Annotated in this window: 106 protein-coding genes, 3 pseudogenes and 1 riboswitch (1 of these 110 running past the window's edge); of the genes and pseudogenes, 37 read left to right on the top strand and 72 right to left on the bottom strand. The window is 47.2% G+C overall.

Going from position 1 to position 115343, the window contains the following annotated elements; genetic code table 11:
- On the bottom strand, positions 1–268 hold the 5' end (the start) of the coding sequence (locus tag AB4Y93_RS17495; protein ID WP_441894150.1) for an ABC transporter permease. 677 nt of this gene lie to the left of the window's left edge; only the first 268 of its 945 coding nucleotides appear in the window; its start codon is at positions 266–268; its stop codon lies beyond the left edge, outside the window.
- A gap of 164 nt (positions 269–432) precedes the next feature.
- On the opposite strand from AB4Y93_RS17495, the gene AB4Y93_RS17490 reads away from it, so the two are divergent.
- The 3 genes from AB4Y93_RS17490 to AB4Y93_RS17480 all read left to right on the top strand — a co-directional run bounded on the left by AB4Y93_RS17490 (position 433) and on the right by AB4Y93_RS17480 (position 5645).
- Positions 433–2172 carry a sensor histidine kinase gene (locus AB4Y93_RS17490; protein ID WP_441894148.1) on the top strand — a complete coding sequence of 580 codons (1740 nt, stop codon included), beginning with the start codon at positions 433–435 and terminating at the stop codon, positions 2170–2172.
- Positions 2173–2209: 37 nt separating this feature from the next.
- Complete coding sequence (locus AB4Y93_RS17485; protein WP_441894146.1) at positions 2210–3817, top strand: response regulator transcription factor; 1608 nt, start codon at positions 2210–2212, stop codon at positions 3815–3817.
- A 118-nt stretch (positions 3818–3935) separates the two neighbouring features.
- A complete protein-coding gene (locus AB4Y93_RS17480) occupies positions 3936–5645 on the top strand; it encodes an ABC transporter substrate-binding protein (RefSeq protein WP_441894144.1) in 1710 nt (569 codons plus the stop codon).
- A gap of 364 nt (positions 5646–6009) precedes the next feature.
- Here the strand turns inward: AB4Y93_RS17480 and AB4Y93_RS17475 are convergent, their stop codons facing one another.
- The 4 genes from AB4Y93_RS17475 to AB4Y93_RS17460 form a co-directional block, all read right to left on the bottom strand.
- Positions 6010–7005 (bottom strand): glycoside hydrolase family 43 protein, encoded by a 996-nt coding sequence (locus tag AB4Y93_RS17475; RefSeq protein ID WP_441894142.1) that lies wholly within the window; start codon positions 7003–7005, stop codon positions 6010–6012.
- 30 nt (positions 7006–7035) lie between these two features.
- Positions 7036–7878 (bottom strand): carbohydrate ABC transporter permease, encoded by an 843-nt coding sequence (locus AB4Y93_RS17470; RefSeq protein ID WP_167278677.1) that lies wholly within the window; start codon positions 7876–7878, stop codon positions 7036–7038.
- A 2-nt stretch (positions 7879–7880) separates the two neighbouring features.
- A complete protein-coding gene (locus AB4Y93_RS17465) occupies positions 7881–8765 on the bottom strand; it encodes a carbohydrate ABC transporter permease (protein ID WP_441894139.1) in 885 nt (294 codons plus the stop codon).
- 116 nt (positions 8766–8881) lie between these two features.
- Positions 8882–10159 carry an ABC transporter substrate-binding protein gene (locus tag AB4Y93_RS17460; protein ID WP_441894137.1) on the bottom strand — a complete coding sequence of 426 codons (1278 nt, stop codon included), beginning with the start codon at positions 10157–10159 and terminating at the stop codon, positions 8882–8884.
- Between the two features lie 150 nt (positions 10160–10309).
- On the opposite strand from AB4Y93_RS17460, the gene AB4Y93_RS17455 reads away from it, so the two are divergent.
- Complete coding sequence (locus AB4Y93_RS17455) at positions 10310–11368, top strand: GntR family transcriptional regulator (RefSeq protein ID WP_441894135.1); 1059 nt, start codon at positions 10310–10312, stop codon at positions 11366–11368.
- Positions 11369–12060: 692 nt separating this feature from the next.
- Here the strand turns inward: AB4Y93_RS17455 and AB4Y93_RS17450 are convergent.
- The 7 genes from AB4Y93_RS17450 to AB4Y93_RS17420 form a co-directional block, all read right to left on the bottom strand.
- Positions 12061–12894, bottom strand: a complete 834-nt coding sequence (locus AB4Y93_RS17450) for a sugar phosphate isomerase/epimerase family protein (RefSeq protein WP_441894133.1) — start codon at positions 12892–12894, stop codon at positions 12061–12063.
- A gap of 114 nt (positions 12895–13008) precedes the next feature.
- Positions 13009–18612: a CIA30 family protein gene (locus tag AB4Y93_RS17445; RefSeq protein ID WP_441894131.1), complete on the bottom strand. Its 5604-nt coding sequence runs from the start codon at positions 18610–18612 to the stop codon at positions 13009–13011.
- 35 nt (positions 18613–18647) lie between these two features.
- Positions 18648–19472 carry a carbohydrate ABC transporter permease gene (locus tag AB4Y93_RS17440; RefSeq protein ID WP_441894130.1) on the bottom strand — a complete coding sequence of 275 codons (825 nt, stop codon included), beginning with the start codon at positions 19470–19472 and terminating at the stop codon, positions 18648–18650.
- Positions 19473–19476: 4 nt separating this feature from the next.
- Positions 19477–20361, bottom strand: a complete 885-nt coding sequence (locus AB4Y93_RS17435) for a carbohydrate ABC transporter permease (protein WP_441894128.1) — start codon at positions 20359–20361, stop codon at positions 19477–19479.
- A gap of 86 nt (positions 20362–20447) precedes the next feature.
- Complete coding sequence (locus AB4Y93_RS17430; protein WP_441894127.1) at positions 20448–21797, bottom strand: ABC transporter substrate-binding protein; 1350 nt, start codon at positions 21795–21797, stop codon at positions 20448–20450.
- A 363-nt stretch (positions 21798–22160) separates the two neighbouring features.
- Complete coding sequence (locus AB4Y93_RS17425; protein WP_441894126.1) at positions 22161–23723, bottom strand: response regulator transcription factor; 1563 nt, start codon at positions 23721–23723, stop codon at positions 22161–22163.
- A 2-nt stretch (positions 23724–23725) separates the two neighbouring features.
- Positions 23726–25516, bottom strand: a complete 1791-nt coding sequence (locus AB4Y93_RS17420) for a cache domain-containing sensor histidine kinase (RefSeq protein ID WP_441894125.1) — start codon at positions 25514–25516, stop codon at positions 23726–23728.
- 389 nt (positions 25517–25905) lie between these two features.
- On the opposite strand from AB4Y93_RS17420, the gene AB4Y93_RS17415 reads away from it, so the two are divergent.
- Complete coding sequence (locus tag AB4Y93_RS17415) at positions 25906–28689, top strand: carbohydrate binding domain-containing protein (protein WP_441894123.1); 2784 nt, start codon at positions 25906–25908, stop codon at positions 28687–28689.
- Positions 28690–28762: 73 nt separating this feature from the next.
- On the opposite strand, the gene AB4Y93_RS17410 is transcribed toward AB4Y93_RS17415, so the two are convergent.
- A complete protein-coding gene (locus tag AB4Y93_RS17410) occupies positions 28763–29047 on the bottom strand; it encodes a hypothetical protein (protein WP_441894121.1) in 285 nt (94 codons plus the stop codon).
- A 160-nt stretch (positions 29048–29207) separates the two neighbouring features.
- On the opposite strand from AB4Y93_RS17410, the gene AB4Y93_RS17405 reads away from it, so the two are divergent.
- The gene (locus AB4Y93_RS17405) at positions 29208–29822 is read left to right on the top strand and encodes a DUF975 family protein (protein ID WP_441894120.1); all 615 of its coding nucleotides are present in this window, start codon (positions 29208–29210) and stop codon (positions 29820–29822) included.
- 355 nt (positions 29823–30177) lie between these two features.
- Here AB4Y93_RS17405 and AB4Y93_RS17400 read toward each other — a convergent pair whose 3' ends face one another.
- From AB4Y93_RS17400 to AB4Y93_RS17340, 13 genes are all read right to left on the bottom strand, one after another.
- Positions 30178–30453, bottom strand: coding sequence for a DUF4190 domain-containing protein (locus AB4Y93_RS17400; RefSeq protein ID WP_441894118.1), 276 nt, complete (start codon positions 30451–30453; stop codon positions 30178–30180).
- Positions 30454–30572: 119 nt separating this feature from the next.
- Positions 30573–31007 carry a rhodanese-like domain-containing protein gene (locus AB4Y93_RS17395; RefSeq protein ID WP_441894116.1) on the bottom strand — a complete coding sequence of 145 codons (435 nt, stop codon included), beginning with the start codon at positions 31005–31007 and terminating at the stop codon, positions 30573–30575.
- Between the two features lie 105 nt (positions 31008–31112).
- Positions 31113–32000 carry a LysR family transcriptional regulator gene (locus AB4Y93_RS17390; RefSeq protein WP_441894114.1) on the bottom strand — a complete coding sequence of 296 codons (888 nt, stop codon included), beginning with the start codon at positions 31998–32000 and terminating at the stop codon, positions 31113–31115.
- 41 nt (positions 32001–32041) lie between these two features.
- The gene (locus AB4Y93_RS17385; protein ID WP_441894112.1) at positions 32042–33238 is read right to left on the bottom strand and encodes a response regulator transcription factor; all 1197 of its coding nucleotides are present in this window, start codon (positions 33236–33238) and stop codon (positions 32042–32044) included.
- Positions 33204–35078, bottom strand: a complete 1875-nt coding sequence (locus tag AB4Y93_RS17380; RefSeq protein WP_441894110.1) for a cache domain-containing sensor histidine kinase — start codon at positions 35076–35078, stop codon at positions 33204–33206. Before AB4Y93_RS17380 ends, AB4Y93_RS17385 begins: the two co-directional genes overlap by 35 nt.
- A 34-nt stretch (positions 35079–35112) precedes the next feature.
- Positions 35113–36126, bottom strand: coding sequence for a substrate-binding domain-containing protein (locus tag AB4Y93_RS17375; protein ID WP_441894108.1), 1014 nt, complete (start codon positions 36124–36126; stop codon positions 35113–35115).
- Between the two features lie 107 nt (positions 36127–36233).
- Positions 36234–37397: a multiple monosaccharide ABC transporter permease gene (mmsB, locus tag AB4Y93_RS17370; RefSeq protein ID WP_441894106.1), complete on the bottom strand. Its 1164-nt coding sequence runs from the start codon at positions 37395–37397 to the stop codon at positions 36234–36236.
- A gap of 6 nt (positions 37398–37403) precedes the next feature.
- Positions 37404–38933, bottom strand: coding sequence for a multiple monosaccharide ABC transporter ATP-binding protein (mmsA, locus tag AB4Y93_RS17365; RefSeq protein ID WP_441894104.1), 1530 nt, complete (start codon positions 38931–38933; stop codon positions 37404–37406).
- Between the two features lie 101 nt (positions 38934–39034).
- Positions 39035–40195 carry a multiple monosaccharide ABC transporter substrate-binding protein gene (chvE, locus tag AB4Y93_RS17360; RefSeq protein ID WP_441894102.1) on the bottom strand — a complete coding sequence of 387 codons (1161 nt, stop codon included), beginning with the start codon at positions 40193–40195 and terminating at the stop codon, positions 39035–39037.
- Between the two features lie 805 nt (positions 40196–41000).
- Positions 41001–41957: a hypothetical protein gene (locus AB4Y93_RS17355; protein WP_441894100.1), complete on the bottom strand. Its 957-nt coding sequence runs from the start codon at positions 41955–41957 to the stop codon at positions 41001–41003.
- A 24-nt stretch (positions 41958–41981) separates the two neighbouring features.
- Positions 41982–42977, bottom strand: a complete 996-nt coding sequence (locus AB4Y93_RS17350; protein WP_441894098.1) for a hypothetical protein — start codon at positions 42975–42977, stop codon at positions 41982–41984.
- Positions 42978–42997: 20 nt separating this feature from the next.
- Entirely contained in the window at positions 42998–43912 is a 915-nt protein-coding gene (locus AB4Y93_RS17345; RefSeq protein WP_441894096.1) for a helix-turn-helix transcriptional regulator, read from the bottom strand.
- A gap of 77 nt (positions 43913–43989) precedes the next feature.
- Positions 43990–44178, bottom strand: coding sequence for a hypothetical protein (locus AB4Y93_RS17340; RefSeq protein WP_441894094.1), 189 nt, complete (start codon positions 44176–44178; stop codon positions 43990–43992).
- A 189-nt stretch (positions 44179–44367) separates the two neighbouring features.
- Between AB4Y93_RS17340 and AB4Y93_RS17335 the strand changes: the two genes are divergently transcribed.
- Entirely contained in the window at positions 44368–44769 is a 402-nt protein-coding gene (locus AB4Y93_RS17335; protein WP_441894092.1) for a VOC family protein, read from the top strand.
- Positions 44770–44810: 41 nt separating this feature from the next.
- Here the strand turns inward: AB4Y93_RS17335 and AB4Y93_RS17330 are convergent, their stop codons facing one another.
- The gene (locus AB4Y93_RS17330) at positions 44811–45650 is read right to left on the bottom strand and encodes an AraC family transcriptional regulator (protein WP_441894091.1); all 840 of its coding nucleotides are present in this window, start codon (positions 45648–45650) and stop codon (positions 44811–44813) included.
- A gap of 124 nt (positions 45651–45774) precedes the next feature.
- Here AB4Y93_RS17330 and AB4Y93_RS17325 point away from each other — a divergent pair, with 124 nt between their 5' ends.
- Together AB4Y93_RS17325 and AB4Y93_RS17320 are read left to right on the top strand one after the other, a co-directional pair.
- Entirely contained in the window at positions 45775–46773 is a 999-nt protein-coding gene (locus AB4Y93_RS17325; protein ID WP_441894089.1) for a Gfo/Idh/MocA family protein, read from the top strand.
- 19 nt (positions 46774–46792) lie between these two features.
- Positions 46793–47731, top strand: coding sequence for an aldo/keto reductase (locus tag AB4Y93_RS17320; RefSeq protein ID WP_167278645.1), 939 nt, complete (start codon positions 46793–46795; stop codon positions 47729–47731).
- A gap of 55 nt (positions 47732–47786) precedes the next feature.
- Here the strand turns inward: AB4Y93_RS17320 and AB4Y93_RS17315 are convergent, their stop codons facing one another.
- From AB4Y93_RS17315 to AB4Y93_RS17285, 7 genes are all read right to left on the bottom strand, one after another.
- Positions 47787–48188, bottom strand: coding sequence for a GNAT family N-acetyltransferase (locus AB4Y93_RS17315; protein WP_441894087.1), 402 nt, complete (start codon positions 48186–48188; stop codon positions 47787–47789).
- A 3-nt stretch (positions 48189–48191) separates the two neighbouring features.
- Positions 48192–48668 (bottom strand): GNAT family N-acetyltransferase, encoded by a 477-nt coding sequence (locus tag AB4Y93_RS17310; RefSeq protein WP_441894085.1) that lies wholly within the window; start codon positions 48666–48668, stop codon positions 48192–48194.
- 440 nt (positions 48669–49108) lie between these two features.
- Entirely contained in the window at positions 49109–50239 is a 1131-nt protein-coding gene (locus tag AB4Y93_RS17305) for a glycoside hydrolase family 88 protein (RefSeq protein WP_441894366.1), read from the bottom strand.
- A 15-nt stretch (positions 50240–50254) separates the two neighbouring features.
- A complete protein-coding gene (locus AB4Y93_RS17300; protein ID WP_441894083.1) occupies positions 50255–51670 on the bottom strand; it encodes a sulfatase family protein in 1416 nt (471 codons plus the stop codon).
- Positions 51671–51677: 7 nt separating this feature from the next.
- Entirely contained in the window at positions 51678–52553 is an 876-nt protein-coding gene (locus AB4Y93_RS17295) for a carbohydrate ABC transporter permease (protein WP_441894081.1), read from the bottom strand.
- A 26-nt stretch (positions 52554–52579) separates the two neighbouring features.
- Positions 52580–53464, bottom strand: a complete 885-nt coding sequence (locus tag AB4Y93_RS17290) for a carbohydrate ABC transporter permease (RefSeq protein ID WP_091188261.1) — start codon at positions 53462–53464, stop codon at positions 52580–52582.
- 77 nt (positions 53465–53541) lie between these two features.
- Entirely contained in the window at positions 53542–54858 is a 1317-nt protein-coding gene (locus AB4Y93_RS17285; RefSeq protein WP_441894078.1) for an ABC transporter substrate-binding protein, read from the bottom strand.
- 128 nt (positions 54859–54986) lie between these two features.
- Here AB4Y93_RS17285 and AB4Y93_RS17280 point away from each other — a divergent pair, with 128 nt between their 5' ends.
- Together AB4Y93_RS17280 and AB4Y93_RS17275 are read left to right on the top strand one after the other, a co-directional pair.
- A complete protein-coding gene (locus AB4Y93_RS17280) occupies positions 54987–56459 on the top strand; it encodes a sensor histidine kinase (protein WP_441894076.1) in 1473 nt (490 codons plus the stop codon).
- Positions 56460–56485: 26 nt separating this feature from the next.
- A complete protein-coding gene (locus tag AB4Y93_RS17275) occupies positions 56486–57172 on the top strand; it encodes a response regulator transcription factor (protein WP_441894074.1) in 687 nt (228 codons plus the stop codon).
- A gap of 48 nt (positions 57173–57220) precedes the next feature.
- On the opposite strand, the gene AB4Y93_RS17270 is transcribed toward AB4Y93_RS17275, so the two are convergent.
- The 6 genes from AB4Y93_RS17270 to AB4Y93_RS17245 form a co-directional block, all read right to left on the bottom strand.
- The gene (locus tag AB4Y93_RS17270) at positions 57221–58183 is read right to left on the bottom strand and encodes a phosphotransferase family protein (protein ID WP_441894072.1); all 963 of its coding nucleotides are present in this window, start codon (positions 58181–58183) and stop codon (positions 57221–57223) included.
- Between the two features lie 35 nt (positions 58184–58218).
- Positions 58219–59121: an aldo/keto reductase gene (locus AB4Y93_RS17265; protein ID WP_441894070.1), complete on the bottom strand. Its 903-nt coding sequence runs from the start codon at positions 59119–59121 to the stop codon at positions 58219–58221.
- Positions 59122–59178: 57 nt separating this feature from the next.
- Positions 59179–59739, bottom strand: coding sequence for a DUF2812 domain-containing protein (locus tag AB4Y93_RS17260; protein ID WP_441894068.1), 561 nt, complete (start codon positions 59737–59739; stop codon positions 59179–59181).
- Positions 59740–59744: 5 nt separating this feature from the next.
- On the bottom strand, positions 59745–60065 hold the full coding sequence (locus AB4Y93_RS17255) for a PadR family transcriptional regulator (protein ID WP_441894365.1): 321 nt from the start codon (positions 60063–60065) through the stop codon (positions 59745–59747).
- A 177-nt stretch (positions 60066–60242) separates the two neighbouring features.
- Positions 60243–61106, bottom strand: coding sequence for an AraC family transcriptional regulator (locus tag AB4Y93_RS17250; RefSeq protein ID WP_441894066.1), 864 nt, complete (start codon positions 61104–61106; stop codon positions 60243–60245).
- Between the two features lie 73 nt (positions 61107–61179).
- Positions 61180–61788, bottom strand: a complete 609-nt coding sequence (locus tag AB4Y93_RS17245; protein WP_441894064.1) for a DJ-1/PfpI family protein — start codon at positions 61786–61788, stop codon at positions 61180–61182.
- Positions 61789–61845: 57 nt separating this feature from the next.
- Positions 61846–61925, bottom strand: a riboswitch (ZMP/ZTP riboswitch).
- 129 nt (positions 61926–62054) lie between these two features.
- Between AB4Y93_RS17245 and AB4Y93_RS17240 the strand changes: the two genes are divergently transcribed.
- Positions 62055–62768 carry a glycoside hydrolase family 25 protein gene (locus AB4Y93_RS17240; RefSeq protein ID WP_441894062.1) on the top strand — a complete coding sequence of 238 codons (714 nt, stop codon included), beginning with the start codon at positions 62055–62057 and terminating at the stop codon, positions 62766–62768.
- 417 nt (positions 62769–63185) lie between these two features.
- On the opposite strand, the gene AB4Y93_RS17235 is transcribed toward AB4Y93_RS17240, so the two are convergent.
- Positions 63186–63602: a hypothetical protein gene (locus AB4Y93_RS17235; protein WP_441894060.1), complete on the bottom strand. Its 417-nt coding sequence runs from the start codon at positions 63600–63602 to the stop codon at positions 63186–63188.
- Positions 63603–63709: 107 nt separating this feature from the next.
- On the opposite strand from AB4Y93_RS17235, the gene AB4Y93_RS17230 reads away from it, so the two are divergent.
- Positions 63710–63868, top strand: a complete 159-nt coding sequence (locus AB4Y93_RS17230; protein ID WP_441894058.1) for a hypothetical protein — start codon at positions 63710–63712, stop codon at positions 63866–63868.
- Here AB4Y93_RS17230 and AB4Y93_RS17225 read toward each other — a convergent pair.
- The 3 genes from AB4Y93_RS17225 to AB4Y93_RS17215 all read right to left on the bottom strand — a co-directional run bounded on the left by AB4Y93_RS17225 (position 63865) and on the right by AB4Y93_RS17215 (position 66323).
- Positions 63865–64425, bottom strand: coding sequence for a glutathione peroxidase (locus tag AB4Y93_RS17225; protein WP_441894056.1), 561 nt, complete (start codon positions 64423–64425; stop codon positions 63865–63867). The genes AB4Y93_RS17230 and AB4Y93_RS17225 overlap by 4 nt on opposite strands.
- Before the next feature lie 121 nt (positions 64426–64546).
- Positions 64547–65080: an NUDIX hydrolase gene (locus AB4Y93_RS17220; RefSeq protein WP_441894054.1), complete on the bottom strand. Its 534-nt coding sequence runs from the start codon at positions 65078–65080 to the stop codon at positions 64547–64549.
- 277 nt (positions 65081–65357) lie between these two features.
- On the bottom strand, positions 65358–66323 hold the full coding sequence (locus tag AB4Y93_RS17215; RefSeq protein WP_441894052.1) for a phosphotransferase: 966 nt from the start codon (positions 66321–66323) through the stop codon (positions 65358–65360).
- A 127-nt stretch (positions 66324–66450) separates the two neighbouring features.
- On the opposite strand from AB4Y93_RS17215, the gene AB4Y93_RS17210 reads away from it, so the two are divergent.
- From AB4Y93_RS17210 to AB4Y93_RS17200, 3 genes are read left to right on the top strand one after another with little or no spacing between them, the layout of a single operon-like run.
- Positions 66451–67248, top strand: coding sequence for an ABC transporter permease (locus tag AB4Y93_RS17210; protein WP_441894050.1), 798 nt, complete (start codon positions 66451–66453; stop codon positions 67246–67248).
- Between the two features lie 10 nt (positions 67249–67258).
- The gene (locus AB4Y93_RS17205; protein ID WP_441894048.1) at positions 67259–68077 is read left to right on the top strand and encodes an ABC transporter permease; all 819 of its coding nucleotides are present in this window, start codon (positions 67259–67261) and stop codon (positions 68075–68077) included.
- A 21-nt stretch (positions 68078–68098) separates the two neighbouring features.
- Positions 68099–69088 carry an ABC transporter ATP-binding protein gene (locus AB4Y93_RS17200; protein WP_441894046.1) on the top strand — a complete coding sequence of 330 codons (990 nt, stop codon included), beginning with the start codon at positions 68099–68101 and terminating at the stop codon, positions 69086–69088.
- Between the two features lie 1114 nt (positions 69089–70202).
- On the opposite strand, the gene AB4Y93_RS17195 is transcribed toward AB4Y93_RS17200, so the two are convergent.
- Both AB4Y93_RS17195 and AB4Y93_RS17190 read right to left on the bottom strand, forming a co-directional pair.
- Complete coding sequence (locus AB4Y93_RS17195; protein ID WP_441894044.1) at positions 70203–70433, bottom strand: hypothetical protein; 231 nt, start codon at positions 70431–70433, stop codon at positions 70203–70205.
- A gap of 209 nt (positions 70434–70642) precedes the next feature.
- Entirely contained in the window at positions 70643–71482 is an 840-nt protein-coding gene (locus AB4Y93_RS17190; RefSeq protein WP_441894042.1) for an SDR family NAD(P)-dependent oxidoreductase, read from the bottom strand.
- Between the two features lie 195 nt (positions 71483–71677).
- On the opposite strand from AB4Y93_RS17190, the gene AB4Y93_RS17185 reads away from it, so the two are divergent.
- Complete coding sequence (locus tag AB4Y93_RS17185; RefSeq protein WP_441894040.1) at positions 71678–72577, top strand: AraC family transcriptional regulator; 900 nt, start codon at positions 71678–71680, stop codon at positions 72575–72577.
- A gap of 800 nt (positions 72578–73377) precedes the next feature.
- On the opposite strand, the gene AB4Y93_RS17180 is transcribed toward AB4Y93_RS17185, so the two are convergent.
- Positions 73378–73950 carry a TetR/AcrR family transcriptional regulator gene (locus AB4Y93_RS17180; protein ID WP_441894038.1) on the bottom strand — a complete coding sequence of 191 codons (573 nt, stop codon included), beginning with the start codon at positions 73948–73950 and terminating at the stop codon, positions 73378–73380.
- Between the two features lie 128 nt (positions 73951–74078).
- On the opposite strand from AB4Y93_RS17180, the gene AB4Y93_RS17175 reads away from it, so the two are divergent.
- Together AB4Y93_RS17175 and AB4Y93_RS17170 are read left to right on the top strand one after the other, a co-directional pair.
- Positions 74079–75026 carry an SDR family NAD(P)-dependent oxidoreductase gene (locus AB4Y93_RS17175; protein ID WP_441894036.1) on the top strand — a complete coding sequence of 316 codons (948 nt, stop codon included), beginning with the start codon at positions 74079–74081 and terminating at the stop codon, positions 75024–75026.
- 175 nt (positions 75027–75201) lie between these two features.
- Positions 75202–75813 (top strand): annotated as a pseudogene (locus tag AB4Y93_RS17170) (DNA topoisomerase); the annotation flags it as partial.
- Positions 75814–76147: 334 nt separating this feature from the next.
- On the opposite strand, the gene AB4Y93_RS17165 reads toward AB4Y93_RS17170, so the two are convergent.
- A complete protein-coding gene (locus tag AB4Y93_RS17165) occupies positions 76148–76810 on the bottom strand; it encodes a nitroreductase family protein (RefSeq protein WP_441894034.1) in 663 nt (220 codons plus the stop codon).
- A 188-nt stretch (positions 76811–76998) separates the two neighbouring features.
- Here AB4Y93_RS17165 and AB4Y93_RS17160 point away from each other — a divergent pair, with 188 nt between their 5' ends.
- The gene (locus AB4Y93_RS17160; RefSeq protein WP_441894032.1) at positions 76999–77589 is read left to right on the top strand and encodes a TetR/AcrR family transcriptional regulator; all 591 of its coding nucleotides are present in this window, start codon (positions 76999–77001) and stop codon (positions 77587–77589) included.
- A gap of 391 nt (positions 77590–77980) precedes the next feature.
- Here the strand turns inward: AB4Y93_RS17160 and AB4Y93_RS17155 are convergent, their stop codons facing one another.
- Complete coding sequence (locus AB4Y93_RS17155; protein ID WP_441894030.1) at positions 77981–78430, bottom strand: MerR family transcriptional regulator; 450 nt, start codon at positions 78428–78430, stop codon at positions 77981–77983.
- Positions 78431–78548: 118 nt separating this feature from the next.
- On the opposite strand from AB4Y93_RS17155, the gene AB4Y93_RS17150 reads away from it, so the two are divergent.
- Positions 78549–79394 (top strand): aldo/keto reductase, encoded by an 846-nt coding sequence (locus AB4Y93_RS17150; RefSeq protein ID WP_441894028.1) that lies wholly within the window; start codon positions 78549–78551, stop codon positions 79392–79394.
- 379 nt (positions 79395–79773) lie between these two features.
- Here the strand turns inward: AB4Y93_RS17150 and AB4Y93_RS17145 are convergent, their stop codons facing one another.
- A complete protein-coding gene (locus AB4Y93_RS17145; protein ID WP_167278617.1) occupies positions 79774–80244 on the bottom strand; it encodes a DinB family protein in 471 nt (156 codons plus the stop codon).
- Between the two features lie 584 nt (positions 80245–80828).
- Positions 80829–81581, bottom strand: coding sequence for an SDR family oxidoreductase (locus AB4Y93_RS17140; protein ID WP_167278616.1), 753 nt, complete (start codon positions 81579–81581; stop codon positions 80829–80831).
- Between AB4Y93_RS17140 and AB4Y93_RS17135 the strand changes: the two genes are divergently transcribed.
- Entirely contained in the window at positions 81576–82148 is a 573-nt protein-coding gene (locus tag AB4Y93_RS17135; protein ID WP_441894025.1) for a MarR family winged helix-turn-helix transcriptional regulator, read from the top strand. The two genes, AB4Y93_RS17140 and AB4Y93_RS17135, sit on opposite strands and share 6 nt — an antisense overlap.
- Positions 82149–82467: 319 nt before the next feature.
- Here AB4Y93_RS17135 and AB4Y93_RS17130 read toward each other — a convergent pair whose 3' ends face one another.
- Positions 82468–82812, bottom strand: coding sequence for an NUDIX domain-containing protein (locus tag AB4Y93_RS17130; RefSeq protein WP_441894023.1), 345 nt, complete (start codon positions 82810–82812; stop codon positions 82468–82470).
- A 139-nt stretch (positions 82813–82951) separates the two neighbouring features.
- The gene (locus tag AB4Y93_RS17125) at positions 82952–84451 is read right to left on the bottom strand and encodes an MFS transporter (RefSeq protein ID WP_441894021.1); all 1500 of its coding nucleotides are present in this window, start codon (positions 84449–84451) and stop codon (positions 82952–82954) included.
- A 172-nt stretch (positions 84452–84623) separates the two neighbouring features.
- Between AB4Y93_RS17125 and AB4Y93_RS17120 the strand changes: the two genes are divergently transcribed.
- The gene (locus tag AB4Y93_RS17120) at positions 84624–85193 is read left to right on the top strand and encodes a TetR/AcrR family transcriptional regulator (RefSeq protein WP_441894019.1); all 570 of its coding nucleotides are present in this window, start codon (positions 84624–84626) and stop codon (positions 85191–85193) included.
- A 306-nt stretch (positions 85194–85499) separates the two neighbouring features.
- Here AB4Y93_RS17120 and AB4Y93_RS17115 read toward each other — a convergent pair whose 3' ends face one another.
- From AB4Y93_RS17115 to AB4Y93_RS17105, 3 genes are all read right to left on the bottom strand, one after another.
- Positions 85500–85769, bottom strand: a complete 270-nt coding sequence (locus AB4Y93_RS17115) for an immunity 53 family protein (protein WP_441894017.1) — start codon at positions 85767–85769, stop codon at positions 85500–85502.
- Positions 85770–86025: 256 nt separating this feature from the next.
- Entirely contained in the window at positions 86026–87261 is a 1236-nt protein-coding gene (locus AB4Y93_RS17110) for a YncE family protein (protein ID WP_441894015.1), read from the bottom strand.
- A gap of 122 nt (positions 87262–87383) precedes the next feature.
- Complete coding sequence (locus AB4Y93_RS17105) at positions 87384–87998, bottom strand: cyclase family protein (protein WP_441894013.1); 615 nt, start codon at positions 87996–87998, stop codon at positions 87384–87386.
- Between the two features lie 150 nt (positions 87999–88148).
- Between AB4Y93_RS17105 and AB4Y93_RS17100 the strand changes: the two genes are divergently transcribed.
- Positions 88149–88637: an SRPBCC family protein gene (locus AB4Y93_RS17100; RefSeq protein WP_441894011.1), complete on the top strand. Its 489-nt coding sequence runs from the start codon at positions 88149–88151 to the stop codon at positions 88635–88637.
- 149 nt (positions 88638–88786) lie between these two features.
- Here AB4Y93_RS17100 and AB4Y93_RS17095 read toward each other — a convergent pair whose 3' ends face one another.
- The 3 genes from AB4Y93_RS17095 to AB4Y93_RS17085 form a co-directional block, all read right to left on the bottom strand.
- Positions 88787–89011, bottom strand: a complete 225-nt coding sequence (locus tag AB4Y93_RS17095) for a helix-turn-helix domain-containing protein (RefSeq protein WP_441894009.1) — start codon at positions 89009–89011, stop codon at positions 88787–88789.
- A 19-nt stretch (positions 89012–89030) separates the two neighbouring features.
- Positions 89031–90497, bottom strand: coding sequence for a protein adenylyltransferase SelO (locus AB4Y93_RS17090; protein ID WP_441894007.1), 1467 nt, complete (start codon positions 90495–90497; stop codon positions 89031–89033).
- 122 nt (positions 90498–90619) lie between these two features.
- Positions 90620–91750, bottom strand: coding sequence for a tyrosine-protein phosphatase (locus AB4Y93_RS17085; protein WP_441894005.1), 1131 nt, complete (start codon positions 91748–91750; stop codon positions 90620–90622).
- 210 nt (positions 91751–91960) lie between these two features.
- On the opposite strand from AB4Y93_RS17085, the gene AB4Y93_RS17080 reads away from it, so the two are divergent.
- The 4 genes from AB4Y93_RS17080 (at position 91961) to AB4Y93_RS17065 (ending at position 99314) form a co-directional block, all read left to right on the top strand.
- The gene (locus AB4Y93_RS17080) at positions 91961–93325 is read left to right on the top strand and encodes a TrkH family potassium uptake protein (RefSeq protein ID WP_441894003.1); all 1365 of its coding nucleotides are present in this window, start codon (positions 91961–91963) and stop codon (positions 93323–93325) included.
- Positions 93326–93420: 95 nt separating this feature from the next.
- The gene (gene murI, locus AB4Y93_RS17075; protein ID WP_441894001.1) at positions 93421–94197 is read left to right on the top strand and encodes a glutamate racemase; all 777 of its coding nucleotides are present in this window, start codon (positions 93421–93423) and stop codon (positions 94195–94197) included.
- Positions 94198–94643: 446 nt separating this feature from the next.
- Entirely contained in the window at positions 94644–98510 is a 3867-nt protein-coding gene (locus tag AB4Y93_RS17070; protein ID WP_441893999.1) for a galactose-binding domain-containing protein, read from the top strand.
- A 258-nt stretch (positions 98511–98768) separates the two neighbouring features.
- The gene (locus AB4Y93_RS17065) at positions 98769–99314 is read left to right on the top strand and encodes an HD domain-containing protein (RefSeq protein ID WP_441893997.1); all 546 of its coding nucleotides are present in this window, start codon (positions 98769–98771) and stop codon (positions 99312–99314) included.
- Positions 99315–99339: 25 nt separating this feature from the next.
- Here AB4Y93_RS17065 and AB4Y93_RS17060 read toward each other — a convergent pair whose 3' ends face one another.
- From AB4Y93_RS17060 to AB4Y93_RS17045, 4 genes and pseudogenes are all read right to left on the bottom strand, one after another.
- The gene (locus AB4Y93_RS17060; protein WP_441893995.1) at positions 99340–100263 is read right to left on the bottom strand and encodes a DMT family transporter; all 924 of its coding nucleotides are present in this window, start codon (positions 100261–100263) and stop codon (positions 99340–99342) included.
- A 162-nt stretch (positions 100264–100425) separates the two neighbouring features.
- A pseudogene (locus AB4Y93_RS17055) lies at positions 100426–100599 on the bottom strand (small acid-soluble spore protein H); the annotation flags it as partial.
- Positions 100600–100673: 74 nt separating this feature from the next.
- Positions 100674–100985, bottom strand: coding sequence for a luciferase domain-containing protein (locus tag AB4Y93_RS17050; RefSeq protein WP_441893993.1), 312 nt, complete (start codon positions 100983–100985; stop codon positions 100674–100676).
- A gap of 61 nt (positions 100986–101046) precedes the next feature.
- A complete protein-coding gene (locus AB4Y93_RS17045; RefSeq protein ID WP_441893992.1) occupies positions 101047–102324 on the bottom strand; it encodes an adenylosuccinate synthase in 1278 nt (425 codons plus the stop codon).
- 108 nt (positions 102325–102432) lie between these two features.
- Here AB4Y93_RS17045 and AB4Y93_RS17040 point away from each other — a divergent pair, with 108 nt between their 5' ends.
- Positions 102433–103314 carry a LysR family transcriptional regulator gene (locus AB4Y93_RS17040; protein WP_441893990.1) on the top strand — a complete coding sequence of 294 codons (882 nt, stop codon included), beginning with the start codon at positions 102433–102435 and terminating at the stop codon, positions 103312–103314.
- A 111-nt stretch (positions 103315–103425) separates the two neighbouring features.
- On the opposite strand, the gene AB4Y93_RS17035 is transcribed toward AB4Y93_RS17040, so the two are convergent.
- The 4 genes from AB4Y93_RS17035 to AB4Y93_RS17020 form a co-directional block, all read right to left on the bottom strand.
- The gene (locus tag AB4Y93_RS17035) at positions 103426–103713 is read right to left on the bottom strand and encodes a hypothetical protein (protein WP_441893989.1); all 288 of its coding nucleotides are present in this window, start codon (positions 103711–103713) and stop codon (positions 103426–103428) included.
- A gap of 140 nt (positions 103714–103853) precedes the next feature.
- The gene (locus tag AB4Y93_RS17030) at positions 103854–104429 is read right to left on the bottom strand and encodes a ferric reductase-like transmembrane domain-containing protein (RefSeq protein ID WP_441893987.1); all 576 of its coding nucleotides are present in this window, start codon (positions 104427–104429) and stop codon (positions 103854–103856) included.
- The gene (locus AB4Y93_RS17025; RefSeq protein WP_441893985.1) at positions 104413–105351 is read right to left on the bottom strand and encodes an FAD:protein FMN transferase; all 939 of its coding nucleotides are present in this window, start codon (positions 105349–105351) and stop codon (positions 104413–104415) included. The genes AB4Y93_RS17030 and AB4Y93_RS17025 overlap by 17 nt, the downstream gene beginning before the upstream one ends.
- A 14-nt stretch (positions 105352–105365) precedes the next feature.
- Entirely contained in the window at positions 105366–105629 is a 264-nt protein-coding gene (locus AB4Y93_RS17020; protein ID WP_441893983.1) for a hypothetical protein, read from the bottom strand.
- A 187-nt stretch (positions 105630–105816) separates the two neighbouring features.
- Here AB4Y93_RS17020 and AB4Y93_RS17015 point away from each other — a divergent pair, with 187 nt between their 5' ends.
- On the top strand, positions 105817–106971 hold the full coding sequence (locus AB4Y93_RS17015; protein WP_441893981.1) for a GGDEF domain-containing protein: 1155 nt from the start codon (positions 105817–105819) through the stop codon (positions 106969–106971).
- A gap of 86 nt (positions 106972–107057) precedes the next feature.
- On the opposite strand, the gene AB4Y93_RS17010 is transcribed toward AB4Y93_RS17015, so the two are convergent.
- Positions 107058–107423 (bottom strand): winged helix-turn-helix transcriptional regulator, encoded by a 366-nt coding sequence (locus AB4Y93_RS17010; RefSeq protein ID WP_441893979.1) that lies wholly within the window; start codon positions 107421–107423, stop codon positions 107058–107060.
- 119 nt (positions 107424–107542) lie between these two features.
- On the opposite strand from AB4Y93_RS17010, the gene AB4Y93_RS17005 reads away from it, so the two are divergent.
- Positions 107543–108556: a zinc-dependent alcohol dehydrogenase family protein gene (locus tag AB4Y93_RS17005; RefSeq protein WP_441893977.1), complete on the top strand. Its 1014-nt coding sequence runs from the start codon at positions 107543–107545 to the stop codon at positions 108554–108556.
- 70 nt (positions 108557–108626) lie between these two features.
- On the opposite strand, the gene AB4Y93_RS17000 is transcribed toward AB4Y93_RS17005, so the two are convergent.
- On the bottom strand, positions 108627–109391 hold the full coding sequence (locus AB4Y93_RS17000) for an SDR family oxidoreductase (RefSeq protein WP_441893975.1): 765 nt from the start codon (positions 109389–109391) through the stop codon (positions 108627–108629).
- Between the two features lie 158 nt (positions 109392–109549).
- Between AB4Y93_RS17000 and AB4Y93_RS16995 the strand changes: the two genes are divergently transcribed.
- Together AB4Y93_RS16995 and AB4Y93_RS16990 are read left to right on the top strand one after the other, a co-directional pair.
- Positions 109550–109846: a hypothetical protein gene (locus AB4Y93_RS16995; protein WP_441893973.1), complete on the top strand. Its 297-nt coding sequence runs from the start codon at positions 109550–109552 to the stop codon at positions 109844–109846.
- Positions 109847–109977: 131 nt separating this feature from the next.
- Positions 109978–110274, top strand: a complete 297-nt coding sequence (locus AB4Y93_RS16990) for a hypothetical protein (protein ID WP_441893971.1) — start codon at positions 109978–109980, stop codon at positions 110272–110274.
- A 131-nt stretch (positions 110275–110405) separates the two neighbouring features.
- Here AB4Y93_RS16990 and AB4Y93_RS16985 read toward each other — a convergent pair whose 3' ends face one another.
- Positions 110406–111281, bottom strand: a complete 876-nt coding sequence (locus tag AB4Y93_RS16985) for an SMP-30/gluconolactonase/LRE family protein (RefSeq protein WP_441893969.1) — start codon at positions 111279–111281, stop codon at positions 110406–110408.
- A gap of 128 nt (positions 111282–111409) precedes the next feature.
- On the opposite strand from AB4Y93_RS16985, the gene AB4Y93_RS16980 reads away from it, so the two are divergent.
- Positions 111410–112438, top strand: a complete 1029-nt coding sequence (locus AB4Y93_RS16980; protein ID WP_441893967.1) for an S-layer homology domain-containing protein — start codon at positions 111410–111412, stop codon at positions 112436–112438.
- Positions 112439–112479: 41 nt separating this feature from the next.
- Here AB4Y93_RS16980 and AB4Y93_RS16975 read toward each other — a convergent pair whose 3' ends face one another.
- Positions 112480–112851, bottom strand: coding sequence for a VOC family protein (locus tag AB4Y93_RS16975; RefSeq protein ID WP_441893965.1), 372 nt, complete (start codon positions 112849–112851; stop codon positions 112480–112482).
- 1 nt (position 112852) lies between these two features.
- Positions 112853–113371: a MarR family winged helix-turn-helix transcriptional regulator gene (locus AB4Y93_RS16970; protein WP_441893963.1), complete on the bottom strand. Its 519-nt coding sequence runs from the start codon at positions 113369–113371 to the stop codon at positions 112853–112855.
- A gap of 151 nt (positions 113372–113522) precedes the next feature.
- On the opposite strand from AB4Y93_RS16970, the gene AB4Y93_RS16965 reads away from it, so the two are divergent.
- The 3 genes and pseudogenes from AB4Y93_RS16965 to AB4Y93_RS16955 all read left to right on the top strand — a co-directional run.
- Positions 113523–114098 (top strand): TetR/AcrR family transcriptional regulator, encoded by a 576-nt coding sequence (locus AB4Y93_RS16965; protein WP_441893961.1) that lies wholly within the window; start codon positions 113523–113525, stop codon positions 114096–114098.
- 61 nt (positions 114099–114159) lie between these two features.
- A complete protein-coding gene (locus tag AB4Y93_RS16960) occupies positions 114160–114933 on the top strand; it encodes an SDR family NAD(P)-dependent oxidoreductase (RefSeq protein WP_441893959.1) in 774 nt (257 codons plus the stop codon).
- Between the two features lie 210 nt (positions 114934–115143).
- Positions 115144–115343: pseudogene (locus AB4Y93_RS16955) on the top strand (transposase); the annotation flags it as partial.

Below are 115343 nucleotides of genomic sequence, written 5' to 3'. Positions count from 1 at the left end.
AGGTGTTCCCGATAATCTTAATAAAGTAGTCGTTTGCGAACATGTAATTGAAATGCTTGAATCCAACCCAAGGTGAATGAAGGAAGCCAAGCCGCGCCTTATAATCCTGGAAAGCCATCACGATGCCCGACATCGGGATATAGGAGAAGACAAACGACAGCAGGACAGCAGGCAGCACCATGAAGTGGAGAATCCATGGCTGCTTGTAACGGCTTCTGCCGCTTCGCAGTTTTGTTGATATTTCAAGTTTCTGGGTCGTATTTTCCATAGCGCACTCTCCTATCTATTTTCTATTTTCTAAAAATCGTTAACTGGTATAATGGAGCAAATCCTTGCTTAGCTATCGTAGCAATCAAGCGCATCGTCCCACTATAGGACATTGTTAGGATCGATAGGGTTTTGTTAGGCATATCTCCGGGGGGAACGGTACATATGAAAAAAAATAGACAGCCATTGCAGATTAGCCTATTCAATAAGTACATGGGGCTCATTATCCTGTTGTTTATACCGATCGGAATTTTGTTCGCCTATTCCAACAATGTCGCCACCGGCGTCATCGGCAAGGAGATTCGCAACTCGAATATTAAGCAGCTCAGCTTCCTATCCAGTCAGATCGAATCCCGGATCAACCAGACGATGGACTTCGTATTCACCTTTTCGAAGGACCCCAACGTGCAGAAGTACAACGGGCTCAACATCTGGGATGATAACTATGATTGGATGCAGACCAGGTATATGGTGCTGGAGAAAATGGCGCTTCAGTCCGGCGTCGTCAACATCTGGCCGGTTGAATTCACGGTATATTCGCAGCTTCATAAGGAAGCGCTCTCAAATTCCAGTACGAGCACCTTATACGACGAGGATTATCTCGAACGCAATATATCGAAGAGCTGGACCTATAGCGAGGGAGTGCAAGGCCAGGAAGGAATGGCTTTCCGCTGGTTCTATGCGGACTCGCTTGGCCAGCAGAAGCTGACAGGCAGCAACCTGGTCGTTGGAGCCAGCTTTGGCGCCTCGAACATACAGAATATGCTGGATACGTACAAGGAAGGCGGACAGGGCGATCCCCTCTTCTATTCCCCGGGTCAGCAGCCAATTCTGAACAGGAGTGCCTCCCCGGAGCTTACGGATGAACTGACTCGTTACTTGGACGGCCAGACGCTGAAGGATTCGATGCAGAAGACCATCGAGCTGAATGGACAAAGCTATCTCGTCAGCCTAGTGAAGTCACCGCAGCTGGATTGGTATCTTGTCGATCCGGTGCCACTAGACCAAATTCTCGGCCCAATCTCGAACAGCCGCAATCTTGTTTATATGTCTATGGCTCTCTTGCTCGTTATTGGGTCCTTCTTCTCCATCGTGCTCTACCGCGACGTGCAGCGTCCGATTCTGAAGTTGATTCGTGGGCTCAAAAAGGTTCAGCTCGGCGATTTCTCGGCTCGCATCAATGCTAAGGCGAACAGTGAATTCACCTTCCTGTTCTATCGTTTCAACGATATGTCTGCACAGATCGAGACACTGATTGACAATGTCCTGAAAGAGCGGTTAAGGGCGCAGGAAGCGACGATGAAGCAGCTGCAAGCGCAGATTAACCCTCATTTTCTATACAACTGTCTCGGGTATATGATCAATATGGCGCAGATGAAGGACGAAGAAGCCGTCGTGAAGATGGGATACAGTCTTAGCGCTTATTATCGCTACATTACCCGGATGGAAAAGCCGGTGGCCAGTCTTAAGGACGAAATCCAGCTTATCGTGAACTACCTGGATATTCAAAAATTGCGAAACGGCCGTATTCACTATTCCATCGACATTCAGGAAGAGATGCAGGCACAGCAGGTACCACGGCTTATCCTGCAGCCCCTTGTGGAGAATGCCGTTATTCACGGAGTGGGTAAATCCTATTCCTCCGGAGAGATCCGCATCACCGGAGAGATGGCCGAGGGCTTCTGTCGAATTTATGTTGACGACGACGGACCAAGCTTAAATGAAGAGAAGCTGGAGCTATTGAATCTGAAAATGAAAGGCCCTATGCAGGAGGACATGGGGTATGGTCTCTGGAACACCAATCAACGAATTATTCATGGCTTTGGCCCTCGTTCCTCCCTTACCTTCTCCTCTTCGGCGCTCGGAGGCTTCCGAACCGAGATCGTCTGGGAGATTCCAAAGTGACCCTATTCCCATTGCACACATACAAGGAGGACCTTCCATGCAATTACTAATCGTAGACGACGAAGCCCACTGGGTCGATAATCTGTCCATGCACAAGCCTTGGCACACACTCGGGATCGAGCATGTTCACCGGGCATACTCCGCCCGCGAAGCTCTTCAGTTGATCAGCACGAATCCGATTGATATCGTGATTTCGGACGTGCTCATGCCGGAGATGACCGGGATCGAGCTGATTGAACGGATTCGGGAGCAGGACAAGCGAATCAAGTGCATCATCCTGTCTGGCCATGCCGACTTCGAATACGCCAAAGAAGCGCTTCGGCACCACGCCGTTGACTATCTGCTGAAGCCGCCGACCAACGAGGAGCTGCTTGGAGCAGCGCAAGCCGCGATCGATCAACTCAAGGCGGAATGGGAAAGTGTCAGCTCCAACGAGCGAACGCAGTTTGCCCTGCGGGAGAACCTCCCGCTCCTGCGAGGGCAGCTGCTTCTCAGCACCTTCCGGGGAGAACTGATGTCTGAGGAAGAATGGATGCGGAAGCTGGACATGTACGACTTGCCGTTCAAGAACGGAGATTGTGCACTGGCCCTCGTTCGCCTGGAGGACGAATTCGGCCAATACCGAGGCAACGGGCATCACCTAATGGAATACGCAATTATCAATATCGCAGAAGAAATTTTCCAAGAATTCATGGGAGTGTGGAGCGTCAAGGAGGAGCATGGCTATCTCGCCTTCCTGCTGCAATTAAAGCAGGGATTGGCGGTGGAACGACCTGACATTCTCCTCGAGAAACTCGCGATGCAGATACAGGCCAAGGTGAAGCAGTTCCTAAAAGGAGCTGTCTCCATCGTTGTGACAGAGCCGTTCCGCTTCCCTGAGGAGCTGCCGGAGCAGTACCGGCAGGCTACCTCCTATTTCCGGCAAATCGTTGGGGATGAACAGGAATTTGTCATGAAGGTGGACGGTACGCAGCGAGCAGCCGCTTACGGCGCACTCGACGTCATTCACGGACATCCTGGCCTCCTAAACCTAGCGGAGGCTGGCCGCTGGGAGGCGGCAGAGGAAAAGCTCGCCGCAGCATTCGCTGAGCTGGAGGACAAGGGCTCCGAGTCATGGGAGCACTGCCTCGAGGTGGGGTTTACGATTAGCTCCGCCTTTATGCACCTTGCTCATCGCAACGGTCATACCTTGGCGGATTTGATCGGGGCGGAGATGGAGCTGCTGCAGAACGGGGAAGCCTTCACCTCGATCGGCAAGCTGCGAAAGTGGTCGCTTAACGCCTTAGCGAAGCTGCGCGAGGGAACGGCACATGATGCGAGGGATGCCCGCTCCCTGTACATACAGAAGGTCAAGGATTATGTGGACGAGCACCTCCATCTTGATGTCTCGCTGCGTACGCTTGCGGATTACGTCAACCTGCACCCTACGCACCTGTCGAAGATCTATAAGCTGGAGACTGGAGAAGGAATCAGTGACTACATCTTCTCCGTGCGTATGGAGCGTGCCTGCCACCTGCTCAAGACGACCGATAAGAAGATTTACGAAGTCAGCGCCGATGTCGGCTATCTGGATCCCGCTTACTTCATCAAGGTGTTCAAGCGGCAATTCGATGTCACTCCGCAGGAATATCGAGACGGACGATGATTTTGCGCGAGCAGCCTAAGAGAGTCCTACGAAAACTAATATCGTCATATAGATGCCGTCCCCGAACTCTTGATAGAGTTACACATGAAGACACCAAACAATGTTGGGGGATAGATGAATGAGCACATTTAAAAAGAACTGGCTCGTACCTGCAGCTATGTCACTTGTCGTCCTGGCTGGCTGCTCGAATAATAACGGAGGTAACAACACAAGCCCTTCCGCGAACTCCGAAGCAAGCCCTTCCTCTTCGGCGCCCGTGGAGCAATCCGCTGCCGACAAGGCTTTTACGGCAGGCAAATATGACCCACCGGTCGAGATCAGTACGATTCTCATGCCAAAGACTTATAGCAAGGGAGAAACAAAGGAGAACAACGTCCATACCCGCTTCATGGAGGAGAAGCTTGGCATTAAGCTGAGCAAGGACACGTGGTTCCCTGCCGGAAGCGACCAATATAAGCAGCAGCTCCAGCTCGCCCTTACTTCCGGCGAGAAGCTGCCAGACTTCATTATGGTTCCAACCGATGCGGTCCTGACCGATCAACTGATTGATTCCGGCGAATTCATGCCGATCGACGAGCTGTTCGACAAGTACGCCAATCAAACCTGGAAGGACCACGCTGCCAAGCATCCGGAGCTATGGTACCCGTTCACGAAGGACGGCAAGAAGTGGAACCTGCCTATCCTGGAATACACCGATAATGATGATACCTTGCTCTGGCTGCGCGAGGATTGGATGGAGAAGCTTAACCTGGAAGCTCCAAAAACAATCGCAGATCTAGAGAACATTATGGATAAGTTCAAGAACGAGAACCCGGACGGCTTGGCTGCTAAGGATGTCTATCCACTCGCCGTCTCGCTCAAGAGCAACACGAACACCTGGATGGGCGGTCTTGATTGGCTGTTCGGCGCCTTCGGCACGATCGAGGAGCAATGGAACAAGGATGAAAGCGGCAACCTGGAATACGGTTCCGTGAATCCTGGCGCAAAACAGGCGCTCGCGAAGCTGCAGGAATGGATGCAGAAAGGCTACATTCATCCAGACGCTGCCCTTTGGGATGAAGGCAAGTCTGCCGAAATCTGGACCAAGGGCAACGCAGGCGTCTTGCCTGGCGCGAACTGGGTTCCAGACTGGCCAGCACCTGACCTGCTTAAGAACGTCAAAGGTGCAAAATATAAAGCCTATCCGGTTCCAGCAGGTCCAGACGGCAAGATCGGCACGAAATGGCAAAACTCTGGTGTCAACAGCAGCTTCATGATCAACAAAAACGCCGAGCATCCAGAAGCTATCATTCTCTACTACAACTACTTACTGGATAACCTCGCGAACCCGGCCGTTGGCAGCGAGTATGAGTACGGCTTCGCTAAAGGTTACGACTGGGATATCGTCGATGGCGAGCCGACGAGCGACGAGTCGAAAATCAAGGAATTCAACAACGACTTCCAGTTCATCACTGGCCCTGCCCGTATCCCGGACTTGTACATGAAGTCGCTTGTCAAGCTGGCCGAAGGCAATCAGCCGGAAACACCGTATGAGAAACAGCTGTTTGAATTCCGTAAGCCCGAGAACTGGTACGCTGCGAAGGTCGTCATGTCACAGATCGACATCCGCAAACAGAACTACTTCACAGGTGCAGCAACACCAACAATGATCTCCAAGTGGAACCTCCTCCGTCAGTCCGAGCTGGAGACGTTCAACAAGATCATTTACAACAAGCTTCCAATCGACGCGTTTGATACCTTCATCTCCAGTTGGAAAGCCAACGGTGGCGATCAAATCACGCAGGAAGTTAACGACTGGTTCAAGTCGGTATCACAAACGCAATCCTGATAGGCATAAGAATGAGGCTGTCCCAAAAGTCAATTTCAAACGACTTTTGGAACAGCCTCGTTCCCTTCTCAGCGCACATTGGATTTAGTCCAACAAAAATCAGGGTGAACCGATGGATTACTAAGCTACGTTGGATTCACTCCAATACAAAGGTCCAGAATGAGCCACTATCGTCCAAATTGGACTGATTATGCTGCACAGACTCCAATGTAGAGTAAGCTGTCTGTTAAAAACACTCCGTTATGCTGCAACAAATCCAGTGCAGCTTGCTACAATGAGAAGTGAGTTTTTACGTGAAACGGCTGTCCCAAAAGTCTTATAAATGACTTTTGGGACAGCCGTTTTGTTTGTTAAGTTCCTCGGTCTACAACGATGTGTCTCCATGATGACATGGCAGCGCTGCTACGGATGCCCGGAAATCCGGTCTTCCGTCTTCGGTCCACTGCAGCTCCGTCACAAAGGTATGACGGTTAGGATCGTACAGCGGATCTCCAACAATCTCTTTGTAGGTTCTAGCATGGAAAACGAACAATGCTGTCTCCCCATCTTCCGCTACGGTAAAGTTATTATGGCCAGGACCATACATGCCAAGAAGCTCATCGGTCGTCAGTACCGGCACCGGTGATTTGTCCCATGACGCTGCATCAAGCAGATCCGCATCGGCCGATGCTTCGAGCAGTCCCATACAGTAGTTGAAGTCGGTTGCACTCGCCGAGTAGGCAATAAAGACGCGATCTCCTCTGCGGATAAACGCTGCACCTTCATTAACCTTGAAGCCGATTCTCTCCCAGTCCAGATCTGGCATGGCGATCATCGTTTGTTTGCCGGTCAGCGTCCACGGATTACTCATTTTCGAGATATAGAGATTGGAGTTTCCTTCGATGTTAGGATCCTTCTGTGCCCAGACATAATATCGATCGCCATTATGTTCAAAGGTTGTCGCATCCAGTGCGAAGCTCTCCCATGCTGTACGGACCTGCCCCTTCTCTATCCACTCGCCTTCCAGCGGGTTAGCATCTCCGCATTCCAATACGTACATCCGATGATCAAACAAGCCTTCATTCGTTTCTGAGGTATGTGCCGCTGCGAAGTAAAGGTACCATTTTTCATCGATAAAATGCAGCTCCGGCGCCCAAATGTTCGCGCTGAGCATTCCCGTTTCATGCTTTCGCCATACAACTGCAGGCACTGCCTCTGAAAGCCCTTGTATCGTACTCGCCTTGCGAATCTCAATACGGTCATACTCTGGAACAGAAGCAACAAAGTAGTAGCAGCCATCCGTATGTCTATAGATGAAAGGATCCGCTCTTTGCTCAATTAGTGGTTTAACTCCGTTAATTTCTGATTGGTGGACTCCCATCCTGTCACCTGCTTCTTTAGTATTGGTCTTTTAGCCTTTAACGCCACCCACGGTTAGGCCGGAGACGAAATAGCGTTGGAAAAAGATAAAGACGATCATAATTGGTACAATTGCGAGCACGGAACCAGCAATGAGAATATCGTAGTTGTTACCGTACGGGGTCACGAGACTCGATAGACCAATTGGCAGTGTTAATTTTTCTCCGGAGTTCAGGACGATTAACGGCCATACGAAGCTGTTCCAGCTGGCGAGCGCTTGTACGATAATCATCGCCCCGAAGGCCGGTGTCATGAGCGGCACGAAGATTCGGAAGAAAATCCCGTACTCCGAGCAGCCATCGATTCTTCCTGCATCGAGGAAGTCTTTCGGCAGACCTGCTGCGTACTGCCTGAAGAAGAAGATCGGCAGCGGCGATACGACAAACGGTAAGATGACACCGCTGAACGTATTAATCAGGTTCATAGCAATCATCTGCTTATACAACGGCAGCATGATGATCTCTACCGGCACCATCATAACCAGAAGAACGAACAAGAAGATAATATTACGGCCTTTGAAGCGGTACATCGCTAATCCATAACCAACCATCGAGGAAAGCAGCATACAGAAGATGGTATAGACAACGGTGATGACTAAGCTGTTCTTATACCAGATCAGGTATTTCTCTGCTCCACTTGAAAAAATGAACGAATAGTTATGGAAGGATAATAAGTCCGGCTGCAGACTAATGTTTAGCCCGAAGCGCAACAGTTCCTTTGACGGCTTAAATGATGCTAACAGCAAGCTGTAGAAAGGAAAGACCGACAAGGCCGCAAATAGAACGAATAAGGCGAGTAATAGCCACGTTTGAGGACGATTCCATTTGGCGCTCATGTTTAATCCTCCTTCTTAAACAAACCGAATAAACGAAGTTGTACAACATTGAGAATCATTGTGAGCATCAGCAGGATCATACCGATTGCCGAACCAAGTCCAAGCTCATTTTTCTCAATCCCATTACGGTATAACAATCCGATCATCGTCAGACCAATGTCATTTGGCGAATGGTTGCCGCTCCATAGAATGAAGCTTTCCGTGAACATCGAGTAGCCGCCATAAATGCTGATTGTAATGACATAGATTGCGATCGGCTTGAGCAGCGGAAGCGTAATACGCCAGAACTTGTTCCAGGTATTCGCTCCGTCAATACTCGCCGACTCATAAAGCTCACTTGGAATAGCTTGCAGCGCTGACATAAAGTAAATGATGTTAATGCCTGCATAACGCCATGTAGCTAAGATGACCAGTACAAGCATGCCTGTCGTACTGCTGCCAAGCCAATTGATCGTCTCAAGACCAAATGCATGACGGAATGTGTTCATGACGGAATTATCAAGTGAGCCAAACACGAGCCGGAAGACAATCCCCGCCACAACAACCGAGGTCAAAGCCGGCAGGAACAGGGTCGAACGGAAGAACGCGCTCCATCTCATTAGCTTGGAGTTAAGGAACACCGCCAGCACTAGCGGCAGCGGAATAAGAACAAGAATGGTCCAGAACGTATATTTCGAGCTGTTCCAAAGCGCGGTATAAAAGGAATCGTCCCATAGATTCCTGTAATTGTCTAAGCCGATGAAATGGGTCTGTCCGGGCAGCACTTCCTGAAAACTCATAATAAAGGTCGAAATGACTGGATATACGAAAAAGATAGCTAATGAAAGCACGAACGGCAGCACGAAGACATAAGGGGCGATTCGCTGATTGTATAAAATTTTCTTCATATGCGCTTGCTCGCTCCTCTCCGGATAAGGATAGCTTTGCTGAAGAGCTGGCTAACCAACCCTCCAGCAAAGCGGTGAACTTCCTTTTTACTCTTTAACTTGGCTAAATGAAGTCATCACTTGATACTTGCAGCTGAATCATCCAATACTTGCTTCGGATCTTTCAGATCATTAAGCGCCTGGAACATGGTTTTTGTTTTGAGCACATCGGATACCGCAGGTGTTTTCTCTTTAATGTTTGTAGGAGCGATTTCGTCTTTCAAGCTGCTCAGGAATGTAAAGATATCTTTGCCGAAGTAGTCGGTGTATTTGTTCGACTCGTTCATAGCTGGATCCGTCCAAGCATCTGTACGAATTGGGTCAAATCCGAGCTGTTTCCAGATCTCGATTGTGCCTTCTTTTGATACTTTAGCGAACTCAAGGAATTTCTTCACAAGCTCTTGGTTCTTGGACTGGTTCGTAATAACGGTACCTGTACCGCCCATACCGGAGGAACGCATCTCGCCTTGTTTGAATACTGGCAGTGGCTTGATGATCATCTTGCCTTTCAGATCAGCCATATAATCCGTGAAGCGGCCCATGTACCACATAGGCATCCAGACCGAAGCTGCGCCGCCGCCGTTCATAAACCCGTAGTATTCTTCTGAGTGATGGAAGCCGCCTGGAGCTACGACCGCCACTTTTTCTTTAACGAGCTTTTGCAGGAACGTCAATACGTCAACATTCACTTGATCGTTTAACGTAACATTGCCGTCTTTATCCAAGAAGTCGGAACCATGCTCAACAACGAGCGGCCAGTACGACCATTGGTCAGTAGTCTCAACTGTTGTCATTGGCTTGCCTGTTTTCTCAAGTACTTGCTTGCCGGCTGCTTCGAAGTCATCCCAAGTGATGATTTTGTCGGCATCTACGCCAGCTTGATCAAGAATTTCTTTATTGTAGTAAATAACTTGTGCGCCTACATGGTAGTCGATGCCGTAGTATTGGCCATCTTTCGCATAGTTGTCGAGGCGGGACATAACCAGATTATCTTTATTCGGCTCTACGATATCGTTGAGCGGTACGAGCTGCGGCTCGCCTTTCAGGAAGTTACCGATCTTACTGATCTCAATGTCTGCCATGTCAGGAGCGCCTTTGCCGGATTGCAGCGCAACCTGCAGCTTGTTGTGATTGTCATCGTAAGGGAATGTTGTCGCTACCAGTTTGATTTTTTCATCTGGGTTAGCTTCATTCCATTTGTCCGCCATACTTTCGAAGAATTTCTGATGCAGTTCATTAAAGGTCCAGAAGACTACCTTTGTTGCTTTCCCCGAAGAATTATCGGAGCTGCAAGCGGATAAGACCAACATGAGTGCCAATGCCAAGGTTGCTGTTAACGTAATACCTTTTTTCATTTGACGATTCCCCCTCACATATTGGTTAAGCTTTTTTCTTGCTTGAGTCATTGTAAGCGCTTCACAATTAGATTATAATAGGCGTAAAGTATTATTTATATACCCAATTGGTTATAAAAGCATATTTATTTATTGAGAGTAGGTGTAATAGTGAAAAAGACAGCTTTGTACAAACAGATCCAACTTGAGATTAAAGAAAGGATTGCTTCGGGGCAGCTTCGGCCGCTCGATCGTATCCCTTCTGAACAGGAATTGATGGATGAATTCAAGGTAAGTAAGATTACCGTCAAGAATGCACTGACCGAGCTGGCTGACGAGGGACTGGTTACTCGTATTCAAGGCAAAGGAACTTTTGTCGCAGCGGATCTCAAGCCTGTTGAGGTCAAACCACCTGCTCCCGAGCCGCCAAAAGTACCCATCATCGGCTTCATTATCCCTACTATGAAGACGACCGTCATTCAGAAGCTCGTCGATTATATCGAATTCTACTTAAAAGAAGCCGGTTACCAGATGATTCTCAGCATCACCCGTGAGCATGCCGCCGAAGAATCACGTGCAATCAGCACGTTGGTAGACGCGGGTGTTCAAGGGCTTATTGTATTTCCTACTGAGGATGAGAAATATAACGAGTCCCTGCTCCGTTTATCGCTCGACAAGTTCCCTTTTGTATTCATAGACCGTTTCTTACGTAATATTGAGACTTATACGATTACATCGGATAACGACGGCGGGGCTTACCGGACTGTGACCTATCTCCTCTCCAAGGGACATCGCCAGATCGCACTCATCTCGCCGGAGAATTCTAATACTGCTGTTGAAGACCGGACAATAGGCTTTGAGAAAGCCTATATCGATCAAGGAGAATCCATCGATAAAAGCCTCTGGTGCCATGTTCCGCTTGAAGTACTGCGGAGCGAGCGGGCGCTGGACTATATAACCGATTTTCTGCAAACGCACCCGACGGTTACAGCTGCCTTCACCCTAACGGAGGAGATCGCCGGTTTAACCTGGCAGGCTCTTCAATTAGTTGAGCGCCGTACGGAAGTCGAGCTCTTCTCCTTCGATAATCCCGACATCCCGCATATCCCTTACGTCCAGCAGGACGAGCAGACGCTTGCCCGTTCCGCTGTTATGCTGATGTCTGATCAGATCAAGCACACCTACGATCCGCAGCATATCGTAGTGCCTGTGGAGTTGGTGTTTCCATAGTGTGCGGAGCGGGCGTCCGGGAAAAGGATAGCTTAACGATGTCCGACATCGTTAAGCTGCTGGTAGAGTTACTTTTTAGGAGGCTTAACGATACGGCGCATCGTTAAGGATGCTGATTCCGCCCATTTCGGGCCGATTATTGGCGTCTTCGAGTAGCTTAACGATGCCCGACATCGTTAAGGAGCTGGTAGAGTTGCTTTTTGAGAGGCTTAACGATGCGGCGCATCGTTAAGCCTCTGATGAGACGTTAAGTAGTTAGCTTGAAGGTGGCAGGAATGAGCTCTATTGGCAAACAGTCTGCAATAACCTGCTAAAGTACAGGTAAATTTGATCCACAGCGGCACGACGGACCATCATCATGCAAATATGCAGGTCATTTATGATTTACTCAATTGACCTGCACTTTTACAGCAGGATGTGCTAGTTTATGAGTTACGTTCACAATAACCTGCACATTTGCATTACGTTGGACGACTAGGAGCTGCTGCGGCTCATATTGAGCTGCCTAAGGCAGAAGAGATCAGTCGATTAGTTACTTTTTCGTGCGGCGTGCGGCGTGCGGCGCTTGGTCCAGCACACGGAGTGCTAAGTTACGTCACGCTGCTGCTCACGAAGCATCGTAATCCGCTTTTAACCAAACGCAAAAGGCCCTCCCTATCTATCGGGAGAGCCTTTTTTACGATGAAACACTATTAAATATTAGCAAACACCTTATCGAAGCCGGCTTTCGAGCGCTGGAGCGCCTCTTCCACAGATGGCGTAACGCTGTCGCCTGGGGTCAGAATTTCCTGTGTGACTGCACCTGTATAGCCGATACGTTTCAAGCTGGTTAAGAAGCCTGCCAGATCGATGACGCCTTCGCCCGGATACAAGCGATCGTTATCCAGCACTTCTTCTACTGGAATATCCTTCGCGTCGTTAATATGGACATGGACAATCTGCTCTGGAGTGAGCTGATCGAGATCCTCTGTTGTAAGCCCATTCGTATACCAGTGATAAGCATCCAACAGAAGGCCAACGTTTGGAGTGCCGATTGCATCAGCAAAGGCCAGCGTATCCTCCATAGAATAAATAAACGGATATTTCCATGCCGTACGCAAATGATGCGGACCAACAAATTCAAGTCCAAGCTTAATGCCGTAAGTATTTAACACGTTTGCACATTCTCTTAAGCGCAGAACAGCTTTAATCGTGAACGTTCCAGGTGATAGATCGGTAGCGGGCAAAATATAAGTACAGCATGCTGTGCAGCCCAGTACAGAAGCTGCCTTAGCAAGCTCCTCAAGCTGCGGCAGACCATCCCGGAATGCCTCATCCGAGCCGCGCCATTCTACTGGAAGTCCAAAGGAACCAATAGATATATTGTTTGCAGCAAGCAATTCCTTTGCCCCATCTACTCCGTACGTTTGAATCAAGCTTACTGGATCTAAATCGACCGATTGAAAACCATACTGTGCCGCTAATTCTATAAAAGCTTTGTCATCGCCGATTGCTCCAAGTCCTGCACGAGTTAACCCTTTCAGCAAATAAATCAGCTCCATCCTATAAGTTCCAGTTAGTTACTAGATTCATTATACAAGAGACATCCTCCTGTCTCTATTATAAAAAGGCGCCATAACTCGGCGCCTTTTTATAATGCTTTATGACAGCAGTCTGTCGAGCAGACGTGCTAGACCAACCGCTGCTTCCGCACGGGTAACCTCTTGGCCTGGCGCGAAGTTGTCGCCACCGACACCATTCATCAGACCGGAGGAAAAAGCCTTGTTAATCGCTTCGAGTGCCCAGTTCGAAATATTAGCGATGTCGTGATATTGATGTTCACCAGCGATAACTACCCCGCGCTTCAACTCATAGGCACGGATGATAAGAGCAGCCATTTCTTCCCGGCTGATATTATCATTTGGCGCAAAAGTATCTGCATCGCGGCCATTAATTAAACCGGCCTGTGCAGCTGCCGCAATCGAAGCTGCATAATAAGCATCTGCCTTCACATCCGTGAACGTCAGCTTCTCAGCCGCAGGCAGCTCCAGCACTTTCGCCAGAATAACGGCGAATTCTCCCCGTGTAATAGACCGGTTTGGTGCAAAATGCTCCGCATCAATGCCGTTAATAATTTGCAGGGCTGAAAGCTGTTGAACCGCGTCACTCGCCCATGAATCTGCCGGAATATCTGCAAAATGCTTCGCTCTTGTGAGTACCGTGTAGCTTCCGGATTGTGTGATGAACGTACGGATTACGGCTCCCTTCGCATCGGTACGGCCGCCAGCATAAGTCCACCCGCCATTAGCACCGCTCATATAGATGCCAGCGAGCTTCGGATTAACGCTTCCGCCTACTGGGAGCTGCAGAGAAATCGGATACGTCCAATTTTTCAAGGCTTGCTTGCTGCCAGCTGCCGGCCAGACGCCGACCTGGATATCGTATATTGTTCCTGCTGCCTGCCATTCCTCACCTGCTGCTTGAGGAACGGTTACCGTTCCATTCGAAGAAGTTAAGGAAATATACAAGCTTGCTGCCCCGCTTTGTCCGCTTAGAGCGATCAGTTGAGACGCGGCCTTCAGCGCTTCTGCGTCAACCGTAAGGACTACATCACCAAACGAAATGTGAAGATCACTTTGTCCAAGCAGCTCTCCTGCCTGCAAAGGCAGCTTGAGTGTGGTTACGCCTGCTGGTGCCTTTAGTTCAACCGGACCTTGGCCAGTTGGCTTAAGCTGCCCAGCCGTTACCTCAAGGATCGTCTTATCTTGAGGCGTACCTGGATGAGATGGTCCAATTGGCCCCGTCTCTTCTTGATAAAGACCAATGGAGTCAAAGTACAAGACACCTTCATTTGACTTACTTTCTCCTTGATTGACATACAAGGAAAACTGCGAGATTGCGTCCAGATCGATCTTCCCGTTGCCTGCCGTATTCCAAGGTGCATGAACGAACTGGTCAAACGGCATTTTCAATACTTTAGGCTCTGTACCGGTGAGGGACACGTAATACTCCCAGGCCTCGCCGTCGGATTCTATGAACTGCACAACCAGTTTGTTGCCCGTACCGTCCGGCGTATACCAGAATTGGATACCGTCCTGACCGGTCCAATCTGCTGATCCCAGCAGCTTGGTAGCTCCGGCAAAGGTTGTTGCCGCATCTGGATACTTGTAGGCATATTTCACTCCGTAGCGGCCACTTTCCTTATGATCCGCATCAGGCGTCATCGTAAGTTCGCCGCCCCAAGAGTTACGAGTATAAGCCTTCTGCCCGATAAGCTCTGAGCCGTCATAGAAATCGAAGTTGTCGATGACCGGAATTGTCGTCAGCCCAACATCGTCCAGACTTACCGAATACGTACCTGCTGAGCCGCTGCCCTTATTCACATAAATCGAATACTCAGCAACACTCGACACATCCAGAACGCCATCCCCCGTAGACCAACGGGTACGGCTAAAGCCTGCAAGAGGAATGGTAACAAGCTGCTCTTCTGTGCCTGCCATCATAATCTGTGCTTCCCAAATATCGCCGTCTGTCTCTTTGAACTGGAACGTCAGTCCATGATTCGCTCCATTAGGCAGCATCCAGAACTGAACCGCATTACCGCCTTCTGACCAGTCCATCATACCAAGCGCCTTATTCACACCAGCATAACCAAGAGCATCGGTTAACGTGTAATCCAGCTTCAGTGCGTACTTGCCACCCTTCTTCCAAGTGGAATCAAGAGAAGCCGCAATCGCATCACCGCTTGTATTACGTGTATAAGCTGCACCTGCAAGCGAGGAGGAGCCTTGATAATACTCAAATGTATCAACATCCTTCAGCTTAGCTACCTTCATATCATCCAGATAAATAGCACCGGTACCCGCTTCTCCTGCTCCGCGGTCTACATACACCGAAAACTCTGCAATCGAGTTAATATCGAGCTTCTCGTTATCCTTACTGCTCCAGCTTGGCATAGTGAACAAATGGAAAGGTAGGCTGACGGTCTGCGGTGCTGTTCCTGAAGTCGCCACCTTGGCTTCCCAATACTCGCCGCTAGTTTCCCTCACCTGCACGGTAACTCCTCTGTTCTGACCGTCCGGCTCCAGCCATAGCTGAAGACCGTTATTACCAGTCCAGTCGATCCCGCCAAGTGATTTGGTTACACCAGCAAATCCTTTGCTCGTCAAATCATAGGCCAGCTTCATTCCCTGCTCGCCTTCGCTCTTATGCCCAGCGTCCAGCGAAATCGTCACTGGGCCGCCGTCCGGGTGCACGGTGTAGCTTCCTGCCAGCTTGGCATTATCGCCTCCGTAGCTTTCGAAGGTATCGATCGTTGGCACACGATAAAGCTTAATATCATCAATTATTAAGTTCGTATCGCCAGCCGTCCCGTCGAAATATAAGCCAAACGAAGCGGCATCGCTTAAATCAACGACACCATTGCCCTGACCAACATGGCTGTTCTTCCACCAATCCGGTATATAGAAGTTGCGGAATGGGAGCTGCACAAGTACCGGCTCGTTACCGCTGATGCGGGTATCCGATTTCCACACTTCGCTCTGCGTAGTCATCCCTTCGGTCAATTGCAAGGTCAGTCCAACATCCCTGCCGCCTGGGTTCACCCACAGCTGAATACCACTGTTGCCCGACCAATCAGCTCCTGCCAGATCCTTCTCCATACCGCCCCAGCCTTTGCTGAGATCAGTCGACAGCTTCATCGCGTATGAGCCGCTAACCTTGCCTGCTGCATCAAGCGTCAATGTCACTGGCGAACCACCATCTTGGTTCACTTTGTACGCTGCTCGCAGCGCATTGTTTGATCCTGTGTAGCCTTCAAAATCATCGATAACCGCTGATTTAGTTATCTCCGCTGGAGGATCCAGCTTCGCATTGCCCACACCAATCTGCAGACTGCTCACCTGCGGATTCCAGGTCTGGCCTTCAAAATCCTTCGGCACAACCGGGAATTCAAACTTCACATAACGTGTACCAGAAGGAAGCTGATAAGCGATATATTCAGTCTTCGCCCAATAGCCTTCTCCCATCTTGCTCGACTTCACAACATTCGTGAACTCGGTATAATCGGTACCATTCGCCGACGTATAGAACTTGAAGTCTGGCAAGACAAAATCGGCTGGATTCTGACGAGCATATTCTATGAATTTGAAATAGTTCATATCTCCGTCTGCCTTATAAGCGAACCACTCATGCTCATTAGACGTACGAACCAGACGCTTCGTATCCCCATCGTAGAATTCCGTCGAATCCGATGAAATAGTAAGATTCGCTGACTTCGAGTCCATCTTGAGGAAGTTGTTCAGGTCATCTGTTAAAATCCCGTTCTTAATACTGCCCTGCTGAACAGAATCCGGGAATGTCAGAGCAGTTCCGTCATGCTCGTACTCGATGGTGACCTTGCCGAGTTGTCCTGCCGTAGAGGTGGCCGGATAGTCAATCTCTAGCAGCTTCACACCATCTGCGATTTCTCCGGTTGTATAGACACGCTTCTTCCAAGCACTGCCCGACTCCGTCACATCAGCTTCAACCGGTGTAAATTCGGCTCCATCGGTGGAAGCCGACAAGCTGAAGTTCTGATCGCTTTGGCCCGCTGCAACATAACCTTCCACCTTCACCGACAGCACCTTCACTGGTGTGCCATCCCCGCGAAGCGGAATCGCATATTGCACGCTTTGATTGTCTGATGCCAGTGCTTTCATGCGGGATACATCCCCGCCAAACGAGCTTGGGTCATGGCTTTCATATTCCAGATCCGATGTATAGCTGTACATCTTGCTGAAATTGCGTATTTCATCCAAAATCACATGCTTTGCAACAACAGGCCCTACCGCTGCCGAAGGAGCGGATTCCCCTGCGCTGTTCTTTGCTGTGACACGATAGTAATAAGACTGTCCTGTAACAGCGGTCATATCGTCGAATAGCTGTGATTCCGTTGGAACGGCATCATAGACGTCCTCGCCAATCGTTGTCCAGCCGCTATCCTGCTGCTCGGAACGCTCGAGCCGGTAAGATGAAGCTCCAGCAGACCCGAGCCAGCTGATTGTCGATACGGAATCAACAGGTAGCATAACTGCAGGTGCTGGCTTCTCTATCGCAGGCGGATCACTAATTCCGCGGATCTCGAACGCTTTGTCCCTCAACGTTTCCAGCATATTTGTCTCATCAAAGCCATCGCCAGATGGGAAGCCCGGATAGCGATATGCTCCATAAAATACACCGTTATACGTTGATTCCGTATGCGGATAGAAGCCGCCGTCCCGGCTATGATAACGCAGGCTCCAGATCATGGCGCCGGATGTACCATTTTCGATCGCATTATCTAGGAAGGAAGTGACCTCATTCGTTGGCTTGAACCCAAACTCCCCAACGATAAACGGCTTTTTGCCTGCCGCTTTATTCTTATCAACATTCACCTGGGAAGCATAGCTTGGGTAATGATCCGGGTAGTAGTGATTGGATACGATATCGATCGCATTATCGGTAAGAGAAGCATCGTCGATCCCGTATTTACCGTCAAGAACGAGATGGTTGCTGTCCAGGCTTTTAATATAAGTGGCGATATCATGCGTCCATGTTGTCGTCGCCGGCACCAGCTCATTGCCAGTCTCCCAGGCGAGAATCGTCGGGTCATCCTTATAGGCAACATGGGTGAACGTATTCACGCGGTTAAGCGTGTAGCTAATGACCGATTTGAAGTCTGCGATCAGCTGCGGGTCGGTCCAGAAAGCGTCTTTGCTTTTACCGCGGAAGGCGGCATACTCGTTAATCCCGCCCTGCCATTGATATTGGTCAACAAACGGCAGAATGAGGTGTATACCATATTCGCCAGCGAGCTGGATCATTTTATCGTAGGCAACAAACGCTTCTTCATTAAAGATCAGCTTGCCGTCCGAACCAACGCCCATAATGTGGCGAACCGTATCTGCCGCATCATCCGCTTTCTTCACAGACAGAACATAAGGCCTCGTTACAGTACCACCCATCTGGACAAGCGTCTGGAATGCGTCCGCCTGCTCCCATTCGGTTGGCGTCCGCCAATAAATATCCTCTACCATAGACAAGGTTGGAACGTTAGCGGAAATGAACCGGAACTCCTGATCACCGTCCATCAGCTTATCGCCGCTGCGCGTAATAAATGTTGCCGGGGCTTGTGGAGCTGCGTCTTCCTCGGCGTACACCTTCGTCCCTTGGAGACCAGGCATACAAATGGATGCGGCTACAAGCACCGCAAGGCTTAACGAGAGCATCTTCTTGCGTATAAACATAAGTCCACTCCTTCATATGAAATGGTGACTTTAGATTATTTGACCGAACCGCTGACGATTCCCGAGAAGATGAAACGCTGCATGATGAGATATAGAATAGTCGTCGGAATAAGAATGATAAGCAATGCCGCACACACCACGTTCCACTGCGCGCTGTTGACGCCAACAAAGTTCATAAGCCCTGTGGAGACAACACGCAGCTTTTGCGATGGCATGTACAGATAAGGGATATACATATCGTTGTAGATCGAGATGCTTTTCAGAATAATCGCAGTCGCTGTCGCCGGTGCAAGCAGCGGGAAGATAATTGAGCGATAGATGCGGAATAAGGACGCTCCCTCAATCATCGCATTCTCATCAAGATCGTAAGGGACATGGCGAATAAATTGCAGATACAAGTAGATCTGAACCACGTCCGTACCCAGATAGAGCAGAACCGGACCGTACAAGGAGTTGAACAAACCTAGCTCTTTAATAATGCCGAAGGTGGCCACCTGTGTCGTAACGGAAGGGATAAGCGTAGCCACTACATAAGCGCCAAGGATCCAGGACTTCAGCTTGAAATTAAACCTGCCCAGCGCAAACGCCACCATCGTGCCCATCAGCACATTGCCAATAACAGACAGCACGAGAATAATACCTGTGTTCGAAAAAGCCTGAAGCATATCCCCGCGGTGAAACACCGTCGTAAAGTTTTCGAGATAGGCAAACGAGTTAGGAAAATCAAAAACCTTCGATTTGGCATACTCCTCATTGCCCTTGAACGCATTCAAGATGACGACATAAGGAGGGAACAAAATAACGAATACAGCTACAAGCAGCACCGCGTACTTTAGTACATTAGCAATCGTACGGGACATTTTTTTATTCCTCCCCCCGTAAGATCAGCTTTCGCTGTACAACGATAACCAGCACAACGATAAAGAGCAGCACCATCCCCATCGCTGAGGCGAGGCCATAATTGCTGAAGTTGAAGGCTGTCTCCACACTCTTCGTCACGAAGGTCTGGCTTGCACCGGCTGGACCGCCCTTGGTCATGACAAACGGCAGGTCAAATACTTCTAATGCTCCGCTGACTGTAAGCAGCATACTCAGCTCGACAATCTTGATCATGCTCGGCCAAGTAATGTAGAGGAAGGATTTAAACGGCCCTGCTCCATCAATCTTTGCCGCCTCATAGAGATCACCTGGTATAGATTGTAAAGCTCCTAAATAAATAACCATATTAAAGCCCATGAACTTCCACATCGAGATGAAAGCGAGCGAATAGTTGACGATACCTGCGTCTCCTAGCCAGCTCTTAATCCAGGACTCCAGCCCCATGGAAGTAAGCAGCGCATTAAGCGAGCCGTTCTGTGCGTCGTAGACATATGTGAACATATAAGCAATCGCAACACTGTTCAGAATGTATGGCAGGAAGAGCAGCACCCGAAACGTATTGCGTCCTCTTAATTTCGAATTAAGCAGTACCGCGAAAAACAAAGCTAGAATGTTTTGGACGATCCCGCCCATGAAATAGACAACATTATGGGAAAACACTTTGAAAATATCCGCATTCGTGAAAATTTCCTTGTAGTTACTGATGCCTACCCAAGCCTTTTCCGGGCTGTAGCCATCCCATGAGGTAAAGCTCAGCCAAGCCAGATAAATCGCTGGATAGAAGGAAAATACCGCAAGCAGCAGCAGCGGAACCGTCAGGAATGAAAATAAGATGACATAACGCTGTACCTTGTAACTCATTGCAAACATCGGCAGCCCTTCTTTACTTCGTGATAAGGAGGAAGAGAAAACGTTATCGAAGAATACCGATAATCATCTTCTCTTCCAGCGACTTACTATTTTCCTAATGCAGACTTAGCATCTTTCCACTTCTTGTTGTAAGAAGCAAACACTTCTTTCATGTCTTTGCCCATAATAGCGTCTTGTGCAAATGCGCTTGTGTCGAATTGCATTTTGTTCGCGATTGCTAGGTAGTCATCGTTCTCAGCAGCCATCTCAATTACTTTTGGATTAGTCGCCATAAACTCGTTCAGTTGAGCAAGCTTAGGCTGCTTGTCTTTCAATACTGGAATAAAGCCAGCATAGTCGTCATAACCGGATTCTTCGATTAGGAACTTGAGGAATGCTTTTGCTGTATCCGGATTTTCGCTGTTCTTATCAATACCGTAGTAGTAGTCGGAAGCCAGGATAACCTTCGCTTCACCGCTGTTGTCGAGCGGCAATGGGAAGAAGCCTACATCTTCAGCAGCAGCGCCGTTATCCACGACTTGAGGTACTACCCAGTTGCCAAGCAGGAACATCGCGATTTTACCGGAAGCAACGTCTTTCTTCGAACCTTCCCAGTTCGTCGACATCAGGTCCTTCTCCACATAACCGCTGTCTACCATTTTCTTCAGGATCGAGAACGCCTGCCAGTGAGGACCGTCAACGGCGAATGGTTCGTCCTGTGTAGCCATTGTGTTATGCAGGGATGGGTCATTTGCGAAAATAAACGCCTCTTGGTCCCAGCCGTACAGCGGCCATTTGTCTTTAAAGTTTGTCGCGAGTGGTGTAATGCCAGCTGCTTTCAGCTTTTCTGCATCAGCATAAAACTCATCAAGCGTTTTTGGTACAGCTGTAATGCCGGCTGCAGCAAATGCTTTTTTGTTGTACGTTACGCCCATCGCTGCGCTGCCGGAGGAAATACCGTATAGTTTGCCGTATTGGCTGCGGTTGTCTTTGAAGTAAATGCGGTCGTTCAGTCCCAGATCATCAACCGGCAGGTAGAAGTTCGGCAGATCCGAGTTTTTCACCGTGCCCGGGATCAAGCTGATATCGGCCAGCTCGTTGGACGCCATACGAATTTTTGTCGTTTGGTCATAATCTTTGATCGCTTCAATCTCAACCGTTGCATCCGGATATTTCTCGTGGAATTTATCTGCGTAAGTTTTAAGCTCTGTATCTACGAGGTCCGTCCGGTTTGTTGTGAATACAACCTTGCCGGCAATCTTCGGTGCAGCTGGCTCTTCCGTAGCTGTGTTCGTTGCGACTGCGTTGTCTGCTGTGTTTGTTGCGGCAGCATTGTCTGCCTTGTTGTTGCTTGCTGGCGTACCCTCTTTATTGCCATTGTTCGAACCGCACCCTGCTGCCATTGACATTGCAAGGCCTAGTACTGCCACTGTGGAAAGTAATTGCTTTTTCTTCAAACTCGACGCCCCCTCGAATATGTGTTGAATGCGCTTACCTACAAGAGCAATTATAGGGAATGCGCTTTCATAATTTAATGTCGTGAGCTTATATTTATGGTCTTTTTTTTGGGTCTTAAACTTTTTGCAGATACATCGGATGAATAGACTAATTTTTTCTGCAAAAAGTACTTCGGAAGCATAAGGTTAAACTTTTCTACGAAAAGTTACTTCGGAAGCATAAACTTAAACTTTTTGCAGACTTTGGCAGCATTGGCCGCCTTTCTGCAAAAAGTACTTCGGAAGCATAAGCTTAAACTTTTTGCAGATACATCGGATGAATAGACTAATTTTTTCTGCAAAAAGTACTTCGGAAGCATAAGCTTATTTATTCCGATACTCCTTCGGCGTTACGCCTACCATCTTCTTAAACACCTTATTGAAATAAATAGAGTCCGGATAACCGACCTGCTCGCCTACCTCATACACCTTCAGGTCCAGCCGCTTCTTCAGAAGCTCCTTCGCCTTCATCATCCGAAGCTGCAGCACGTATTGCGTAATGGTCTGCCCCATCTCCTGTTTGAATAACGTACTGAGATAGCTTGGATTAAGGAATACCTTCTCCGACAGCTCGGTCAGCTCCACATCCTTATCATAGTCCTGCTGAATAAGCTGCTTAACTGTCTCTATGACTCGGTTCCCGCCCTCTTTGCGTACAGATGCCAGCCGGTACAACGACAGCTCAAGCAGATGCAGAATCCGCTCCTTCAGCTCGGCAAAGCTGAAAAAGTCCGCAACCGACTGGTACACTCCAATACCCGGCGGAGTCAGCTTCACAAGCTCATCCAGCAGTCCATCAACCTTCTGCACAGCCGTATAGAGCAAATTAGCCATGAATTGAACAATATCTGCATATGGTGGTTTTACCCGTTCAATCTCCACGAACAGATCATGAACAGCCACTCCGATCCCGTCGACATCCAGCCGTTCTAAGGCCTTCGTAAATTCCCCTTCCATTAGTCCTGTGAAAAAGGCAGGGTCTACCGAAGCATTCGCCCCCTCTTTTACCGTCACAATTGCAAATGGCTCACGCTTGTAAATACCCGCATAGGATAATGCCAGTGCTTCGTTATAGGCTGTTGCTGCCGCTGCGCTCCCCTTATAACTGCTGCTAATTCCAATCACAAACTTCCCTTTGGCAGCAAACTGCAGTTCATTAATAAGGCGAAGTGCTGTTTTATGGGCTAATCTTCCGGTATCCTCTTCCTTCTGGCAGGGAATTAGCAAAGCAACAATCTGCGCTTCCATTACTGCACACTCTAGACCAGCAGCTGCCATCGTTCTTCCCCATTCCAGCAGCTGCTCCTTCATCCCTTGACTGGATGCACGGATGATCAGCACCGCATAAGACTGTTCCAGCACAGTGGACATGGAAAAGCCACCTGCCTGATTAGCAAGCAGGGCTTCAAAATCACCGCCAAGCAGCTTGCGCAGCTGCTGCTCTTTTAACAACAGATCGCTAATTTGAGCCTTTTTGCTCAGCAGCTCTTCCTTCTCTTTTTCCTGCTTGGCAGCCTTCAGCTCCTCATGAATGTGCGACAAGTTGGCGAGCAGTTCTTCCTTATCGACTGGCTTGATCAAATAATCCTTCACTCCATATTGCAAAGCTGTCCGCGCATAATCGAAATCATTGTAGCCGCTTAAGATCAGACATCTTGTATCCGGCAGACGGCGTCTAAGCTCCTCTATAAACTGCAGCCCATCCATATAGGGCATTTTAATATCGGTAATCACCACATCCGGCGCCAGACGATCCAGCTCCTGAGAAGCCTCGAAACCATTCGAGAAGCTGCCCACGACAAGGTAATCATCATTTAACTTGGAAATAATCTTCTCCAGTCCACGGCGAATCAAATCTTCGTCATCAATAATCATAATGCTAAGCATCGCTAGTCACCTTGCCTTCTAGGTAGTTTTAAATAGACGGTTGTGCCATCTCCCCACTTGCTCTCAATCTCAAGGCCATACATTTCCCCATAATGCAGCTTGATTCGTTCATTCACATTGCGCAGCCCTACCCCTGTCTTCGAGCCTCCTGAATCCCGAGTGCCGTTCATCGATTGACGAAGCAAATCTAATGTCACGCCGTCCATGCCTGCTCCTTCATCCTTAATAGAAAAGATAATAAGCTGTTCCTTCATCTCAGCTGATAAGCGGATCGATACCTCATTTGGCTTACCCTCCACGCCGTGGATAATTGCATTCTCTACAATCGGCTGGAAAGTCAGCTTCATAACAGGGAAATTCAGCAGCTCCTGCGGAATTTCGAAAGTCATATTGAAACGGTTGTTGAACCGGTAGCGCAATAGTTGAAGATAACGCTCGAGATGCTGCATTTCCTCCTTCAGCTCCACCGTCTCACGCCCGCGATTAATGCTGTAACGGAGCAGCTTGCCAAGCGTAAAGGTCATCTCGGCTACTTCCTCATCATCATTGATCTCAGCCGTCATGCGGATCGTTTCGAGCGTATTGTATATAAAATGAGGATTGATCTGGCTTTGCAGCGCCTCCAGATCTGCTTCCTTCTTACGTGACTGAATCACGTAGATTTCCGAGATGAGCTCCTTCATCCGCCTCAGCATGCGGTTAAACTCCATGCCAAGAATACCGACCTCATCCTTTTGCTTCACATCAAAACTGACGTCCATGTTGCCGCCGCGCACACTGCGCATCAAATCCGTCATTTGGCGGAGATTTCTCGTCATCATAAACGACAACACAACCGAGACAAGCAGGGCGAAGCCAATAATCCCAATCGTTGTCGTAAGCGTCACATTCCGCGTCAGCTGGGCATCATGATGCAGATAATTAACGGGGATAAACGCAAATATTTTCCATCCGGTATCCTTCGAGACGGAGTAGCTGCAAATATAGGAAATATGGTCGACCACAATATTAAAGCTGCCTTGATCGCCAACAGCCTTCTCTACAACCTCATTACCCATAATATTGCTGGCCGTCAAAATGTGGTCGCTGTCATAAGCAACATTATTCTCGCCGTCGATAATGAGCGTCTTCCCATTCGTTACCGTGTTAAGCTCCTGTACAACATTTTCAATAATGCTAATATCTGCATCAACCGCCACAAATCCGATATTCTCCAGCGTGCCGATATCCCGGATACTGCGCAGCACCGTGAACAAATATTGGGGAGAACCATTCGCACGTACAACCCGCTGCGTTGGAATGATGACCGGATCACCGTTTCCTTCAATGGCCAGCTCCTTCCATTTCTCATACTGACTCATCATATCCTCTCGAATGGCATCGCTCTTGATCCGATAAAACACATTGCTAAAATTATCGTAGATATAGGCCGAATACAGATCCTTCCTCATGCTATCTAGTAATCCAATATAGAAGTCCATCTGGCGCTGCTTCTCAAGCGTCATTTCCTGATGGCTCAGATATTGCTGCATCGAGACCGAATAGAGAGGGATTTTGCTGACGGTCATCATATCTTCCAGATGGTTATCGAGATTGGTCTGCATATTGCTGATTAACTCGGTGACGTAGTTTTTTGTGTTCTTATTAATAGATTGAATATAGTTCTGATAGGAAATAAATCCCGTTGCCGAGATCGGAATGATGATAAGCACCACAAATACGATAATCAGCTTCTTCTGCATCGTCATACTGCTGATCCCAGTAAAATGGAAAAAGCCTCGTCTCTTTTTCATTTGTGCCGGCCCCTATTCATTTCTAATATGTAAGCGTTTACTGTGATTCTGACATAGAGCTGAACAACCTGGCAACCTTTTCTTCCTGTAAGTCGCATAGGCCTAAACAGAATGCAAGAAACCTAAAAATTAGCCAATAGTCAGGAGACAAATATGGCGTTAGATTAATAGCACGCGGCATGCGTATTTGTGATGGAGAGGAGGTAAAGCGCTTACATTTTCTAGGAGATGGCGTGTGCCGGTACTGTTTACGAAGTAAGAATTGCTAGAAACGGCATATAGCATGCCGTTAAGAATCACAATTCTAAGTCCATGCTTTCGAAGTAAGAATCATCACAATTGGCCCGACTAGGCCAATTGGGTGACAATTCTTTTTAGGAGGTAATAATGTGATCACAACCAAATTCCGTACGCTCTCTTACTCACTTGCTATACTGCTCACTTTTATGTCTTTACTAGCCGTTGTTGGCCCTCCGGCCAAAAAAGCTTCTGCAGCCGTATCCGGTTTTGTTACCCGTTCCGGCAGCCAGCTTATGCTGAACGGCCAGCCCTTCCGCTACAGCGGACCTAACCTCTATTGGATCGGACTTGATGAGAACCCTACCGATTTCCCGACTCCATTCCGTGTAAATAATGCGTTCCAAACGGCAAAAGAAATGGGCGCAACTGTCGTTCGCTCCCATGCCGCCAATTCCTTTGGTTGCGCCAAATGTATTATGCCAACGCTTAATACATACAACGAGGAAGCGTTCCAGAAGCTTGATTATGCGATTAAGGCAGCTGGAGATAACGGGCTGCGCCTCGTCCTGCCGCTTGTTGACCAATACGATTACTACCACGGCGGCAAAAAATCATGGACCCGCTGGTTTGGTTATCCGGATGACGGCATCAGCTATACGGGCTACGAGTTCTATTACAAGCCGGAAATTATCAGTGCCTTCAAACAGCATCTGAACGTCCTGCTTAACCGCACGAATACCCTCACAGGCATTAAGTACAAAGACGATCCGACGATTATGGCTTGGGAGACCGGCAACGAGCTGGGCTGGTACGATAACCCGACGGCCATGAAGAACTGGACGCAGGATATAGCCGACTATCTGAAAAGCATCGACAGCAACCATCTCGTCGTAGACGGGACTTATGGCGTGAAGGATGCTCATCTCTCCATTAACAGCGTGGATATTTACAGCGACCACTTCTACCAATGGCCAGCTGTAGGCGCATGCTGCAAAGGCTTGTCTGTTACGCAGCTCAACACGCAAGCAGACAAAGTGCAGGCCGCAGGCAAAGCGATGATTGTTGGCGAATTCGCCTGGAATCTCGAGACTTACGGCTCCCTTGCTAACTTCCTGTCTGCAATCGAAGCACATCCGGCGATTGCCGGCAGCGCTTACTGGGCTCTTTTTGGACAAAATGATGATTACGGCTACAAAGTGCATAACGACGGCTTCACGATCTACTATCCAGGCACAACAACCGATATGCGCGCAAAAGCCCAACAGCTTCGCAATCACGCTTATGCAATGCGCGGAATAGCCGTTCCTGCCGCAGGCGTGCCAGGCGATCCACTTATTACCGGACATCAGGCAAATGGCGGCAAGGTGCAGCTCAAATGGAGAGGTGTAGCTGCAGCAGACAAATATACGGTTGAGCGTGCAACGGCTGGTGCAAGCGGACCATGGACCGTCGTATGTAATCAATGTGCAACAGATAATGACACACCATGGACCGATTCAACTTCTGTCACCGGTACAGCCTACTGGTATAGAGTTAAAGCCCATAATCTTGCTGGAGTTGCCGGAGCATACTCTCCTGTCTATGCAACCGGCGGAACGGCACTGCCTGCTCCGGGTGCTTTTACACTGACTACTCCTGCAAGTGGAGCTGCCAATCAAAGTGTGCTGCCGACTTTTGCATGGAATGCTTCAAGCAATGCAACAAGCTATACCCTTGTAGTAGCCGATAACAGCTCTTATACGAGCCCGATTATTAACGCCAGCGGACTGACCTCTACCTCCTACACACCAGGATCTTCCTTGGCCTATAACAAGACGTATTATTGGAAAGTAACCGCGGTGAACGGAACCGGTTCTACGACGGCATCAAATGCCGGACTTACCTTCACAACTGCGGCCCAAGTAACCTCTCTTACAGTTGACTCGTTCGAATCTTATGCTTCGGACAGCGCGCTGCAAAGTGCCTATGTCCGCAACACGGACGGCGGAGCATTAACGGTCACTCGGGATACCACGAATAAAAATGGCGGCACCTACGGTATGAAGTTCAACTATACAATTGCGGCTTCCCCTGCCAACTTTGCAGGTGCAACCAAACAGCTTGGCACAACGGACTGGTCCGGTACGACAGGCTTATCGCTCTGGCTGAAGCCGGACGGCTCGAACCGTACCCTCACTATTCAGTTCAAAGAAACAAGCGGCGAGTTGTGGGAAACCTATTACACCCTCTCCGGAACAACAGCAAGTGTCATAGATCTACCGTTCACCTCCTTTAACCATCCGAGCTGGTACAGCGGCGGCAACGGTGTGAAGGACCTGAATACGATTAAGGAATATAGCATCTACGTCAATCAAGGCTCCGGTGCGACCGGCAGCAGCAGCATCTACTTCGACTCCGTGACAGCGGGACAAGTAGGCGGCGGCACACAGCCTCCAAGCGATGCAATTGACAGCTTTGACAGCTATGCCTCTAATAGTGCACTGCAGTCTGCCTACCCATTCAACTCTTCAGGCAGTGCAATTACGCCAACACTTGATACAACGGTGAAAAGTGATGGTACAAACAGCATGAAGCTGAGCTACAGCATCACTACCGCAGCCAATTATGCCGGTGTGATTCATTCACTCTCCGCGAATTGGACGGGTAAAACCGGGATCTCGCTATGGGTGAAGCCTGACGGCTCGAACCGTACGCTTACTGTACAGTTCAAAGAAGCCAGCGGCGAACCGTGGGAGACCACTTATGTGTTGTCCGGCACAACGGCAACAACGATCCAGGTTCCTTTCAACAGCTTCGCCCGTCCAAGCTGGTACAGCGGCGGCAACAGCATACGGGATCTTGGTTCCATTGCAGAGATCAACTTCTATGTGAATCAGGGATCAGGCAGCACGGGCAGCAGTACGATTAATATTGATGCGGTAAAAACGTATTAAGCCTATTTAATAGCAAAAGCCCCCTCAAGTCGGCTAGGCACCGATTTGAAGGGGCTTTTCTCTTTTCTAACTACTAGGACAAGTACGCGTATAGAACCAGCGTCCCGATGCTGCCTATCCATAACCCAGGTACGCAGTTCGTTATAATAGCCGCTCTCTTATGGCGTTTATGAATGCACCAGGCGACGATCGAGCTAGCAATCATGAAGATGGGATAGACTCCAATTGCGAGTACAAATAAGACACTCCCTACACTAAAACCACTGTCAAATGCAAAAAACGATACCCCAAACGTGAACAACCATGGAATTAGCGCAAGTACATAAATGATCTGACTGATGACTAAATACTTCTTCATTCTTTTCCCCCTGTTATCTATATGACATTAATTATTCGAGGAAATGAATAAATATCCTTTAGCTTGTACAGCAGGAATGTTCATTCCGGTACCCTCGTATATTTAGATGCTAACGAACAACAATCTTTGTGTGAACATTCTGTTTAGGAGGTACATATCCATGAATGCATCTTACTCGGAACTAAGGGCCAGAGCTCGAGACAGCTTGAGGGGCAATTGGGGAAAAGCAATCGGAGGCTTTGTGCTGTCCCTGCTGCTCGCTGCTGTCGTTGGCCTGCTCAACTACTTGATCCCGATTGTCGGTAATCTGATTGGCATCCTAGTCAGCGGCTCCATCTCTTTAGGAATGATCAGCTTCTTCTTAGGCATTGCGAGAAAAGAAAACCCGCCTGTATCGGAAGTATTTAGCGGCTTCTCCCTTATTATCAAAGCGTTCTGTCTGTACTTTATGATTGGTTTATTCACTTTCTTATGGACGTTACTGTTCATCATCCCAGGTATCATTGCGGCTTTCCGTTACTCCCAGGCTTATTTTCTTCTTCGAGACAATCCAGACATCGGCATCATGGAGGCCATTACCGAAAGCAAACGGCTGATGATCGGTCATAAATGGCGGTACTTCGTGCTTCAGCTCACGTTTATCGGCTGGGCCATCCTAGCTTCCATCACTTGCGGCATCGGCTATCTGTGGCTGGCTCCATACATTAGCGTAACGCAAGCTCACTTCTATGATGATCTGATTGGCCGTGCACCGGCTATAGATAATATTAATTAGGAGTTATAACTCCAGCTGCCTCCGCTTTCCCGGTTACCAGTTGCTGCACACCTCAACACCAGACTGGATTTCGTACAACATAATCTAACTTTAATGCCGGACAGCTTGGTCTACATTGGATTACTTACAGTAAAATCTATTCTTTTCGGCGAAAACAGCCAAGTTTGCGAAATTTTACTGGATAGAATCCACTCTAGCTTCAGATTGCCGCTTGATCCACTAATTTCGCTGGATAAAATGCAACATAGAGCTTGATGTTTATGATTAAAAAAAACGTCCTCTCCTGACGGCGCTTGCCGTAAGAGAGGACATTTTTTTGTACAGTCAGTCCCTGACGTAAACCCGGAACTTACTTTTAAGAAAAAGTAAAAGTTATGATTACTAAAAGGAACAATAGAAGTATTCCGTAGCCAATCGTTCCTACAATTCCACAGACTAAACCTGCGGTGGCAAAGCCGCGCCCTTGTTCTCCTGTTTGATTTATTTCATTCTTTGCTTTCCTAGCGAACACAATCGCAATGATCCCTAGAATAAATCCCAAATACGGCACTACAAGAGCCAAAATACCAAGTACTAGGGCAACAATCGATTTATCGTTAGTCTTGTTCGCTCGAAATGGACTTCCCTGCATTCTATCACCACCACGTTCCATTTTATTCTATATTATATGATTACTAACTCTTCTGGAAGACTAACGAAAAAAGGGCCAGATCCCCTATTAAGGAATCTGACCTCTCGTCTCATCTATTTTTACCCGACCATCGGTGCGGTCTCGACATGTGTACCTTCGACTTCATTGCCCTCTTTGCGCCAGTACTCGATGCCTCCAAGCATCTCTTTTACTTTAAAGCCTAAGCCGGAGAGGCGAGCTGCGCCTTTGGTACCGCCGTTGCAGGCAGGACTCCAGCAGTAAACAACGATGAGCTGATCCTTCGAGAAGGCTGTCGTTGTATCCGCGCTGATCTGGTTCGATGGAAGGTTGATCGCTCCAGGAACATGGCATTCCGCATAAGCTTTTGCACTACGTACATCAATCAGCAGGAAATCGTTCAGACCATGCTTCATATCATAATAAACATCCGCTACATCGGTCTCTACCGAGAGCTTGTTCATGTAATGGCGGTGTGCAGCTTCCGGTGATGCCGCAGGAGTTTCAAGAACGAGAGAATAAGGTCTGTTTGTCATAATCATTGCCTCCAGTTAGGGGATTCAGCCAATTCCTTGGCTTGTTGAAAACAATATAACATGATCCCTTCTAACGGAGTTATCGATCATTATTGATGCGATACTTCAATTATTTTGATGATTGCCCTCGCCAATCAAATCAACGAAACCTATGAATGCTTTCGACTGCCATTTCTTCTTCGAATAAACAAGCTGCGTATAAAAATGGCATTCCGGGTGGTTAAAAGGTACCGCAATCAATTTCTGCTTCTGAATATCATCAGCTACAGCAATACGGGGCAGCAAAGCAACGCCAAGTCCATACACCACACATTGCTTGATCGCTTCCAGATTGCCGAACTCATAAGAGGGTTTAAAATCGATCTCGCTATGTCGCAGTACTTTGAGCAGCATTGCCCGGTACGAGCAGCCATCCTCGGTCAGAATAAGGGGTTCACCTGCCAAATCCTCCACTTGAATCTCACTTAGCTGTGAGAACTTATGCTCTGTATTCGCAATAATGACAAGCTCTTCTTCCCGCAAAACCTGCGTATGAAGCTCAGGATCTGCAAATGGCGGGTCCAAAATAATCCCCACGTCCAGCGTTCCTTCTTTCACTGACTCAATAATAAACGGCTCATTAGCCGGCTGGATCATGATGCTGATGTCCGGATATTGCTGGCGGTAAGTCTGTAAGTACGGTGGTAAATAATAAGCAGCCAGCGTCTCAATCGTACCGATCGAGAGTGTCCCTTTAGACTGCTTGGAGACAACTTCCTTGGACTCTTCATGCAGCCGAATGACTTCCTTCGCATAAGGAAGCAGTGCTTCGCCGGCGATTGTCAGTCTCATACTTCTGCCAAACCGCTCGAAGAGCACAGCCCCATACGATTCCTCAAGACGCTGAATCTGGGTAGTAATACTGGACTGCGCATAACCGAGATTCTCGGCAGCACGAGTGAAGCTCCCCCATTTGGCAACTTCACAGAAGGTTCTCAAATAGGTAAGCTCCATCTCCGGCACCTCTTCTTCTGATATTCCTAGTCTCTTATAGCTTATAGCACATGCTTGCGATATTGGTTCGGGGGCAGCCCCGTTACTTTCTTAAACGCTGTGCTGAAATAATGCTGCGATTCATATCCTGTCTTCTCAGCAATTTCATGAATAGCAAGCTCTGTTTCATTAAGCAATCGAATGGCCTCTTTCATTCGAGCGGTTGTCAGCATACTGATGAAGGAAGCTCCCATCTCCTGTTTAAAGATCCGGCTCAAGTAAACGGATGACACATTCAGCTCATTGGCGATGCCTTCAAGGGAAAGATTCTGATCCTCATAACGATCAGCGATAATCTCCTTCGTCCGACGAACGAACGGACTCAGACGGGTTTCCCGATTGACGCAGGCTCTCGCTTCCGTATACAGCGTTGGCACATCTCCTGCTGCATTTGGCTGATAACTAGCTACAATCTCAATCTTCAAATAAGCCGCAACATCTGCTTCAATCTGCTTGAAGACGGCGTCCTGCGGTTTGCCCCAGATAAGAACAACAATTAACCCTACTTTATCTCGGAAATGGACGAAAGTAAACGGTTGGAGATGCTCCTCCATTATATTCTCGATGGCAAACAGCAGCAGCTGCCGATCCTTCTCGGAGAAAAAAGCTTTCCCTTTCGACTGCTCAGGCCACCTGAGAACCCCCACATAATCCGGTGCTTCGGCAGGCATCCGCAGGAAGGATAGCTGCTCCACAATTTCCTCAGCTCCAAGCTCACCCTTAATCCATTCCAGGCAAAATCTTTCTCTTAGCAGTGAAAAGTTCTTATCTATCTGCTTGGAAGCCATCTGCAGAAGCTCTGCATTAACCGTTGTCTCCTCCAGCTTCTGAACGACCTTCGCGAGAACTTCAGTCAGCATCTCCGGATTAACCGGCTTTAGGATATAGTCATCGACCTCCAGCTTAATCGCCTCATAAGCATAGCTGAATTCATCATGGCCGGTAATGATAATAATCTTACACTTTGGAAGCTGCTCGCGGAGATGACTGATTAAAGTCAGCCCGTTCATAATCGGCATGCTTAAATCTACTAACAGAATCTGTGCTTGCTTCTCCACAGCAAGCTCCAACGCTTCCTCACCGTCTTCTGCTTCGCCAACAACCTCCAGATGAAGGTCCTCCCAAGAGATAGAGCTTCGAATTCCTTCCCGGATAATCGACTCATCATCCGCGATTAGTACCTTCCATTTGCGTGTCATGTGCGCTTTGCCCCTTCCGAATAATAGGATGCTTGATCGTCACAGTTGTTCCGCTTTTCTCTACACTGCCAATCGTGATGCCATACGTCTCGCCATAGCTTAACCGGATCCGTTCCTGAACGTTTCTGAGCCCATAACTGGTTGCTTGGTTAGGAGAACGATCGGCTGCCGCACGCTGAGTGACATTCGTATCGGATATATCCGGCACCGCTTCAAGAACGTCACGTAACGCCGAAAGACGTGTCTCTGTCATACCAACCCCGTCATCTTGAATGATTAATTCCAGCATCTCTTCACTAATAACAGCCTTTATTGCAATCATCCCCGGGCCACGGCGTTCCTTAATGCCATGATAAATGGCATTCTCGACAAGCGGCTGAAGGATCAGCTTGAGTACAAACAGATCATCACAGCTTCCATCCACTTCGATCTGGTAGTTCAGCTTATCTTTATATCTTGTCTGCTGAATTTTGAGGTAGCTCTGTATATGCTCGATTTCATCCGTGAGCGGGATGATTTCCTGCCCTTTGCTGAGCCCGATGCGGAACAGCTTGGACAAAGCCTCCACCATCTCCGTTGCTTCCTTCGCACCATCTTTACGGGCAAGCCATTGAATGGTATCAAGCGTGTTATATAAAAAATGCGGCTGAATATGGGCTTGAAGGCTGCGCAACTCCGCCTCCCGTTTGAGGCGCTGCTCCGACCATACCTGCGAGATGAGACGAGTCATCTGCGACAGCATTTTATTAAAGCTGCGGCCTAGTAAACCAATCTCATCCTCCCGTTCCTCTGGAATCCGAATGCTCATATTGCCCTCTTCTACTTTGCGCATGAAGGAGGCAAGCTGCGAGATTGGCCGGGAAATCGAATGGGACAGATAGTACGACGCCGCAATCCCCAGCATGCACACAATAAACACAAACGTGACCAAATATAAATTAATGTCCTTAATCTCCTGGACGCTGTCCTGTACCGCGAAGACACCTACCGTTGTCCAGTTCGTGAATGAGGATTTCTGATATATAAATTGCAGCTTCTGGTTCCCTACCGTCTGAGCGAACATCCCCGAAGGCTGTTGATCGAGCAGCGCAACATCAAGGCTCCCGATCTTGGAGTTTCGGGGGGCGTAGATACTTTCGCCTTTATCATTAATGACCATCAGATAACCAGATTTCCCAAGCCTCACATCACGGACTGTTTCCGCAATCACCCTCAGCTTAAGATCAATCAGCACAACCCCTAACGTCTTTTGCGTATCGGGATCCTGAATGGCCCGAACGACAGAGACGACCTCACTGTCTTTATAATTAGAATGTGTTGTGACATTGCGATTAGATGGATGACCGATAATTTTGAATATCCCCTTCGCTCCAACCGCTTCCTGATACCAGGTCTCTTTAGTCAAGCTCTCATTTGTCCGCGCATACATCTCGTTGCTGAAATAATCCCCGTTTGGCCGCACGACAATAATGCCTGCAACCTCCGAGTATAACGTTGTAAAGCTTTGCAGAAATTTGGACATGCGATATTCTTCACGATCATCATCAATGGCTGCCTCGCCTTCATTCAAGAAAGCCTGAATTTCAGGATTCATCGCTATGAAGTAGGAGATGTTCTGGATATTACCTGCGTAATAGTCCAAAGACTTATTGACGTTGTCGATCAGCTGCATCGTGTGGCCATTCACCTGCTTCTCCACAATGCCGTTAACGATCCACCCCATTAACAATCCAATGACCAGCGACGGAAGAATACTAATGAGCAGAAAATGCAAAATGAGCTTGTAACGAATCGACCAGTTGTTCAGCTGGAAGCTCTTCTGAAGTTGTTTGAATTCCATCTTTAAAGCTCCCCTTTTCGTTTAACAACAACCCTTATTTCGCATAAAACTGATCGACATCAGCAGGGGTCACCACCGTAATCCCCGTATCGATATTGGTCGGCAGCGGAGGAATGCTTGAATCCCCGTTATCCGACATCGGATTAACGATATGATTATGAAGATGGAACAGCTGCATGAGCGACCAATACCCCATATTCCATGTTCCTTGCGCAAGTGTTGCCGAGATGGTGCCGCTCTTGACCATATCAAGTGTTCCTTTATCGGTGTCAAAGCTGATGATCCGTACTTGATCAAGCTTACCCAGACGAAGGATTGCATTCCCCGCACCTACGCCGCCGTTCGCTTCCGTTACGAAGATGCCCTTCAAGTCCGGATATTTCTCCAACAGCTCACGAACCTTCTGCTCGGATACCATTTGATCTCCTTTGCCATCCTCCACTCCAATCAGCTGAACATCGGGGAATTCCTTCTGGAGAGTCTCCTCGAAGCCTCTTGTCCTCTCCTGATGGTTCAATTGCTTTGGGAGTGTAACAACGCCAACCTTGCCACTCCCTCCTGTCAGCTCGGCCATCTTACGTGCGGCCGTAACTCCCGCATTATAATTGTTGGTTCCGATGTACGAATAAGCCTTGCTGTTAGGAGCATCTGCGTCAAACATGACAACTGGAATACCCGCTTCTACCGCTTTATTAATCGCTGAATTAAGTGATTCCGAATCAATCGCACTTACGGCTATTCCTGCCGGTTTACGTGCAATAACCTGCTCGAGCACCATCACTTCCTCCTGCACATCATATTGTGTAGAGCCGCGGTACTCGACCGATACACCAAGTGCCTCTGCTGCGTCCTCGAAGCCTTTCAGCCCGTTTTTCCAATAATCAATACCCGCCAGGAAATTGACCATGACATACTTCTCGTCCAGCGTACCATGCAAACCTTCTGTTTCATTTAACAGCTCGCTGTTGTCTTCTTTGACAAAAACCATGTATAAATAAGCCATTAGCGTGCCAATCAGCACGATGTATACGAGCAGAAGCTTTTTCAAACTGATCCCCCCAGTAACAATGCCAAGAAATGAAAAAAAACCGCTTTCATTAACATAGCAGTTAAGCGCGTATAGACACAAGCTTGTGTCTATACGCGCCGAGTTAATTAAGCTGATTTATTTTTATTATAGAGGTCAAAAGCAACCGCCAGCAGAAGCACCAAACCTTTGATGCCTTGCTGATAATCGATCCCGAGACCAATCAGTGACATACCGTTATTCATAACGCCCATCACAAGACCACCCACAATCGCTCCGATAACGGTACCAACGCCACCTGTAGCTGATGCCCCGCCGATAAATACCGCCGCGATCGCATCCAGCTCGAAGTTAACGCCTGCTTTTGGAGTTGCTGCATTCAGCCTGGCTGCAAAGACGAGGCCAGCAAGTGCTGCAAGAACGCCCATATTGACGAATACCCAGAAGGTCATTTTCTTAGTCTTAACCCCGGATAATTTAGCTGCCTTCTCGTTGCCGCCAAGTGCGTAAATATGACGACCCATAACGGTCTTGCGCATCACGAACGTGTACAGGGCAACTAGAATGAACAACATAATCAGAATGTTCGGCAGACCTTTGTACGAAGCAAGCACATAAGTGAATAAGTTCGTAATGAGCACAACCGCTGCCAGCTTGATCAGGAAGAACGGAAACGGCAGAAGCTCAAGCTTGTATTGCTTCTGGATGATGCGTGTACGCCATTCCATGAAGATATACACAACGGACAAGGCAATACCAATCAATACCGTAAGGAGGTGGATATCCCAGTTCCCGGGAATGTCAGGCAGAAATCCTGTACTAATGGAGCGGAAGGCGTTCGGGAATGGTGCAACCGATTTGCCGTCCAGCACGAGCATCGTTAAGCCCCGGAATAAGAGCATTCCGGCAAGGGTTACGATAAAGGATGGTATCCGAACATACGCAACCCAGAAGCCTTGCCAAGCTCCAACGAGTGCACCAAACACCAGCGACAAGACCATCGCAACCGGGAACGACATCCCGTGTTTGACCATCATAATCGCAGAGACGGCACCAACAAAAGCGGCAACCGAACCAACCGAAAGGTCGATATGTCCCGTAATAATAACAAGCAGCATCCCAATAGCGAGAATAAGAATATAGCTATTTTGAAGAATAAGATTCGTAATATTAAGTGGCTTCAAAAGAATGCCGTCGGAAAGAAACTGAAAGAGCAGCATGATTAAGATTAGTGCAATGAACATGCCATACTGCCGGATATTGCTGCGGATCAATTTCAGCGCGGTTTCCATGCTGTTCTACCTCCTGCTTTTGGTCATAAACTTCATCAATGTTTCTTGGCTGGCCTCTGCTCTTGGCACCTCTCCTGTAAACCGCCCTTCACTCATCACGTAAATGCGGTCACACATACCAAGCAGCTCAGGCAGCTCCGAGGAGATCATCAGGATGCCTTTTCCTTGTGCAGCCAATTGATTAATAATCGTATAGATTTCATACTTGGCCCCGACATCGATACCCCGCGTTGGTTCATCCAGAATAAGGACATCCGGACCGGTAAAAATCCATTTGCTGAGCACGACCTTTTGCTGATTTCCTCCACTCAAATTCCCGGTTTTCTGATGGATGCTTGGCGTCTTAATATTAAGCTTCTTGCGGAAGCCTTCAGCCTCGTTAATCTCTTTGTAGTCATCCACCACAAACCACTTGGAAATGCCGTGCAAATTAGCAAGGGTTGTATTCCGCTTGATATCATCCATCAGAATAAGACCATATTCCTTCCGGTCTTCGGTTACATAGGCAATGCCTTCATCAATCGCTTTGCTGATATCAGGCAGCTTTGTTTCCTTGCCGTCCTTGAACAGTTGTCCGCTGATTTTCTTGCCGTAGGACTGACCGAAGATGCTCATCGCAAGCTCCGTACGACCTGCCCCCATCAGCCCGGCTATACCCACAATCTCACCGCGGTTAATATGGAAGCTGACCTCATCGATAACCCTTCGTTCCGATTGCTGGGGATGATAGACGTTCCAGTTCTTCACTTCGAATAAGATGTCCCCGATGTTCGGCTCGCGCTCCGGATAACGATGCGTCAGATCGCGGCCTACCATGCCCTTAATAATCCGGTCTTCCGTAATCTGGTCCTCCCGGACATTTAACGTTTCGATCGTCTTGCCATCACGCAAAATCGTAATCGAATCGGCTACCTTCATAATTTCGTTAAGCTTATGCGAAATAATAATCGAGGTAAGGCCCTGCTCCTTGAACGCCAGCATCAGATTCAGCAGATTCTCGCTGTCCTCTTCATTAAGGGCGGCTGTTGGTTCATCCAGGATCAGCAGCTTTACTTCCTTCGATAACGCTTTAGCGATTTCAACAAGCTGCTGCTTGCCGACGCCAAGTGTCCCTGCATGGATATTCGGTGATTCGGACAAGCCCACTGTTTTAAGCAGCTCTCGTGTTTTTACAACCGTCTCGTTCCAGTTAATAATGCCGCGGCTTGCCTGCTCGTTCCCGAGAAAAATATTTTCCGCTACCGATAGCTGCGGGATGAGAGCAAGCTCCTGATGAATAATAACAATGCCTAACTCTTCACTGTTACGGATATCTTTAAATTCGCAGGCATTGCCTTTGAATAAAATGTCGCCCTCATAAGTACCATGTGGATATACGCCGGAAAGCACCTTCATCAGCGTCGATTTGCCCGCTCCGTTTTCTCCCATAAGCGCATGAATCTCGCCTGCTTTTACTTGTAAATTAACATTCTCCAGCGCCTTAACGCCCGGAAAGGTTTTGGTGATTCCCCGCATTTCTAGTAGGATATCAGTCAAAGCTATCACCACGCCTTCAATTAGATAAATGGAAAATGATTTAGCGACGGTTTTGTGGCCGTCGCTAAACCATTTGGCTGCCGCAAATGTAAGAGAATTGCTTATTTCAGTTCGTCTTCGCTGTAGTAGCCCGAGTCAACGAGTGTTTGTTTGTAATTGGTGCTGTCTACCGATACCGGTTCAAGCAGGAAGGACGGAACTACTTTCACGCCGTTGTCATAGGTTTTCGTGTCGTTCACTTCAGCATCTTTTCCTTCGATAACAGCTTGAGCCATACCAACCGCTACCTTCGCAAGCTCACGAGTATCTTTGAAGATCGTGGACGTTTGCTCGCCTGCAATGATCGATTTTACCGATGCAAGCTCAGCGTCTTGGCCTGTAATAATTGGCATTGGCTTATCAGCTGTGCCGTAGCCGACACCTTTCAGGGAAGAGATAATACCGATACTGATACCGTCATAAGGGGACAATACAGCGCTTACCGTGTCGCTTGCATAGTTTGCGCTGAGCAGGTTATCCATACGGGATTGTGCTGTTGCGCCATCCCAACGGAGAGTAGCAACCTGTTCCATTTTGGTTTGACCGCTTTTCACAACCAGCTTGCCGTTATCGATGTACGGTTGCAGAACAGACATCGCACCGTCGAAGAAGAAGTAAGCATTGTTATCGTCCGGGGAACCGGCGAACAGCTCAATATTGAACGGTCCTTTTCCATCTTTTAGACCAAGCTTTTCTTCCAGGTAAGAAGCCTGCAGCACGCCTACTTTAAAGTTATCAAAGGTTGCATAGTAGCTGACGTGCTCGGTATTTTTGATTAGGCGGTCATAAGCGATTACTTTAATGTCTGCGTCTGCTGCTTTTTGCAGAACATCCGTCAAGGACTCGCCGTCGATAGCTGCGATCACGAGTACTTTAACGCCCTTCGTAATCATGTTCTCGATTTGCGATACTTGGTTCTCAATAACGTCCTCTGCATACTGAAGATCTACTGTGTAACCAAGCGCTTCGAATTCTTTCTTCATGTTGGCGCCGTCGCCCACCCAACGCTCCGATGACTTCGTTGGCATCGAGATTCCGATTTTGCCCATCTCGGTCGTTGTGCCTGCATTCGTGCTTTCTGTGCTGTTTGCGGTGTTCGCACTGCCTGTGTTGTTAGCTGCTTTGTCGTTAGTGTTCTTGCTATTGCCGTTGCTGTTCGCCCCGCAAGCCGCAAGCACAACGATTAGTGTCGTTAACATCAAGATCGATAACATTTTTTTCATTTCTGTCTATCCCCTCTCGATTTGTGGAAATGAATTGTTGATAGACAAATCATACAGGGGCGGAAGAACATTATCTTTGCACTTCGTTTACTGGTTTTTATAAAAAAACAAACAAAAAGAGGAAGAAATGAATACTTCCGTTCAGGTCATCGCAGCACTAAAGTTGCAATAAAACCCTCGCAGGGTCTTATGAGGGGGGAGGCAGGCTGCAGGCGTAATCATAAGACCCTGTCAGGGTCTTATTCACTCGGAACAGTGGGAAAACGGAGGGTTTCGAGGGGATTGTCGGGGCAATAAGACCCTCGCAGGGTCTTATCAGCGGGCAGTTAGGCTGTAGGCGTGAACTTAAGACCCTATCAGGGTCTTATGCACTCGGAACAGTGGGAAAACAGCGGGGTTCGAGGGACTTGATGGGGCGATAAGACCCTCGCAGGGTCTTATCGTCGGGCAGTTAGGTTGCAGGCGTGAAGATAAGACCCTGCGAGGGTCTTATTCACTCGGAACAGTGGGAAAACGGAGGGTTTCGAGGGGATTGTCGGGGCAATAAGACCCTCTCAGGGTCTTATCAGGGGGCAGTTAGGTTGCAGGCGTGAAGATAAGACCCTGGCAGGGTCTTATGCTCTCGGAACAGCGGGAAAACAGCGGGGTTCGAGGGGCTTGATGGCGCAATAAGACCCTCGCAGGGTCTTATCAGCGGGCAGTTAGGCAGTAGGCGTGAACATAAGACCCTGGCAGGGTCTTATATAAAATAAGGACTGTCTCAGCCTGTCATCATAGATGACTTCTGTAGACAGCCCTTATCTTCTTACCTCAGAGCGATATCGCCCTTGCGGATATCTATCGTTTCCCGCATAAATGATTTAATGGCCATTATGGCCTTCTCTTCTGCCTGACAGGCCTCATTGAGCAGCGGGATTAGCCGCTCAATCGTCGGCATGTGGTCGCTCTGCACAAGACGTTTCGCTTCTTCAAAGGATTCTGCAACGCACGCATACTGCAAGGCTGCCTCCCGCAGGGATGGCCAATACGTCTCCAATACGGTGAAATAGCTCCGAATATCCCGCTTCGAAGCCGCGTAGCTTCGAAGCACTGTCGGCCATCCTTCACGGTCATATTCGCCATTTTGAAGGGCAGAAGTAATCACAGCATACGCTGACCTCCCGCAAGCATACCCACTCTCAGGAAGCATAGGATCATGCGTTTCCCACCGATACACCGCCTGCATCAGCGATTCCCGGCATACTTCCATATGGTCTAATGGGATCCGATTCTCGAGCACCTGATAGTACCAATACGGCGATTGATTACAGCCGAAAGAATGATAGGGGAGCTGCTCCAGCTCCTCATCCTTGCCATTCGAAAGAAGGAGGATCTGCCGCTCGTCATCGTAGCCCGCAGCGACTACAAATTGATCCTTCCATATGACCGCGCCAGTTCCGTCATCTATGGCCTTCTTAATCTGAAGAATGGCCGCATCTCTATAAAGAGGAAAGGTCGCATCAAAGGTAAAACCCGCATTCGACGAAGCGGCAATGCCAATAAAATCGGCGGCGAGAAAATTTTCCGCTATCCAGTTATAAGCCGTAGGACCCTCAGCCGTTAACCTCCGGTTGACGGTAAACCGGAAAGCCGCTGATGTCATACCGGCCAGCATAGGCTTAGAGTAAGTCGCCCATCCCTTATGAGTTAAAACCGCATGCATAGCATCGATATAGGATTCCGATTCAATCGTCATTTTTAAATTCGTAAGGATAACCGCCATGGGTTCACCTCTCATCTTGTAAAATCATTTGGGTGTATGAATTCCCCATCTAGGAATAATAGATCTTCGTGGGTCAGGTTGTCGCCCGGATAGCTTGCGAAATACATCTACCGCCAGATCCTCGAGTTGCTGCGCTGCGGCTAATTGCCCGGTTAACCATTCGACTTCATTACGGTCAACCTGCCGAGAACCACCCGTTTCGATAATGACAGCACGGATTAACGGAAGAATACAAGCAAGCTCCTCATACAGCCGTGAAGCTTCATCCAGCTCAGGATAGACTGCTCGTGCTTCTTGTAAATACGCACAAATCTCTTCCCGCGAATAACAGTAGGAATCCAGAATATACACCGCTCCACCCTCATCATAATCTCCCTGCTTGAGCGCTCTAATCAGAAAGTCATACGCAAGCTGGCCAGACCCAATATCGGTATTAGGCAATGTTTTATGAGGAGTATCCCAGTCATAGATGGCAAGCCTCAGTGATTCCAGAATCATCGCTTCGAGAGGAATGTCCACCTTGCCGCCAAACGCCTGACAATACCAGAATTCCGTAAAGTTAAGGCCGAGGTTATCGTACAGGACAATCTGCGACTCGCCCGACCAGCCATCCTGTACGAAAAACACCTGATCCTCTTCATCATAACCGTCAATAACGCCAAACTCCGGTATCCAATAAATAACGCCAACACCCCGGTCAAGACTTTCCTTCACCCATTGAACCGCATCCTGCTGGTAATGGCGGAAGGTTGGATGTCTCGTTCTTCCGGCATCAAGCACCGTATATATCCCAAGATTATCTATGCCGGGTCTATGCTCGTTAATCCACTCTCCATAAGCCGAGACCGATAATGGCAGCAGTCGTTCATGAACGGTGAATTTAAAAGCCATCCCTGTAAGTCCGGACAGTCGGTATTTCGGCCCCTCGAACAGTCCGGCTGCGGTGAGTATGGCATACAAACTATCAATGTAGGATTTGGCTTCCCGCTTCATATCGAGTTGTAATCGTACGTTAGGCAAGGTCCATCCTCCTGACCAAATTATTCTATCCCTCTTAATCGATTCGTGATCTGTTCGCACTTGATTTGAAGATTTTGCTTGAGCCATTTCGGAGCGATCAGCTCCTCCCACTCGGTCACAAGCAGATGCTGCAGAAAGCTGTCCGTATCATAAAAAGCTACCGTATAGACAAGCTCATTCCGAGATTGAATAGCAAAGCCTCTCCAGCTGTTTCCCCCAAGCGGAGCGCTTAATCTGATCTTCGCCAGATAAGAAGAACGAGCTGGCTTGCTGCCTTGTTCAAACGCAGAGAGCAACTCACGATCCTCGAAGCCAAACGCCGTCCCTGCAATAGAGAGATGAATAATGCCATCCAGCCTTAGCAGAATCGGACGTTCACCCGCCTCACTGTGTACCGCCACATAATCCGCATGATAACGGGATACGAACCGAATCGGACTGACATGCAGCTGGCGCTCTCCCTCTTCATCTTTATAGAGCATATAGACCGACTTTTTGTCCGTAATGGCCTCTGAGAGCAGTTCCATATGCTGAATAGCCCGAGGGCTGGCGTCAAAGATCGGCAGCTTGGACAAGCCTTTCTCTTCGAGATTCTCCGAGGCTTCGAAACGGCTAAGCAAATCCGCTACACGCCTAACTGACTCGGCATTGTCATAGTTATAGTGACGGTACCGAAGCGCGAGGTACTTCAGGATCTTCTGCTCTTCTTCCGACAGATACAGATGGGGAAGCACAAAGGCCTCATCCTCATAGCAATAGCCGCGATGTTTGGCCACATATTTAAGCGGCGCCCGAAGTGACATTTCCATATATTCAATGTCCCGCGCAGCCTGACGCTTCGAGATTTCAAATTGTTTTGCTAGAAGGCTGCCGTTTGGATAAAAACCTGCACGTACTTGCTGGTCAAACCACCCGATGCGATGCATATTGCTCATCCTTTCACAGCCTCCCTTGTCTTTTTCTTTCTATTACAGCATTTTCTGGAGATAGACTGCAACCAGAATGTATTGTATTACTTCACGGCTGCGTCTACTCTCTCTTGTGATGCAGGGATGCATCGCTTGCATACTTTCAAAGCTTTACCTTCCGACGTCGTCTGGGTGTACAGCAGTTTAATTCTCGTTCTGTTGCATACGGGACAAGTCCCTCTGCCGCGGGATGGAAGATTCCAGAGTGCACGGCCCCTTTTTGTTTTCGCCATTATTCATGACCTCATTTCTATGTGATGTGCCCATTATAGAACAAGTGGTATGACATAAAATGTCATACCACTATAAAATGTCATACCACTTAAGAAATATATAGTGCTATCATACCTCTATTTAATACTTGTCCATTTGGAGTATAGTGGAGTAAGGAAATGCCATTTTCAAGAGGAGGAATTTCATTCATGCCACAGGAGATTTGGATTAACTTGCCGGTCAAGGATGTTCAGAGTTCGACTGCCTTTTTCAATCAGATTGGATTTCAAGCCGACAGCGTAGGCAACGAAAGAGCAAAGCTTTCCATAGGGAGTACAACGATATTGCTGTTCCCGAACGAAACGTTTGAGAAATTCACAGGTGCAAAAATAGCGGATACCTCTCAATGTGCAGAAGTTATATTTTCCCTTGGGGCTAACAGCAAAGAAGAAGTGGATGAAATTGTCCGAAAGGTAGAGCTTGCTGGCGGAACCATCTTTGGCAAGCCGCAAGAAAGCCAAGGCTGGATGTATGGCGCAGGCTTTGCCGACCTGGATGGGCACCGTTGGAATTTGCTGTACATGGATGAGAGTAAAATGCCGCGAGGCTAATAGGAAACGCCGGTAACCTTATTAAGGTCACCGGCGTTTTTTCATACCCCGTACAATCTCCTGTAAGCCGTAGGCGTCATCCCTTCATGCTCCATAAACCGCTTGTTGAAATAGCTGACGCTGGGATACCCCGCTTCCTCTGCAATTTGACCGATATTATCGTCCTTTCTCTCGAGCAGCCACTGCTTTGCCGCCTGCAGGCGACAGCGAGTAATGAAGTCCATCGGCGTCATTCGCGCAGCATTCTTGAACAGCTTGCAGAAGTAATAAGGCGTAACACCTACCTTATCCGCCCATTCCTCGAGAATAAAAGGCTTCACCGCCTCCTGCTGCATCAGCGGGAGCAACTCCATAATCCGCTCGCTCGATGTACCTGTCTTGCTCCCTTGCAGGGCAACCGCCTGTTCGACGAAAATCGTCAGCAGCATATAAGTCAGCATCGACAAATGTGCAGGCCGCAGCATTCGGTACGTCACCGCTTCGTTTAGAAGCTCTTCATGAGCCTGCTCCCAGACAACAGGCTGGCGAATTTGCCACAATGGGCTTTTGTGAAATCCCTGCTCGATGAGATAATCCCTTAGGCCCGTCCCCCCGTAAAAATGAAACCAACGTACGTCCCACGGCTCATCTTGGCTGCTGTAATAACGTTGCTTTTGTAATGGGAAATAAAGGACAGCCTCCCCTGCGCGAAGCTCATGGACAACTCCGTCAATTTCGGCATAACCCTTGCCCGAAACACAGTAATGGATATTGAAATTGTTAAGTGCTCCCGCTTCCCGTTCTGCACTATGCTCCGGGTCATTACGATAATTACCGACCGATTCCGGCAAGCAAAAGTAAGGCATATTCGGAAGAGTAAGCAGCAGGCTTTGGCGTTTCATATCGCGCACCTCTTATGACAATATTGTTTTAACGGAACACAAAATAATATCATTTTAATTTTAATTATCTTCTCCTATAATCGCAATATAGTCATAAATCATTTAGACGAAGCGAGGGTGAAGCATGAGCAAAAAGTTAAAATGGGGCATCTTGGGATGCGCCGGAATTGCAAAGCGCGCAGTAATTCCAGGTCTTCATTTATCTGAGTTGAATGAAGCGGCCGCAATCGCGAGCCGTGATGGAGAAAAAGCGAAACAAACAGCTGAAGAGCTTAATATTCCAACTGCCTATGACAGCTATGAGGCGCTTCTGGCCGACAGCTCCATTGACGTTATTTATATACCGCTGCCGAATCATCTCCATAAGGAGTGGGCGATTCGCGCTGCCGAAGCTGGCAAGCATATTTTATGCGAAAAGCCACTCGCCTTAAACGCACACGAAGCAGCAGAAATGTCCGAAGCAGCAGATAAGGCAGGCGTTCTTCTGTCCGAAGCTTTTATGTACCGCTATCATCCTCGTTACAAAACGATAAAGGATTTAATCGCATCCGGTGCCATTGGTGAGGTTCGCGGGATCCGCAGTGCGTTTACTTTTAACAACCCGAATGATTCTAAAAATGTTCGCTTCCGTAAAGAGTGGGGCGGCGGCTCCATTTATGATGTAGGCTGTTATCCGCTAAACGCAGCTCGACTGCTGCTGGGTAAAGAACCACAAGCGGTTACCGTTAATGCCTTCTTCTCCCCTGAGCACGATGATGTAGATATGATGGCTTCTGGACTTGTCGAGTTTGAGGGAGATGTATCACTTACGTTCGACTGCGGCATGTGGGCTGCCTTCCGTAACCCGCTGGAGGTTCTTGGTACGGACGGAATCATTGAGGTTCCTTCTGCCTTTGTAACACCTACGCCGGAGAGCAGCCAGATTTACCTGACTGCTAACGGTGAGCGCCGTCAAATTGAAGTACCGTATGTCAACTCATATACGGCACAAGCAGATTCTTTGTATCAATCCATCACAAACGGAACTCCACTAACGTTCCCGACATCCGATGCGATCAGCAATATGAAAGTGATTGACGCTTGCTTGTTATCTGCCCGTGAACGGACAAGAGTAACTTTATAATCTAAGGAGGCTGACTGATATGGAATTCTTGAACTTAAAAGGATTGGACAAACCGGTATCCCGCTTAATGAAAGGCACGGACTATTTCTACAATGACTCTTATGAGAAAGCTGCTGCCAACCTGGACGCTTACTTCGCCATCGGCGGCAACTGCATGGACTCTGCCCATATTTATTGCGGCGGGCAAAGCGAGGTCGTAATGGGACGATATCTGAAGGAACGCGGCAACCGCGATCAGTGGGTCATTCTGACCAAAGGCGCCCATCACGATCAGAATGGCCCTCGTGTCAGCCGTGAAGCGATTCGCAGCGACCTGATGACAAGCCTCGAGCGTCTGCAGATTGATACGATCGATATGTACGGCCTTCACCGCGATGATCCAAACGTGCCTGCTGGTGAAGTCATTGAAATCCTGAATGAGCATATTAAATCCGGTGCTGTGCAAACCATTGGTGTGTCCAACTGGACTTGGCAGCGTATTCAAGAGGCGAATGATTATGCCGCGGCAAAAGGTCTCGTTGGCTTCTCGTTCAGCAGCCCTAACCTAAGCCTCGCCAAAGCAAACGAGCCGTTCTGGGCAGGCTGCGTATCTGCTGATGCAGAGACCATCGCATGGCATGAAGCGAACCAAATGCCTCTGTTCTCCTGGTCTTCCCAGGCGCGCGGCTTCTTCACAGGCCGCTTCACTCCAGAGGATCGCAGCAATGCCGATCTGGTCCGCGTCTTCTACAGCGACGACAACTGGGAGCGATATGAACGTGCGAAGCAGCTTGCGGAGCAAAAGAATGTCACGCAGATTCAGATCGCGCTGGCTTACGTACTTAACCAAGCCTTCCCAACCTGCGCCCTCATCGGCGCCCAATCGCTCGAGGAGCTCCGCTCCTGCGACGAAGGTTCGCGCATCAAGCTGACCCGCGAAGAAATGGATTGGCTGGATTTGAGTTCGGATAAGAAATAACGGTTTATATCAAAAAAGACGATGCAGGAAGTTCTCTGCATCGTCTTTCACATTTCTAAGGCCTTTTATTCATAAATCTATCTGCATTTCTCCTGAACCCAAATTGCTCATACAGCCCATGAGCATCTAAGGTACCAAGCAGTCCCATTATCCCCTCGTACTGTCCAACAATAAGTCCAACCAATTCCTTGCCCAGCCCATGTCCTCTATGTTCCTCGTCGATAAACACATCAGCCAGATAATAAACTGTCGCCCAATCCGTAACAACACGAGCAAAGCCAACCTGCTTGTCCTCCTGATAAACACCGTAACAAACCGAGTTTTGAATGGACTTTTCGATCATCTCTATCGGCCTTTGATTCGCCCAGTAGCTTCTGGCTAAGAATGCACCAATTGTTTCTATGTTGAATAGTGACTTGTCATCGCTAATTCTATAATTCTTATACAAATGCTCCATACTTCAGCCCCCATTTAATATTTTCATAAAGGTAACCCGATGATAGCCTTCTGTAAAAAAGTCTTGTTCCTTTTTGATCAAATCAAAGCCTATGTTCCGGTAAAAATCAATCGTGCCCTCATTCCCCGGATGACCCAGCGTGTACAAAATCACTTTCTCCTCGTTTAGCTCTCTCAATCTATTACAAACTGAGCTGAGCAAAACTCTGCCTATCCCCTTTCGGGCAGCACTTTTCTTGACGACGACACCAACAATCTCGTAGAGGCCAGCTTCATCATTGTAGATAAAACCTGTATGCCCACAGACTATGCCATCCTCCTCCGCAATATAATACTCACTTTTGCATGAGGAACTTGTGAAGTATTCCCTCCACCTTTCAGGATATTTAGCAACAACAAATGATGGGAACTGCAGGGGATATTCCTCGAAAATATGGATCACATCTTGCTGATCGTTTTGCTGCAAGCGTCGGATAAGCACAGGATTTCCTCCTAATAGGGAATTGCTATCATCATAGATTGTTATCCATATTTTACAAGTAACTTTAGTTAATCTCCATTACTTTCTGTAAGGCTGTTTCCGTCCAATCCTGAATAGGTTACTTTTCCAACCATCTCTCCCTTCTCTGTACACCTTAATGATGTCGCACATCGTTAAGACCTCTTCCCACACACGATTTCACCTTCCTAACGATGCGGCACATCGTTAAGCTCATCGATTTGGTTGCTTTCACCTCTTTTCCCTACGTTTTCTGCCGTCTTAACGATGTCGCGCATCGTTAAGACCTCTTCCCATACAAAATTTCACCTTCTTAACGATGTCGCACATCGTTAAGGTCATTCTGTGGGAAAACACAAAAAAGCTGCCCCAGTTAATGGGGCAGTCGATGATATTGAAGCTGTATGTCATGTAAGTTAAAGTTACTTCGTATTCCGCTCATACCAGTAACCCGGTATGCCGCGTTCTAGGCGCATTAATGCTTCCAAATAGTAATAATCTCCCCAGATCATATAGTCATCCAGACCATTATTCCCTCTGACATGATAAGATCCGTGCTTAAGCAAGCCTTCTGCTTCTTCGCCAATCGTTGCGTACTTGCTCACAAGTGAGTGCATCGTTTGATCCAGCCCCTGCTTAATCCAGCTGCGATCGGCATCGTCTTCTGGTAGAAGGTCAATCAGCTCCAGCATCCCGCAGGCTGTGATCGCCGATGCCGAACTGTCACGACTCGTATTCGCTTCAATTGGCACATTGAAGTCCCAATAAGCGATATGGTCTTCCGGTAGATGTTCAAGGAAATATTTAAGCAGCCGTTTGGACGTTCGCAGAAAGGCAGGCTCCTTTGTGTAACGGTAAGAGAGCGCAAAGCCATATATGCCCCATGCCTGTCCGCGTGTCCAAGTCGAGCCATCCGTATAGCCTTGATGGGTGCCCCCACCAAGCGGCACACCTGTCTCTGGATTGAAATAAAAAGTATGATAAGAAGAATCATCGCCACGCACTAGATAACGTCTGGATAGCTCAGCCTGCTTAAAGGCTATTTCCGCATATCTCGGCTGCCCTGTCACTTCGGAAGCCCAATATAACAAAGGCAGGTTCAATAAACAGTCAATAATGATTCGGCCGCCATTTGTCTCATCATTCTCTGGTCCCCAAGCTTGCAAGTAGCCGCCTTGCTCACGCCATCTGCCAAGCAAATGATCGGCTGCTTGCAGAGCAAGGTCACGAGCACTGTCGTCCTTCTCCACAATCCATCCTGCTAATGCAGACAGCCCGTACAAAAAACCGATATCGTGATGCTCCAAGCATGCTTTCTCTTCCAGACGCCGTTTAAAATCTGCAATCTGCTGCTTAGCCTGTACTTGGAAAAAGGCATCTCGACTATATTCATAGCTGAGCCACGTAAGCCCGGTATGAAACCCTTCAATCCAGTCTTCATTTTCGGACCACGAGTAGCGCTTCTCATTCGTAATATGCGGAAAAGCACCTTGATGCTGCTCCAAATTCCGGCGGATTTTGCCGATTGCGTCTTCGATTGCATCACGCCACATTGCTGCCATCCTCTCCTACCTGCTGAGATCAAACTTATCCTGTGTGCGTTCTAACCAGCTTTGCAGTTCTTCTTCTAACGCCATTAGCAGCTCCGTTTGCGGAAGTCCTTTTATGATAAGAGGATCGAGCTGATACGGATCTCTCTCATGGTCATACAAGACGCGCTGCACATCATCGCCTGGTGCGTACCCTTGATGAACGACATAGGTATATTGCCTTGTTCGAATTCCACGCCATCCAAATCTCCGATTGTCCAAGCCCTCGGCGGCATAGCTCTCAATCGCTTCTTTTCTTCCTGGAAAAGCACTAAGGAAGGCAGAGGAAATTTTCGTATGACTCCTTCCGAGAATATCTCCGGATAAATCCAGTCCCTCAACGGCAGAAGGTACAGGAAGCCCTGCAAGTCCTAGCAAGGTAGGCATAATATCTACACTATTAAATAGAAGCTCCGTACCACCCTGCCTGATCATACCTTTCCAGTTCATCAAACATGGGATGCCAATAGATTCCTCATGCCAGGAGTGCTTCGCCATTAAGCCGTGTGAGCCCATCAGCTCACCGTGATCGGAAGAAAGGACAATTAATGTATTCTCCGACAGCCCCAGCTTCTGAACCTCCTGCCAAATACGGCCGAACTGCTCATCCATGCCCGATACCGCTGCAAAGTAATCCCGTGTATACCGAAGCAGTGCCTCATCTCCACTTTCAAACGGTTCGCCCGTGTGCGCTGTAAGCTGCTCCGAGCTGACATTGGGACGCAGGCTCAGCTCTCGCCCACTGTACATCTCCTTGTACCGATCAGGTACAAGCTCGAAAGGACTGTGAGGCGGATTCCAAGAGACAAATAAAGCAAACGGATCCTTGCTGCCATCGCTTCCTTTTGTCCGGATAAAATCCAGCGCCATATCGGTCTCATGCTCCAAGGACCACTGGTCAACCTTTATCATGTCCGGTGTGTCTCTCCAATAATGAGGCTTTAAGTGATGATCATAAGCCCCGTAGGAATACCAGTAATCAAAGCCGTGCCTTTTGGGCCCTGGCGGTGTATAGGCATCCCAATCCCGTGCACCAGATTCCGGCTCCGGACACTTGTTCTGCTCAGGTAAGTCTAAATGCCATTTGCCGATATATCCGGTTTGATAGCCGGCCCCCTTCAGAACATCGCCAATACACACTTCATCTGGGCTGAGCATAACATCTGCCCCATTCTTACAGTTCGTATAGACACCAGTCGATTGCGGATACCTGCCAGTCATAAGCGCCGCACGATGCGGCGAGCATAGCGGCGTACAAGAGAGTGCATGTTGAAACACCAGACTCTCTTGTGCGAATCGATCAATATTGGGAGTGATGACAGGATCCTCACCCATAAAACCGGCAGCCTGCTTCCTCCATTGATCCGCAAATATATAAATGATATTTGGCCTCATCCTATACTCACCCTTTAACCGCCCCTGCGGAAATACCTTCTACAAAATGATCCTGGGCCAAAAAGTAAATGAGAATGGTAGGAATAATCGCACAAACCGCTGCAGCCATCAACGGTCCATACTCCGTCGCATGCTCGGATTGGAAATGCTGCATGCCAAGCTGGAGCGTAAATAAAACATCCGAATTCAAGTAGATTAACGGACCAAGGAAATCGTTCCAGGAGTGCATAAAGGTGAAAATCGTAAGACTCGCAATCGCTGGACGAATGAGCGGCATGATGATACGCATATAAACCCCAAACTCACTCAGACCGTCAATTCTAGCAGCCTCCGATAGTTCTTCCGGAATAGACATAAAAAACTGTCTGAACAGGAATACGCCAAATGGATTAAAAGCCCCTAGTAAAATCAACGCCCAATGTGAATCAATTAAACCGATTTTGTCAATTAAGACGAACTGCGGAATCATCATGACCTGATAGGGTACCATCATCGTTGCTACATATAAGAAGAACAGCTTATCCCGTTCTGGAAACTTCACTTTCGCAAATGCATAGGCTGCCGTCGAGCAAGTAATGATTTGCAGCAATGTGGTAAATACAGCAATCTTGATCGTATTCAGGTAATAGGTGAAAAAGGGAAGCTCCGTCCATACCTTACTGTAATTCGACCAGAAGAAATGGCTTGGGATCCACTGAATCGGGAAGCTGAATATTTCCGCCTCCGACTTCACCGAAGCGGATACCATCCAGAGGAAAGGAAGAACCATGGACAAGGCGACAACGGACACGACCACATATAACACCGTTTTTCTAACCCATACTCCAAGCTGTGGACTTCTTTTTATCGTCATCATCTGGCTTGCTTCTATTCGCGTACTCATGCTGGCTTCTCCTCTCTCACAACCCGTTAGGAATAGTTCACCCAACGTTTTTGTCCTCTAAATTGAATCAATGTTATGACAAGGATGATCGCGAACAGGACGTAGGCCATTGCAGAAGCATAGCCATATTCGTAGCGCTGAAAGGCCGTTTCATAAATATCGTACACAAGCATATGCGTTGAACGGCCGGGTCCTCCTCTGGTCAGAACAAACACCAGATCAAATACCTTAAACGAATTAATAATACCCATAATAACCGTGAAGAAAATAACAGGCGACAGCATCGGCAATGTAATGTTGCGGAACTGTGAAACCTTGCCTGCGCCATCGATTTCAGCCGCTTCATAAAGATCCTTTGGAATTCCCTGAAGGCCCGCCAAATACAGCACCATGTAATAACCGATTGAGTGCCAGATACTAACGACAATGACGGAGAATAGCGCCCACTCTGTAGATGCAAGCCAGGTTGGCGGATTATCAATCCCCAGGCTTCTTAGAAATCCGTTGAGCGGTCCCATTGTTGGGTTATAAATGAGCTGCCATACGACGGCTACAGCAATAGTGGCTGTAATATGCGGCAAGAAAATCGCCGTTCGAAATATCTTAACGCCCTTCAGTCCTTTATTGAGGGCGACTGCTGCCAAGATTGCAAGGATTAACGTAGCCGGTACGGACACGGCCGTCATAATCAAACTGTTGAGCAAAGAGATCCGAAATGTTTCATCGCTCCATAAACGGGTGTAATTCGATAATCCGGCAAATTTAATCTCACCAAACCCGTTCCATTCCGTAAAGCTGATCAAGAAGGATGCACAGACCGGAAAGCAAATGAAAATCAGAAAACCAAGAATATTGGGAAGCAAGAATGTATACCCTGTCAAACGATTACGACGTAACGCTTTACTCTTCATATGCTTCACCTCTTTCGAAGCAGCCGGGCTTCAGTTCTATTCCGTGAAGCCCAAGGCCCCTCTGTTCTGTCCTTACTCTATTTGCCTGCTTTGTAATCGTTGGCGTATTTATCTGCCCATTCGGAGGCTACGCGCTCACCGATCTTATCAATCGCTTGATCAACCGTTTCAGCGCCGGTTAAGGCCAATTCTCCCTCTTGCATATAAACGCTTTGCACCAGAATGTTTTTCACGCCCGGCAAAAGCGGATATTCCGGATACTCTTTTTGTTCCACGAAATAGTGAATATTTTTAGGCTTCAAGCTGCCATCGCCAATGTAAGTCTTGCGAATATCATCGTTCATATAACCTGTGAGGAAGCCTTTTGCCGCAAACTGCTTGGCACCTTTTGCACCACTCATGAATTCAATCACTTTGAAAGCTTCTTCTTTATGCTTGGACTTGCTGTTCACCATGAGAGATACTGGAGTGGCCAAGCTTGTATTGGCAGCTACGCCATCAGGATGCGGAACCGGTACAACATCCCAATCAAAATCTATTTTCTTCTCAGCTTCTGCTTGTCTTAGCTGCGCTACATGCCAGTCCCCGATCAGATTCATCGCCACATTCCCCTTTTGGAAAGCGGAATTGTAATGAGCTGAGGTCGTGATTTGCTCTGCCCAACCCATCATGGAACCATCCTTCTCCATATCCAATCGGAACTGAAGACCCGCCTTAAACGTGCTTAGGTCTTTATCAATAATCGAAGCGCCGGTCTGAACACCTTGCATATACCAGGTTTGTGCCCATGGCTGCAGGAACGCACCATAAATTTTATCGGCACCTTCGCCTTTGGTCATTTTCTTGGCCAAATCACGGAATTCATTCCAGGTCATATCATCACTTGGATATGGGACGCCAGCCTGATCGAACAAATTTTTGTTGTAGTACAGCATCCAATTGGATTTCCGGTAGGGAAGTCCATATACCTTGCCATTCACTTTCAGCGAATCGTACAAAGGACCGTAGCCAGAGACGTCCACGCCAGCATTCTTAATCGAATCGTCCAATGGTTCCAAGATACCTGTGTCCAAGAATACATCCATGTTACCGCCAAACAAATCAATATCATTTCCGGATGAGAGCTGCATGCGAAGCTTTTCGTAATACTGTTTCTGTGGAATCGTCTCGAATTCTACTTCGATATTCGGGTTTTCTTTACTAAACTCAGCATAGGCCATTTTGAACGTTTCCAAATCATCAGGAAGTACGGTTGCTTTCAAGTGAACCGGAGCCGCTTCCTCGCCTGAAGACGTCGTGTTTTTCTCTCCTGCCGTTTCCCCATTAGTGCCGCATCCAGCCAGCAATCCCACCAGCAATGAGCCTGTCACCGCAAGCTTTAAACTTTTTTTCATTGACACTCACCCTTTTTTTGATATGATTTGTGTGCGTTTTCTTAATTTGAATATTACGTAAATGCAGGGCATGCCGATAGATGAATGTTTTATACCCCCATTTTGCTTCAGGATGAGGAAGTGACCCTATGCTATTCGTTATATTAGTGCTGCTCATTTTCACTATTTTGTTCACGTATCGGAAGCTGAATAATGCCTCAACCCGCTTCATGTACGGGATCATTATCGGCTGGGTGCTTTCTTTCGTAGCGTTCACCTTGTACCTCAGTAAGTTCAATTACTATTTCAATGTCATTCATGGCTTCTTTGATTTCAGTCCCGGCACCTGGAATTATCTCGTATTGACCAAATTTAATCCGGATTGGCTTATTCGTATGCTGAATGCTGGTGTTGGACTTTTCTACTGCTCTCTGCTTGGCTTCGCCATCGCCTTTACCCAAAGCCGCAACACTTGGAGGAGATTTGGCTATGGGTGTATCCTGCTCTTTTTTATCATCGAGACGATCTACTATGATCCTACTTTTCATATCGCGCTAAGTAACCAGATTGATAGCCAGCTATTCTTTCATGCTATGGGATTCCTATTAAAAAGCATTCGATATCTCATTCTTTTTGTTGCTTTTGGCCTGTTGCTCAATTATTATTTGAATTATCCGAAAATTAGGTTCATCAAAAACTTAACACTCTATCATGTACTTCTCTTTATTCCACTCGTCGTTATCCATCTCTTTATATTCTCATGGGCTCCGAAAGTATTGGTGAGAGAAACCTATTTGAAAGGATATTTCAACTATTTGCAGCCTCCTCTTGGCTATCAATCCATTCTTCTTCCTGTGTTTCCATACGCCATTTATCTGACCCTGTTTCTGATGATTTACCTGGTTTACAAGTTTAACTCGATTGAGAATTACCGTAAAAACCGCGATATTCAAATCAATAAAAGTATTGATACAGCCACTCTTGGTACACGTGCATTTACACATGCCCTCAAGAATCATCTCATTGGTATTCAATCTGAGGCAGCCTATCTCAAAGAACGTCATCAGGCTGACAACGAATCCATATATAGTCTTGACCTTATCTTGAAGTCGTCAGAGTCAGCGCTCAATAGTATTAACGAGGCCGCTGATAAATTAAAAAATATCAACCTGAATCTGCAGCCCCTGTCGATCGACCTTCCTGTCCAGCAGGCGGTTGCCCGGCTTACCGAGCTGAATGTCCGCTGCCAAGTCGACGTTATTTCAAGCCCATCCTCTGCTAATGGCTATATCGATTCCAGTCATTTGAACGAAGCGATCTATAACCTGCTTCTTAATGCCAGCGAATCCTTACAATTCCGGGATGACGGAAGAATTGTTGTTGAACGCAGCCAGCAAAACGGATGGGCGGTCATCCGGATTTCCGATAACGGCCCCGGCGTCGCCGAGGAGCATTTGGAGGCGATCTTTGATCCTTTTTTCACCACCAAAGCTTCGGTTAATAACTGGGGAATTGGCTTGTCCTACTGTCATAAGATCGTCCTTGGGCATGATGGCAAGATTGTAGTAGACAGCAAACAACACGTTGGAACGACCTTTACGGTGTTCTTGCCGATGATTTAAAGCCATAGACGAAAGGGGCCCGTACAATGACACAACAACCGATTCGTATTCTCATCGCCGATGACATGGAAGCCCATCTTCGAAGGCTGGAACGAACATTCGCTGGACATGCTGATTTCTCTTGTGTGGCGCGCGCTTCCTCCGGTCATGATGCGGTAATTCAAGCAGCGCTGCATCAACCTGATGTGATTCTCATGGATATCGAGATGGAGTCCCAATTTGCGGGTATTCAAGCTGCGAAAGTGATTAACGACAAATATCCACTCATGAAAATTATCGTCCTCACGGTTCACAAGGATGAGAATTTCATCTTTGCAGCCTTCCAGACCGGCATTATCGACTATTTGTTAAAAAACGCTTCTGACATCGAAGTTATGGAAGCTGTACGCTCCGCCTACATAAATGCCTCCCCCATCCGCCCGATGATTGCCGAGAAAATACGGGAAGAATTTGCACGTGTGAAACGAGCGGAGAACAGCCTGATTAATATTATCCAGATCATTTCCGAGCTGACACCAAGCGAATTGCAGGTGCTTCGTCTGCTGTGCGAAGGCAAGAAGCGGAAGCAAATTGCCGAGGAGCGCTGTGTCGAATACGAAACAATCAAGAAGCAAATCAATTCCATTCTGAGAAAATTCCAAATGCCCGATTCGGCGATGGTCATCCAAACGATTAACGACCTTCGTATATTCGAGGTGATGAAGAAGCTATAACTAAAAAAGCTGATAACGGTCCATAAACCGTCATCAGCTTCTGTTATTTTATAAGGCCTGCAATCGCTTGAAGCCCTCTTTGAAATTCTCATGCGTCCACTTGATATGATCCTGATTCTCGTATTTGCGGTACGTGCATTCAATCACGAATATGAGATCCATATAGAAATCGTACAGCATCCGTCTTCTCTGCTCGACCTCGGTTAGACCATTGAACCCGTATCCAGCGTAAAAAGCGTTCGACCACTCCTGCGTAAGCCGGCCAAAATAATATTCACATAACGGATCGCCCCAGAATGCCCGCTCGAAATCGATAAGGCCGGAGATAGCTCCATCCTTCACAAATATATTACCATCCCACAAATCCCAATGGACTAAGCAGGCTTCCTTTACATCCGTAAGAAGTCCACTTGCCCGAGCGATCTCCTTCTCGATCTCCTCATACGATACAGGTAAAGCGACATTGGCGTCCTTCCCATCAGCTAACACATCCTCCAGCATGCCACCGAACACTTCCGCCCAACTATCACTTCTCCGCCCATCAGGTTGAAGCGAGCCAAAAAAGCTGTTCCTATAGTCATTGATCGTCCGGCTATAGCCGCCAAGCTGGCGTATGATAACCTCCCGCTCTTCCGGTGTAAGGGAGTCTCTTATTTGATTTAATGCGGTTCCTTCTACAAATTCCATAAAGAAATACTCCGCCTGGATCAGCTCACAAGTTGAATCATACGTATAAATTCGAGGGATCGGCAGAGCTGGATTGGCAGCGACAAGCCTCATCGACTCTACCTCTGTCTTCATAATGTTTTTCTCATAGCGCATCATTAGTTTATCCTTGGAAGGGGCAATCTTCAGAACGGTCTTCCGGCCATCCTCCAGCATGATGGAGTAAGCCATATTAGCCCAGCCGTCCGTAAGCTCACTTGCCGAGCGAAAGCCCTGTCCAAATGTCTCATGTACCATCTTTCCGATCTCTTGGTTGCTAAGCCTGTACTTATTCGCATTTTCCATATCTGCACAACTGCCTCCGGTCCATGGAATTGGTATTACCGGTGAACCTTGTATACGCCCGCTTTGCTCAAGCGGCGAATCAATTGCACTTCTTCCCCTGTTAATGCTGGAATATCGGCGGCCGCAATATTTTGAAGAAGCTGTTCACGGGAGCTGGCTCCCGGAATCGCCACCGCTACAGCCGGATGGCTAAGCGAGTAGCGGATTGCAAGCTGCGAAAGACTTCTCTCTGTGCTCGTCAACTGCTGCAGCTGCTCACGGAGATGAAGCAGCTCGTCCAGCTCATAATCTGGCACAGCTTTGGACGGCTGTCTATTCGCCGCTAGAGCACCACTCGCAACTGGCCCTCGCGCAATGACACTAATCCCCTTCTCCTCCAAGAGCGGTAGAACCGACTCTTCTGCACGTCGGTCTACGATACTATAAGGATTCATCACGCTGACCATAGAGGAGCGAGCAGCATATTCCCGAATCACATTTGGACGAATCGACGATATGCCATATTCCCGAATAATGCCCTCCTGTTTTAACTGCTCGAACGCTTCGATCGTCTCCTCGATCGGATCCTCAATCGTTCCGCCATGCAGCTGGTACAGATCAATATAGTCTGTGCCTAGTCTGCGAAGGCTTTCTTTTACGGCCGATAAAATATATTGTTTCGACGGATCCCATGCCCATCCTTCTTGACCAGGAATTCTCCGGTTGCCAACCTTCGTCGCTAGCACAACCTGATCACGCCGTCCACGGATCGCTTTGCCTACCAGCTCTTCATTAAGCCCGCTGTCATACAGATCTGAGGTATCCAGCAGGTTAACACCCCGCTCCAATGCTTCATGAATAAGAGCTGTTGCCTTCTGTTCATCGGTTCCAAGCGACATGCATCCTAGACCAATTTCTCCAACGAGCAGCTTTGAGCTGCCTAACTGATTTTGTTTCATTCTGATCTCACTCCTTTATTGTAAAGCTGCAAACCCTAAGGTGTGCAGCCTTCAAGACTATACTTGCAGCTTAAGATTATTTACTTTCTTCTTTATCTTCCAGCAGCCATATCCTAACAAGGTAAACAGTCCAAGATAGAGGATCATCAGCGGAATACCTATCGTCCAGAGCCCCTCTGTAAAGAAAGTATTCAGATTAACCATGTTCAAAATCATGATAAAGAGATTAACGAACAACATAGCGCTTATAACTCCCAGCAGCCTTTTATAGAGCATAATTAAAGATTCACGGTCTGTATATAGCTGAGGCTCTTCACCCGGCTGCCACTCCCTTCGGAAGTAATGCCAGGTCAATCCGAATGAACTGACATATTCCCAGCCCGCATCTTGATATAAATCAAGATACTCCTGAAATTTCCCGTTTTCCCGAGACTGTCCGGTCTGATAATCCATCCTATACGTATACCGAACCGATTCATCACGCACGAAAGAGCTGCTTATGAGTCCGCCTTTTTTAAAATGTAATCCTTGGCTCGACAACTCATTCATCCATTGCTCTCCCTTCTCATAATTCCAGGCCATAATCAGCCGATGACGCTTTTCCAGCTTTTCACTCAACAGCCTCACCCCTTCTTCGTAATCAGAGCCTGACGCCCTACGTCCAGAAGCTCTTCCAGCCTTGCGACTTCCGCAGACACAACCTGCCTGCCATTCTCCGTAATGGCATACATCTTACGCCGGGTATCCGTTCCCTCAGGCACAGGATAAAGTTCAATTAACCCTTTATTGAGCAAGGTATTGAGCGCCGTGTATAAAGTGCCGGCACCAATCTTGACCCGTCCGTTACTCATTTTCTCGGTATCCTGCATAATCCCATATCCATGCGAAGGCTCCGTATATAGAACAATTAAGATATAATAAAAAGCTTCCGTCAGCGGCAGCATCTCTTTCACATCGTTCAGTCTTTTTCTCTCCCCTCTAATATATCGACACGCGATACATCTTATGGCTATATATTACAACTCGATATATCGGGTGTCAATATAGTTTTGGAACATTTTTCTTTTTATATGCAAAACAGGGCATGTTGGAATATCCAACATGCCCTGTGAATTGACGTTTTAATGAATGGGAATATAGACTGTCATACTAATATTCTCAGGTGTAGAATACATCACATCTGTTACCTCAAAGTCCGGCCCTTCTCCACGCTCATAATTGCTGTTAGGCAGCCATGTACCGTAAATATACTTCCAAGTATTTTGCCCAAGTTCAGGCATGCTGCTGTTACGGAATGCTGCGTATTTCCCTGCTGGAAGCTCCAGGCAGTCAAAGCCCTCCTCCACTTCTGCAAATGCTGTGACCTCCTCGCCAATAAGGAAGGAAAAAGCACCATCCTCACGGAAGGAGTGGGAAATACCATAGGCAAAGGCCGGCCGGGCTTTGTTTGGGATACGCATAAAATATTCATTGCTGCCAAAATGCCCGTAAAACCTCGGAATCTCCTCAAAATATAATTCGTTATTCAAATTCGTTGCGTAGTTATACCCGATAATACGAATGGTAGGAAGCTCGACTATGTCCGGTTTGTACATATTCAGCCCTCCTCGAATATTGGCTGTTAGAGCAATGAAGTCGATTGGATGCTGGGAAGCAAGTGGTTGCTGCTGTTTACGATACTTAGCTGGAGTTACGCCGAAATAACTACTGAAAGCACGGGTGAATGCCTCCTGCGAGCCGTATTGATAAGACACAGCGATGTCTAGTACCGTTTTTCTGGTAACCAGAAGCTCCGCAGCAGCGACGCTTAATCTTCTCTTCCGAATGTATTCCTGAACCGTAAATCCAGAAATAGCGTGAAAGATCCTTTGAAAATGATAGACCGAAAACCCCGCTTCCTTGGCAATGGCCTCTAAGCTAAGAGGCTCCTGCAGCTGTTCTTCCATAAAAATGATGGCTTGTTGGACTCTCGTATAATGTTCCATTTGAATTCAGTTACCCAGCTCCTTCGTTTACATTTGCAGTTATCTTATCATTGAGGTAGCTCGCTATATTTGATCAGGAATGCTTTCTTGGCGTCCAATCATATTCCATCAACCTCGCTGTCTTTAGGGCCCGCTCTTCGCTATGAAGCTTGCTGATTACATATAAGGACATATCTATACCGGCAGATACACCCGCAGACATAATAATCTTGCCGTTATCTACATACTTAACGTTGTCAATAATTTCCGCCGATTCAGGCGCAATCTGTCTTAATTCCTCAATAGCAAGATGATAGGTGGTCAGCTTTAGCCCTTCCAATTCAACAGCTTTAGCTAAAAGCAGCGCTCCCGTACATACAGACAATATGAGCTCAGCTTCATCCGCACAGCTGTGGATCCAGTCCGTTAGTACTCTGTTGTTCAATTCTTGCCGAACACCACGGCCGCCGGGGATGAGCATAATATCTGGCTTCGGGCAATCATGGATGGTGTACGCTGGATTCACGCTGAGATTACCTAATGCTGTGATAGGATGGTTATGCTCGGCTACCGTATAGACATGGAAATCCTGTCCGAAATTACTGCCCGTAATAAACACTTCGTACGGTCCGGTAAAATCCAATATCTCTACATTGTCGTAGATCAGAATCGCTACATTCCTCTTCTTCTGCACCTGTTCCATATCCTCATCCTCCTAAAAATAAAAAAGTACTCATTCTCGTAAAAGTAACGAGAACAAATACTTTGCCCAGGCGTACGGCTGATGACATATGTGCTCCCTCGTGGTTATCCACGTTTACGCCAGTCGCACATACCAGATATTTACTTATTATACTATTCCGAACATCGGCCGGAAGCAAGAGTGAATTTGAAACAATTAAAGGCAGGATATCGTCTATTAATCCGGGATGTTTTGTAAGTCTAGTATTCATTGAAGGAAGTGTAGCCATGAAGCTAAAGAGATGGCATAAAATAATCGCTGGGCTGCTGCTGTTACTCCTTATTGCCGTGGTACTAGAATACAAGGGGATCATCTGGCATAACAGCTTGTTCGCGGCCAAATATGATGTAAGAGGAATCGATGTCTCTCACTATCAGGGGGAAATTAATTGGAAGAAGGTCGCTGACAGCGGAAAGTGGCAATTTATCTATATCAAAGCAACCGAAGGAAAAGATATGACCGATAGCCATTTCATTGCTAATTGGGAGCAGGCTAAGAGCAATGGCATGCTCATTGGTGCCTATCATTTTTTCACCACTCAAAGTACCGGTTCTCAGCAAGCTGCACATTTTATTGAAGAGGTTCCTAATGAGGCCGCCAACCTTCCCCCAGTCATCGATATTGAGATCAGTCTGGATAAAGATGTTCCACTCATTCAAGGTGAGCTAACCACCCTAGCGGATCAACTGGAGCAGCATTACAAGCAAAAGCCCATTCTGTATGTCACCTACGATACTTTTAACACCTACATAGCAGGAAGCTTCGACGGCTATGAGATCTGGATCAGAGATATTGTGAAGCATCCATCCCTGAAGGACGACCGGGCTTGGATCTTCTGGCAATTTAATAATCGTGGCAGAATCTCCGGTATCGATGCCTATGTGGATATTAACGTATTCCATGGGGATGAAAGGGCTTTTGCTGCGAAGTTCAAGAAATAAGATAAGAAGGCTGTCCCAACTGGCCCTCTCTAAAACGATAAGACCCTCGCAGGGTCTTATCGTTACTAATTTCAGGCAGCAATCATCCAATAAGACCCCCGTAGGGTCTTATCGCATCTCCGAACGCTCATGAAAGCTTAGTTCCCTTCACATATTTAGCAAATAAGACCCTCTCAGGGTCTTATCGTTACTAATTTCAGGCAGCAATCACCCAATAAGACCCTCGTAGGGTCTTATTGCATCTCCGAACGCTCAAAGAAGCTTAGTTCCCTCCCCATATTTAGCAAATAAGACCCTCTCAGGGTCTTATCGTTACTAATTTCACACAGCAATCACCCAATAAGACCCCCGTAGGGTCTAATTGGACCGCAGCTAGTCTTACAGGATAGTCCCCATTAAGACAACCGTTTTTTATATTTACTTTTGAATTTTAAAAGTAAACTTCCACTCGGCGGTGTTCCCGGAATACCTGCCGCGATTTTCTGTAACGACTACTTTCAAATTTTTATTTATCGTTTTGGTTATGGAGGAAGCTTTAATGGCAGTATTGGATGAGCTGCTATCCGGAATTTTATCCTGTTCCTCAGCATAAGCCTTAAGCTTTACACTATCTGTTGATTTCAGATTTAAGGTAACACTGCCGCCCTCCTTCACTTCTTTATCGTTAATATACGCCGTTGTGAACCACTCATTACCGACATGATTATTCTCAACCAGCTCCACACTAACCAGAGTGACCTTAAATTTTGTCGTCTTACTCGCTGCATAGACGGGTTGCATAAGCAGCGTAGAAACGAAAATAACAGCCATAGCTAACTTCAAATACTTGTACATTGAGAGTGCCTCCCTCAAACTATTTTTCTATCTAAGGGTTACTTACTTCGCTGGAGCACTCGATTACCCCTCCTTCATTTACACTCACCCGATAAGGAGGGGCAGGCATGCAGTCGATACTGGAGCAGATTAAAGCGCAATTATTTCATACCGAGGATTTTATTATCCGGGATTTCGAAGTGGATGGCAGGGTGGCAGAATATCCGAAGATCGACATTCAGCCCCATATCCATGTGAAGATCGATAATCACGATTTGTTAAGCTAGTCGGCCGACAATGCTTCCTCAATAGCCAGCTCCAAATCGGTCGGCTGTGTCGTTGGCTCGAATCGGCCGACCACTTGTCCCTCTCGGTTAATGAGAAACTTGGAGAAGTTCCACTTTACGCCATCGCCGTCGTACAAGTCCGGATGATTCTGCTGGAGAAAATCCTTCATCCACATCTCAGCAGCATTGTCCGGATCATAACCTTGGAAAGGTGCCTGCTCCGTAAGATATTGAAAAAGCGGATGGACATTTTGTCCCCTTAGCTCTACCTTTTCAAATAACGAAAAGGTTACCCCAACATTGCGTCGGCAATGCTCCTCAACTTCCGTATTGCTGCCGGGCTCTTTGTCATTGAACTGATTGCATGGGAAGCCCAGTATTTCTAAGCCATGCATCCAATATTTTTCATATAGCTGCTGAAGACCGTCGAACTGCTTGGCATATCCGCATTGACTTGCTGTATTAACGATTAGAAGAACCCTGCCACTGAAAGCAGACAGATGAATAGACTCCCCAGTAATCTCATTTACTTGAAAGTCATAGATGGACTTGTTCATCCTTATTCCACTCCCCTGTTTTTATTTAATCCATCATATAACCCAGAATCCTATTTGAATAATATATAAAAACAATAACCTTAATAGGCATTTCCAATAATGTATATACTGGAAAAAAGACTTAAAATAAGTCTATTTTCTCCAGCAGTCCTGCAGCCTCTTTCAGTATCATTCGATCACGCATTAGCATAAAAAGATTGCCATAATCATCAGCACTGCTGTTTGTATCCTTTTCCATAACTTCAATTGCCTGCCTGATCGTCATCCATTGAACGGACATTCCGAGCTGCTCTTCAGCTTCCGTTAGGGATGTCTGTTCTGTGCTTCTTTGTGCTTTCGCCAAGTAACAATAGGARTATTGCAGGAAGCGATTTCTGTTCTTGTGCTCCTCAACAACTCCTAGTTCGTGAACCACCTTTGCCTCATAACCAGTCTCCTCAATAGTCTCGCGCAAAAAAGCTTCCTCTGGTGACTCACCTTCCTCTATACCGCCACCCGGAAGTTTATAGAGGTCCAATTCAGCCATATACATCATGGCAACTTGTCCATTATGATCAACGAGCACCCCTCGCGAAGCGTATCGGGATACCGTATCGATATACGCTGGAGCTCCTCCCAAAATATCACTGTCGGTTAATCTAAGATTTAACGTCATTGTCTATCTCCTTTATATTAATTTAGTAGGTTAGTTTCTATTGGCCATGAATCTCTAACCATGTTGGATTATGTACAATCATTTGGAGAAATAACGTTCGGTATGCACCTCTATACTGTATTTAGTACAATGAACTTCAGCCATATTGACTGCAATTTACCCCTAGAGCCTATTTTTACTGTATGAAATACACTCTAGCCTCAGATTCCACATCCGCATCTAATTTTCACTGTATAAAATACAACTCCTGTTTCAAACTAGAGAGGACACTCTCCTCTTACATTCCCATCAGCATCTGATCCAACTGCTCGTGATGCTTCGCAATCCAGACCATCTCCTCAGCAAAACGTGCCGGAATCCGATGATGATTATCCATCTCCGCGGTAATCCACCATTTGCTTTCCAAATACCAGAGTAACCGGATGATATCCGATAAATAATTCACCTCAAAACCTGCAGTCTCCTGATAACCTTCCAGGAAAGCTTTGGTCTTACCCAAATCCAGCTGCCCTTCCAGAAATGCCCCGGATAGAATGGCACGGGCTATGTCAAAATCCAGATAATCAAAGTTCAGCCGATCAAAATCAAGGACAGCCGATACGGCTTCCTCACGGAACAGCAGATTATCCATCCACAAATCGCGATGTGCCCAACCTTGCCGGCAGGCTTGTTGAAGCGCAGGGAGATCCAGCGATTGAGTCATCTTTTTCTGCTGCTCCATTATCGGAACGAGGTGTGGTGTATTCATCTGAACAGCTTGCTCAATTACATCATCCCAATGCGCAAGTCTTGCCTCCACAGTATGCGGCATGAAATCTGGTTCACTCTTACCTGGCAGTGTGCCATCGTTGAGGTGGTGATGCAGCTGACCGATAATTCGCCCCAGACTATACATATGAGAACGATCCGCCATACCTGGCGCAATTCCGCTGCCATCGCAATATTGCATCAGAATATAACGCTCGCCGGATTCATCGGTATGTAGAATTTTTCCCTCCCATTCAAGAAGCATAGGCGAAGGAAACATCAGCTGTGACAGTCTGTGCTGCTGAGTCAAAGCTATATGTAAAGTGTCCACACTCTTAAATCGGTTGGTGTGATACTTCTTAAGTACATATTTTCCTTTACTCGTATGCAGGATCCACTTTTTATTTAACCATCCTAATGTAATAGGCTCAGACGCATGAATTTGAAAATCAAACTGCTTCTCACAGCGTGCAAATAGATCCGCGTATTCTGTCACTGGAATCCCGCTCCCCCATAAATATCTATAATTAAAATATCCATAGCCTATTTCTATTAATTAGATTAATATATTATCGTTATAAATGTAAGATTTTTCATATGAAGTCACTTTCAAGGGGGTTAATATGCTTCAAGCTTATTGGTATATAACGAAAATGAAGCTCCTTACCAATCTGACTTACCGATTCGAAGTATTCACTTCCGTGGCGACAAACCTCATTCTTACGCTGGCATCCGTCTTCTTATGGCAGACCGCCTACAAAGGCGGCTCCGGAACTGTCCAGTCGCTTAGCCTGCAGGATATAACCACCTACACCATTCTCTCTATCACCATCTCCACCATCTTCGTTTGTGATGTACAGAACACCATCTATTACAAAATACGGGAAGGACAGATCGTCACTGACTTCTACCGCCCGATCCCCCTTCTTGCCTGTTACCTGGCTGAGGATATCGGAGAGATGTTCAGCTCTTTATTAAACCGAGCCCTTCCGCTAATTGTATTCGCTTCCATCTTCTTTGGCATCCCTTGGCCTGCTTCCATCCAAGACTTTCTCCTCTTCCTCCCAAGCTGCCTTCTAAGCTACGCCATACTTTGGCTTCTCAGTGCACTCGTTGGACTGATCGCATTCTGGGTCATGGAGCTTGGCAACATGGGGAATGTGAAAGACAGCATCGTCCGCGTATTATCCGGCAGTATCGTTCCGTTATGGTTTTTCCCGGACACCGTTCAGACAATCTCGAAGTTCCTGCCTTTTCAATATACCTACCAGACTCCACTTGGCATTTATATCGGCAATACCAGCACCAATGCTGCCTTCACCGCCATGGCTGTACAAGCGGTATGGGTTGGACTGCTCTTCCTCGTCCTTGCAGCCGGATGGTCCCRCACGAAGAAAAAAACCTTAATCCAAGGAGGATGATGAAGCCCATATGGTGACCTCATTCAAACATTATGTCTCCGTCGCTTCCTGCTGGGCACGGCTGGCCATCCAACGCCAATTGGAATACCCGCTCTTCCTGTTCAGCTGGCTTCTGATGATTCCTATTCAATACTTCTCCGGTATCTGGATGCTCAAAATCATCGTCGACCGCTTCCATGCGCTGAACGGCTGGGATTTTCCACAGCTTACCTTCCTTTATGGACTTGGGCTGATCAGCCACGGCATTTTCGTCGTCTTCTTCATTAATACTTGGAGTATGGACCATATGGTCATTAACGGCGGTTTCGACCGTCTCCTGCTTCGCCCGATGAACGTCTTCTTCCAGCTGGTAGCCAGCTATGTGAACTTTATTGGTCTTATTGACTGCATTCCTGGCGTTATTATTTTCCTCTATGGCTGTGAAATTGCCGGCTTTGAATGGTCTCTCGTCAATATAGGCAAGCTCATCCTTGTATTGATCGGTGGTATTCTAATCCGTGCTGCCTTGTTCACCAGCCTTGGTACAATTGCTTTCTGGACGAAACGAAACGGCTCAATGGTTGGCTTCGCCCTCACCATGCTGGAGCGTGCCACAATGTATCCGCTCAGCATGTACCCTTTTTTCCTGCAAGCTCTGTTTACGTTCATCATCCCCATCGGGTTCATCAGCTTCTATCCTGCTGCCGAGTTTCTTGGTACATATAATGGCGGGCTTGAGCTCCCGCTGAGCTTTGCTCTTTGGACGCCGTTAGTCGGGATCATCTGCTTCTTAATTGCGAGTGGTATTTTCAGATTCGGAATGAAAAATTACGAGAGCGCAGGCTCTTAAGACTTGGGGGCAATGACGAGAATGGATGCTGTTATTGAGGTAAATGATCTCGTAAAAGAATATATCATCGTGAAGAAAGAAAGCGGGCTGCGCGGCTCACTCAAGAGTCTTCTCTTCCCTAAGAAAACGAAATTTAACGGCGTAAATGGGATAAGCTTCTCTATCGCTCCTGGCGAAATCGTTGGCTACATTGGTCCAAACGGCGCTGGCAAAAGCACCACGATTAAGATGTTGACCGGCATTCTCCATCCAAGCGCTGGCTCCATAAAGGTATGCGGCATTTCCCCGCAGGCCGACCGAAAAGCCGTTGTCCGCAAACTTGGCGTAGTATTCGGACAGCGGACTCAGCTTTATTGGGATTTGCGGCTTGGCGAATCGTTTGAGCTGCTGCGGAGAATCTACCAGATCAATCAGGCGGAATATGAGCAGAATCTCGCGATATTGACGGATGTGCTGAAGCTGCAGGATTTTATCAATACACCGGTGCGCCAGCTTTCCCTTGGTCAACGTATGCGTGGTGATATTGCGGCTGCCATGCTCCACTCTCCATCCGTACTGTTCCTAGATGAACCTACGATTGGACTAGATGCGGATGCAAAGTTGGCTATTCGTAATTTTATTAAGGAGATTAATCGTACACGTGGGGTAACCGTTATTCTAACTACCCATGATCTCGATGATGTTGAGCAGCTCTGCAGCCGAATTATCGTCGTGAATAACGGAAAAATCGTAGAGGACGGCCCCATCGAGTCCATCATTCATAAGTTAACCCCTCACCGCATGCTTGTTGTCGAGCTTCAGAAGCCTTGCGCTGACCTGTCCACCCCTAACGCCATCGTGATCAAACAAGAGGGGCTCAAGATCTGGTACCAATTCGAGAAGGAAGCCATCTCCGCCTCCGAGCTGATCGCCGCCTTATCGCAAAAGCTACCGATTCAAGATATTAGCGTAAAAGAACCAAACGTCGAAGACGCGATTAGGGAAGTGTATAAGACTACGGCTTCGATGTAGGGTTAAAACAGCAAACTGCGCATTCGAATGTTCTTCCGATCGCCATTGCTCGGGAATTAACTCTGCTTCTCCAGAATCATTCGAAATGCTCCGTTTGAGGTTTCACCCGTATTCTTAAATGGTAAAAAACAAGTAAAAAACGGCTGTGCAGGGTTTAACCCCACACAGCCGCTTTACGTAGAAATGTTTTTACAACGACAAGAAAGTCCCAATTATATTTTGAACCAGGCATTCAAATGCCCACAGTTGAGAAACGTCAGCAGCTGGTCAATACTGACCGGCTACTGCACTGTTTTTATTGAGCTATCGTTTCCCGTTAGCTTAAGATGTCAGTGTTGTTTGCAATAAATTCTTGAAACCGATCTTGTTCTACTATAGAAAATCTAAACGACTGCATCTTGATTGTGGTTATTTTGATGATATTAGGTATTAGTAGAAATGAGTTATTCTTTTCTATTCCAGTTATCTCAGATCTAACAATCTCAAAGTGCTCTTGAATAATGTAATTCTTATTCGTAGTGAAGGTTATTTTATCTTCCAAAACCTTTATTAATCCTGGATAATGTTCTGAATTGTTCTTTAAGTAAGTAGCTCGAAAATCTTTTAAGATCTCAATTCTGCCCTCCAACCTACAAACCTCCTCCTTAACAAAATGTCCTACTCTTATAATGCTATATTCCCCGTTAGCGCAACTATCCTTCGGATATAAAAAATCCATCAGGATAGTTCTCGTCGTCCTCTGCATCGACATTTGGGTATCGATTAAAGACTGATTGAAAATTATCGTGTTCGATCAAATGGTCGATTAATTGCTCGATTCTTTCCCTGCTTATAATATCAATCAACACCATGTCGCTGGACCAAAAATATGTGCCGTTCATACATTCACCGGTTTGTTTATTTTTTTGTCTCAACGTATCGATATTGGGGTAAGTAAAAAAGCTGGAAATCCATTTGGACCGATTCGGAAAACAACAATAACATCGGAATTATCATCCCTACAATCCCACTTCGTCTACTGCCCACATCTCTGCTTCTATCCATACATAGCGCTTCGAAAAGTTGATAAACAGTTCTCCCATATTTCGGTTGTATTCGAGCTATCGTTCTCTTGTTAGTTGAATGATTCAGGTGCCCATGTAGAAATACCATCTCCAGGAGTTGCCACTACAAGCCATTTATCGCCAGTATATCCTAACCCATCTCCAATTTGCCAACACTCATATTTCAGATGATGTCCATTTACAAAAAGCATTTTTCCCGACTCAAACTCAATATGTAGATGTGGGGCAAGCTTGCCAAGCTTTATGCTGGCTACTTTTTCTCTTCGTAGTTCAAATATCATTTGCCAGCCTGCTGCTTGATATGCTAGAGAACGGAGATCTATGAGCATAAGCAGCGAATGGAGCAGTTGATTAAGGAGATGACTGATTCACTCCGCCGCCCTAAAATCTAGGAGCAGGATTATAAATTGAACTGGTCTTTAGCCAAATCATAAGCTAACATATTTAGAACACCGACTCCTATCCTTCTTCACAGGATAGTGATCACCGCTTATTCAAAATCAGTTCGGAAGCTGATGTCCTTGTTCGCTTCCAGTTCTTCACGCAATTGATCCAGCTTCTCGGACGCTCTCCGGTAAGCATCACTGCCCAGGAACAATTGAGCCGGAGGGTTCGGCGTTTCCGCCAGATCAATGAACACCTCTGCCGCTTTTTCAGGATCACCAAGCTGCTTGCCATCTGTCGCTACGAACTGGTTGTGCCCAGCATGGAGCTCGCTGTAATCATCAATTTTATTGGCAGACAGAACCAGGGAATTCGCCTTATTGAACTCCGTTCTGAAGCCTCCGGGTGCTACAGCCGTCACTTTGATCCCCAGAGATTGCACATCCTGGGCAAGCACTTCCGTCAATCCCATTAGCGAGAACTTCGTCGCTGCATACACACTCCAGCMCATATGCGGAGCGAAGCCAGCGATAGACGCGATATTAAAAATGTGCCCTGATCGCTGCTTCCGCATATAGGGCAGTACACTTTGAATGACATTAATCGGACCAAATACGTTGACTTCAAAGTTCGCCATGATTTCCTTCTGCGACAGCTCCTCGGTCGCTCCACCGATGCCATAGCCTGCATTGTTAACGGCCACATCTATTTGCCCGAACTGCTCATACGTTTTGTTCACGGAAGCCTGAATCGAATCCGCTTGGGTCAGATCAACCGCCAATGGCAGGAATTGTCCTTCTGGCACCTCACCCACGGCTTGCTTTAAATCTTCTATATTACGTGACGTTGCAGCGACTCTATATCCGCACTCAATTAATTTTCTCACCAAGGATAGTCCCAGTCCTTTCGAAGCACCGGTCACGTACCATACCTTATCATGTTGCATATTTTCCCCTCCAATGGATAATCACTACTGTAGTAATAGGCGATTGCCGCCGGTCTGTTGGAACAACCTTATTATGCTCCTGCCATGCTAAATTATGATAGAATATTATTCTCACATTCTTGCCTATTATTCTCACCCCGCTTAACAGACTCAGTTCAAGAATTTATAATAGAACACAGTAATGGAGGGGTGCACATGCTAGATGACGCTCAAAAAACATACTATAAACAGTTGGAGCTTGCGCAACTCGTCGAGAAGTTCACTGGTGCAGATGGCGACCACGCTACCCCGATCCCCTCTTTGCATCTGGTTCGTGATTCCCACTCCGAGGTTCCGATATGCAGAATTCAAAAGCCTTCGCTATGCATTGTTGCCCAAGGCGAGAAGGTTATCATGCTCGCCGATGAGCGCTACCGATACGGGGTATCCGATTACCTCGCGGTGTCTCTGGATGTACCGATAACCGGCCGGGCCACTCAGCCCTCTCCTGAATCCCCCTACTTAGCGATTCGTCTAGATTTAGAGGCCAGCCAAATCTTTCAGATCATGAAGGAGACGGATTTACTTCCCGACAGCACCAATAGATATCACAGAGGGCTATTCGTAGGCAAAATGAATAATGCTCTCCTCGATGCAGCCGTCAGACTGGTAGGCCTGTTAGAGGCGCCGAAGGACATTCCGGCACTGGCGCCCCTCATCATACGTGAGATTATTTACAGACTCCTTAGCGATGATCAAGGGGATGTGTTCAAGCAGATTGCCATGGCTGGAAGCGATTACGCCTTCATTGCAGAGGTGGTCGAGCGAATCAAGAGGGATTACAACCAGCCGCTGCGCATCGAAGAATTAGCTGAGCTGGCAAACATGAGCTCCTCCTCGTTATATCGTCACTTCAAAGAAGTGACCGCCATGACTCCGGTACAGTATCAGAAGCAAATTCGACTGCAGGAAGCACGCCGTCGCCTGTTAACCGAATCTACCCATGTGGCAGATATCGCGTTCGAGGTAGGGTATGAGAGCCCTTCCCAATTCAGCCGGGAATATGCGCGCCTGTTCGGCTTCTCTCCGGTGAGTGATATCAAACGGTTCAGCTAATAAGATCAAACCGCATTCAGTTTATATTTTCCGATCATAACCATGATGAAAAAGCATTCCAGTTCCCGGACATAGTCTCCCGTTGCGCTGTGTCATACTTGAAAAAGTTTATATACATATCCTCCCGGTGTGTTGTGCCGGGGATCGTTAACACCATCCCTGTTCTACGGGTCATTATAGCAATGACAGGCCACCGGGAAATATACAATAAATGATTAATAACTGTATTTTACACAGCAAAAAGCCACATCAGAATAAGATCCAATGCGGCTAATTCGAATTACTTTTTTGCATATACAATCTTCTTAATACTATCTCTTGATAGGCAAAACCGGTCGGCCAGTTGGTCCATCGTGACCCCAACCGTCTTTTATGTCACATGCTCTTATCCATCATACCACACCCCAATTTTTCGCCGGTACTTGTGGTACGGTTCACCGTATCATCTATAAAGCGAAATCAAAAGACACCCGCTGATATTATCCCCTTTAAGTAGACAAGTGCTTAATAAGAGCACTAATGTTTACCTTGAGGGGATTTTTCTTGGGGAACGAACGTAAGACATATTCAACCGACATTAAAGCTGTAGTTATGTATTTGAAAAGGGCTTGGGCTTCAAGACTGTTGCCAAAGAGCTTGAGATCCGGCATTCCAATGGTACAGCGTTGGGTTAAAGCGTACCAACACTTCCTTACGACGAAAGCCGATCGGATCGAGTGCGACAGCAATCGGCAATGGATAATATCGATACTTTCCCGCCTCATTTTGAGCGGGCTGGAATGCTGGGTTTCTAATCCTATCTATTCAAAAATTAAATCCACAAAAGAGTGAATTAATCGATCTGCATCATCCATCCCCTTTTTTTCTTCATGATGTCCATAAGCATTTAATTCAACCAAGCCATGAATAAAGGCGAACATTAATGCGGTTGTTTCTTTGGGGGACTTCTTTATTTTGTAGGTTTGACCACGAGCTTGGCCCAAATGCTGCTCAATGGCCCCAAAAGACTGGAACGCCAGCAGATATAGCTCCGGATACAACTCTTTGTCCCATTGCTTCCGGAACATAAGCTGGTAATGTTCTTGATTTTGAATGCCATAACGATAAAAGGCTTCTAAAATGGAGACAATCTGCCCTCTAATGTCTTTGGCATTCAGCATCAATGCTGCAATTATTTGATTCAGCACCTCAAAGTTTTCAGAAACAATTACCGCAAGTAAATCTTCTTTATTCTTAAAATGTCTGTAAACAGCACTTCTGGATAAATTCATTCCCTTCCCCAAGTCACGCATATTAACGCTATCTACGCCGCCTTCATCAATCATGTGCCTAGTAACCTCAAGTAGCTTTTTCCTTGTAGCATTACTTTTCATAGCGCCCTCTCAATCTCTAAACGAATGGTATAACTTCATCATAGCACGTTGACAATGTCAACAAAAGGGGATATACTCGCTTTGTTGACATTGTCAACATAACAATAAAGACTGAAGGAGTGTGGGCAATGAAATCAATTATTGTAACAGGCGGAAATGCAGGGTTGGGCTATGCTTGTGCCAGTACACTTGCCAAAACGGAGAAAGAGGCTCATATTGTTCTCGCCTGCCGTAATCCAACAAAAGCCAATGAAGCTGTAAATGCGATGAAGAAAGAAACGGGACATAAGAACATTATCGCTATGGAGCTTGATCTTTCATCTTTGGCTTCGGTCAGAGCCTTCGCCAGGAAATTCGCAGCATCCAGCCTGCCTCCGCTAGATGCCCTTGTTTGCAATGCAGGCGTCCAGTTTGTCGACAAGGCACATGTATCGAAAGACGGATTTGAAAAGACCTTTGCCGTCAATCATCTTGGCCATTTCCTCCTTGTTAATCTGCTTGTGGATAAAATGACGGATCACGGCAGAATCGTCTTTGTTAGCAGTGGAACCCATGATCCCTTACAGCGATCGGGTATGCCGGAACCGATTTATGAGGATGCCAGACTACTGGCCTATTCGAACAATGTTGCTCCAATAGATGTGCCGTTTAATGGGCGCCGGCTGTATACGACCTCCAAGCTATGCAACATCTACTGTACTTACGAGCTTGCGGACAGGATTCAACGGTGTACGGACAAGCAGATCACCGTCAGTGCGTTTGATCCGGGCTTGATGCCGGAGACAGGTCTTGCCAGAAGCTACAGTCCATTCCTGCGGTTTATTTCGAGGTATATCCTTGGATTGCTAATACTTGTTCATCCCAAAGTTAATACGACGGCCAAATCTGGCAGAGCGTTAGCCTCTCTGGTGACAAATCCGATGCTTAAAAATGCCACAGCAAAGTATTACGAAGGTTCAAAGGAAATTCAATCTTCTGTCCTTTCTTATAATGTTGAAAATAGAAAAAACTTATGGGATGTGAGCGTTGAATTGACAAAGCTAACTGCGAACGAGTCCATATTGCTTACGATATAAAGAAAGCCACCCCGCTCTAAAACGCTTCCTCGCTATAGTTCATGGCTAACGTTGATACCACGCTTCAGAAATCGAGGCAAGGGAGAAATAATAAAACGAATAAAGGAAAACGGTGAAAAGCCATTATTATTTTAGCAACAGACCCTGACCGGGAAGGGGAGGGGATCGCCTAACAGGTTACCTGGTTTCGCCTATGCTCTGGAAACTGATTAAAGGGCAAACAGGGCTATCTGCAGGCAGGATACAATCTGCAGCATTCAAGTTAATCCATGACCGAGACCAGGTTATATCCAGATTTCAGGTTGAAGAATATTGGAGCATTAAGGGATTGTTCTTTGTGTCCTCAGAAGCTAGTTTTTATGGTGAACTAACCTCAATTATCACTCACCAGGTTCCGATACGTACGAGAAGCCAAGTAGACGGGGTCCTAGATCTTCTGAGGAGATCACTGTTTAAAGTATTGACGATTGACCGAGTTAATGTGTCATACGGACCTCCAGCTACGTTCATCACGACAACCTTCTTAAAGGCTGCTTCCTCACAATTGGGGTTTAGTCCAAAGAAGACGATGGAAGTGGCGCAGGCTTTATTTGAGGGTGCCGGTGGAAGTTTCCAAGAGGGATTAATCACCTACATGCGGACTGACTCGCCTAGAGTAGATCCAGAGGCTGCAGATAGCGCTGCAGTCTGGATTAAAGAGAAGTACGGTCAAACTACGTGCGAAGTAATGCAGAAAGATACAAGGCCAAAGAGACTGCTCAGGATGCCCACGAATGCATTCGACTGACCAACATACACCATGACCTAGTGTTGAAAGAAAATAAAGTTTTAGACTGGGTATGTTGGTCCCACGCGGCTTTTCGAATAATAAAACCTTCAGATAACGTAAAATAAGTATTAGACTTGCCCCAACTATAAAAACAGCGGTAGCCGTGGACGAGAAAATAAAGTCCTAGACTGACGCTGTTTTTTGAGCTATCTGTTCAACTAACGGTACCCGTTAGGTTAATTCCTTGATTCATCATCCACTCGATAAAAGATGTTCGTGTGGAAAGTTATGCTGCGAGACAAATCAAAACATACCTGGATCGGGGCTTTAATCTGATGCGTAGAACATTTTGTTATTCCTTAGGCATTTCGTTAAAGAAAGCTACATCATCGACTGCCAGCCTCACCGTCCGATGACCGGGCTTCGCCACCTTGCCGATGGCGATCAACATAATCGGAACGTAGCGTTCTGATATGCGGAAAGCTTCCATTAGCCTTTGTTTGTCGTAGCCTCCCATCGGTACGGTATCGTAGCCTTTAGCGCGGGCGACAAGCATGAGTTGCATCGATACTAGACCACCGTCGGTATAAATTTTTTGGCGGATGGCCTCGGGCGGCATGCTCGAATACATGCCGGTATAACGTTCAACCATCGATTTTGCCGTATCCGCAGGCATGAAGCCCGCATCGACCGCCATTCCGTAAATTTTTTCGGCCATTTTATAACACTCCAAATCACCGAGTACCGCAATGACAGCCGAAGCCTCGACCACTTGCTGTTGATTGAATGCGATCGGAAGCAGCTTCTGCTTCAGTTCCGGCGAGTCGATAACGAGAAACCGCCACGGCTGAAGGTTAGCGGCTGAAGGAGCCAGCGTGGCTTGCCGCAATGTTTCGGTCAATTCCTCCCGCGATATCTTGATCTCGGGATCATAGCTACGAACCGACCTGCGTTCTCGAATAACATCAAAAAAAAGTTGGTGCTCCATCGTTTGAGACGGTTGTGAAACCGACATGGTTCTCTCCTCCTTTGGGAAAAGCGGCATTCAGCATTTTGTTTCAATACAACACTAGTTGTTTTAACAACGTTTGTTGTAGTTACATGTTATAATGACATTCGAATGGTACGCAATCATCAATAACCATGAATCGTTGTGTAGACAACACCATTTCTATAATGTCGTTTTATGAGGAGATCTTAATCATGACAATTAAAAAGAATGAAGCTGATCCTCGTGTGATACGTACACGGCGACTCCTTCAAGACGCTTTTGCTTCATTAACTCAAGAAAAAGACTTTGAATCGATAACCGTTAGGGATATTGCAGAACGAGCTACTGTTAACAGAGCGACTTTTTATGCGCATTTTGTAGATAAATTCGAAATTCTTGAGGCCAAACTAATGGAATCATTTATGACAATTATAAATCGTAGAATAAGCGATCACGAAGCATTAAATGAAGAAACAATTCAGAGTATTTTTCTGGGTGTATGCGATTTTCACAAGGGTCTAGACACTATGTGCAAAAGAAGGTATGAATCGCTTGGACCAGTATTCGAAATTCAAATAAAGGAAAAAATTCAAAAGATACTTCTTTCCTTTATAGACAAAGACAAGATGCTATCGAGTCCAAACGCGCAATTCTTAATAAATACAGCTTCTATCATGTTAAGTTGGGGGATGTATGGTGCGGCTTACGTTTGGAACATTGAGGGGTGTCTAATAAGTGCGGAATCATTCGTTAAACAGACTACGCCCTTATTGATGAATGGATCCAAAGAACTGCTAGGGTAGGTATTGCTCTATCCTGCCCATTAACATAACAAAGCTGCCGATCGTGTACCGGCAGCTTTGTTAAATATGGCTTCAACTATAGTTCCCCGGTAGTTGAACAACGTACTCACTTAATTAAACTCATATAATTTGTGGTTATTGGAACTTTTTTAAAAACCCATTTTTCGTAGAACATCACTTTATTAACTGCGCAAAACAAATCAACGCGTTAGGTACTATTAACGACCGCTTGTGATAAAAAGTGTGGAACCAATTTAGTTGATTTTGCTGAGGTTGTCGCAACACGTGATAAACACGGTAAATACCATGGAAAAAATTGAGAACTCGCTGTTTTGAGCTAGCAGTGACTATTGACTACCTTCTGCCCTGCTTTACAATTGCGTGAGCAACGTCATTTGGCTCCAACTTGTTTGATCGTGTCCCAAACTTCATTTAATTCATACTTAAGTGGCCATTTAGCGGGGTTGGAGCTATCCGCAATTACACCCTCTATAATGTTAAGGTAATAGTTGGATTTCGCTTCCAAATAATCAACTGTTTTTCTCGCTGCCTGCAATTGAAAGTGGGCATGTTCTTTTTGCCTTAAAATGATCTCGTAGCGTTCCTGAATGGTAGAATCGCCTTTTATGCAAAGATCTGCATAGGTTTTAATATCTTCAATAGACATTCCGCATTGTTTTAATATCTTTACTCCAATAAGCCAATTGATGGATTCCTCATTGAATAGGCGGTTGTTATTTTTATCTCGCAGTAGGCTAGGTATCAATCCCTTATCCGTGTAGAACCGAATCGCATGCTCGCTTAAGTCAAGCATTTTCGCTACTTCTTTTACCGTGTACATGAAATTCCTCCTAATAAAAAAATAATCAGATCTCTTGCCTTCGTGTAACACGAAGGGTGTAATATGCTAATTGTAGCAGTTGAAAGACCAATAAATCAAAAAAATTGGAGGAATTGAAATGGAATTTGTTACTTTAAACAATGGAGTAAGCATGCCAATCTTAGGCTTTGGGGTTTATCAGATTCAAGATCCAGAGGAATGTGAAAGATGCGTACTCGATGCGATTAGCGTAGGTTATCGTTCCATTGATACCGCACAGGTCTACCAGAATGAAGAAGCAGTAGGCCGCGCAATGAAAAAAAGTGGAGTGCCAAGAGAAGAGTTCTTCATCACCACTAAAGTTTGGATTTCCAATGCTGGTTATGACAAAGCAAAAGCATCCATCCAAACATCCATGGACAAACTCCAGCTTGAATATCTAGACCTAGTCTTGGTCCATCAACCATTTAATGATTACTATGGAACCTACCGTGCGATGGAGGAACTCTATAAAGAGGGTAAAATCAGAGCAATTGGGATTAGCAACTTCTATCCGGACAGATATGTAGATCTAGTTGAGTTCAGCGAAGTGGTGCCCGCTGTGAATCAGGTGGAAACTCATGTCTTTAACCAGCAGACAGCAGCACATGAGCTTATGAAAAAATACAATACGCAGATTGAATCCTGGGGTCCTTTTGCAGAAGGAAAAAACAATTTATTCACGAACTCAACCTTACAAAAAATCRGCGATAAATATAACAAATCAACAGCCCAGGTTGCTTTGCGCTTCTTGATTCAGAGAGGCGTAGTAGTTATTCCCAAAACAGTAAATAAGAATAGAATGGAAGAAAACTATAATGTATTTGACTTTACTCTGACAGCGGAAGAAATGGAGAAAATAGCTGCACTCGATACAGGAGAAAGTTTATTTTTCTCCCACTCTGATCCGCAAACCGTAGAGTATATCATTAGTCTCGGCAAATAAAGGCGAGCGACTCGATACTTACCGTTCGGATCTCCGCGTTGTTTGAAACGGCAAACTTTTGGCCATCCTTGGCGGGATGGCCTTTAACATGTATTAGAATATCCTGCGCTTCAACTCCGACTTCGGAGCCGGGTTGAAGTCTCCTATTAGCATCAACGCTTTCACTACGATATCGCTGAATTGGATTTTCCCGCCGATCACATTGCAGCAGGCTTTATCCGGATCAGCTTTGAGTATCGCGCCCGCTCGTTGCCTAGGTCTTTTTCATTTTCCACCATATGGGGTCTTGACCATTATTAGAATGAACAAAAAAAGAGCGTCCATGGAGCAAACTCCCTAACTATCGCTCTCAGTTAGCTTAATCTATCTTTCTTAAACTTCAATCCCATACCTTTGGCCGCTTTAATCCGGCTAATCTTAAATAATCTAAAAGTTGACCTGAATGGACTGCTTCATGGTAAGCAATTCTCAAAAGCATGTCGCCTAATGATCGAATGTAACCTACGTCTTTTCTATCAATCTGGATTCTTGTTAAATCCTCTTGTGTATAGGATTTTACTGTATCCATAAATTGATTCCGATAGGATTCTGAAAAGTTGAGTTCCTCTTGGATTGTTGTAAAAGTACGAGCCTCATAAGGGGATTCATAAGCGGTTAGACTTCCTTCATTCAACAAGGCAAGATGGTAATAATGTTCACTATCCAGGACATGGCGGATCATCTCTTTTATACTCATTGCTTCTGAATCCGGTCTCCAGTCCAAAAACTCATGCGGAATACTTCCCCAAATAATCATGCTTCTGCGTCGAATCTCATTTAAATTCTGAACGATAGCTTCTATAGCGTTCATAGCTGCTTCCTTTCGACTTCAATTTATCGTTACATTATATCAGAACTTACGTTCGTAATACAATTTTAAAAGATAGTAGGAGTATCCTGCCCTTAGTTAAGAAAACGGCAGCTCATGTATGATGGGCTGCCGTAGTGTCTTTCTTGATCTAATGTTCCTATTCCCTCGCAACGATATGGTTTCTTATTTATGAGTATTGCAGGTTTCCGTGTACCATTTTCTACTCCTTCGACAAAGCAAAAACTTGCCCTTAATACTGATAAAGCTCTCCGTAGCATCTTTAAAGCGAAATTAAAATGCACCAGCATCTAATCACTACTTCACTATCATCTAATTGACTCCGAACTTATCTTAGATCTCACCGTAATAGGCTCCTCACGGCTGTAATTCAAAAGGATACTTTACTGTACCATCCTGAGCAAACTTCTCGAAGGATAGGGGGGCATCCGCTTCATTGCCAACAAAGCAGCTGTGTATTTTTCCTTCACTGGATTATGAAGTCCATTCGACCTTAGAGAGTCTGGCTAGCATTCGCTCCTCAACTCACTGCCTGGCGAATCCCTTCGATCATGCCTCCAGAATCATCACCACGGGAGCGGACCATCCTCGTTCGAGAATGTGCCCGTCGGACCGTTTGCGTCAAGGAGCGCCAGGCGCACAGGCTCGCGTGCAGCTTGTTGGACGGTTCGAGTCCCCGCGAAGTTGTTAAGGTCCGTCCCTGTGAAGCCCGGGCACGCAGCGTTAACCTTAATGCCTGTCGACTCGAGTTCGATGGCGAAGGCAAGCGTAATCGCGTTAAGGGCGGTTTTCGACGGGCTGTAAACGGCACCGAAAACCGACCGATGCGGAAAGTTCGGGTCCGAGTTGATCGTTAGCGATCCGGAAGAGCTCGATAAGTTGACAATGCGTCCCGCCGGCGCTTCACGAAGGAGCGGCAGCATTGCTTGTGTGACGGCGATAACGCCGAACACGTTCGTCTCGAACACAGCACGCGCTTCGTCGAGAGACGCAACGCTCGGGCGGCCCGAATTCGCAACCTCCTCTAGTGGCCTGCCCGGCTTTCCGGCGTGCGAGATGCCCGCGTTGTTTACAAGCACGTCGAGACGGCCGAGCTCGCTCCGGATACGTTCTGCCGCGGCGACGATAGAGACCTGATTCGTAACGTCAAGTTGGAGGGCTTGGGCATTCGCTCCGATGCTCTTTGCGGCCGTCTCCCCATGCTCGAGGTTGCGTGATCCAACGAGTACAGTAAGGCCATTGGCCGCGAGATCCTTCGCGATTTGAAGACCGATTCCTTTGTTGGCCCCGGTGACCAAGGCGACTGGTTTGTCATGCATAGTGACACTCTCCTTTTCGCATCGATGTACGACATTTGTCAAACAGTTATGGTTGACGTGTCAACCTTTAGTGACTTTAACATATTGTGGTTGACGCGTCAACCATGCTATTATGTTCCTATGGACAAGAACGAGTTAAACGAAGAGGAAATGCAAATATGGCATTTGTGGAAAGGCTCCTTTCAGAGCATTTTCGGTCGCGTAGTTAAAGAGATGTCCGAGCACACAGGATTATCCGAAGGTGATTATGGAGTATTGGATCGGTTAGTCATTTTTGGGAATGGCAACCTTCGTCAACAGGAGTTAGCTGACTCGATGGACTGGGATAAGAGCCGTTTGTCACATCATCTGACGCGGATGGAGAAACGTGGGCTTGTAACAAGAAAACCATTAGAAACAGATCGCGGTGTTCAGGTCATAATTACTTCTAAAGGAAAATCCGCATTGGATGAAGCCCGTCCTATCGTGGCTAAGGCAATACGCAAATATTTCCTTGATCAATTAACCGCTCAAGACGTGGAGTCGATCACTAAGTTGGCGGAAAGAACAAAGACAGGTGTCCAGTGAAAATAAAGTTTTAGACTGAACGACTTTATTTAAAGGGGCTTATAAGGTCAAAAATAGTTAGCTTTCAAAATTTAGTATTTGACTAACATAAAAAATAAAACAGCGGCGGACCAAGATTGAAAAATAAAGTCACTCTTAGACTGCCGCTGTTGTCATTCAACCAACGTTCCCTGTTAGGTTAATGAAGTCCCTTTAAAAGCTGATAAATCTGTTGTGCTATATGCTTAATATCAGAAATTTGCCCACTTGTAAGCATCTCATAAAGACCGTCAGGAACAAGTTTATACTGAATATTTTCTTTAAAATCATCTAAGTTCATTCAAACAGCTATAAACTTTTTATCCCCCTCAATTCCTTCAAATTTATTCTTATTATAGTCATCCATTTGGCTAAAACTCGCTTCATAAATAAAATCATATTCATGACTAATTTCTCCGTACCAAGAGAAGATGTGTTCGATAATCCCTATCAATTTTGGTTTAATAATATTAATGTTAATCTCCTCTTTTACTTCTCGTATTACAGCTGATTTGCTATCTTCCCCATACTCAATCGTGCCACCAACTGGGCGAAACGTAATGATACCCTCTTCTTCGGGGAATTGTTCAAGTAAAATTGATTCTCCTCTTTTGATAATACACAGAGAACAAGCCCTATACTGCAAAATGTTCACTCCTCTTAGTAATTGATGTTTCAAATATATTCATATAGGTATTGTGTTATCCTGCCCATTAACGTGAAAGCTGCCGATAATGCCGGCAGCTTCGTCGTAGGTGTATATGGAGCTATCGTTTCCCGTTAGTTTAATCTGACTTTTTCAATATCTCATTAAAAATCTGTGTTACCTCTGCATGTCCAACTACCCTTGCTCCCTCCCTGCGCTTGCGGCCAAGCGCCGCCAATAGCAGCAAGGTCAACAACGCCAGCGCCGTAATCGCCGCCAACGCCCACTGCATCGTACGAACGCCCGCGATGCCGTGCGTATCGCCGCCGAATCGATCAAGCAGCCCTTGATACATCGTACCGATGACCGCGACTCCGATCGCTTGCGCGACCGACATGAACGTGCTTAGCACACCTGACGCCGCACCGGCCTGCGGACCTCGCACACCGCTCAGGACTGTCTGAATGAGCGGTGTTGCAACGGCTCCTTGCCCGAGGCCGGCAATGAGGAGCGGAACGAACATCTCGCTGATGCCTAGCCCGGAGAGATGGCTTACGACCGCGATGAACAGGACGTAGCCAATCGCCATGAACAGCGCCCCTGTCATCAGCACGCGGCTGCCCCAGCGTTTCGTCAGAGGAGAGGCCAGCAGGGATGCTGCGAAGAACCCGATCGCCATCGGGATGAAGGCGTAAGCGGATTGCAGCGGCTCTGCCCCTCTCCCGTCTTGCATGAATACCGACAAGAGCAGATAGATAGCAGCATTGCCACTATAGAAGGCCAACGCGATCACCATGCCGAGGCGGAACGATCGATCCCGGAACAGCGTCATCGGTAGCAGCGGCGAAGCTCCCCGACGAAGAACACCGTTCTCGTAGCGAACGAAAGCGGCCAGTACGGGCAGGGAGCCGAAAAGCGAGATCAACGTCCAGGCTGGCCACCCTTCTTCTCGGCCGACGACCAACGGGTAGATGAACAGGCCTAGGCCGATAGCCAGCAGCCCGACGCCAGCGATATCCAGCCTCTTGCGTTCGGGAGCGCGGGATTCTCGCAGCATCGCCAGCGCGAACAGGAAGGTGAACAGACCGACCGGAAGGTTGACGAGGAACACCAGACGCCAACCCATACCCCACCAATCCGCCTTAAGCAATAAACCGCCAGCGATCTGGCCAACGATGGCTCCAAGTCCCAACACCCCTCCGTAAATTCCGAGAGCCTTGCCTCTCTCCTCTGCTGGAAACATCACTTGAATGAGCGAGAGTACCTGTGGCACCATCGCGGCGGCAGAGATGCCTTGAGCAATCCGTGCGGTGATAAGCATATGCGCCGAGCCGGAGAAGCCGCACCAGGCTGAGGTGGCGACGAAGCCCGCAACGCCGATCAGGAACATGGTCTTACGTCCGAAGAGATCGCCGAGCCTGCCGCCAGTCACCAGCAGAACAGCATAGCCTAGCACATAGGTAGCTACGACGAGCTGCAGCTCGCCAAATCCGGCATGCAGTTCCTGCGCGATGGACGGCAGCGCGACGTTTACGATGAACGTATCCAATACGACCATAAACGCAGCCAGAATGACGACGGAGAGCGACAGCCATCTTCTAGGATTTAACGGTGGAACTTCCAGTTGAACGTGACTCATTTTTTTGCACCTCTTTCACGGAATAGACTTGCGTAAAGGACATTACCAGCGTTAAAATGAGGTAGACGGTTCTGTCTCTTCCCATGAAGAATGATACAGACAGATCTGTCTCATGTCAATTTGATTTCGTAAAAGTATTAGATAATTATTTTTAGTTGCAGGAGAGATGATTGTGGAGAAGAAGGAATCAGCGAAGGAGCGTATATTGCGGGTGGCGGATCAGCTGTTCTATCAGGAGGGCATACGCGCGGTCGGCATTGACCGGATCATTGCGGAATCGGGCGTGGCCAAAGCGAGCTTCTACCGCAGCTTCCCGACCAAGGACGATCTAGTCGTCACCTATCTGGAGCTACGCCGCCAGCGAAAAATAGCTCATATCGAATATGCACGGAAGGAACGGCCGGAATCTGCTCTGGAGCAGCTCCGCTATTTGATCGATTACCTCGCGGAGTTGATGAAACACCCATCCTATCGGGGGGACGCGCTCATGAATACGATCGTGGAATTCCCTGACACCAGCCATCCCTGTCATGTTAAGGCACTGGCGAGCCGCAACGAGGTGTTCGACCGAGTCGCGGACATGGCGGAAGAAGCGGGCATACGGAATCCGCGCGAATTATCCGAACTGTTGCGCCTCTTGTATAGCGGAGCCTCTATGGTGGCCTATATCAACAAGGAGGACTTCAAGCCGGAACTGCTCTCTATCGCTGCTCGAGTGTTAATCGACAGCCAGGTCACCTGAGCATGTAAAGAGCCGGAGCTCCCTAGAGGAGTCTGGCTTATTCTGGATTCTAAATTCAATCTTCAAGCCGCATATCCGACGATTTTTTTAAAATCCAATGTTTGCCACTGAACAACACCCTTTGCAACTGGTAGAAATCCCTCCCTAAACTATAATAAAGACAAAAAATGTATATAGTTTAGAAGATTACTGCCCTTTAGTTGAAAAAACGGCAGCTCATCATGTGATAAGTTGCCGTAGTGCTGTCTTGAACTATCGTCTCCCATTAATTAAATGGGCTACTCTTCTTCAAGAGTTGCCCATTCTCTAAAAAATGCTCAATATCTCAATTAGATTTTTGGCTCCTCCAGCACATACAAACTGCCTTTCTCTAACAGCACAGTAAAACCAGTCATCCTCATTTCTTTCGATTTTGATTGAATTAAAATGTTTATCTTCTAAATAGGTCTCAGTTAAATCGATTTCGACATACCAACCAGGATTATCAACTGTCTCAATTTTGATGCCATATGAGTGCTCCCAATCGCCATTGCAATTTTTTTCATACCAGTTTTGAACCCATGAAAATAAATCCAATGCCTTTCATATCCTCCCTTGACTACATTATAGTATTTGTTTTTTATTCCACCGAACTTTATTTTCTCAGCTTAACTCGCTCAAATATTGCTCATACAACACTTAATAATGTGATTTTCTTGTCGCTAGCGCTAGATTAAGGGATTTTCACATCAAAAAATAAACGACAAGAAAATACGTACAAATGAAAAAGAACCTTGATTTATCAAGGTTCTAATCGGGATTATTATGTCGTTGTACTTTTTAATTCAATATGCTAATCCTGAATCGTAATCCCACTCGGGTTAACAGCCACCTCTAAGCGGTTCACTACTTGGTTTGTCTCTCCGTCAATAATGACAACTTCGCTGCCCAGCGCAGTGTAAATCCGGTTTGTTCTTGCATGAACCGCAACCGCTCTTGGATGGCTGCCAACTGGGATCGTCGCTACCACTGTATTCGCAGCGGCATCAATAACAGATATGGAATCGCTGCCGAAGTTCGATACATAGACGAGATTCGTCAACGGATTAACCGCTGCTGCATAAGGATTAACCCCGATGCCTTCCGTAATAGTCGTAAGCAAGGAATGGGTTGCTCCATTCATCACAGAGACACTATTACTCTTGAAGTTCGGAACATAAATCAGATTTGCAGCCGTATGAATAGCGAGCAAGCCGGGATCTTGGCCCGCCGGAATATCTGGAAATATCCTTGTATGAGTCAAACCATCAATAATCGATACGTCGTTATCTGGATCGCCATTCGCGACATATATACGATTCGTAACTGGATTGACGGAAATACCCGAAGGAATATTACCCACCCCTACCGACCTGATGATGGTGTTCGTATTCCCATCCAAGACATCTACTGTATTCAGCAGAAGACTGGTGATATAGACATGATTAGTAACCATATTCACCGCCGCATGGCATGGAAAAGGGTTGACCGGGACGACTGCAAGTATGTTTCCTGTCGCGCCATCAATAACTGAGACATTATGTGTGACGCTGTTAATAGCATAAATACGATTCGTTATCGGATTATGGGTAATTCCTCGTGTAGAGGAACCAGCTGGAGATAAAGGGATCGTCCGAATAACAGCTTCCGTCTCTCCGTCAATGACGGTAATCAGACTTTTCTCTTGCGAACTGACATAGATCAGATTAACATCCAGCTGATTAAGCTCAAGCTCAGGCTCAGGCTCAGGCTCTTCTATGAAATCCTCCAGCTCTGCCACACTATCGCGTTTACGAGGCTTTAGCTTTGTTCGGTATTCCTGTCTGACTCGACTATTGATATTGATATTGGTATTGGTATTGGTGTTGGTGTTGGTGTTGGTGTTGGTAACGATCGGTTTTTGCTTTTTCTCGCTAGTGTATGGTTTCTTCCGTTTCTTCCTTGGCGGGTCTATATTGTTAATTGGGGGGGACAAAAAACCTGACTGCTTCTGAGACATATACAGCAGCAGTGGAACCGACTCTCTCTTGCTCCGGCCATATAATTTCATACCGATCTCCTTTCCCAACCCTGCATAACCACTTATTTATTATAAGAAGCTGGGACACGGATGGCTTGGGTATATGGCATCGGTCATTTGTACGCCGAACAATTGTCCAACAATGATTTCCGCTACAGGACTCGCGCAACGATACGTGCAATCGATGAATCGGCTCGGATTTTCAGGGGCAGTGCAATGATTTCGAATGCTTGTACGTCCAAAAGCTTATCTACATTCGTCAAATTCTCAGCAATAAGAATACGATTTTCGAATAAACGAGTATGTACTTCATAGGGGTCCCGATCCGGTGAAGGTGTATCCAGAGCAACCATCTTCGATTTTTTCCGAACGAGCAAATCGGCAAACGCTGGTGTAAGAACCGGATAATCCGTAAAATAGCCGGGTCCACCAAATCTGTGACTATGCCCCGTATACACCACGATAATCTGATACTCTCCGATTCGCTGCTCATATTCTTCTTTATAATCAATGACTTCCTGTCCTCTTACATCTAACAGGCACCCTTGGCCAATTAAGGACTCTATAGGTACCTTATTCAAATACTCATAACAGTCCGTTAAATGCATAGGCCCGTCTATATGGGTTCCCGCATGCATGTTAATATTCAACTGGTGATTGTTGTAACCATCCTCCTGGAAAAATCTAGATTGCACGAGCTCCGTCTCGGCATCTCCCGGGAATGGCGGCAGCCCGTTTACAATCGTATGAGTAAGGTCGATCAGCATCTTTTATGTGCCTCCTCTAATTCATTGTCCGATGTACTCTCCTTATACGCCAAGCGAATTGCCCTGTCAATCAACCGTTCTCTTTATTCCCATGCCGCCATTTGATACACTTTCCTTGATGTTACTTCCTTACAAGGGGGATTAAGCAGTATGCTGGCAACCATTCAAAGAACAGGCTCCGGTTATACAGTGGTGTTCGAGCGCAAGCTTAGACATCCGAAGGAAGAGGTATGGTCTTATTTTACCGATAACGAAAAGCTGCCGAAATGGTTCTCCGAGCTTCGGGTAGAGGATCTGCAGGAGGGCGGACACCTGAGCTTCAACATGGGGGACGGCTCTTATGAGACGATGAGGATTACAGCCTATGAACCATTATCCGTACTCGCCTTCACTTGGGGTGAAGACATGGCCGTAAGGTTCGAGCTGCATGAGGAAGAAGGCGGCTGTATGCTTCAATTAATCGAAAGCATCCTTAAGCCTTCCGAGCATACGCCAAAGGATCTCGCTGGCTGGCATGTCTGCCTCGATGTCATTCAATCCTTGCTGGACAATGGACAACCTCTTGCCGCACGCCGCGAGCATTGGGAACACTGGTATCCGAAATATCAGGACGCTTTGCAGCAGCTGGGACCTCTTTAATTAACAGCAAAAGGACGGGCTTCCCCGTCCTTTTGCTGTTACTCCTAGGCTTGCCCGCTTCCTTCAGTAAACCAAGGCTCGTCATTTCCGCCACTGCCATCATTCATGGGGCCGGTACAAAGCGATGGCAACATTCGTATTCGACATTTTTAGTTACCTCTCTCTACGGGAATAAGCTCATATAAATCATTCACTGTACAACCTACGGTATCAGCGATCGAGATTGCCGTCTTTAACGGCATTAACCGCTTATTATCGATATAATCCGCAAGCCGCTCCGGCTTATAAAACAAAGCCCCTGCCAGCGCCTCTCTGCTTATTCCCCGCTCCTCTAATTGCTCCTGCAGCAAGCATCGACCAAGATCATATTTCATGGCGTTAATCTCCCTCAAGTTATGTTCCACAGAACGTCCGATAAGGGCGTGGGGATTCATCCGGCAGCAGAGCATATTCCGCCTGTTCTTCCGAGTAAGCATACGGGTTGCTAAGTGCCTCCAGCAGACTGTTCATGACACATAAATCACCTTGCTCTGCCGCTTCCAGCGCTGCTTCTACCCTGTGATTACGCGGAATAACAGCCGGATTGCTGCTTCTCATCAGTCTCAAAGAATCCTCTTTCGACTCCTCTTGTCTTTCCAGCCTTGCCTTCCACTTCTCCTGCCACTCAGCAAACTCCGTTATCCCATGTAGTGCCGTATCTTCCGGCTTATTCAGCGATAAAGCACGAAACGTATTTGTGTAATCGACCTTGTTGCTCTGCATAAGCAGTAGAAAAGCTTCAATCAGAGCTTCATCCTCAGGCTCATCATTGAAAATCCCAAGCTTCGCTCTCATCCCTTGCAGCCAATGCTCATGAAATAGTTCACTAAAATCAGATAGCGCATCTTGGGCAAGCTCAATTGCCCCTTCCTCGTCTTCATCAAACAGCGGTAACAAAGCTTCAGCTAATCTAGCTAAGTTCCACGAACCGATATACGGCTGGTTGCCGTAAGCATAACGGCCTTCCCTGTCGATCGAACTGAAAACCGTAGCCGGATCATACGTATCCATAAACGCACATGGTCCATAATCAATCGATTCTCCACTGATCGCCATATTGTCGGTATTCATAACGCCGTGAATAAACCCAACGAGCTGCCACTTCGCAATAAGCGAGGCTTGCCGTTTGATCACTTCCCTCAGGAAGCTGACATAACGGTTATCCCCATCCTCCATATTCGGATAGTGCCTCTCGATCGTATAATCCGCCAGTGCACGAAGCTCCTCGATCGTTCCCCATTGAGCGGCATATTGGAAGGTTCCGACACGGATATGACTTGCAGCGATACGAGTTAGAATAGCACCCGGCAGCAAACTTTCCCGCACAATCTCTTCACCTGTTGTCACCACAGCAAGGCTGCGTGTGGTCGGGATGCCAAGCGCATGCATCGCCTCGCTGATGATATATTCACGCAGCATTGGCCCTAGCGCCGCCCGGCCGTCTCCACCGCGGGAATAAGGCGTCCGGCCTGAGCCCTTCAGCTGTACATCAAATCTCTCTCCCTGCGGGGTGATCTGCTCGCCAAGCAGCACTGCCCGGCCATCACCCAGCTTGTTGAAATAAGAGAATTGATGTCCGGCATACGCCTGTGCAAGAGGCTCCGCACCCTCTGGAATATGATTACCTGCAAACACATCTACACCATCACTGCCGCGCAGCGCATCAGCATGTAGTCCAAGTGCAGCAGCAAGCGATTCATTTAACTTGATTAATTGTGGAGCACGTACAGGAATAGGATTTTGCTTGGTAAACAATAAGTCCGGCAGGCCAGCGTAGCTGTTCTCAAAGTTCCAGCCGATTTGCGATTTGTTATCCGTCATCTTGGTCTCCAATCCATTTTCATATTTAACCTTATTATAACCTTCCTTCTATTCACCATGAAGAAATGGCCAAATAAAAAAGAGCCCGTCGACCAAATGGTCAACGGGCTCTGGATTCATTCCTACTCTGTGTACATGGCTTTCAGCTTCGCGCGCTCTTGCTTCGTGATGCCAAGACCTTTTTCAAGGAAAGCGTCGATCGAGCCGTATTTATTTTTCATTTCATCAATTGCCGCTTGCAGGAATTCCTTCTGAACACCCATCATTGTCGAGATAGCAGCAACAACATTCTCATCTTTTACTTGAGCTCTGACAGCGTCAACCGCTTTTTTATTGGCTTCTGCACGGTAAACGTTGCTCAGAAGGTAGTCGTCCATCACCGTTTTCTCGTCTACACCAAGTGCCAGAAGAATGATTGCGGAACCAAGACCTGTACGGTCTTTACCAGCTGTACAGTGTTGCAGCAAGCCGATGTTATTCGGGTCGTTAAGCAATTCCATCAGTTGAATATAGAATTTCGGGCTATCAACCATTTGCTTATTGAAGCCAGCCATCATTTGAACTGCAGTAGCTGAGTCCTTCATTTGACCGGAGGCGATCATACTCATCAAATCTGCTGTAGAACCGGCATTACCTGCATCGGTACGGATATTTGTGATGCCTGGGATAACCGGATCTGGCATAGCGTTAACTTCTGCATCGGTACGGTAGTCAACGTTTGATTTGATCCCCATTGATTGAACAATCTTAATATCAGCTTCCGTCAAATGTCCAAGCTCTTCGCCGCGGAACAGCTTGCCCCATTTTACGGTTTTTCCATCCGTTGTTTTGTAACCGCCCAGGTCACGGAAGTTGAATGCGCCTTGCAGGTTTACTTTACGTTCTGCAACCGTAATTGTCGCGCCGCTGCTTGTCTTAATGTAGAAATATAAGCGAGCTCCTGGCTTCGGATCCGATGTTACATAACCGTTATAGCTGGCATTGATACGTTTCAGTTGCTTGCCGTTTTTCGCGATATTGTCGGGGGAAGTGCTGTACAGGATTTTCGCTGCGCCTAGATCCACATTCGAGTTCCAGTGAATTTTCAATTTGCCGTCTGCTGTACGCTCAACACTTGCTTGTGTGAATACGCCTTGAACTTTCTTCTGGGTTGCGGCAACAGGTGCTGCGAAGCTTGCTGCTGGTGCAGCTACTGCACCAAGTACGAGAGATGCTGCGATTGCTGTTGCTGCGTAAGCTTTGGATAATTTCATTGTTATTGTTTCCCCCTACAAATTGGTTGTGTACTGGATGTGTGTTGCTCGTATACGACTTGTATTCATGTTTTTTATTGTAGGGGGTCTTTATAAAGGGAATTTTAAAATTTGGTGAAGAGTTTGTAAATGCAGCCTTCCGCATATTTCCGCTCCGATCTAACCATATTATGGCTATCTGGAGAGAGCATCGGAGAGGATCAATCATTCATGTGGAGAACATTTCGGAACTGGGTGAGCAAACGCTCTCCCGCACAAGTCATTTCTGGCTATTACATTGCGGCCGTACTATTATCTATCCTGCTATTCAGCCTTCCTGCCGTACGGAAGCCCGGAATGAAAGTATCGTTTTTTGACACCGTCTTCACGGCTGTCAGTGTCGTAAGCGATACTGGACTAAGCGTATTTAACGTCGCAGAAACGTATAGTGTGTTCGGATATTTCGTCATTATGATCGTCCTACAATTCGGCGGCATCGGCATTATGGCGATGAGTACGTTCTTCTGGCTGCTCATCGGACGCAAAATCGGCCTGCGCGAACGCCGCCTCATCATGGTTGACAATAATCAATTTGCGTTGTCTGGGCTTGTCCAATTGGTCAAGGAGATCCTGCAGATTACCCTGCTGACCGAACTGATAGGGGCCATTATATTTGGCCTGCGCTTCCTTCGCTACTTTCCCACGTGGCAGGAGGCTTTTCTGCAAGGCCTGTTTGCATCCGTTAGTGCAACGACCAATGCCGGGATGGACATTACCGGCCAGTCACTGATTCCGTTCAAGGATGATTATTTCGTGCAGCTGGTCACGATATTACTTATTGTTTTTGGCGCGATCGGATTTCCAGTGTTAATTGAAGTGAAGGCGTTCCTGTCCCGGAAAAAACTCGATTTGAACTATCCCTTCCGTTTCTCCTTATTTACAAAGCTGGCGACGTCCACTTACTTCATATTGCTCGCGATCGGAACCATTCTGATCCTGCTGTTCGAATCGCAGCATTATTTCAAGGGCTTGTCCTGGCATGAAAGCTTCTTTTATGCCTTTTTCCAGGCCGCTACTACCCGAAGCGCAGGACTTACGACGATGGATATTACCCACTTAACGATGCCAACTCTTCTGCTCATGTGCGCGTATATGTTTATCGGGGGTTCTCCCAACTCGGTTGGCGGAGGGATCCGGACAACGACCTTTGTACTGAACATGCTGTTTGTGTACCACTTTGCCAGAGGTCGGCGGGATTACAAAGTATTCAAGCGGGAGCTTCATCCGGACGATGTTCTGAAATCGCTCGCGATATCGATGCTGGCCATTGTCATGTGCAGCTTATCCGTCATCGCCATCAGCTTCTCCGACAAGCAGCATCAGCTCGCTGCGATCATTCTGGAAGTATGCTCTGCATTTGGTACAGTGGGCCTGTCGACAGGCATTACGCCGGACTTAAGCATATTTGCCAAATGTATTCTCATGCTGCTGATGTTTATCGGAAGAATCGGATTAACCTCATTCCTCTATATCATCGGCGGACAGCAAACGATGTCGAAGTACCGCTATCCGGTTGAGAGAGTGATCACGGGGTAATCAGTCGCCAAATAATCCTATCGTAGTCTTGCCCTAACGCCTTTCTCGCGTTATGCTGGGTGTAATCTATACCATACGATAGGAACTCATAATCTATGATGATCGGTATTTTCGACTCCGGACTCGGAGGACTTACAGTACTGGCGGAAGCGCTGAAGCGCCTTCCCGCCGAGAATTATCTCTATATGGCCGACACGAAGCATGTCCCATATGGCACGAAGTCAGAAGAGGAAGTACGTGCCTTCGTGCTTCAAACCGTAGAACAGATGGTAGAGCAAGGCATTGATGCGCTTGTTGTAGCCTGTAATACAGCGACCAGCATTGCGATTAATGAGCTGCGTGAGCGGTATTCTTTTCCGATTATAGGGATGGAGCCAGCTGTTAAACCAGCTGTAGAGATGAACCGGACAACAGGGAAAAAGGTTCTTGTCTGGGCAACTCCCCTTACACTTCGGATGCCAAAATATTACGCGCTGGTCTCCCGTGTCGATGAAGAGGGTATCGTCGACTCCTTGCCGATGCCTGAGCTTGTCCAATATTGCGAGTCGCTTCAATTCGATACGAATGTGCTGCGGGATTATTTTCTAGCAAAGCTGGCTCCTTACGATCTGAAGGATTACGGTATTGTGGTGCTTGGCTGCACGCATTTCCCGTTCTATACGTCTATTCTGCAAGAGGTCTTGCCGCCGCATATTCAGATTGTAAACGGCAATATGGGAACGATCCGTCGTTTATCCGCCATGCTGAACCGTTACGGTATCGGAATCGGACGCGGAAGCGGCCATGTACGGTTCATGTGTACCGGCGGCGAAGAAGCTTATATTGAGAAGATGCGCTCTGCGCTCAGTTATTTGAAGGAACAGGATATGTAATAAATGATCCAAGAAGACCGGCGGCCACTCTAAGTGGCTGCCGGTTTTTTGGTTATAAATGGATACATAGAATCACACATGTTCATCGTAGGAATACATCTTCAGCTTAATCGGCAAGTGCATTATGCTATGCTCATAGTTCGGACAATAACCTCATGAACAGACCTCGATATGGCCAGTACCGCGAACCAATAGGAACTTTCGGTATTGGTTTTTTGTTTCCCCATGAACGTACGAAATAAGAATCATCACCAATAACAAGAACTTCGTTATCGGTGTAATAATGCTTTTTAGGAGGTGGTTGGATGCAGCTTTGCGCCAAAATGTAAGCGCATTAATTTTTAAGCTCGCAACATATTCGACTAGCTAATGCTTTCAAAGCAAGAATCATCACAAACGGCATAATCCTAGCTGTTTGTGTGATCATTCTTTTTAGGAGGTTTATTATGTTCGCAATAAGTAAAAGGTTAAACCGCAATCCGTTTGTCATGTTCTCTTTAGCATTCGCCATCCTGTTATCCCAGCTTACGCTCTACCCTTCTATCTCTTCGGCGGCAGGCGGTTCTAACCTCGCTATAGGCAAAACCATAACAGCGAGCGGCTACGCCGATATATACGTATCCGGCAATGTGGCTGACGGCAATCAAGCTACGTATTGGGAGAGTGCGAACAACGCCTTCCCGCAATGGGTTCAAGTCGATCTAGGTGCCAGTACCAGCATTGATCAGGTTGTACTTAAAATCCCTGCTGGCTGGGAGACTCGCACGCAAACCCTCTCTGTACAAGGCAGCACCAACGGCTCGACATTTACTAATATCGTTGGCTCAGCCAGCTATGTCTTTAATCCTACGGTGAATAACAATTCGGTTACGATCAACTTCTCGGCAGCCAGCACACGTTATGTTCGCCTGAATATCACCGCTAATACTGGCTGGCAGGCTGGACAAATTTCTGAATTCGAAATCTATGGAGCAGCCGTTACTCCACCGCCATCCGGTACTTACCAAGCTGAAAGTGCAGCACTGTCGGGCGGCGCCAAAGTGAACACAGACCACACCGGTTACTCCGGTACAGGCTTTGTTGACGGCTACTGGACGCAAGGTGCAGCAACGACCTTCACCGCAAATGTAGCTTCTGCAGGCAGCTATGATGTCTCGCTCAAATATGCAAACTCACAAGGGGCTTCACGCACGTTAAGCATATATGTCAACGGTACTAAGATCCGCCAAACGACATTGAGCAATCTGGCCAACTGGGATACTTGGGGAACCAAGACAGAAGCGCTGACGCTGAATGCCGGCAATAACACCATTGCCTACAAATACGACGCAACGGACTCCGGCAACATTAACCTGGACCAAATTTCAGTAGCTGCTTCGGCAACCCCGACCCCAACGCCAACACCTACGCCTACTCCAACACCTACACCGACACCTACACCTACACCTACACCTACACCTACTCCTACACCAACGCCTACTCCTACAGCGACGCCTACTCCAACACCGACACCAACTCCTCCTGCCGGCTCATCGAATGTAGCATTAGGCAAGACCATTACCGCATCATCCTCTACCTTTACTTTTGTAGCAGCTAACGGCAATGACGGCAGCACAGCTACTTATTGGGAAGGTGGCAGTAACCCTAGCCAATTAACCGTTGATCTAGGTGCCAATCATGACATTACTTCCATCGTTGTGAAGCTTAATCCTGCGACCGAATGGAGCACGCGTACCCAAACGATTCAAGTGCTGGGTGCTAACCAAAGCACAACAACCTTGAGCAATCTGGTGTCCGCACAGTCGTATACCTTTAACCCAGCTTCCGGCAACTCGATAACCATTCCGGTCACTGCTACTGCTAGTAAGGTTCAACTTAACATTTCGGCTAACTCCGGAGCACCCGCTGGTCAAGTGGCGGAGTTTGAGATTTACGGTACACCGGCTGCTAACCCGGATCTAACGATTACAGGCATGACCTGGACGCCTTCGGCTCCAGTTGAGACAGATGCGATTACCCTTAGCGCAACGGTGAAAAATATCGGCAACGCCGGCTCCCCAGCCTCTTCGGTTAACTTCTATCTGGGCAGCGAGCTTGTTGGATCGGCTCCTGTTGCTGCATTAGCGGCTAATGCAACAGCTACTGTGTCGGTGAATGCTGGAGCAAGAAATGCAGGCAGCTATCCGGTCAGCGCCAAAGTCGACGAGAGCAACACGGTAATTGAGCAAAACAATAACAACAACAGCTACAGCAACTCAGCTGGTATTACGGTAGCGGCTGTACAAAGCTCGGACCTGATCGTCTCGACGACCTGGAATCCAAGCAATCCAAGCGCGGGCAATTCGGTTACCTTTACAACGAATCTGAAAAACCAAGGCAACATCGCTTCTGCCGGCGGTGCTCATGCGATTACCGTTACACTGAAAAATGCAGCTGGAGCAACGGTTCAGTCGTGGAACGGCACTTATAACGGCTCCCTTGCTGCAGGCCAGTCAGTCAACGTTACAATGGGTTCTTGGACAGCTGTTAACGGCAGCTATTCGGTAACGACTACGGTTGCCGCTGACGGCAGCGAAGTCAGCACGAAGCAGACGAATAACACCAACGCAGTAAGCTTGTACTCGGGCCGCGGCGCAAATATGCCGTTTACGATTATGGAAGCCGAGTCGACTTCGAATACAACCAACGGTACGAAATTAGCTCCTAACTTCAAGCCAGGTGATTTTGCCGGTGAAGCTTCCGGACGTTCCGCTGTTCAGCTCGATGCAACGGGCGAATATGTTGAGTTTACACTCACGTCCCCGGCCAATGCGTTTGTCCTCCGCAACGCTGTTGCCGAGAATACAACGGGTACAGTAAGCGTCTATGCAAATGGGGTAAGCAAAGGCAAGTTCAACGTCTCTTCCAAGTTCTCTTACCTGTACGCAACACCAAGTACGCTTGGCCGTCTTGGCTATGACAATGCACCTGGTGCTGGCCTCACTGCTTACTGGCTCTACGAAGATTCGCAGCTTATGCTGGATCAAGTGTATCCCGTTGGAACAAAGATTAAGATTCAGAAGGATGCAGGAGATGTACCTTGGATCTATGTTGACATGATCGAGACGGAAAATGTCGCACCGGCGCAAGCGAACCCGGACCCTAGCAAATACGTCGAAGTATCCTCTTCCAAATCGATCGAGCAGGCTTTGAACGAATTTAGACAAGATACTACGAAAAAAGGCATTTACATCCCTGCCGGCAATTGGACGATTAATAGTAAAATCTTCCTCTACGGGCGTGCAACGGAAATTGTAGGCGCTGGTCCTTGGTATACGAAGCTGGTCGCTCCTCAGGACCAATCGAATACAGATGTGGGCTTCAACATCGGCTCAGCGGCAAACGGCTCGACCATCCGTGACCTCTCCGCATGGGGCAACTACATTTATCGGACTGACGGACCGGGCAAATTCATTGACGGTAACGGCATGCAGAACGTAACGGTTCAGAACATTTGGGTCGAGCATTTTATCTGCTTGTACTGGGGCGTGAACTCCTCCAACAATACGTTCAAGAACAACCGGATCAAGAACACATTCGCAGATGGCATCAACATGACCAACGGCTCCTCTAACAATGTCATCGACAACAACTATGCTCGTGGCACGGGGGATGACTCCTTCGCCTTGTTCAGTGCTGCCGATGCAGGAGGTTCCTACAATGTAGGCAACAAATACACGAACCTGACAGCTACTAACGTCAGACGTGCGGCTGCTTTTGCGGTATACGGCGGCTCGAACAACCTGTTCCAGAACCTTTATGGTGCTGATACTCTGACTTATCCGGGCATCACGATCAGCAGCTATAGCTTCGGCTACAACACGCTTGGCTTTGGTGATCAGGACACCGTTATTGACGGAGCAACTCTGGACCGCACCGGTGGAGACTTCTGGACCAGCGTTGGTGCTGATGACAAAATTAACGATTATCAGAACTTTGGCGCGATCTGGATCTACGGCGGAGACCGGGCAATCAAGAACATTCTGATCAAAAATGTAGACATCAACAATCCGGTCTACTTCGGCCTTATGTTCCAGTCCATGACGCCTAACAATATGGTGATGCAAAATATCCGCGTCGAGAACGTCAACATCAACAACCCGACCCGATACGGGATCAAGCTTGTCTTACGTGCCGAGCAAGGCCAAGGCCCTGCTTACGGCGGTGCAAGCTTCACGAACGTGAAGGTCAACAACCCAGGTATCTCCGCGATCTACGGCGAAGCTGCAAGCCCGAACTTTACGGTAACGAGAGTGTCAGGGAACAACTGGTAGGCAATAAATAAAGAGGCCCTCCCATCTGTCATCCAGGATGACGATGAGGGGGCCTCTTTTTTCTCGTTGCGGACGTGCTAGACTGCTGCTCAGCGCTGCGCCGCATCGTTAAGACACACTAATGTTACTTTTCTACCGCCTTAACGATGTCGGACATCGTTAAGGCGTGTGCAAAGAAAATATGTCCTTCGCCTTCTCGACATCAAAGTCAGCTGCCCGTAAACTTTCTTTATATCCAATCCTAAAGGAGCTGATCGAATGAGCTTAGTAGACATTGCTATCGAGTTTGCCGCTACCGCCCATCAATCCCAATACCGTAAAGGAACAAATACGCCGTATATTTCCCATCCGTTTGGTGTGGCCATGATCTTATCGTCATATCTTTGCAACGAGAAGGTTATTATTGCCGCTCTGCTTCATGATCTTCTGGAGGATACCGATGTTACGGAACAGCAGCTAGTTGAAAAGTTTGGCCATGAAGTCACTTCCATCGTGAAGGCTTGTTCCGAACCGGATAAATCGCTCAGCTGGGAAGAACGGAAAACCCATACGATTGAGAATATCCCCACTGATCCGCTCGAAGTACGCTTAGTTGCCTGCGCAGACAAACTTCATAACCTGCGAAGCATGAAACGTGATTATGAAGCATTTGGTCCGAATTTCTGGGCACGATTTAAAAGAGGCGAGAAAGAACAAGCCTGGTACTACAAAAGTCTTTCTGATGCATTCGTTAAAGCTGAAGATAGCCAACAGCATCCGCTATTCTCCCAGTTTATTTATGAAGTAAATGATTTCTTCAATTAATCATAAACCTCATTTCAAAATATCATTATTTTCTAACGTTAACGCCTGCCTTTAAACCGACCCGCCAAAGCGGCGGAAGCTGCGGCACAATCATACCTACCAGCATAAACAAACAGCCGATTCCCGCGCGGACACCAAGTATCTCATCGAGCAGCAGATAGCCCCCAATCGCGGCAAATACCGTTTCCAAGCTCAGAATAATCGCCGCTTGTGTGGGATGAGCATTCTTCTGACCGACGATCTGCAGCGTATACGCGATACCAACTGAACAGATCCCGCCGTACAAGAGAGGAATTATCGCATCGGACAATCCAGCTAACTCAACCTTTTCAGTAGAGAAAGCCGCAATGAAGCTTAACAGCGAACAGGTCAAAATCTGCACCAGCGATAACTTCAACACATCCGTCTTTCTGGAAAAGCTGTCGATCATCAAAATATGTACGGACCAGAATAGCGCACCAACTAGCTCATATAGATCGCCTTTGCCAAGCGTTAGTTTATCCGTCATACATAATAAATAAAGGCCAATGACCGCCAGTATCGCACCTACAGCACTGTTTATCCCAAGCCGCTGCTTCAGGAACAAACCAAAGAAAGGTACGATAACAATGTACAGCCCCGTAACAAAAGCTGCTTTTCCCGCAGTCGTGTACATCAGTCCAATTTGCTGCAAAGACGCGCCAGCGAACAAAATAAGTCCCGAACAGAGCCCGTACAACGAGGCACTCTTAAATGATGAGCGAAGCTCTACATGCGTCTGACCAGCTTTTCGATCCATCACCCAAATAAGCGGAACCAACGACAGTGCCCCTAGTGCAAATCTAACCGCATTAAAAGTAAATGGCCCTGTATGCTCCATCCCTTCGCGCTGTGCCACAAAAGCGAATCCCCATATAAATGCTGCGATCAATAGAAATAAACTGGATTTTAATTGCGCTTGTTGTCTCATAATCTCTCCCGGCTTCACACGATCTAAGAAGTTAATTATACAAAAACAAAGCACAGCGGTCATCCGCTATGCTCTGTTCTTTGAAAAGCTTTATTCTTCCATTCCACCGTCAGATACCCTGCAAGCCACTTGATCGACTTCCATAGCCATCATAGATGAAGGCTCAGCCAAGCTGCGTACGGGTACTTCTAACTCTTGATCCGGCTCAGCAAGAGGATAAATCCTTGCTGTCCCCTTTTCTTCATCCACATGCTGAATATAGACCGGGAGCCCGTTATAATTCACATCTGCCATAATCGGAGATGCCGCAATCTCTGTTGCTCGATTAACATCCATCGCAATAACCTCCTCTGCTTCAAGCTCATTACAGTATGAGCGGAGGAGGAATGGAATATGCATCCAATTAGGCGTTAGATCTCTTCTTTCCCTTTTGCAAACCGTTCATAGTTGAACCTAAGAAGCTCTAACGCATGTGCAACATCTTCTTCGGTATTTAAATAAATCGACACCCATCCTGAATCAGGAAGAATATGATGGGCTTTCGCTTTTCCGACATTCACAGCATCATCACGTTTTGCCTTTGGCAATAGCAGGTCAACAAGCTGCTCACCATGAAGATGGCCGATCTCTCTTCCGTCAACAACGAACTCAATTCCTCCGAACCGATGCGGCCCCGACATTACTCCTGGCCAGGATAGCAGTACTTCTGTAACCTTCCCCATAAAATAGTCCCTCCAATCTACTACCTTAATGGATGTTATTACAGCTTAACTATTCGTATGTCTATCGTGTTATGACCTGATCACGTCTTGGGCCAACAGAAACGGTTGCGATCACAACGCCAATCTCCGACTCAATAAATTCTACATATTGTCTGGCTTCAGCTGGCAGCTCATCGTAATGTTTGATCCCCGATAGATCACATTTCCAGCCGGGCAGCTGCTTGAACACCGGTTTGGCAGATGCCAGTCTCGATGTAATCGGAAACTGATCAGTAATGCCGTCCTCCATCTCGTAACCAATGCATAAAGGAATTTCGTCTAAGTAACCTAATACATCCAAATTCGTTAGCACCACCGCGGTCGCCCCTTGCAAACGACATCCATAACGGGTTGCCACGGCATCGAACCAGCCCACACGTCTTGGCCGTCCCGTTGTTACGCCATATTCCCCGGCATCCCCGCCTCGCTGCCTGAGTGCTTCTGCCTCTGCACCATCCAGTTCGGAGACAAAGGGTCCCGCACCTACACAACTGGAGTAGGCTTTCGTTACGGCTATCACCTCAGTAATGGCGTAAGGGGGAAGCCCTGCTCCAACAGAAGCAAACCCTGCAAGTGTAGAGGATGATGTGGTAAAAGGATAAACACCATGATCCGGGTCTCGAAGTGCTCCCAATTGACCCTCCAGCAAAATATTTTGGCCATTCATATAAGCCTTCTGAAGTAAAGCCGTAGTATCGCCGATATATGGAGCTAGAAACTCTGCTTGTTTACGCAATTGCGGGATCCACTCGTCAGCTTCTATCGGTGGTTGTCCGTAAAAATGCTCGAGTAATACATTTTTAGTCTCCAGGAGCCTTTCAATACGTTCGCATAGCCGAGTGGGATCCAGCAGATCCGAGGCCTGAATGCCAAGCTTCATATACTTATCTGCATAAAAAGGAGCAATTCCCCGTCTAGTCGAACCAAAGCTGTTTTGGCCTAGTCTTTCTTCTTCAAGTTGATCAAACAGCTTGTGAATAGGTAGTACAATCTGTGCTCGATCGGAAATCATTAATTGTGGAAGTGGAACTCCTCGTGAGGATAAAGCCTGGAGTTCTTCCGACAATACGTCGATATCTAACGCTACTCCTGGTCCAATAATATTCATCACATTCGGGTTAAAAACGCCCGAGGGAAGGATATGCAGCGCAAACTTGCCATAGTCATTAATAATCGTATGCCCCGCATTGCTCCCACCTTGATAACGGACCACATAGGAAGATTGTGCAGCAAGCACATCCGTCATTTTGCCCTTTCCTTCGTCTCCCCAATTTGCTCCTACAATTGCCGTAACCGCCATCTTCTCAACCTCCGCTCATTTATTACTTACAAAGCTAATGATAAAGGCTAAGAAGTGTATTAGAATAATTCATATAACTAATATCCGATATAAATGTGAGGAATACCTATGGAAGTGAATTTGGAATGGTACCGTGTCTTTTATTGGATAGCGAAGACGGGAAGTTTATCGCGAGCAGCCGAACAGCTGCATATTACGCAGCCTGCAGTAAGTCATACGATTAAGCAGCTCGAGAGCACTTTGGGAGGGCAGCTCTTTTTCCGAACACCAAGGGGAGTAACCTTAACAACGGAAGGAGCCGTTTTGCTGCAATATATCGAGCAGGCGTTCCACTCTGTCGAAATTGGCGAAAAAGCTATTGCCGAAATGAACAACCTGAATAGCGGTGAAATCGCAATAGGAGCCAGCGACACGTTGTGTAAGCATTATTTGCTGCCCTATCTGGAGCAATTCCATAAAGAGCATCCCGGCATTCGAATTCGAATAACGAACCGAACAACACCAGAAACACTCGAGCTGCTGAAAGAAGGGAAGATTGATTTCGGTATTGTAAGTATGCCAGTATCCGATAAAAAGGTTGATATTCGTGAAAGCACACCTCTGCAAGACTGTCTCGTTGGAGGTACAGGATACCAAGCACTAGCAGCAAGCTCTCCACTGCCTCTTGAACAATTAAGCGAATATCCCTTGCTTTTACTCGAGAAAGGAAGCTATACCAGGTGTTACTTGGACGACTATGCAGCATCGCATGGAATAACGCTGACACCGGAATTTGAGCTTGGCAGCGTAGATCTTCTTGTCCAATTTGCCCGAAGTGGATTTGGCCTTGCGTTTGTCATTCGTAACTTTGTACTTGAGGAATTGCAGCGAGGCGAGCTGGTTGAAATTCCATTAACCCCCTCCATACCTGCTCGTCCTATTGGAATTGCAACTTTGAGAGGAGTTCCTATATCTGCAGCAACGAAATCCTTTCTTGCTTTATTACCTTAATCTCATGCAAAAACACAAAGGCCGAAGCATTCCCTAAAAAGGGGCTCCGGCCTATCATATCCGAAGATACGCAGTCCTCTTTAGCGGCTCGAACTGCTGCATCTAAGATTCTTATAATTTACCTTTCAAGTCCATCAAATACTTTAACAGTACAGCGAGGGCGCCCACGTAGTAGCCGACCAAAACTAGCCAGCCTGTTACATCCATTGCAGCAAGACCTGCAAGAAGGAGCAGCGGGAGCACATAGTAAACCATGTCTTTTAAATAGCCTAACACGAAGTCTGTTGAGAATTTTCCTCCTGTTACCATTTTGAACAAATCAACTAATAAGTTGGCTGCCATTGAGCCCATTACGACCCACATTGCGACTTCCATCCAAAGTGTAAATGATCCTAGCACTTTTCATCACCTCCGAATTAGAGGAATGTGATACGCTTACATTTTATGCAGAAAGCTCGCAAGTTGTCTCCACCATAAGCCTGTAAAAATAAAAATACACCGCCACATGAATGGCGATGTATTTCTCCGTTTTCACAATTTTAGATAGCCCTCGGCAATTTCTTCAGAACCTCACGCTTCACAGCTCTAACCGTCGCTACTCTATACCACGTAAGCAGAACTACGATGATACCTGTCGACCAATACATCGCCTGCGCCCATGGATAATGCGAGTCTGAACCGATCAAGAGGCCGTGGACAAGAGACAGAAAGTAACCGGGAAAAGCCAGCATATGCGTCATTTTCCATACTTTTTTGCCCAGCTTTTTCATCAGATCGGAAGACAGGATAACAAGGAAGGTGATATAGAAGGACAATGTGCCAAGGCCAGTTAGAATAGGATGCGAGTCTGAGGTGAAAGGGATCAGCAGCTCGCTAATTGAATAATTTACATATTGATCAAACCAGAGCACCGAGCCATGAATCATCCCGAATAGAAATCCAAACCAACCCGCTGATTGATGGATGGTAAGCACGATTGGTTTAGCTTTATTTTTGATCATACGCAATCCCATAGTAATACCTGCAACTGTAGAAAGAAACAGAAATAAATACGAGGTAATGCCTGACGCACGCGTAGTCGTCCATACACTAAAAGCTTCAATAACTCCATGCATGAAGAAGCTCCCCTTCCTCCACATACTGCCCAATCCTACCAACTGTCCGTATGGAACCGTCATGCAGAACGCCTATTGCCGCACAGGACGGATGATGACTAGCTAACCATTCGAAGCCATGCTTCGAACCAAGAATGACTACGCATTTGGCATACACTTCAGCGTCTACCAGATGAGGGGCAAAGAGGGTAACCTGGGCGAGATCAGACCGGGCAGATGCTCCGGTATGCGGATGAATAATATGGTGATGGAACTGTCCAAAATGATCCTTCCACTGCCGTTTTACCGTACTGCTCGTAGCGATTCCTGCCGGGTAGCGCACGCGAAGTGTCATCAAATCCCGGCTCGCCTCCCACGGATCACCAATGCCGATTGTCCAGCCCTCTTCCGGTACCCCCCACAAAGTAATGTCGCCCCCCGCTCCAACTGCTCCGGAACGGATTCCTGCTTGCTGAAGCATGAGAGATAATTGGTGGGCACTCCATCCTTTTGCAAATCCGCCCAGATCGACAGCAAGCCTCAGGTTTAGTCTAATGACACCTATATCCGGTTCAAAAATGACGGGAATATCACACTCGAAAGGCTTTGTCTTTAAGTCGTGCGTAACAGCCTCTCCCTTAAGAAGCTCATAAGACTTCGAATAACCAAGCTGGCGGATCACATGGCCCAAGTATGGATTAAACAACCCCTCTGTTGCTTCATAGTATCGATTCGCTTCATTCATCACTTCATACAGCAAAGTTGAGGCAAGAAAAGGTTGTCCCGCCGAACGATTGAATAATGACAACTCGCTGTGCGGATTAAATCGGCTGAGCTTTCCCTCTATGGTAGCCATCCAGCCCTCAGACATCTCCTGCGCTCCAACTGGCAGCCCTTTGGTGAAGAACTGCGTATTCATCGCGTTAAATCTATGCAAACTCATTTCCAGCTCCCTCCTTAAGATGCGTGGGTCCGCATGCCTTCATCTGTTGACTCTGAACTCGAGCCACGGCCGCGACCGCCAAGCGGGCGCTGCTGGAAGCTGTCTGAGCTGCTGCCGCCTTGAATACTCTCGTCAGTTGGACTGCTGCTTATGATGTCACTGCTGGCTGGACTAGCCGCAGAAGTTGTCTCGGAATGATTAATTACGCCTACCATACCTGTAAATAACGCTACGCTGGAGATGCCGACAACCCATTTTACCCACCTTGGATTAGCCATCTATGTAGCCTCCTTCATCGTTTCTATGGTAACTACAGTCAGTGTATACTCCATTCCTTAAATCAATCTGAAATGGCCTGCAAGGATTACATAGTGAAAAAGACCTACTTTTTACACACATGCTCTTCCAAGTGTTTCCTTTATCCTGATATAATCGACAGTAACGGACATTCTTCTCGTCAGGCTGGTGACTATTATAAGCATACTGCTCGATTCAACAACGATCGTTATTTTTCTTGGAATCGGATATCTATTCACGTTTATTGTGATGAGTGCTTACTGGCGTGATCTGATCATGGCTTTACCAGTCAGAGCATTCTTCTTGGCTAAGCTCTTGCAGTCCATCTCCTGGTTTTGTGCCGTATTACGTGGAGATATTTCAGATTTTCTATCCATCACCGTTGCCAATTCAATCATGTTTATCGGAGCATCTATGGAGATTATCTCTCTATTACACTTAAGGAACGAATGGCGTTCAGCCTTCAGAAATCTATATCTATCATTCCTCTTCCTTAGCATCGTTGGTTTTCAACTACTCCTTCATCACCATGAGGATATCCGAATCGCCTACTGCTCCTTCACCCTTGTGTTCCTTCTGGCGCCCGTGTACCGGTTAACTAAAGGGCCATCCCCATTAATGAAAGTCATAGGCTATATCTATCTATTCGTGATGGCTGCGAATCTCTTCAGAGGGGTAACGGCCCTCTTTACGGATATCTCCGCAAGCTTTTACACACCAGGTATTTATCAATTATTCTACCTACTGACTATTTATCTTCTTACGATTCTTTCAATCATGGGATTCTTACTGATGTGGAAGGAGAAAATCAATCAGGATCTGATTCGCTATGCCAGTTATGATGATCTGACCGGAACTCTCAATCGAAGAGCATTCACTGAGAATGCCCGGAATTTTCTCACGCGTTATGCGAAAAAAGGTGAAGCTGTATCGTATCTGCTGTTTGATATCGACAGCTTTAAGGACATTAATGATACATACGGCCATCATATAGGAGATCTCGTGCTTAAAGATGTTACGAACCGGATTAAGCAGCAATTAGGGGAGAATGATCTGTTCGTGCGTTATGGAGGAGATGAGTTCGGCATCCTGTTACCCGGGTTAAACGAGACGCAATCAAACGAATTGGCCGAACTGATCAAGAAACTGCTCGAAACGGTTCCAAGCAGCCTGCCTGTCACTTATACGATTAGTATAGGAGTACTCACTGTTGTCCCGGATCAGCACACTCATCTGGAATCGATGTATACAAGATGTGATCAAGCCCTATATACGGCCAAGCGCAACGGTCGAAACAGTATTTTCCGCAGCCAGATTGGCTAGATAACACTACCGAATATTGATAAAGGGCCTTGAGTCTCCCATGCGGAGATTCTCGGCCCTTCATTTCTATTCCAACCATCCTCTATCTAACTCTTATCGCTGTCGTATCCTTCTCTTGCCTGCTTCACATCGTCATAATGATCGACCGCCCAGATCTTAAGCATATTCATAATGGGAAGAAGCGACTCCCCAAGTGGTGTAAGTGAATACTCCGTTATTGGCGGAACAGAAGGTATAAGCTTGCGGTTAACTACGCCATCCCGCTCCAGCTGCTTCAGCGTTTGAGTCAGCATTTTCTGCGAGATGCCTTCAATACGCCTCTTCATTTCCCCGTAACGAATGGTGCCATCCTCCATCGCATAAATAGCCAGCGCCGTCCATTTGTTAGATATGATCTCCAGCACATGACTATACCTGCATGCCTCCAGAGAGATATCCGGCAGCTTCTTCATGACTGCTCCCTCCCTTTGTACGCACCTTTAAGTTCGTAACCCACTTTAAAGTGCCGTGTTACTAAATTTTATGACGTGCGCTATATTATGTCTATCTTTTACAAAGGAGTGTGCTTGAGATGAAAGCATTTGTGTTACAAGGCGGTTTTGGGCTTGATCATGTGATGGAGGCAGATCTCCCTATTCCTTCTCCTGGACCTGGGCAGGTTCTGATTCAGATAAAGGCAGTGTCCCTTAATTCCCGTGATACAGGAGTGATTGACGGATTTTATGAGCCGAATCGGACGGAGCCTCTTATTCCGGTCTCAGATGGTGTCGGCAGGATCATTGCCTTAGGGGAACACGCAGACAAGCTCCAAATCGGAGAACGGGTCAGCGGGATATTCACGCAAAGCTGGACAACAGGCGAACCTACACAGGAGAACTGGGTATCGACACTAGGAAGCCCACTTAACGGAATGCTTGCGGAGTATGTTGTACTGCCAGAAGAAGGACTAGTGAGGGTACCCGAACATCTCACTGATGAGGAAGCTGCAACTTTAGCCTGTGCAGGTGTCACGGCTTGGCATGCGATTCTGGAGGAAGGTCAAGTGAAAGCTGGTGACATCGTTGTTGTGCAAGGAACGGGTGGTGTGTCCCTATTCGCTCTGCAGTTCGCCAAGCTTCTGGGAGCAACGGTTATCGTTACATCCAGCAGTGATGAGAAGCTGGAACGCGCGAAGGAGCTTGGCGCCGACTATGGGATCAACTACAGAACAAATCCCGAATGGGATCAAGCTGTTCTAGCCTATACACAAGGGCGCGGAGCCGACCACATCGTTGATCTAGGTGGTGCATCTACACTGAATCGTTCCATCTCGGCGCTGAAAGTAGGAGGACAAGTAAGCATTATAGGCATTTTGTCAGGCGCAGCGGTTGAGGACTTCACCATCGTCCCTGCTATTATCCGCAAAGCCAGACTCCAAGCGATCAATGTCGGCAGCCGGGAAATGTTCGAAAGAATGAATGCTGTCATTGAGCAGCATTCCCTTCGCCCAGTCATGGACCGATCCTTCCCCTTCTCCCAATCCCTTGATGCACTCCGCTACTTGGCGCAAGGCTCTGCATTTGGGAAGATAAGTATTGTATTCTAAGTTTATGACCGGATAAAAATACACCGCTGAAGCGCCCTGAGGGACGAAGCGGTGTATTTTTTGTGCATCTTTATAAATGCGACCCGCCACTTACATCCATGCATTGCCCGGTAATCCAGCGGCTATCTGAAGAAGCCAGGAAAGCCGCAACATCCGCAATATCTGAAGGATCTCCCCATCTGCCGAAGCTCGAATATTCGGCGCCAAATCTATATCCGGACTCATCCTGCAACAAAGCATTATTCATATCTGTGGCGATAAAACCGGGCTGGAGGGCATTAACGGTAATCCCGCGATGTGCAAGCTGGGTAGATAAAGAAAGTGTAAGCGTATTGATAGCCCCTTTGGTCATACTGTATGCCGTAACCCCAGGCAGGGAAATCCTCGTTGTAGCAGAGGACAAATTAATAATTCTGCCGTTATCTCTTAGGCGGGGCAACGCTTGCTGAATGAGGAAGAAAGGAGCCTTTACATTGGTATTCATAACGTGGTCGAAGGCATCCTCTGTTGTATCCTCAATAGCAGCGGGAAGCCCCACACCTGCATTATTGACGAGAATATCAAAGGACCTCTCACCCGTGCGCTCCTCCAAAGCCTGGTCCAATTGTTCATAAAGCTTAGCAGCACTAGCAGCAGTCCCAAGCTCCTGCCCTATTGAAAAAGCTTCCCCTCCGTTTTGCTTGATTTGCCGTACAACATCAGCCGCCGCATCAATATTTGCACCATAGTGAACAACTATCATAGCTCCCTCCTGGGCAAGTCTCAGCGCAATAGCACGGCCAATCCCTCTGCTTGCACCTGTAACCAAAGCAATTTTTCCATTTAATCTACTCATGCTCCACTCAACTCCTTCTAATTTTTTACACTATTAGTTGTATCATAGGAGCAGTTTTGTAATGTTGCTGTTTCATTTTTCGGAATTCCTTGTGGCATTTACCTATATGCCGAATAGCCTAACTTATAAGGCATTATTCATGACGAGGAGAATATGACATGGCACTTGAGAGACCCTTCATCAGGGGAAGCAACTTGCCGATAAACCCTGAGCTTCTTCCGCAAGGCCCTGTTAATCTATTCGCAAGGTTTATTAGCCCAAACCCAATAACATCGGTGAATCCGGTTCAGCGCTTTCCTTCCATCCATCCTAACGCCTTTCTGAGTCCGTTCTCCACGGTTATTGGTGATGTGATCATCTGCGACAATGTGTTTGTAGCACCAAGCGCCACTCTTCGCGCCGATGAAGGAACACCTTTCTTCATGGCAAGAGTTCCAATATTCAAGACGGAGTGATCCTGCATGGCTTAGCTAATCAAGGTATTCAAGTAGGGAGTAAACGTTATGCAATCTTTATAGGCGACAGAGTTTCCATTGCTCATGGGGCTATTGTCCACGGTCCCTGCCTCATCGAGGATGATGTATTCGTGAGCTTCAAAGCCATTGTATTTAATGCATATGTAGGCCGCGGTTCTTATGTTTCAATGGATGCTATTGTGACAAACGGGGTACGAATCGCTCCTCAACGGTTTGTTCCACCTGGTGCACATATTGATACACAGGAGAAGGCCGACTCTCTTGGCCCCGTACCTAAGGACTCCGTGGAATTCGCCGAACAAGTTATTCGGGTTAACCGGGAGTTCCCTCCCTCCTACGATGCCATGTTTGGCAGTCATCGCTGCTCCTGCGGAATAGCCTATAACCACGCAAACTTATTACATTAAAGCAAAGACCGGGAATCCTCCGCATAGGAGACTCCCGGTCTTTTGATTATATTTTTCGCTAACAATTCATCCCGGATCGATTGACGAAGGGAAGAACTCGAGCTGTTCCGAAGTGTCGTTGCTTTACATTCTTATCCTTTCGCCCGCTGTACAGGCAATCCTTTAACATCCAGCTTGACGCGAAACAATGCACCGGCAAGCGGCTGCTTGCTGAGCTGCATTTCATCATGACCAATTCTTGCTGTTGTGATAAATAGCTCATCCAGATTCTCGCCGCCAAAAGTGCAGGACGTGACATTACTGACGGGAAGCGGAATGCTTGCCAGCTTTTCACCCGTAGATGGATTCCATCGAGAGATCTGCCAGCCATTCCAGTGGCCAACCCACAGCATTCCCTCTGAGTCGATGCACATGCCGTCCGGACTGCCCTCTCCTTCCGGGATCGTAATCACCGTTCTTCTGTTTGAGATCTGACCGGTCGCTTGATCATAATCGAAGGCATCAACAAAATTCTCAAAGGTGTCGATATAGTACATCAACGTTCCATCCGCATTCCAAGCTAGTCCATTCGAACAGCCAACCTCGGATAAGCGCGTAGAGAGCTTACCATCCTCAAGAACGTACAAATGTCCGCTTCGCTGGTTCCAAATGCTGCTCATTGTGCCTGCCCAGAATCGTCCGTTCGGATCACATTTGCCATCATTGAGTCTATTCGGACTATCCTCTTTGGTGTGCGCAATTAATGTTGTTGTTCCTGTCTCGAGGTCGAAACGATAGAACCCGTCTGCTAGTGCGAGAACCCATGCTCCATCCTCTGCAGGAACTGCTGCACCTACTTTCAGATCCAGCTGATATGCGATTTGTCTGCCATCACTCGGACGATAACGGTGAAGCTTGCAGCCTTCGATATCAACCCGGAACAGCTCCTGGAGCTGTTCATCCCATACCGGGCCTTCTCCCAACTGATCTTGCCCTTCCAACAGGCATTCCGAGCTATAAATCTTCATTTTTACCTCCTCAATATCTAAAAAAATGCTAATAATTTCCGATAATATTTATTATGAGCCCACAATGTAGGGTTTTGCAATTATTTGTCGAATGACATTCTTTGCATATTAATAGGAAAGGAATGAAAATGATGAAAAAGAAAATCGCAGGCATTGCGTTAGCTATACTTCTATGTTCTTACGCCTCATTAAGCTTTGCCAGCACAAAGACATCTGCAGATTTCACTGATTTGAAAGATTTGGACGCGGCTACAAAAGCCAAGTTTGATGCCATGATCAGCGCAGGAATCTTCGACGGCGTCTCCGACACTAGCTTTGGTCTGAAGGAAGAGATGAACCGCGCCCAGTTCGCGAAGGTCGCTTCACTAGTCATGGGACTCAAAACGGATGATTCTTTGAAGACATCCAGCTTTAAGGATGTGAAAGCTGATGATGCGGCTAACGGCTACGCCCTTCCGTATATTGAAGCGCTTAAAGCCGCAGGAGTTACGGAGGGCTACGGAGCAGGTATTTACGATCCAGCAGGCAAAGTAACGAAGGAACAGCTTGCAACGTTCCTGGTCAGAGTTCTAGGCAAAGATGCTGATGCAAAAGCTAAGGACGGCATGGATAAAACCGTATCGGATTGGGCGCAAGGTTATGTCGCGCTGGCCCTTGAATTAAAGCTGCTGAATAATGGCACGGACGGTAAATTTGGCGGACAAGCCAATGCAACACGCGACATGCTGCTGACAGGTTCGTACGAAACCAAGCAGCAATATGTACCACCAGCAACACCTACTCCAACTCCAACTCCAACTCCAGTATATATCTCACCGCCGGTGAATACTGGCGAGCAACCTGGCGACGGCTCCGGCGAGCAACCTGGTGACGGCTCTGGTGAGCAACCAGGTGACAGCTCCGGCGAGCAACCTGGCGACAGCTCTGGCGAGCAACCTGGCGACAGCTCCGGCGAGCAACCTGGCGACAGCTCCGGCGAGCAACCTGGCGACAGCTCCGGCGAGCAACCTGGCGACGGCTCCGGCGAGCAACCTGGCGACGGCTCCGGCGAAATCCCTGGCGGCGACAATGGCGACGATTTGCCAATTACCGATCCTACCGGGGGTTGTCAAGCATATGGTTGTGTGGTAATTATCCCTCCTGGTTGGGGTGGGTAAAAACAACGGTGCGGGAACTTCCCGTACCGTTGTTTATTTTTTTATCCTGCCCGATAAAAAGACAGCACCCAGCACACGCCGTTCCGGTCCGTTACAATCGCCAAATAGCCATTAAACGGTGCCTCGTACATGGCCGTCTGCACTGTACCACTTCCTGCAAATTCTTCATAGATCCTTCTGAAGGCTTCTTCCGTGTCGATCTTCAGAAACACTCTAACATAATCGCCTTTCACAGCCGGCTTCGCCGCCTGAGTATCTGCAAACTTAAGAGATGTTCCCTCTACATGAAGATCCGCATTTAGAACCGTATCCCCCTGCTGGCGCAGGATCACGATCTCACCGCCAAAGACGCTTTGATAATATTTAATTTCCTCTTTGCAATTCTCCACTGCGATAAAAGGGTGTGCAATCATCCTATTCATCCTCCTCCGTCAAATTATGAAGCACATTTTTTAACAGCGTTAACAACAAGCCATATTCTTCATCGCTGATTCCTCTTCGGGTCTTGCTTTTGATCCGATTCAACGTTTCCTGCACCTTCGGTACTACCTCATGACCAGCTTCTGTCAAATAAAGCAGATGGTAGCGGTTATCGACCGGATCGGCCTCCCTGCGTACGTATCCTTCTGCTTCCAGCTTGGCGATAGCCTTCGCCGTTGTCGTCTTATCAATAAGCAGCTTCTCGCTTAGTGCTTTTTGTGTGACTGGCTGCTGAGAGGCAATCGCCATCAGAAAAATATACTGCCCGCTTCCAATCCGGTATGGTGCCAGCTCAGCTGAGATCAGAATCTGCATATGGCGGTAAATCGCCGAGATGTATTGCCCATGTGATTCCGAAGCATTCTCATGCCCTTTATTCCAATTCCCGCTCAGATTATGCCCTCCTCCACAATAGGATGTTATTGCAACTAATTTATTCTCATCATATGCCATATAGCATGCTATTGCAACTAATTTTTATTAAAATTTTCCAGTACAGCAAATTAGGAATCCACACCCCATTTTGAGAACGACCAGTAAAAAATAATTCTTTACCGATCGTTCTCAATATGATATTCTAATCTCGAAAGGAGGCAGAAACGATTTGGCCAGAAGCAAGGAATTTGATGAAGATGCCGTGCTGCTGAAGGCAATGAAGCTGTTTTGGGCACAGGGCTACGAGAAGACCTCCATGCAGGATCTTGTTGAGCATATGGGCATCCACAGAAGAAGCATTTACGATACCTTCGGTGATAAGCACGCGTTATATTTGTTAGCTTTGAAGCGCTATAGCGATACGGTCTGGAAGTCCATTGAACAACGGGCCAACACCTCCTTCACAGCAAAAGCTGCCATCCGCTCTCTCATGGAAACAACGATTGCTCAGGATGAAGAACGTCCACAAGGCTGTTTAATGGTGAATACAGCTGTGGAGTTAGCCTTGCATGATACCGAGCTTGAAGCTTATGTCAGCAAAAGCTTGGAACATACCGAGGAGCTGATCCGTGATTTGCTCGTCAGAGGCCAGCAAGCCGGCGAACTATCTGCTGCACTTGATGCGGAGATGTTATCTGCTTACTTCAACAATGCGCTGACGGGACTTCGGGTGATTGCGAAGACACAGTACAATAGAGAGAGATTACAACAGATTATTGCGACAACAATGTCTATTCTAGACTAAATTTTTTTGCATATTATAGAATGATCGTTCTCAAATTAAGAAATAAGGAGTCGTGTTCATAATGAGTAAATTAAACGGAAAAGTAGCATTAATTACTGGAGGTAACAGCGGAATCGGGCTGGCTACCGCCAGAAGGTTTGTAGAGGAAGGCGCAAAGGTTGTTATTACAGGCCGCAATCAGGATTCTTTAACAGCAGCAGTTAATGAGCTTGGCCAAGAGAAAGCCTTCGCCGTACAGGCGGATGTAACGGATCCTGCTGATGCAGAGCAAGCGGTTGCTGCTGCCATTAAGCAATTCGGCCAATTGGATATCGTCTTTGCGAATGCCGGTATTGCTGGCAGTACACCGCTTGGTGATACGAAGCTGGAAGACTTCGAACAAATTTTAAAGATTAACGTGACTGGTGTCTTCTTCACCGTGCAGGCAGCGGCACCTTATTTGCAGGCTGGCGCATCTGTGATCCTTGTCGGTTCGGTGCTCGCTACTACCGGCGGGGTCGGCAGAGCAGCTTATGCCGCCAGCAAAGGTGCTGTCAGCAGTATGGCCAAAGTATTTGCCTCCGAGCTGTCGCCGCGCGGTATCCGGGTGAATACGGTTGTGCCTGGTGCGACCAAAACCCCAATCTGGGGAGCTTCTGCACCTGAACAACTGGAGAAATTGGAGGCCGCTCTCTCCTGCTCCATTCCGCTTAACCGTCTCGGTGAACCTGAGGAAATTGCGAATGCGGTATTATTCTTGGCCTCGGATGAATCCTCCTTTGTTCAAGCTGCCGAGCTTCAAGTTGACGGCGGAGCTTATGGAGCACCACTCGGCGCTCCAATCTATCGCCAATAAGCGTCTTATCAACAACAGGCCGTTCCTGCTGAAGGGTCCTCCCTTCTCAGGAGCGGCTTGTTTGCTGTTCTTTGGCTTTTCTTGAAGCTTGTTTTCAAGCTGCTGAACAGCCTGTTCTAACTTTTCGCTCGTGATGGTGGAAGCCTCTCCGGGCTCCGGTCCAAGTTATTCAGAGTTTGGTCTTCCTGTTTCTCAGCCTCCTCGATGGGTAGAAGTACCACGGAAAGCGGCTATGAAATCACAACTCGCCATTATCGTAGTTTTTCATGTGAAGGCTGCCCATTGAAAGAACGATGCACGAAGGCACAAGGAGATCGTGAAATAAAGGTCAGCATGGAATATCTTCGCCTTAAACGACAAGCTCGGGAGCAATTAAAGAGTGAAGATGGACATGCCTTATCGGTTCGACG

The organism is Paenibacillus sp. YAF4_2 (genome assembly GCF_052113225.1).
Lineage (GTDB): Bacteria > Bacillota > Bacilli > Paenibacillales > Paenibacillaceae > Pristimantibacillus.
Note: the sequence above shows the minus strand (reverse complement) of the source record. Positions and strands in the feature narration are given on the sequence as shown.

Bases quoted from the DNA above. Each gene is read 5' to 3' on its own strand.
- AB4Y93_RS17080 (WP_441894003.1), top strand. From the start codon at position 91,961: ATGTGGAGAACATTTCGGAACTGGGTGAGCAAACGCTCTCCCGCACAA.
- murI (WP_441894001.1), top strand. From the start codon at position 93,421: ATGATGATCGGTATTTTCGACTCCGGACTCGGAGGACTTACAGTACTG.
- AB4Y93_RS17145 (WP_167278617.1), bottom strand. From the start codon at position 80,244: ATGAACGCTATAGAAGCTATCGTTCAGAATTTAAATGAGATTCGACGC.
- AB4Y93_RS17235 (WP_441894060.1), bottom strand. From the start codon at position 63,602: ATGTACAAGTATTTGAAGTTAGCTATGGCTGTTATTTTCGTTTCTACG.
- AB4Y93_RS17105 (WP_441894013.1), bottom strand. From the start codon at position 87,998: ATGCTGATCGACCTTACTCATACGATTGTAAACGGGCTGCCGCCATTC.
- AB4Y93_RS16975 (WP_441893965.1), bottom strand. From the start codon at position 112,851: ATGATTGCACACCCTTTTATCGCAGTGGAGAATTGCAAAGAGGAAATT.
- AB4Y93_RS17050 (WP_441893993.1), bottom strand. From the start codon at position 100,985: ATGGGGAAGGTTACAGAAGTACTGCTATCCTGGCCAGGAGTAATGTCG.
- AB4Y93_RS17250 (WP_441894066.1), bottom strand. From the start codon at position 61,106: ATGGAACATTATACGAGAGTCCAACAAGCCATCATTTTTATGGAAGAA.
- AB4Y93_RS17275 (WP_441894074.1), top strand. From the start codon at position 56,486: ATGACACAACAACCGATTCGTATTCTCATCGCCGATGACATGGAAGCC.
- AB4Y93_RS17185 (WP_441894040.1), top strand. From the start codon at position 71,678: ATGCTAGATGACGCTCAAAAAACATACTATAAACAGTTGGAGCTTGCG.
- AB4Y93_RS17110 (WP_441894015.1), bottom strand. From the start codon at position 87,261: ATGAAATTATATGGCCGGAGCAAGAGAGAGTCGGTTCCACTGCTGCTG.
- AB4Y93_RS17355 (WP_441894100.1), bottom strand. From the start codon at position 41,957: ATGGCGGTTATCCTTACGAATTTAAAAATGACGATTGAATCGGAATCC.
- AB4Y93_RS17280 (WP_441894076.1), top strand. From the start codon at position 54,987: ATGCTATTCGTTATATTAGTGCTGCTCATTTTCACTATTTTGTTCACG.
- AB4Y93_RS17010 (WP_441893979.1), bottom strand. From the start codon at position 107,423: ATGAAGAAGCTGCCGGATATCTCTCTGGAGGCATGCAGGTATAGTCAT.
- AB4Y93_RS17445 (WP_441894131.1), bottom strand. From the start codon at position 18,612: ATGTTTATACGCAAGAAGATGCTCTCGTTAAGCCTTGCGGTGCTTGTA.
- AB4Y93_RS17490 (WP_441894148.1), top strand. From the start codon at position 433: ATGAAAAAAAATAGACAGCCATTGCAGATTAGCCTATTCAATAAGTAC.
- AB4Y93_RS17085 (WP_441894005.1), bottom strand. From the start codon at position 91,750: ATGAAATTATCCAAAGCTTACGCAGCAACAGCAATCGCAGCATCTCTC.
- AB4Y93_RS17380 (WP_441894110.1), bottom strand. From the start codon at position 35,078: ATGGAATTCAAACAACTTCAGAAGAGCTTCCAGCTGAACAACTGGTCG.
- AB4Y93_RS17270 (WP_441894072.1), bottom strand. From the start codon at position 58,183: ATGGAAAATGCGAATAAGTACAGGCTTAGCAACCAAGAGATCGGAAAG.
- AB4Y93_RS17000 (WP_441893975.1), bottom strand. From the start codon at position 109,391: ATGAGTAGATTAAATGGAAAAATTGCTTTGGTTACAGGTGCAAGCAGA.
- AB4Y93_RS17305 (WP_441894366.1), bottom strand. From the start codon at position 50,239: ATGTGGCGTGATGCAATCGAAGACGCAATCGGCAAAATCCGCCGGAAT.
- AB4Y93_RS17395 (WP_441894116.1), bottom strand. From the start codon at position 31,007: ATGACAAACAGACCTTATTCTCTCGTTCTTGAAACTCCTGCGGCATCA.
- AB4Y93_RS17435 (WP_441894128.1), bottom strand. From the start codon at position 20,361: ATGTTTGCAATGAGTTACAAGGTACAGCGTTATGTCATCTTATTTTCA.
- AB4Y93_RS17065 (WP_441893997.1), top strand. From the start codon at position 98,769: ATGAGCTTAGTAGACATTGCTATCGAGTTTGCCGCTACCGCCCATCAA.
- AB4Y93_RS17335 (WP_441894092.1), top strand. From the start codon at position 44,368: ATGCCACAGGAGATTTGGATTAACTTGCCGGTCAAGGATGTTCAGAGT.
- AB4Y93_RS17095 (WP_441894009.1), bottom strand. From the start codon at position 89,011: ATGAAATATGATCTTGGTCGATGCTTGCTGCAGGAGCAATTAGAGGAG.
- AB4Y93_RS17325 (WP_441894089.1), top strand. From the start codon at position 45,775: ATGAGCAAAAAGTTAAAATGGGGCATCTTGGGATGCGCCGGAATTGCA.
- mmsB (WP_441894106.1), bottom strand. From the start codon at position 37,397: ATGGAAACCGCGCTGAAATTGATCCGCAGCAATATCCGGCAGTATGGC.
- AB4Y93_RS17425 (WP_441894126.1), bottom strand. From the start codon at position 23,723: ATGCTTAGCATTATGATTATTGATGACGAAGATTTGATTCGCCGTGGA.
- AB4Y93_RS17025 (WP_441893985.1), bottom strand. From the start codon at position 105,351: ATGAGTTTGCATAGATTTAACGCGATGAATACGCAGTTCTTCACCAAA.
- AB4Y93_RS17265 (WP_441894070.1), bottom strand. From the start codon at position 59,121: ATGAAACAAAATCAGTTAGGCAGCTCAAAGCTGCTCGTTGGAGAAATT.
- AB4Y93_RS17060 (WP_441893995.1), bottom strand. From the start codon at position 100,263: ATGAGACAACAAGCGCAATTAAAATCCAGTTTATTTCTATTGATCGCA.
- AB4Y93_RS17295 (WP_441894081.1), bottom strand. From the start codon at position 52,553: ATGAGTACGCGAATAGAAGCAAGCCAGATGATGACGATAAAAAGAAGT.
- AB4Y93_RS17460 (WP_441894137.1), bottom strand. From the start codon at position 10,159: ATGAAAAAAGGTATTACGTTAACAGCAACCTTGGCATTGGCACTCATG.
- AB4Y93_RS17205 (WP_441894048.1), top strand. From the start codon at position 67,259: ATGGTGACCTCATTCAAACATTATGTCTCCGTCGCTTCCTGCTGGGCA.
- AB4Y93_RS17100 (WP_441894011.1), top strand. From the start codon at position 88,149: ATGCTGGCAACCATTCAAAGAACAGGCTCCGGTTATACAGTGGTGTTC.
- AB4Y93_RS17400 (WP_441894118.1), bottom strand. From the start codon at position 30,453: ATGCAGGGAAGTCCATTTCGAGCGAACAAGACTAACGATAAATCGATT.
- AB4Y93_RS17330 (WP_441894091.1), bottom strand. From the start codon at position 45,650: ATGAAACGCCAAAGCCTGCTGCTTACTCTTCCGAATATGCCTTACTTT.
- AB4Y93_RS17175 (WP_441894036.1), top strand. From the start codon at position 74,079: ATGAAATCAATTATTGTAACAGGCGGAAATGCAGGGTTGGGCTATGCT.
- AB4Y93_RS17090 (WP_441894007.1), bottom strand. From the start codon at position 90,497: ATGACGGATAACAAATCGCAAATCGGCTGGAACTTTGAGAACAGCTAC.
- AB4Y93_RS17200 (WP_441894046.1), top strand. From the start codon at position 68,099: ATGGATGCTGTTATTGAGGTAAATGATCTCGTAAAAGAATATATCATC.
- AB4Y93_RS17125 (WP_441894021.1), bottom strand. From the start codon at position 84,451: ATGAGTCACGTTCAACTGGAAGTTCCACCGTTAAATCCTAGAAGATGG.
- AB4Y93_RS17420 (WP_441894125.1), bottom strand. From the start codon at position 25,516: ATGAAAAAGAGACGAGGCTTTTTCCATTTTACTGGGATCAGCAGTATG.
- chvE (WP_441894102.1), bottom strand. From the start codon at position 40,195: ATGAAAAAAATGTTATCGATCTTGATGTTAACGACACTAATCGTTGTG.
- AB4Y93_RS17140 (WP_167278616.1), bottom strand. From the start codon at position 81,581: ATGCATGACAAACCAGTCGCCTTGGTCACCGGGGCCAACAAAGGAATC.
- AB4Y93_RS17195 (WP_441894044.1), bottom strand. From the start codon at position 70,433: ATGATATTTGAACTACGAAGAGAAAAAGTAGCCAGCATAAAGCTTGGC.
- AB4Y93_RS17030 (WP_441893987.1), bottom strand. From the start codon at position 104,429: ATGCATGGAGTTATTGAAGCTTTTAGTGTATGGACGACTACGCGTGCG.
- AB4Y93_RS17410 (WP_441894121.1), bottom strand. From the start codon at position 29,047: ATGAAGAAGTATTTAGTCATCAGTCAGATCATTTATGTACTTGCGCTA.
- AB4Y93_RS17155 (WP_441894030.1), bottom strand. From the start codon at position 78,430: ATGTACACGGTAAAAGAAGTAGCGAAAATGCTTGACTTAAGCGAGCAT.
- AB4Y93_RS16970 (WP_441893963.1), bottom strand. From the start codon at position 113,371: ATGGCATATGATGAGAATAAATTAGTTGCAATAACATCCTATTGTGGA.
- AB4Y93_RS17020 (WP_441893983.1), bottom strand. From the start codon at position 105,629: ATGGCTAATCCAAGGTGGGTAAAATGGGTTGTCGGCATCTCCAGCGTA.
- AB4Y93_RS17470 (WP_167278677.1), bottom strand. From the start codon at position 7,878: ATGAGCGCCAAATGGAATCGTCCTCAAACGTGGCTATTACTCGCCTTA.
- AB4Y93_RS17160 (WP_441894032.1), top strand. From the start codon at position 76,999: ATGACAATTAAAAAGAATGAAGCTGATCCTCGTGTGATACGTACACGG.
- AB4Y93_RS16985 (WP_441893969.1), bottom strand. From the start codon at position 111,281: ATGAAGATTTATAGCTCGGAATGCCTGTTGGAAGGGCAAGATCAGTTG.
- AB4Y93_RS17320 (WP_167278645.1), top strand. From the start codon at position 46,793: ATGGAATTCTTGAACTTAAAAGGATTGGACAAACCGGTATCCCGCTTA.
- AB4Y93_RS17480 (WP_441894144.1), top strand. From the start codon at position 3,936: ATGAGCACATTTAAAAAGAACTGGCTCGTACCTGCAGCTATGTCACTT.
- AB4Y93_RS17230 (WP_441894058.1), top strand. From the start codon at position 63,710: ATGCAGTCGATACTGGAGCAGATTAAAGCGCAATTATTTCATACCGAG.
- AB4Y93_RS17180 (WP_441894038.1), bottom strand. From the start codon at position 73,950: ATGAAAAGTAATGCTACAAGGAAAAAGCTACTTGAGGTTACTAGGCAC.
- AB4Y93_RS17245 (WP_441894064.1), bottom strand. From the start codon at position 61,788: ATGGAACAGGTGCAGAAGAAGAGGAATGTAGCGATTCTGATCTACGAC.
- AB4Y93_RS17045 (WP_441893992.1), bottom strand. From the start codon at position 102,324: ATGGCGGTTACGGCAATTGTAGGAGCAAATTGGGGAGACGAAGGAAAG.
- AB4Y93_RS17385 (WP_441894112.1), bottom strand. From the start codon at position 33,238: ATGACACGCAAATGGAAGGTACTAATCGCGGATGATGAGTCGATTATC.
- AB4Y93_RS17465 (WP_441894139.1), bottom strand. From the start codon at position 8,765: ATGAAGAAAATTTTATACAATCAGCGAATCGCCCCTTATGTCTTCGTG.
- AB4Y93_RS17225 (WP_441894056.1), bottom strand. From the start codon at position 64,425: ATGAACAAGTCCATCTATGACTTTCAAGTAAATGAGATTACTGGGGAG.
- AB4Y93_RS17405 (WP_441894120.1), top strand. From the start codon at position 29,208: ATGAATGCATCTTACTCGGAACTAAGGGCCAGAGCTCGAGACAGCTTG.
- AB4Y93_RS17285 (WP_441894078.1), bottom strand. From the start codon at position 54,858: ATGAAAAAAAGTTTAAAGCTTGCGGTGACAGGCTCATTGCTGGTGGGA.
- AB4Y93_RS16960 (WP_441893959.1), top strand. From the start codon at position 114,160: ATGAGTAAATTAAACGGAAAAGTAGCATTAATTACTGGAGGTAACAGC.
- AB4Y93_RS17070 (WP_441893999.1), top strand. From the start codon at position 94,644: ATGTTCGCAATAAGTAAAAGGTTAAACCGCAATCCGTTTGTCATGTTC.
- AB4Y93_RS17255 (WP_441894365.1), bottom strand. From the start codon at position 60,065: ATGCTGCCGCTGACGGAAGCTTTTTATTATATCTTAATTGTTCTATAT.
- AB4Y93_RS17165 (WP_441894034.1), bottom strand. From the start codon at position 76,810: ATGTCGGTTTCACAACCGTCTCAAACGATGGAGCACCAACTTTTTTTT.
- AB4Y93_RS16980 (WP_441893967.1), top strand. From the start codon at position 111,410: ATGATGAAAAAGAAAATCGCAGGCATTGCGTTAGCTATACTTCTATGT.
- AB4Y93_RS17485 (WP_441894146.1), top strand. From the start codon at position 2,210: ATGCAATTACTAATCGTAGACGACGAAGCCCACTGGGTCGATAATCTG.
- AB4Y93_RS16995 (WP_441893973.1), top strand. From the start codon at position 109,550: ATGGCACTTGAGAGACCCTTCATCAGGGGAAGCAACTTGCCGATAAAC.
- AB4Y93_RS17345 (WP_441894096.1), bottom strand. From the start codon at position 43,912: ATGAGCAATATGCATCGCATCGGGTGGTTTGACCAGCAAGTACGTGCA.
- AB4Y93_RS17240 (WP_441894062.1), top strand. From the start codon at position 62,055: ATGAAGCTAAAGAGATGGCATAAAATAATCGCTGGGCTGCTGCTGTTA.
- AB4Y93_RS17300 (WP_441894083.1), bottom strand. From the start codon at position 51,670: ATGAGGCCAAATATCATTTATATATTTGCGGATCAATGGAGGAAGCAG.
- AB4Y93_RS17005 (WP_441893977.1), top strand. From the start codon at position 107,543: ATGAAAGCATTTGTGTTACAAGGCGGTTTTGGGCTTGATCATGTGATG.
- AB4Y93_RS17040 (WP_441893990.1), top strand. From the start codon at position 102,433: ATGGAAGTGAATTTGGAATGGTACCGTGTCTTTTATTGGATAGCGAAG.
- AB4Y93_RS17340 (WP_441894094.1), bottom strand. From the start codon at position 44,178: ATGGCGAAAACAAAAAGGGGCCGTGCACTCTGGAATCTTCCATCCCGC.
- AB4Y93_RS17475 (WP_441894142.1), bottom strand. From the start codon at position 7,005: ATGGGAGTCCACCAATCAGAAATTAACGGAGTTAAACCACTAATTGAG.
- AB4Y93_RS17390 (WP_441894114.1), bottom strand. From the start codon at position 32,000: ATGGAGCTTACCTATTTGAGAACCTTCTGTGAAGTTGCCAAATGGGGG.
- AB4Y93_RS17440 (WP_441894130.1), bottom strand. From the start codon at position 19,472: ATGTCCCGTACGATTGCTAATGTACTAAAGTACGCGGTGCTGCTTGTA.
- AB4Y93_RS17315 (WP_441894087.1), bottom strand. From the start codon at position 48,188: ATGGAGCATTTGTATAAGAATTATAGAATTAGCGATGACAAGTCACTA.
- AB4Y93_RS17290 (WP_091188261.1), bottom strand. From the start codon at position 53,464: ATGAAGAGTAAAGCGTTACGTCGTAATCGTTTGACAGGGTATACATTC.
- AB4Y93_RS17135 (WP_441894025.1), top strand. From the start codon at position 81,576: ATGCATAGTGACACTCTCCTTTTCGCATCGATGTACGACATTTGTCAA.